The following is a 112,091-nucleotide window of genomic DNA, read 5'->3' as shown; positions in this document are numbered from 1 at the left end:
GGCCGGGGGCGGCCGACGCTCCGTGGCCGGCGTTTGACCGGCGCCCTGGTCGCGGTGACGGTCCTCGTCGCCGGGTTCGGGGTGGCCCAGCACCGGTCGGACGCCGCCGCGGAACGCGAGGCGGCCGCGGCGCTCGCCGACCTCGATCGCGCCGGGCGCGAGCTCCGGGCCGCCCGGTACGCCGGGCGTGACGCCCTCGCCGACGCCGCGCAGCGGGTCGCCGACAACGCCGTCCGCGAGGACCTCGCCGGTCTGCTGGTCGCCGTGCCCGCCACGACGGTGCCGGCGCGCGACTCCGCGGCGGCGCGCACCGCGTCCGCCCGCGCGCTCGCTGCGGCCGCGGTGGAACGGACCGGGCTGCTGGCGGCCGCGACCCGGGCCGTACGGCAGGGGCAGGCGGAGTGGGAGCTCGCGCGGGCGACCGCCGATCACGCCGGTGCGCTGGCCGCACTGGACGCCGCCCTGCACGAGGGTGCGGCGGCGCTCGCCGCCTCGGCGGGCCGGGTGCCCGACGACGCCGCCCGGCAGGCGCTCGCCGCGGCGATCGACGCCGCGACGGCTGACCGGGGCGCACCCGCACCGGTCGGCGTCGAGGCGCTCGGGCGCGCCGCCGCGCAGGCGGGAGCCCACAGCGAGGCGCTCGCGGACGCCCGTGCGGCCCTCGCCGCGGCGGAGGCGACCTGGCAGTCGGAGCAGGACCGCCTCGCGGCGGAGGCCGCCGCCTCGAGGCGCAGGAGCGGGCCCGGGTCCTCCGGAGGCTCCAGGCCCGGCGATGACGGCGCGCCACCGAGCGCGCCCGGCTCACGCACCGCCCCCGCCGCGCCCACGGCCCCGAGCGCACCGGGCATCACCTGGACGCCGGGCGACCCGCTGCCGGAGGGCTGGACCGTCGTCACCGAGACCGAGGGCGGCGGCTGGTGCGGCGACGAGCACGGCGACGTGTGGGACTGCTGAGCGTGGCCGCGGCAAGGGGGGCGCCGGTGACCTGATCCCCGCGCAGACCCCGCAGAAGAGGGGCCCGGTGCGCGAACACCGGACCCCTCGTGCCCGCTCGACAGTTCCTCTGGAGACCTGACATGCAAGCACGGCCATCTTGGCACGCCCGCCGAGCGACCTCCGCTCTGCTGGCCGGGACGCTCGCGACCGGGGCGACCGCCGCCCTGCTCCTCGCTCCCGCGCCCCCGCCCGCCGCCGCCGCGATCCCCGCGGCCGGCATCACGATCACCCCCGCCGGCTACGGCCCGGTGCGCCTCGGACCCATCGAGGGAGCGTCCGGTGCCGAGGAGCACGGGTACTGCCTGCAGGCCCGGCTGCCCGCGTCGGGGCCGTCGGACGTCCCGCTGTCGGTGACCGCCGTGGACGACGCCCCGCTCGCCGCGGCGCTCGCCCGGCACCGGTACGCCCCCGACGACCTCACCCAGGCGGCCCTCGGCTACGCGGCGCACCAGCGCCAGGAGCGCCCCGGAAGCATGGCCGGCGGCGTGGTCGAGTCGGTGAAGCTGCTGATCGCCGCCGCGACACCGCAGGCCGTCAAGGACCGCGCCGCAGCGCTGCTCGACCAGGCCGCCGCCGAGGCCGGACCCTACGCCGCGACGGCCGGCACGGTGACCGGCCAGGGCCGCCGGACCGGCGCGATCCGCGGCATCGTGCTGCGGTCGGCCGCCGGGCAGCCGGTCGTCGGAGCGCCGTTCACGGTGACGCTGTCGGGTCCGGCGGTGCTCGACGCCTCCGGTGGCAGCACGTTCCGCGGCACCACGGGCAGCGCGCCGGTGGACCTGACCTGGACCGCCACCGGCAACGGGGACGTGAGCTACCGCGTGGTGTTCGACGACGCGTGGCGCACGACGGTCACGGTGTTCGACGTGAGCGGCAGCCGTCAGGACCAGCTCACCTACGGCAACCGGCCCGGCCACGACCCCAGCCAGATCGTCGGCGACGGTCCCGTGTTCCCCGTCGTGAAGGACTTCCGGCCGCGGGCCACCACGACGGTGCAGGACGTGCGGGTGCAGGACGGTGACGCGCTGGTCGACCGTCTCGAGTTCAGCGCGGCGCCCGGCGACGTCTGGGTGGACCTGGACGGCGACCCCGTGGACGTCCCGGCGGACGTCACCTGGTACGGGCCGTTCCTCCAGCCGCAGGCCCAGGCGGCGGTGCCGCCCGCGGGTGCGCCCGTGGCCGGCGTCGAGCGCGTCGTCGCCGACGGACCGGGCGGCGTCGTGACCCCGGGCACCGTGCGGGCGACCGGGGACGGCTTCTACACGGCCGTCGTCACGATCCGGAAGGCCGACGCCGGGGCGCTCGCGGAGTACGTCCGCGAGGACTTCACCGCGCCGTGGTTCGAGGAGGTCGAGACGGCGGTGAACCGGTCGGACCTGTCGCACTCGTCGCAGACCCGTGAGTTCAACGTCGTGCCCGGTGGCCGGGCGTTCGACCGCATCACGATGGCCGGGTACCCCGAGGACCACGGCGAGTTCACCGGCCTCGGACGCTGGGGCGCGGACCTCGGCCAGGCGGTCGTCACGGTGCACGGACCCCTCGCGCAGCTGCCGACGAGCGCGGAGGTCCCGCCCGGCACCCCGGTGCTCTGGACCGGCACGGTCGACGCCTCGAACGGCGTCCACGAGGTCGGCTACGAGGACCCGGTCGTGGTGCCGGCGACCGCCACCCACCCCGGCGGCGACTACTACGTGTTCGTGTACTCCTTCGCGGGCGACGACCGCGTGGAGCCGTTCGTGAGCAGGTTCGACGACGTGCGGGAGGCGTTCTACGTGCCGGGCGACCCGGTCGTGGTCGTCCCGCCGACGGTCGTCACCCGGGCGCAGGAGCACGCCGCGCCGGGTGAGTCGATCCACGACCTGGCCCTCGTGACGGGCACCACGGCGGAGGGCGACCACCTCGTGTTCGAGGCGTTCGGACCGCAGGACCCCGCTGCCGCGCCGCTGTGCGACGACACGACGTCGTTCTGGGTCTCCGACCCGGTGCCGGTCGCTCGTCCCGGGTTCTACGACTCGGGGACCACGCCGGCGCCCGACCGGCCGGGCGCCGTGTACTGGGTGGAGACGCTCACCGGCGGCGACGGGGCGGTCAAGCACCGCGGGGAGTGCGGGATCCCGTCCGAGACGACGACGATCACCGACGGGTTCACGGTCCGCACCACCGCGATGGCGGCGCAGGACCACCCGGTCGCGGGCGTCGAGCTGTGGGACGTCCTGACCGTCGGCGGGACGCCGCCCGCGGGCGCGGTCACGGTCGTGGACCTGTTCACGGCGCCTCCGGGGGAGCAGCTCGTGTGCGACGAGCCGGTGTGGACGTCCGCGCCCCTGGCGCTCACGGAGGGCGCGGGCGACTACGCGACGGACCGGTACCTCGCGGGCGACGCGGGCACGTACGGGTTCGTCGAGCGCACCAGCACCGCGGACGGCAAGCCGCTGTCCGCGGGGCGCTGCGGAGAGCCGTCCGAGACCCTGACGGTCGCCGCTCCGGAGCCGGTCGCGCCGGCGCCCCCGGACTCCCCGCTCGCCGTCACGGGCGGCGACGTCGGTCGGTGGGTGGCCGTCGCGGTGGTGCTGCTGGTCGCCGGGGCGGTGGTCGTCGGGCACCGGGCACGGGTGCGGCGGGCGCTCGACGCGACCGGCGACCCGGCCGGGGCCGGCTCGTGGGACCGGATCAGCGGTGCGTGACGTGACCGCCGGACGGGCAGGGGTGGCGCCGCGCGTGGTCGCCACCCCGGCCCGGGGCGCCCCGCCCGGGGCGCCCCGCCCGGGGCGCCCCGCCCGGGGCGCCGTGCCCGGAACGCCGTGTCCCAGCTGCTCCCCGGAGCTCCTGCCCAGGTCGGGCACCCCGTCACGACTACGATCGCCGGCAGGCACCTGGGCGCCTGGCGACGCCGGAGCTCGACCTGGCGCCGACGACTCGGAGGGGATGGACGGATGAGCCGGGGTCGGCTGCGCGTGCTGCTGGGTGCCGCCCCCGGAGTGGGCAAGACGTTCGCGATGCTCGAGGCGGGTCGCGACATGGTCCGCGACGGCAAGGACGTGGTGGTCGCGGTCGTGGAGACCCACGGTCGCGCGGCCACGGCGGCGCTGCTCGACGGGCTGGAGCTCGTCCCCCGCGCGGAGGTCGAGCACCGCGGGGTGCGGCTCTCCGAGATGGACCTCGACGCGGTGCTGGCGCGGCGGCCGAAGGTGGCGCTGGTGGACGAGCTCGCGCACACGAACGCGCCGGGGTCCCGGCACGAGAAGCGCTGGCAGGACGTCGCGGAGCTGCTGGACGCGGGGATCCACGTGGTCAGCACGGTCAACATCCAGCACATCGAGTCCCTCAACGACGTGGTGCGGACCATCACGGGCGTGCCCCAGCGCGAGACGGTGCCGGACGGCGTGCTGCGCGCGGCGGACGACGTGGAGCTGGTCGACCTCGCACCGCAGTCGCTGCGGGACCGGCTGGCGGAGGGGAACGTGTACCCGGCCGAGCGGGTGGACGCGGCCCTGTCGAACTACTTCCGGCTGGGGAACCTCACCGCGCTGCGGGAGCTGGCGCTGCTGTGGCTGGCGGACGAGGTGGACTCGGCGTTGCGGACGTACCGGGCCGAGCACGCGATCGACGCCCCCTGGGAGGCCCGCGAGCGGGTCGTGGTCGCGCTGACCGGCGGCCCGGAGGGGGAGACGCTGCTGCGCCGCGGGGCGCGGATCGCCGCGCGGTCGGCCGGCGGGGAGCTGCTGGGCGTGCACGTCAGCGCCCAGAACGGCCTGCGGGACACCGACCCCGGCGCCCTGGCGGCGCAGGCCGCGCTGGTCGAGCAGCTCGGCGGGACCTACCACCAGGTGGTGGGGGACGACGTGCCGCGCACGCTGGTCGAGTTCGCGCGGACCGTCGACGCCACCCAGCTCGTGATCGGGATCAGCCGCCGCAGCCGGCTCGCGGCCGCCCTCAGCGGACCGGGTATCGGCGCGACCGTCATCCGGCAGGCCGGTCCCATCGACGTGCACATCGTCAACCACGCCGCCGCGGGTGGCCGGTTCGCCCTGCCCGGCGTCGGCGGCGCGCTGACGTCCCGGCGCCGCGTGCTCGGCCTCGTGCTGTGCCTGACGCTGGGCCCGCTGCTCACCTGGCTGCTGGAGGCGACGCGGACCGGGACGTCCCTGGTCGGCGACGTGCTCACGTACCAGCTGCTGGTGGTGGTGGTCGCGCTGGTGGGCGGGTTCTGGCCGTCCCTGCTCACCGCCGTGCTGTCCGGGCTGAGCCTCGACTACTTCTTCATCGAGCCGGTGCGCACCGTGACCGTGGCGGAGCCGCGGCACGTCCTCGCCCTGGCGCTGTACGTCGCGAACGCGGTGCTCGTCAGCGCGGTCGTGGACGTCGCGGCGCGCCGGAGCCGGGTGGCGCAGCGGGCGCGCGCCGAGTCCGAGCTCATGCTGGCGGTCGCGGGTGGCGTGCTGCGCGGGCAGGACGCGCTCGCGAGCCTGATCGACCGCGCACGCGAGGCGTTCGGCCTCGCCGGCGTCCGGCTGCGGGCGGGGGACGAGGTGCTCGCGGAGTCGGGCACGGTGCGCCCGGGGGCGACCGTGGTGACCGTCGACGACGACGCCGTGCTGGACCTCGACGCCGGAGAGCCGCGCCCCGACGCCCGCGCGGCCGACCTCGACGGTGCCGGCAACCGGTTGCTGGGCGTGGTCGTCACCCAGGTCGCGGCGGCCCTCGAGCACCAGCGGCTGTCCCGGACGGCCGACGCCATCGGCCCGCTGCTGGAGACCGACCAGGTGCGCAGCGCCCTGCTGTCCGCGGTCAGCCACGACCTGCGCCGGCCGCTCACCGCCGCGACCACCGCCGTCGGCAGCCTCCGCTCGCGGGACGTCGACTGGTCGTCCGCCGACCGGGAGGAGCTGCTGGCCACCGCGGAGGAGAGCCTCGCGACCCTGACCGGCCTGGTCACCGACCTGCTGGACGTCAGCCGGCTGCAGGCCGGGGTGCTGGGCGTGTCGACCCGGGCGACCGACGTGGACGAGGTGATCCTCCCGGCGCTGGACGAGCTCCGGCTCGGGCCGGACGACGTGCACCTCGAGCTGGACCCGGCGCTGCCGCCCGTGCAGGCCGACCCCGCGCTGCTGCGCCGCGTCCTCGTCAACGTGCTGGCCAACGCGGTGCACGCCAGCCCTCACGGGAGGCCAGCACGCGTGCAGACCAGCGCCTTCGGAGACCGGGTCGAGATCCGGGTGGTGGACCACGGCCGGGGCGTGCCGGCGGAGCGCCGGGCCGATCTGTTCGTGCCGTTCCAGCGGCTCGGCGACACGGACAACGCCACCGGGCTCGGGCTGGGCCTGGCGCTGTCCCGCGGGTTCACCGAGGGCATGGGCGGGACGCTCACCCCCGAGGACACGCCCGGCGGGGGACTGACCATGGTGATCGCGCTGCGCACCAGCGCGGCGGCGGCGCGGACGGAGGCGGCGGGCGCGTGAAGATCCTCATCGCCGACGACGACCCGCAGATCCTGCGGGCGCTGCGGATCACCCTGCGCGCCCGCGGCTACGAGGTGCTCACCGCCACCGACGGCACCGCCGCGCTGAACCAGGCGATCGAGCACAAGCCGGACCTGTACCTGCTCGACCTCGGCATGCCGCGCCTCGACGGGGTCGAGGTGATCCACGGCCTGCGCGGCTGGACCGCCGCGCCGATCCTCGTCCTGTCCGGCCGCACCGGCTCGGCCGACAAGGTCGACGCGCTGGACGCCGGGGCCGACGACTACGTGACCAAGCCGTTCGGCGTGGACGAGCTGCTCGCCCGCATCCGTGCGCTGACCCGCCGGGTGCCGGGCCAGGACGCCGAGCCGCTGGTCCGGATCGGCGACGTCACGGTCGACCTCTCCGCGACCACCGTCACCCGCGACGGCCCTCCCCGCGAGGCGGTGCGGCTCACACCGACGGAGTGGCGGATCCTCGAGATCCTGGTGCGGAACGCCGGCCGGCTCGTCACCCGGCAGACGCTGCTGTCCGACATCTGGGGCTCGGAGCACGTCACCGACACGGGGTACCTGCGGCTGTACCTGTCGCAGCTGCGCAAGAAGCTCGAGCCCGACCCCGCCGCCCCGCGGTACCTGCTGACCGAGCCGGGCATGGGGTACCGCTTCGACCCTGCGGGCGCGGGAGAGGGCCCGGGACCGTCGCCCGAGGCGCGCTGACCGGCACCGACGCGGGCGGGCGTCTCCTGACGTGTCCACGATGTGAACGCGCACATCTGTGACCTGCGCATCTGTCCGCTCTCTGGTGGTACTTGCCGTTCTGTCCGATTTCTGTATAGTTCTCGGTGTTGAGCGACAAACGGCAAACCCGCTGCAAGGCGGGGACGCAAAGCCACGGGGCCCTCTGGGCCAGCCGGGCTACCGAACCGACAAGGAGTCATCATGACGTTCCCCCTCCAGGCCCAGCTCCCGACGCAGGCCACCTCCTCCTCGCTGCTCACCCCGGGTGAGGTCGCGGTCATGTTCCGGGTCGACCCGAAGACGGTCACCCGCTGGGCCCAGGCGGGCAAGCTCTCCGCGGTCCGCACCCTCGGCGGCCACCGCCGGTTCCTCGAGTCCGAGGTCATGGAGCTGCTCGGCGCGGTCCCGACGCAGGCCGGCCGCTACTGAGCCACCCGAGACACCCGGAACGGGCCCCCGAGCACACGCTCGGGGGCCCGTTCCGCGTCCGGGACCCGAGCGCGCAGGCCCGCGGCCCCGCAGTCCCGCCGCGCGGCCGACCGGTTCCGTCCGCGGCCCAGGTGCGGACGGTCGATCTCGCCGCGCCCCCTCGACCTCGCCGACCGGACCGGGTCAGAGCGGGTCGAGCACCGTCGCGAGCACCGCGCGGCGGACGTCCGCCACGGCGCGGTCCGGCTGGAACGCGAGCCACTCCAGGCCGGCCACCAGCGTCGCCCCGAACATCGCCGCGGCGGTGAGCGACGGGTCCCGGTGCGGCCAGGACGCCTCGACCACCTCGGCGAACACGGCGAACGCCTCGTCCCGCACCTGGCGGATCGAGTCCTGCCAGTCCCGCCCGGTGCGGAACACCTCCGCGACCAGCACCTTCGCGAAGTCGGGGTGCCCCTGGATCTGCGCGAGCAGCTCGTGCACGAGCGCCCCGACCGCGTCCCGGCCGGTGCGGCCGGCCGCGGCTCCCCGCAGCGCGGTGGTCAGGGCGCGCTGCCCCTCGGTGAGCACCGTCTCGAACAGCGCGCCCTTGGACCCGAAGTTGTAGTAGACGCTGCCCTTGGCGACGCCCGCCCGCTCGGCGATGTCGTCCACCGACGTGGCCGAGAAGCCACGGTCGGCGATGAGGGCCACGGTCGCCTCGATGATGGCGCGGCGGGTGTCGCGGCGTCCGGTGCCCAGCGGTGCGTCCGGGGCGGTGGCGGGGGAGGCGGCCGTCGACATGGGTCCCAGCCTCTCAGATCGACAGGGCGGGGTGCAGACGCGAGAGCGTCCACGTGCGCTGCCGCGCCGCCCGCCAGGACGTGATGGCGAGCGACCCGACGAGGAACGCCAGCAGCGCCGCGACCGACGACCACAGCCGCCCGTCGGTGCCGCCGGTCGTGAGCTCGCGCAGCCCCGTGATCGCGTAGGTCATGGGCAGCGCGGGGTGCAGGGCCTGGAAGAACGACGGGGTCGTCTCGACCGGGTAGGTGCCGCTGGCGGCCGTGAGCTGCAGCATGAGCAGCGCGATGATCGCGACCTTGCCGGCGGCCGAGCCGAGCACCGCGGTGAGCATCTGCTGCACGGCCAGGAACGCCGCGGCGACCAGCACGGTGAACGCGACCGTGCCGAGCGTCGTCGACATGCCGAGCCCGAGGCCGAAGTGCACGACCGCGAGCAGCACCACGACCTGGCCGACCCCGATGAGCAGCGCCGGCAGGTACCCGGCGAGGGCGATCCGCCAGCCGCGCGCCGGGGTCGCCAGCCCGCGCGGCGGCAGGGGTCGCAGCAGCAGCCAGGTGATCAGCCCGCCGACGAAGAGCGCGAGCGGGATGAAGAACGGGGCGAAGCCCTCCCCGTACCCGTTCGCCTCGGCGACGTCGGTGCTGTCCATCCGGACCGGGGTGCTGAGCGCGTCGGCGCGCTGGGTGCGCGTCGCGTCGTCGTCGGCGGGGATCTGATCGGCGCCGTCCGCGAGGGAGCCGGCCAGCTCGTGGCTGCCGTCGCCGAGCTGGTCAGCGCCGTCAGCCACCTGGTTCGCCCCGGAGGCGAGGGTCGACGTGCCGGACGCGAGGGTGCCGGCCCCGTCGGCCAGGGTCTGCGCTCCGTCGTCGAGGGTCGCCGCGCCGGAGGCGAGCGTGCTCGACGCCGAGGCGAGCGAGGCGGCGCCCGACGCGACCTGCGCGGTGCCGGCGGACAGCGTCTGCGCCCCGGTCGCGAGCTCGCCCGACTTCCCGGCCAGCGTGTCGAGCCCGGACGAGAGGGCGGCGGAGCCGTCGCGGACCCGGTGGGCGCCGTCGACGAGCGTCTGCAGCTGCCGGGCCGCCTCCTCCGCGGCCGCGGGCGTGCTCGGCAGACCGGCCCCGGCGATCGACTGGTCGAGCGCGCCGATCAGGCGGTCGAGCGCCGCAGCCGTCGCCGGATCGGCGGTGGTGGACAGCGCGTCGAGCTGCGTCCGCAGCGCGGGCAGGCCCTGCGCGGCGGCGCTCAGCTTGGAGACGGTGCCGGCCAGCTGGTCGACGCCGGTGCTGACCTGGGCGGCGCCGTCGGCCAGCGTCTGCGCGCTGGTGGCGGCAGACCCCGCACCGGTGGCGAGCTGCCCGGCCCCGGTCGCCAGCGTCGCCGCACCCGCAGCCGCCGACCCGGCGCCGGACGACAGCGTGCCGGCGCCCGCCGCCAGCTGCTCGGCCCCCGAGTCGAGCCGGCCCGCGCCGTCGGCGAGGTCGGCGGAGCCCGAGGCGAGCCGCTGCGCGCCGTCGGCCGCCGAGGCGGCACCGTCGGCCACCTGGTGCGCGCCGGTGGACAGGTCGCCGCTCGCCGCCGCCAGCGTGAGGGCGCCGTCGGACGCCTGGGCGAAGCCGTCGCGGGCCGAGCCGAGGCCCACGAGCACCTGGTCGACGGCCTGCTCGCCGATGGTCTCGGACACCGCGGAGCGGATCTGCGTCATGGCGCTGCGGCCGAGCGTCGAGGCGAGGTAGGAGTTCGCGTCGTTGTAGGTGACGTCGAGCTCCGCGGCGGTGGGGTCGTCGCCGCCGGCGGACGCGATGTCGGCGGAGAAGTCCTCCGGGATCGTCACCGCGAAGTAGTAGGTGCCGTCGCGCACGCCGTCCGCGGCGGTGCCCGCGTCGACCTGGCGCCAGTCCAGCGCGCCGGAGTCGAGCAGCTCGGTGACGACGTCGTCCCCGGCGTGCAGGGCGTCGCCGTCCTCGGTGGTGCTGCCCTCGTCCGCGTTGACCAGCGCGACGGCGAGCCGGTCGAGGTTGCCGGTCGGGTCCCAGTAGGCCCACAGGTACAGCGCGCCGTACAGCAGCGGCACGGCGAGCATCGCGACGACGGCGAGCTTCGGCAGCAGGCCGCGGCGGAACCGGCGCAGCTCGGTGCCGGTGGACAGGAAGGAGAGCATCTCGGGGGTCCTCAGGAAGAGCAGGGGGTCAGTCGGCGGGGACGGCGTGCGGGCCGGTGGCGAGGTTCACGTGCTGCGGCGGCATCCACCACCGCATGCGGGTGACCTCGTCGAGCGACGCGACGGACGCGATCACCGTGGTGCCGGCGGCGGCGAGCGCCTCGAGCCGGGTCCAGACGGTCTGCCGGCGGCGCGAGTCGTGGACCTGGTCCAGGTCGTCGACGACGAGCAGGTCCGGGCGCTGCGCAAGGGCGAGCGTGACGCGGAGCAGCATGACGTCGACCTCGTCGAGGTCCCAGATCACCGTGCTCACGCGCGGCAGGGGCCGCTCGCCGAACACGGGCCCGGCCAGGGCGGCGAACCGGTCCTGGTCGACCCGGCCGGTGCGCCGGTACCATGGCGACAGCCACGCCAGCCGCTCGCGGGTCACGTCGGCGACGGTCACGCCGTCGTCCAGCTCGTCGATCCCCGAGAACCCGGCCACGGCGGCGCGGCGCTGCACGGCGGACCGGCGCCGGGGGAGCGGCTCGTCCAGCACGGTGAGGTCGCTGCCGGCGTCGGGCACCATCCGGCCGGCGAGCGTGAGCAGCAGGCTGGACCGGCCGGCGCCCTGCGGGCCCTGCACGACGGTGAGCGTGCCGGCGGGGAGGTCCAGGTCGACGGGCCCGTACACGGGGCCGCGGGAGCCGGTGAGGGCGAGGCCGCGCGCGCGCACGGCGGTGGGGACGGGTGCGGGCGCCGCGTCCTCGGACGCGCCGGCGCCGGTCTGCTGCTGCGGCTCCGCCCGGAGGGGCGTGGGTTCCGGAGATGACACTGTCGCCTCGATCGATTCGCACTGACTGGTCAGTACAAAGATAGGACGATCACGCACGCCTGTCATGCGGTGGTCACGTTCCGCGGATCACACCCGGGTCGTGAAACAATCGCCACCATGGCGATGAGAGAGATCCGCGTGGTGGGCGACCCGGTGCTCCGCACCCCGTGCGAGCCGGTGACCACGATCGACGCCCGGGTCCGTGGCCTGGTGGAGGACCTGCTCGAGACGGTCGACCACGACGGGCGGGCGGGGCTCGCGGCCAACCAGATCGGCGTCGGCCTGCGCGCGTTCTCCTGGAACATCGACGACGAGCTGGGCTACGTGCTGAACCCGACGATCGTCGAGCTGTCCGAGGACTTCCAGGACGGCGACGAGGGCTGCCTGTCCGTGCCGGACCTGTGGTTCCCGACGCGGCGCGCCTGGTACGCGCGGGTGGTCGGCCACGACCTGGACGGCAAGGAGGTCGTCGTCGAGGGCGTCGAGCTGATGGCCCGCTGCCTGCAGCACGAGGTCGACCACCTGGACGGCCACCTCTACATCGACCGGCTGGACCGGACCGTGCGCAAGAAGGCGATGCGGGCGATCCGCGAGACGCTCTGAGAGCCGGGCAAACCGGACCGATTTCCTGGATGGGGGCCGCAGCGCTGGTGCGCAGCGCCCCCCATCAGGCATGCTGTGCCTTGCACGCCGCGAGACCGTGTGTCAGCTCCCGGTAGGGACGAGGTCGTTGGGGAAGACGAACCTCGAGCCGATCCGGGAGGGATGACATGGCAGGTGCGATCACCCGCGGTGTTCTTTTCGTGCACTCTGCGCCGCGCGCGCTCTGCCCGCACCTCGAGTGGGCGGCGGGCAACGTGCTGGGTTCACGCGTGTCGATGGAGTGGACGGAGCAGCCTGCTGCGCCCGGGATGCTGCGGGGCGAGCACTCGTGGCAGGGCACTCAGGGCACCGGTGCGCGCCTGGCGTCCGCCCTGCGCGGGTGGACCCACCTGCGCTACGAGGTGACCGAGGACGCGAGCCACGGCAGCGACGGGGCCCGGTGGAGCCACACCCCGGAGCTCGGCATCTTCCACGCGCAGACCGACGTGCACGGCAACGTCGTGGTCCCCGAGGACCGGATCCGCGCCGCGCTGGAGCAGGGCGACGCCCGTGCCGTCCGCGAGGAGCTCGGGCTGGCGCTCGGGCAGGCGTGGGACGACGAGCTCGAGCCGTTCCGGTACGCCGGCGCCGGCGCTCCCGTGCGCTGGCTGCACCGGGTCGGCTGACCGCCCGGACGGACGCACGCCGCGCTCCTGGGGCGTTCCCAGGTGTTTTGCAGGAAGCGCTCCTAGCGTCGTTGCTGATCACAAAGCGATCGCATTCAACGAGCCCGGCCTCGCGCCGGGATGCTGAGGAGGGCACGACCATGGCGCACTCGATCCGACGCCGCACGCTCGGCCTGCTGTCCGGCCTCTCCGTCGTCGTGGCGCTCGCCGCGTGCGGGAACGCCGACGCCGCCACCGAGGACGACGCACCGGAGTCCTCGGCCGGCCAGGACTCCGGCACCTCCACCGCCGACGAGACCGCCGGCGCCGGCACCGACGGCACCGCCGGCGCGACCGACGGCACCTACACCGACGGCACCTACACCGCCGAGGGCTCGTACAGCACCCCGGGCGGCGAGGAGTCGATCCAGGTCGAGCTCACCGTGGCCGACGACGTCGTGACCGACGTGACGGTCACGCCGCAGGCCACCGGCGGCAACGCCGAGCGGTTCCAGGGCGAGTTCGCGTCCGGGATCGCCGACGAGGTCGTGGGCGCCGAGCTCGCCGGGCTGTCGGTGGACAAGGTGTCCGGGTCGTCCCTGACCGGCGACGGCTTCAACGCGGCGCTCGACTCCATCCGCGCCGATGCCGAGGCCTGACGCCGGCGCGACCTTCGACGCGATCGGCACCCGCTGGCAGATCGACACCCCCGAGCCGCTCCCCGCGGAGGTCCTCGCCGCGGTGCGGGACCGGGTGGACCGGTTCGACCGCGACTGGTCCCGGTTCCGCGCGGACTCCTGGGTGACGGAGGTGGCCCGGTCCGGCGCGGGGACGTACGACCTGCCCGGGGACGCCGGCCCCCTGCTCGACGCGTACGACGTGGCGGCCGCCTGCACGGACGGCGCCGTCGATCCGCTGGTCGGCCGCGCGCTCGAGGGGCTCGGGTACGACGCGGCGTACACGCTCCGGCCCCGCCGGGACGCCGACGGGGACCTCCTCACCGCGCCGGCGCCCCCGTGGCGGACCGTCGCGCACCGCGAGGGCCGGACGCTGACCCTCGACGAGCCCGCCCTGATCGACGTGGGCGCCGGCGGCAAGGGGTACCTGGTGGACCTGGTGTCCGGGGTGCTCGCGTCCCACGGGGTCACCGAGCACGTGGTCGACGCCGGCGGCGACCTCCGGAGCACCACGCGCGCGCCGCTGGGCGTCGCGCTCGAGGACCCCCGGGATCCGGCCCGGGCCGTCGGCGTGCTGCGCCTGACCGACGGCGCGCTCTGCGGGTCCGCGACCAACCGGCGCGCCTGGGGCGAGGGGCTGCACCACGTGGTCGACGCCCGGACCGGCGTGCCGACCTCGGACGTGCTCGCCACCTGGGCGCTCGGCCCGACCGCGCTGGCGGCCGACCTCGCGGCGACCGCGCTGTTCTTCGCCGAGCCCGACCTCGTCGCGTCGCGCTTCGGCATCCGGTACGTCGTCCTGCGCGGCGACGGGAGCATCCGCTGGTCGCTGGACCTGGACGGGGAGGTGTTCGCGTGATGGCGTGGCTCGACGAGCGGCTGGGCCGCGTGACGATGTACCGGCTGCCGACCCTGGGGCTGTCCGCGCTGGCGGTCGTCGCGCTCGTGCTGTCCGCGACCGGGGCGCTCTTCGTCGAGCCGGGGGCGCTCCTGGTCAGCGCGGCCGTGGCCGTCGCGGCCTCGGTGGCGAGCGCGTGGCTGCTGGCCCTGGCGTTCCGCACGCGGGCGCACACCGAGTCGGCGGTCATCACCGGCCTCATCCTGCTGTTCCTGTTCTGGCCGACGCTCGAGGCGCGGTACCTCGGCACGCTCGCGCTCGCGGCGTTCGTGGCGAACCTGGCGAAGTACGTGCTGGCCTGGCGGGGGCGGCACGTGCTGAACCCGGCCGCCGCCGGGGCCTTCGTCGTCGGGCTCACCGGGTGGGACGCGACCACGTGGTGGGTGGCCGACCGGTGGCTCCTCGTCCCGGTCCTGCTGCTCACCGCGCTGATCGTCGTCCGGACCCGGCGGTACGCGCTGGTCGGGACGTTCGTCGTGGTGGCGCTGGTGCTCGTCTCGGTGCGGCTGGTCGTCGAGGGGGCGGGTCCCGGCGACGCGCTGCGGACCGCGCTGGTGTCGTACCCGATCCTGTTCCTCGGCGGCGTGATGCTGACCGAGCCGCTGACCCTCCCGCCGCGGCGGTGGCAGCAGCTGGTCGAGGCGGTCGTCGTCGCGGCGCTGCTCGCGGTGTCGTACCACGTCGGCCCGCTGTACAGCACGCCCGAGGCGGCGCTGATCGTCGGCAACGTGCTCGCGTTCGCGTGGGGCCAGCGCGGTGCCGTGCGGCTCACGCTCACCCGGCAGACGCGGCTCACGCCCCGCACCGTCGAGCTGGCCTTCCGCGCGGACCGGCCCGTGCGGTTCCTGCCCGGCCAGTACCTGGAGCTGACCGTGCCGCACCCCCGGCCCGACGCCCGCGGCACCCGGCGGGTGTTCAGCGTGTCGTCGGCGCCCGCCGCGGACGAGCTCACCGTCGCCCTGACCGTCCCCGAGCGGGCGAGCACGTTCAAGCGGGCTCTCGCCGCGCTGCCGGTCGGGACGCGGCTGCGGGCCACCGGGCTCGGCGGGGACTTCGTGCTGCCCCGCGACCCGGAGCAGCCGCTGCTGCTGGTCGCCGGCGGGATCGGCGTCACCCCGTTCGCGAGCCACCTGGCGGCGATGGCCGCGGCGGGGGAGCGGCGCGACGTGGTGCTGGTGTACGCGGTCACCGACCACGCCGACCTCGCCTACGCCGACACGATCAGCGCCACCGGCGCGCGGGTGCTGGTGCTGTCGCCCACGTCCGAGCAGGACGGTCTGCCCAGCGGCTGGGTGCACCTGGGGGAGCGGCGCCTGGCGGCGGAGACGCTGACGGAGGCGGTACCGGACCTGACGCAGCGCGCGGCGTACGTCTCGGGCCCGCCGGCGATGGTGGACCACACGCGCGCGCTGCTCCGCCGGGCGGGCGTGCGCCGCGTCCGCACGGACGCGTTCAGCGGCTACTGAGGGGCCAGACGCGGAGAGGCCCCCACGCGTGCGACGAGGTCGTCACACGTGCACGAGGTCGTCAGTCCTGCGGGACGACCTCGTGCGGTGGTGACGACCTCGCGCGTGCGGTGATCGGGGCGCGACGGGCGCGTCAGGCGTTCGTGACCACCAGCGCCACGTTGTGGCCGCCGAAGCCGAACGAGTTGTTGATCACCGCGACGTCGCCGGTCGGCAGGGCGCGCGGGGTGTCGCGCACCAGGTCCAGCACCAGCTCGGGGTCCGGGTTCTCGACGTTGATCGTCGGGGGAGCGGTCCGGTCGCGCACCGCCAGCACCGAGAACACCGTCTCCAGCGCGCCGGCGCCCCCGAGCAGGTGCCCGGTCATCGACTTCGTGGCCGACAGCGCCACGCCGTCCGCGTCCGCGCCGAGGGTCTCGCGGACGCCGCGGGCCTCGATGAGGTCGCCGACGACCGTCGACGTCGCGTGCGCGTTGACGTGCTTGACGTCGCCCGTGGCCACGCCGGCGTCCTTGAGGGCCATCCGCATCGCGGCGATCTGCCCGCGGCCGCTCGGCTCGGGGGAGGTGATGTGGTACCCGTCGGAGGACAGGCCGACGCCCGCGATCTCCGCGTACACGCGGGCGCCGCGGGCGGCGGCGTGCGCCTCGGACTCCAGCACGACGATGCCGGAGCCCTCGCCGATCACGAAGCCGTCGCGGCCCAGGTCGTAGGGGCGCGACGCGCGCTGCGGGTCGTCGGTGCGGGTCGACAGGGTGCGCGACGCCGCGAACGCGGCCATCGGCATCGGGTGGATGGTCGCCTCGGTGCCGCCGGCGATCACGATGTCCGCGCGGCCGCTGCGGATCATGTCGACCGCGTAGCCGATGGCCTCGGCGCCGGACGCGCAGGCCGACACCAGGGCGTGCGCCCCGGCGCGGGCGCCGAACTCCAGCTCGACGTAGGCGGACGGCGAGTTCGGCATGAGCATGGGGACCGTCATCGGCAGGACGCGGCGGGCGCCCTTCTCGCGCAGGGTGTCCCACGCGTCGAGGGTCGTCCAGATGCCGCCGATGCCGGAGGACACCACGACGCCGAGCCGGTCCTTGTCGACCTCCGGGGCGCCGGCGTCGGACCACGCCTCGCGGGACGCGATGATCGCGTACTGGGCGGACGGGTCCATCTTCTTGATCTCGGGCCGGGGGAGGACGTCCTCCGGCCGCACCGCGAGGGTCGCGGCGAAGTCGACGGGGAGCCCGTACGTCTCGGCCCAGTCGTTGTCCAGCGTGCGCGCGCCCGACGTCCCCGCCAGGGCGGCCTGCCAGGTGGTGGGCACGTCCCCGCCGAGGGGGGTCGTGGCGCCGAGTCCGGTGACGACGACTCGTGTGCTCATCGGAGTGCTCCTGCGGGTGTGGGTGCGGCTGCTGCGGTCAGTCCCGGGTGTCCGGGACGCGACCGGGGTCCGCGCCGCGGGAGCCTGACGGCTCCCACGATGCCGGCGCGAGCCGGCGTGCGACGCGGACCCCGGTCGGTACGTCTCAGGCCTGGGCGTTCGAGATGAACGACACCGCGTCGCCGACGGTCGCGAGGTTCTTGACCTCGTCGTCCGGGATGCGGACCTCGAACTTCTCCTCGGCCAGGGTCACGATCGTCATCATCGACAGGGAGTCGATGTCGAGGTCGTCCGTGAACGACTTCTCGGGCAGGACCGAGTCGGTCGGCAGGCCGGTCTCCTCGCTGACGATCTCGGCCAGGCCGGCCAGGATCTCCTGCTCGCTGTGCGCCATCGGTGTCTCCTTGGTTGTGTGCTGCGCCGGGCCGTCGGGCCCGGCGACGTCTGTCGGTCGATGAACGGTACTGCGGGTGACCGCCCGGTCAGGGCAGCACGACGACCTGGGCCGCGTAGACGAGGCCGGCGCCGAAGCCGATCTGCAGCGCCAGCGCGCCGCTCGACACCTGGCCCTCGCGCAGCAGCCGCTCGGTGGCGAGCGGGATGGATGCCGCGGAGGTGTTGCCCGTGTCCGCGATGTCCCGGCCGACCGCCACGGTCTCCGGCAGCTTCAGCTGCTTGATCATCTGGTCGATGATCCGCATGTTCGCCTGGTGCGGGATGAACGCGTCGATCTGGTCCGCGGTGACGCCTGCTGCCGCGAGGGCCTTCTCGGCGACCGGGGCCATCTGCCAGACGGCCCACTTGAAGACGCTGGGGCCCTCCTGGCGCAGGGTCGGCCAGCCGGCGCCGTTGTCCCGGACGTCGATCCAGGAGTGCGTCTGGCGGATCGCCTGGGCCTGGCTGCCGTCGGAGCCCCACACGGTCGGGCCGATGCCGGGCGTGTCGGACGGGCCGATCACGACCGCGCCGGCGCCGTCGCCGAGCAGGAACGAGATGCTGCGGTCCGTCGGGTCGACGAAGTCGCTCATCTTCTCCGCGCCGATGACCAGCACGTTGCGCGCGGAGCCGGCCCGGACCAGCGCGTCGGCCTGGCCGATGCCGTAGCAGTAGCCGGCGCACGCGGCGGAGATGTCGAAGGCCGCCGCGGGGGTCGCGCCGAGCCGGTCCGCGAGGATCGCGGCGCCCGACGGGGTCTGGTGGAAGTACGTCACCGTCGCGAGGATGACCGCGTCGATGTCGGAGCCCTGCAGGCCCGCGTTCGCGATCGCCTCGCGGCCGGCGCGCTCCGCGAGGTCCAGCACGTCGGTGTCGGCGCCGGCCCGCGTGCGGGTGACGATGCCGGTGCGCTGCTGGATCCACTCGTCGGAGGAGTCGATCGGGCCGACGAGGTCGTCGTTCGGCACGACGTTCTCGCCGCGGGCGGCGCCCAGGCCGAGGATCCGCGTGTGCGCGGGACCGGTGGCCTGGGTCAGGGTGGGACGGGTCACTGGGCGTTCTCCCGGGAGTCGTCGGTCGGGTCGCCGGACGGGGACGTCGCGTGGCGGGCGACCAGGTCACGGGCGGCGGGCAGGTCGGCCGGCGAGGTGATCGCGACCGTCTCCACCCCGGGCAGGCTACGCCGGGCGAGGCCCTTGAGCACACCACCGGGCGCGAGCTCCAGCAGCCCGGTGACGCCGAGCTCCGCGAGCGTCGTCTGGCACAGGTCCCACCGCACCGGGGCGGCGATCTGCTGCACCAGCCGGGCCACCACGTCGGCGCCGGTCGTGCCGTCGCCGTAGGCGGAGCCGTCGGCGTTGGTCAGCAGCACCGTGCGGGGCGCGGCGCTCGGCCAGTCGGCCGCCACGGCGCCGAACGCGTCCAGCGCGCTGCGCATGTAGGGCGTGTGGAACGCACCGGCGACCTGCAGCGGCACGACGCGGGCGCGGGCCGGCGGGTTCTCGGCGAACCGGGCCAGCGCCTCCTTCGAGCCGGCGACGACGGTCTGGCCGCCGCCGTTGACGTTCGCGGGCCACAGGCCGGCGGCCTCGATCGCCGCGGCGACCTCGTCCGGGTCCCCGCCGAGCACGGCGGTCATGCCGGTCGGCTCGGCCGCGGCGGCCTCCGCCATGAACGCGGCGCGCCGGGCCACGAGGCCCACGGCGCCGGCGTCGTCGAACACGCCCGCGACTGCCGCGGCGGCGAACTCCCCGACCGAGTGGCCGGCGGTCGCGCCGACGGGGACCGGCGCGCCCGACTCGTCCTCCAGCGCGCGCAGGGCGAGCAGGGACGTCGAGACGATCAGCGGCTGGGCCACCGCGGTGTCCCGGATCGTGTCGGCGTCGGAGGTCGTCCCGTGGGCCGTCAGGTCGATGCCCGCGGCCTCCGAGAAGGCCGCCAGGCGGTCGGCGGTGCCGGGCAGCTCGAGCCAGGGGCTGAGCATGCCGGGGGTCTGGGCGCCCTGTCCGGGGCAGACGAGTGCGAGCACCCGACCACTCTGCCCGCCGGGGGGCGCCGCGCCCGCTCACGACGCACACCAAGCTCCGATGCCCGACTTGTACCCCTCCCACAACGCCGAGGGCGGCTTCTCCGCGGGACCGGCTCGTGAGGTCGTCACACCCGGACGAGGTCGCCGGTCCTGCGGGACGACCTCGTGCGGATGTGACGACCTCGCCGACCGGCGGGCGTAGGGCGGTCCGGGGTCAGGCGGGGTGGTCGAGGCGGCCGACCGCGAGGGCCTGCTGCAGCACGTACGCCTCGCGGGGGTCGAGCGGGTCCCAGCCGGTGACCTCCGCGACGCGGCGCAGGCGGTACCGCACGGTGTTCGGGTGCACGTACAGGGTGCGCGCGGCGGCCTCGAGCGACCGGCCCGCCGCCAGGTACGCGGTCAGGGTCTCCAGCAGGGACCCGGTGCTGGCCAGCAGCGGGAGGTACGCCTGCGCGATCAGCGCGGCGCGGGCGGTCGCGTCCCCGACCAGCACGCGCTCGGGCAGCAGGTCGTCGGCGAGCACGGGCCGCGGCGCCTGCGGCCACGCGGAGATCGCGACCAGCCCGGCGAGCGCGGCCCGGGCGGACCGTGCGGCGTCGGCGAGGTCGGTGCCCGTCGGCCCCAGCACCACCGGACCGGGCCCGAACCGCGGGAGCAGCGACGCCGCCGCCTCCCGCAGGTCACCGGTCCCGCCCAGGAACACGACCAGCCGGTCGCCCTGGATGCCGACGAGCGCGTCGTCGGCCGCCCGGCGGGTCGCCCGGCGCAGGTCCGAGGTGCGGACGTCGTCCAGCGGCGAGGCCGTCGTGCCCACGACGACGAGCGTCCTGCCGCGCCCGCTCCAGCCGAGCGCCGCGACGCGGGACCGCAGGGAGTCGTCCACGTCCCCGCGCAGCAGCGCGTCGACCACCAGGGCCTCGAGCCGGGCGTCCCACGCGCCGCGGACCTCGGCCGCGCGGGCGTAGACCTCGGCGGCCGAGAACGCCACCTCGCGGGAGTAGCGGAGCACGGCCTCGAGCAGGTCCCGCTCGCCGCCGGGCGCCGCGAGCCGGTCGCTGTGCGCCTCCACCACGTCGACGACCACCCGGACCAGCTGCAGCGTGTGCTGCAGGGAGATGGACCGCGTGAGCTCGGGAGGGGCGGTCGCGAAGATCTCCCCGACGCCGTGCGGCGGCTTGGAGGGATCGGCGAACCACGTGACGAACGCGGTGATGCCCGCCTGGGCGACCAGCCCCACCCACGAGCGGTCGTCGGCGGGCAGCGCGCGGTACCAGTCGAGGTCCTCGTCGAGCCGGCGCATCGCCGCGGCGGCCAGCACCCCGCTGCCCTCGCGCACCCGGCGGAGCGTCTCGCCGTTGCTCGCGTCCGGCGCGGTGGCGATCCGGCCGGCCCGCGTCCGGGTGCGGGCGGGGGAGACGCCCTCGGCGGCGCCCGGCGCGGGCACCGGCGCGGCGGGTACGGGGGCGGGTGCGGGCGAGGGCGGTGCGGCCGGCGTCGGGGCTGCCGGGGGTGCCGCGGGCTCGCGGCGAGGCTGAGGCATGCGCCGAGCATAGGGGCCCCGTTGTGGGGAGTCGACAAAGGCGGAGGCCCCCGAGCAGCAGCGCAGGGCCTGTTCGGGGAGTGCGCGCGGGTGTCACCGGATAGTGTCGTTCCATGGCTCTGCTGCACCGACTGCGCCGTCTCCTGGGCCGACCCGTGCCCGCGGCCCGTGTGGGCGCGCGACGCCCCACGGGTGCGTCCCGGCACGGCGACCTCCCGCAGGAGGACGCCCTGAGGTCCCGGCTCGGCGACGACCCCAACGACGAGCAGGCCTTCGCGGCGCTCGCCGAGATCGTCCGCCGGCACGCCGTGACGGGCTCCGACGACGACCCCCTGACCGCGGAGGCCGACGACGCCGAGCGCCAGCGGGCCGCCGACCTGGCCGTCTGGTCGCTGGGCGAGGAGCTCGCGGGCAACCCGCGGGCCTGGTACCCGCTGGTCGAGGTGGCGCGGCTGTCCGTGCGCGACGACCTCGAGGGCACCGTCCGCCGGCTGACCACCGCCGCCGAGCGGGACCCGTCCGGCAAGGCTCTCGTCGCCGGCCTGCGGCTGCTGCGGGAGGCCGGGCTGCCGGTCGACGCGCTGTCGCTGGGCACCGGCCACTGGCACCCCCGTGACCACGACCCGGAGGCCGGGCGCGAGCTGGTGCTCGCCGCCGTCGAGGCCGGCCGGCCGATGGACGCCAAGCAGCATCTGGCCTCGCTCGACCTCTACCCCCACCAGGACGAGATCGCGCAGATGCGCCGGGAGCTGTCCCGCCTGGTCGAGCAGTCGGAGCGCCACGCCGGCGCCTGACCTGGCACGCCGGATCGGCCGCCGAGGTCGTCAGACCGGCACGAGGTCGTCCCGCAGGGCTGACGACCTCGTGCAGGAGTGACGACGTCGCCCGGTTCTGCGGCGCGCGCCGCCCCCGGACACGCCACGGGCCCCGCACCAGCAGGTGCGGGGCCCGTCGCGTGTCAGCGGGTCAGCGGGTCAGGACTCGCCGCCCGCGTTGCCGGAGGTGCCGGCGGTGACGTCGTGCAGCCGATACCGCTCGATGGCCTGCGCCGGGGCCTCCGGCGCGACCTTGCCCTCGCGGGCGAGCTGCTGCAGGACGCGGACCACCGTCGACGGGCCGTCGATCTTGAAGTGCCGGCGGGCGGCGGCGCGGGTGTCGGAGAAGCCGAACCCGTCGGCGCCGAGCGTGGCGTACCGGCCCGGGATCCACTCGCGCACCTGGTCGGCCACGAGGTGGTCGTAGTCGGTGGTGGCGACGAACGGACCCTCGGCGCCCTGGAGCTTGGCGGTCAGGTACGGGACCCGAGCCTCCTCGCCGGGGTTGAGGAACGCGTGCTGGTCGGCGGCCAGCGCCTCGCGGCGCAGCTCGTTCCAGCTCGTCACCGACCACACCGCGGCGCGGACGCCCCAGTCGTCGGCGAGCAGCTGCTGCGCCTCGAGCGCCCACGGCACCGCCACGCCGGAGGCGAGGATCTGGGCGCGCGGCCCGTCGCCCTCGGCCGGCGCGATCAGGTGGATGCCCTTGAGGATGCCCTCGACGTCGACGTCCTCCGGCTCGGCCGGCTGGACCGTCGGCTCGTTGTACACCGTGAGGTAGTACATGACGTTCGGGTCGCGGTCGTCGTCGCCGAACATCCGCTGGATGCCGTCGCGGACGATGTGCCGGATCTCGTAGCCGTACGCCGGGTCGTAGTGCACGACGTGCGGCATGGTGCCCGCGATGAGCGGGGAGTGGCCGTCGGCATGCTGCAGGCCCTCACCGGTCAGGGTGGTGCGGCCGGCGGTCGCGCCGATCAGGAACCCGCGGGTCATCTGGTCGCCGGCCGCCCAGAACTGGTCGCCCGTCCGCTGGAACCCGAACATCGAGTAGTAGAAGTAGAACGGGATCAGCGGCTCGCCGTGCGTGGCGTAGGACGTGCCGACCGCCTGGAACGCGGCGGCCGACCCGGCCTCGTTGATGCCGGTGTGCATGATCTGACCGGACTCGGACTCCTTGTAGGAGAGCATGAGGTCGCGGTCGACGGCGAGGTAGTTCTGGCCGTTCGTGTTGAAGATCTTCGCGCTCGGGAAGATCGAGTCCAGGCCGAACGTGCGGGCCTCGTCGGGGATGATCGGCACCAGGCGGTGGCCGAACTCCTTGTCCTTCACGAGGTCCTTGAACAGCCGCACCAGCGCCATCGTGGTGGCGACCTCCTGGTGGCCCGAGCCCTTCTTCAGCAGCTCGTACACCTTGTCACCGGGGAGGGTGAGCGGCTTGTGCGTGCTGCGGCGCTCCGGCACGTACCCGCCGAGCGCACGGCGACGCTCCTGGAGGTACTGGATCGCGGGGTCGTCCTGGCCGGGGTGGAAGTACGGCGGCAGGTACGGGTTCTCGTCGATCTGCTCGTCCGTGACCGGGATGTGCAGCGAGTCGCGCAGCGTCTTCAGCTCGTCGGCCTTGAGCTTCTTCATCTGGTGCGTGGCGTTGCGGCCGGCGAAGCCGGAGCCCAGCCCGTAGCCCTTGATGGTGTGCGCAAGGATGACGGTCGGCTGCCCGGTGTGCTCCCGCGCCGCCTTGTAGGCCGCGTAGATCTTCCGGTAGTCGTGGCCGCCGCGCTTGAGCGCCCAGATGTCGTCGTCGGACATCTTCTCGACGAGCTGCTTGGTGCGCGGGTCGCGCCCGAAGAAGTTCTCCCGGATGAACGCGCCGTTCTCGGCGCGGTACGTCTGGAAGTCGCCATCGGGCGTGGTGTTCATCAGGTGCACCAGGGCGCGGTCCTTGTCCGCGTTGAGCAGGGCGTCCCACTCGCGGCCCCAGATCACCTTGATGACGTTCCAGCCGGCGCCGCGGAACTGCGCCTCGAGCTCCTGGATGATCTTGCCGTTGCCGCGGACCGGGCCGTCGAGGCGCTGCAGGTTGCAGTTCACCACGAAGGTCAGGTTGTCGAGGCCCTGCTGGGCGGCGTGCTGGAGCATGCCGCGCGACTCGGGCTCGTCCATCTCGCCGTCGCCGAGGAACGCCCAGACGTCCTGCTGGCTGGTGTCCTTGATGCCGCGCAGGCCGAGGTACTTGTTGGTCCACGCCTGGTAGATCGCCGACGCCGGGCCGAGGCCCATCGAGACGGTCGGGAACTCCCAGAAGTCGGGCATGAGCCGCGGGTGCGGGTACGACGGCAGGCCGCCGCCCGGGTGCGAGACCTCCTGGCGGAACCCGTCGAGCTGGTGCTCGTCCAGGCGGCCCTCGAGGTAGGCGCGGGCGTAGACGCCGGGGGAGGCGTGGCCCTGGAAGTAGACCTGGTCGCCGCCGCCCGGGTGGTCCTTGCCGCGGAAGAAGTGGTTGAGGCCCACCTCGTACAGCGTCGCCACCGACGCGTAGGAGGAGATGTGCCCGCCGACGCCGACGCCCGGGCGCTGGGCGCGGGTGACCATGACGGCCGCGTTCCACCGGTTCCAGGACCGGAAGCGCCGCTCCAGGACCTCGTCGCCGGGGAAGTACGGCTCCTCGTGCACGCCGATCGTGTTGACGTACGGCGTGTTCAGGTCGGCCGGGATCGCGACGTTCCGCTCCCGGGCACGCTTGAGCATGTTCAGCAGGACGTACCGCGCACGGGGGCCGCCCTTGTCGTCGATCAGCCCCTCGAGGGACTCGACCCACTCGGAGGTCTCCTCCGGGTCCACGTCCGGTACCTGGCTCAGCAGGCCGTTGATGAGCGGCCCGCGCTCGTCCTTGGAAGCCACCAGTGCTCCTCGCCTCTCCACGCGGGGGCCGATCGGCCCCGGTGCGCATCTCGGCCCGCCGGCGTGCGCGCCACGTTCGGTGCGCCACGCCGCCCAGCGGGTAGTAGGACCATTGTCCGCCGTCCGGACCGCGAAAGTCTCCCAGTCCGGCACCTGGGATGCGTGACGTCCGTGACAATCACGGCCGCGTCGGGTGTCCCGGGTCACGTCGCGGCACGTCACCGGCGGTTTCCGCCCCGGCGCTCGACCGCATCGTGGGCCCGGGCGTCCGCATGTCGGCACGCCTGCGTCGTCGGCCGGACGGGCGCCCCGCGGGTCGTGGGCGCGCGCCGAGCACCCTGGTGAACGCCACGCCGCACTTGCCACGCGCACCCGGTGTGCGGTGGGCTACCGTTCGGTGATCACAGGCCGTCGCGACCTCGGACGGCCGGGACGGAAGGAACAGGTCAGGACGTGGCATCCAGCACGGGCGACGCCCCCCAGGGGGCGGGCCGTCTCGGGTTCACCTCGGGGCAGGTGGTCCAGGAGTTCGGCTACGACGACGACGTCGACGAGGACCTGCGCTCCGGCCTGGCGGAGGTCACCGGCTCCGAGCTGGTCGACGAGGATTACGACGACGTCGTGGACGGCGTGGTCATCTGGTTCCGGGAGGACGACGGCGACCTCGCCGACACCCTCATGGACGCGATGACCGTGCTGGACGACGGCGGGCAGATGTGGGTGTTCACCCCGAAGCCCGGCCGCGACGGGCACGTCGGCCACGACGACATCGAGGAGGCCGCCACCACGGCCGGCCTGCACGCCACCAGCACCTTCTCGATCGCGGGGGACTGGTCGGCGACGCGCCTCGGCAGCCGCGGCCGCGGTCGCTGACCCCTCGGCCATGACGTCCGGCCCGGGCGCTCCGCTCCCGGTCGGGGCGACGGCACCCGTCCTCGGGCTGCCGGACACCCACGGCGCGTCCGTCACCGTCGGCGGACCCGTCGGCGGTGCGACGCTGCTCGTGTTCGTGCCGTTCGCCTTCTCCCGCACCTGCACCGCCGAGCTCGGCGAGCTGCAGGCGGGCCTGCCGGAGCTCGACGCCGCGGGCGTGCGCGCGCTGGCGGTCTCCTGCGACCCGATGTTCGCGCTCCGGGCGTGGGCCGAGCACGACGGGTACACGTTCGCGCTGCTGTCGGACTTCTGGCCGCACGGCGCCGCGGCCCGCGCGTACGGGGTGTTCGACGACGCGCAGGGGTTCGCCCGCCGCGGGTCGTTCCTGCTCGACGACCGCGGGGTGGTGCGCTGGTCGCTGGTGCACCCCGGCGGGCAGGCGCGGCCGTTCGCGGCGTACCGGGAGGCCGTCGCCGCGCTGTGACGCCGGGCGGGCGCGCGGCGCCGGCGGGGGGACGTGCACCGGTAGGCTGGCGCACCGCATCACGGGCCTGTAGCTCAGTTGGTCAGAGCGCCGCGCTTACACCGCGGAGGTCGCCGGTTCGAGACCGGCCGGGCCCACCCACCCACCACCCGGCGGTGCGCACCGCTCGACCGGGAGCAGCCGGGCGTCAGACCTCGGGCCGCTCGGCGCGGAACCGCGCGATCGAGGTCCGCCCCGCGGCGACCGCGTCGGCGATGTCCCGCTCCGGCACGTGCACGAGCCGCAGGCAGCCCCGCACGACGGCGTCCGCGTACGCCGCCCGGGTCCCGTCGTCGCCCCACTGCCGCTGCGAGATGATGCCCTCGACGAGGCCGAAGACCAGCTCGAGGTCGGCGTCGGCGAGCTGCGTCACGTCGACGCCCCGCTGGGTGAGCACGGCCGCGGACAGCTCGCGGTAGTGGCGGCGCAGCGCGAGCTGGCTCTCGCGGGTCTCGGTGAACTCGGTCTCGGCGATGTCGAGCAGCCGGTAGACGACGTGCAGGTTCCACCGGTCGCGCAGCAGGCCGTCCAGGTCGTAGCGCGCGAGCGCGGCGAGCGCGGCGGACGCGTCCACGTCCCCGGCCTGGCCGCTGCGGAGCCAGTCGGCGAACTGGACCGAGGGCGCGACGGTGCCCTTGAGCAGGGAGCGCAGGATCTGGCTCTTGTCGGCGAAGTGGTAGTACAGCGACGCCTGCTTGATGCCGACCGCGTCGGCGATCTGCCGTGTCGTGGTCTCGGTGTACCCCTGCGAGCCGAACAGGGCGGCGGCGGCGGCCAGGATCTCGTCACGGGTGCTGAGCGAGCCGTCCTTGGGTGGGGCGGAGCGGGGGCGTCCGCGTCGTCGCGGGGCGGCGTCGAGCTGCTCAGCCACGGCGGGCCCCCGTCCTGTCGCACGCAGCGTCGAGCGTGTCCTTCACGATGCGCCCATCCTGCACCACGAGCCGGACGTGCCGTGGGTCGGCGAGCGTGTCGATGCTGGTCAGCGGGTCGACGTCGACGGCCACCAGGTCCGCGCGGCGGCCCGGGGCGACGGTGCCGACCTGGTCGTGGAGCCCGAGCAGCCGCGCGGCGCCGGAGGTGCCGGCGACGAGGGCGGCGGCGGGGGACAGGCCGTGCTCGACGAGGAGGGCGAGCTCGGTGAGGTTGGTGCCGTGCGGCGCGATGCCGGCGTCGGTGCCGAGCGCGACCGGGACGCCGGCGGTGATCGCCGTGTGCAGCCGCTCCCGCGCCGTGTCGTGCAGCGCGCGGCGCTTGGCGGCGACCCACGGGGCGAGTCCGTCGGCGAGGGGCCGTGTCAGGGTCGACAGCGTCGGCACCAGGTACGTGCCCCGCTCGCCCATGAGGTCGATCGTGGCATCGTCGACGAGGTAGCCGTGCTCGATGCTGCGCACGCCGGCCCGGACGGCGGCGGCGATGCCGGCGGTTCCCTGGGCGTGGGCCGCGACACCGACGCCGCCGTGCCGGTCCGCCTCCTCCACGACCGCGCGCAGCTCGGTCTCGGACAGGCCGCCGGACTCCGGGTGGCTGCGGGGGCTGCCCATGCCGCCGGTCGCGGCGACCTTCACCCAGTCGGCGCCCTGCCGCAGCACCTCGCGCACCGCGCGGACGAACTCCGCGGGGGAGTCGGCGACCGCGCCGGCACCGGGGCCGGTGTCGAGCGGCACGCCCTCGATGGTGCGCCAGTCCCCGTGCCCGCCGGTGATCGACAGGATCCGGATCGCGACCTGCAACCTCGGGCCGCGGACCAGCCCCTGCTCCAGGGCGTCCCGGAAGCCGGAGTCGGCGCCGGCCAGGTCGCGCGCGGTCGTGATGCCGGCGTCGAGCGTGCGGGCCAGGTGCGGGACCGACCGCAGCGTGAGCAGCGACTCCGGCGCGAGCACCGAGGACAGCGCGTCGCCGCCGGGCTGGGTGCTGACGTGCACGTGGCAGTCCAGGAACCCGGGCAGCAGGGTGAGCCCGTCGCCCTCGACCACCGCGAGCCGCTCGGTCCCGGCAGCGGCGTCGGCCAGCGTGCCGGTCGGGGCGACCGCGGCGATCAGGCCGTCGGCGACCAGCACGTCGACGTGGGGGCGGGGGTCCGCTCCCGTGCCGTCGATCAGGCGCACGTCGCGCAGCAGGAGGTCGGTCACCTCGGGCTCCTCACGGGTCGGGAGCGGTCAGGCTAGCGCATTACCTGTCGCAGATAGATTTTACGTCCGCGCAACACGCGGCAACCCGTCCGCAACGCCGCGTCGCTAGTTTTCGGTCACCGACAGGAAATCAGTCGGCCGCTCCACTCCCGCGGATCCCCGCCGCGGAACCGCACCTCCTCGACGTCGCCGCCCCCTCAGCGAGCGCGACGCACGGCCCCCGACCGAGAGGCACCGAGCATGAGCCCGAGCACCGCCCGCCGCACGACGCGGTCCGCCCGCCGCCCCCGCGTCGCCGCCACCGCGACCACCGCACTCGCCGGGCTCCTCGCCCTGACCGCCTGCGGTCAGAGCGGGACGGTGGCCGGCGACGGGGCGGCTGACGACACGTTCACCGCCGTGATGCTCACCGGCTACACCACGCCGCCGGACCCCGACGTCAACTACGACGGACCGGGGCTGAACGTCATCGAGAACACGTACGAGGGCCTGGTGGCCTACGAGGACGGCACCGAGACGCCGACGATCGTCCCCGAGCTGGCGGAGGAGTGGACCGTCTCCGAGGACGGCCTCACGTACACGTTCACGCTGCGCCCGGACGTCACGTTCCACGACGGCACCGAGCTCACCTCCGCGGCGGTGGCCGCGTCGTTCGAGCGCCGCACGCAGGTCGACGCCGGCCCGGCGTACATGGTCGGCGACGTGGTCTCGGTCGAGACCCCCGACGACCTCACCGCCGTCGTGACGCTGGCGGCGCCGAACGCCGCCTTCCTGGACTACCTGGCCTCGCCGTTCGGCGTGAAGCTCATCAGCCCGACGGTCCTCGAGGAGCAGGCGGGCGACGACTTCGCCCAGACCTACCTGACCACGCACGACGCCGGCACCGGCCCCTACGAGCTGACCGCGGTGGAGACGGGCGAGCGGTACGAGCTCACCGCGTACGACGGCTACTGGGGCGACGCCCCGGAGCTCACGTCCGTCGAGCTCCAGGTCGCCGAGAACGCGTCGTCCGCGCAGCTCCAGCTGGAGCGCGGCGAGATCGACGCGATCCTGGGCAACCTCAACAAGACGTCGTTCGAGTCGTTCGCGGACAGCGAGGAGGTCACGACCAGCACCTTCGCGAACTTCACGACGCAGATGATCTACGTGAACCCGGGTTCGTCCTGGCTCGCGGACGTCGAGGACCGCGAGGCCCTGTTCGCGGGGATCGACAAGGAGTCGATCATCGAGGAGGCCATGGGCAGCCTCGAGGTGCCGACCGACCAGCTCTTCCCGCAGGGCATGGTCGACCCGAGCATCGACGACCAGGGCATCACCTACGACGAGGCCGCGTGGGACGACCTGGGCGCGCCGGACTCCGGCACGGTCCGGATCGCGTACGCCGGCTCCAGCGCCGACGGCAAGGCGGTCGCAGAGGAGCTCGGCTCGCGGCTGAGCACGGCCGGCATCCCCGCCGAGGCCGTCGCGTACTCCGCCGGCACCATCTACGGCATCGCGGACGAGGGCGCCGACGGCCCCGACCTGGCCGTGTTCTCGGTCTTCCCCGACGCCGGCCACCCCGACGCCTGGGCCAGCATCATCTACACGCCCTCCGGCGGCCTCGACCTGTTCGGCGCCGAGGTGCCGGGCCTGCCCGAGCTGCTCGACTCCGCCCGTGCCAGCGAGGACGTGTCCGCCTACGCCGCGGCCGCCGAGGCGATCAACGCGACGCGGTACTGGTACTCGATCGGCTCGCTCAACACCACGCTGCTGACGACGCCGGACGTCACGGGCACCCAGGACGCGCAGAACGTCCTCGAGTACGACGTGCTGCACTTCGCCGCCCTCGGCCGGGGCTGACCCGGCCCCACCCGACCCCGGGGCGGGGTCGCTCCCTGACGACCTCGCCCCGGGCCACCCTCCACCCTCTTCAGCGAAGGAGACCGCCATGGGCGACGCCCCCACGGACCCGGTGCTGCGCGTCGACGCCCTGGACGTGCGCCTGACCCGCGACGGGAAAGAGGTGCACGCCGTCCGGGGTGTCGACCTCACCGTCGGGCGGGGCGAGGTCGTCGGCCTGGTCGGCGGCTCCGGCTCGGGCAAGAGCGTGCTCGGGCTGTCGGTCATGGGCCTGCTGCCCGCGACCGCGCGCCCCGTGGTCTCCGGCGCGATCGACCTGGCCGGGGTGGACATGGTGCACGCCCCGGACCCGGTGCGCCGCGCCGCCCGCCGTGCCCACGTCGGTGCGGTCTTCCAGGACCCGATGACCTCGCTCGACCCGACGATGCCGATCGGCCGCCAGCTGGGTGAGGTCACCCGGGACCGGGCGCACGCGCTGTCGCTGCTGGAGGACGTCGGCATCCCGCGGGCGGCGGACCGGCTCAGGGCGTACCCGCACCAGCTGTCGGGCGGGTTGCGCCAGCGCGTCATGATCGCCCTGGCGGTGGCGCGCCGCCCGTCGCTGATCCTCGCGGACGAGCCGACCACGGCGCTGGACGTCACGGTCCAGGCGCAGATCCTCGACCTGCTGCTGACGCTCCGCGAGGAGATCGGCTGCTCGATCGTGTTCGTCACCCACGACCTCGGGGTCGCCGCGCAGGTCTGCGACCGGATCGCCGTCATGCAGCACGGCCGGATCGTCGAGACGGCAGGCGTGGACGAGGTCTTCAGCAACCCCACGCACTCGTACACGAAGAACCTGCTGCGCTCGCGGATCGACCTGTCGACCCCGCGCGACCGTCCGCTCGCCGCGATGCCGGTGGACCCGGAGGTCGAGCCGGCCGAGCCGGCCGTGCCCGGCGACGGGCTCGCGGTCGGCGCCGACGGCGTGCTCGACCTCGCACCCGGCGCCGCCGCGCCACGCCTCCCCGACGTCTGGCCCCCGGTGGTCCTGCGCGACGGCGTCGCCGTCTCGGTCCGGGACGTGCACCGCGAGTTCCGCAGCGGGCCGCCGTGGCGCCGTCGGGTGCTGCCGGCGCTGCGCGGCGTCGACCTCGAGGTCCGGGCCGGCGAGTCCGTCGCGCTGGTGGGGGAGAGCGGCTGCGGGAAGTCCACGCTGCTGCGCGTCGTCGCCGGGCTGGAGACCACCACGTCCGGCGAGGTGGGCCTCGCCGAGGGCGCGCGGCCCCAGATGGTGTTCCAGGACGCCGGGTCCTCGCTGACGCCGTGGCTGCGGGTCGGCACGATGCTCGACGAGCGGCTGCGTGCGCACGTCACCGGCATGTCCCGGGCGGAGCGGCACGACCGCGTGCTCGACGCGCTGCGGACGGTCGGGCTGCCGCCGGAGACCGCGCGTGCCCGCGGGGACCAGCTGTCGGGCGGCCAGCGGCAGCGGGTCGCCCTGGCACGCGCGGTGATCGTGCCGCCGACCGTCCTGCTCTGCGACGAGCCGACCAGCGCGCTCGACGTGTCGCTCGCCGCGACCGTCCTCAACCTCATCGGGCGGCTGCGCCGCGAGCTCGGGATGTCGGTGCTGTTCGTCACGCACGACCTCGCGGCCGCACGCATCGTCGCGGACCGCGTCGCCGTCATGCGCGAGGGGCGGATCGTCGAGCTCGGCGCGACCGACGACGTCTGCTCCCGCCCGCAGCACGAGTACACCCGGACGCTGCTCAGCGCGATCCCCGGCCCCCAGCACCGCCGTGACCGGGGCGCCGCCGTCTCGTCGATCGGAGCCGTGAAGTGACCACCGCCGATCTCACCGTCACCGCGGGTGGCGGCACCGGCCGGGCCGCGCGCCGCTGGGCGCGGGTGACCGCCGTCCGGCACCGCGCCCTGGGGGTGGACCTGCTCGCCGTCGGCCTCCTGGCCGTCATCGTGCTCGTCGCGCTCGCCGCCCCGGTGCTGGCGCCCCACTCCCCGGTGCTGCGCAGCGGGGAGGCGTTCCTGGCCCCGGGAAGCCCCGGCCACCTGCTCGGGACGGACGCGCTGGGCTACGACGTCCTGTCGCGGCTGCTCTACGGGATGCGCTCCAGCCTGCTCGCCGCGGTGGTCGTCATCGCCTCGGGAGTGCTGGTCGGCGGCCTGGTGGGACTGCTCGCCGGCGCCCTGCCGGGCTGGGTCGACTCGCTGCTGATGCGGACGACCGACCTGTTCCTGGCCCTGCCGGGGCTGGTGATCGCGATGGCGGTGGCCGCTGCGCTGGGTGCGAGCTTCACCAGTGCCCTGATCGGCGTCGCGGTCGTCTGGTGGCCCCTGTACGCGCGCCTCGTGCGCGGCGAGGTCCGCGCCCTGGCCGCCCGGCCGCACCTCGAGGCGGCGCGCCTGGCCGGCACGCCGTGGGGTCAGCGCGTCACCCGGCACCTGCTCCCCGGCGTGCGGTCGACGATCGTCGTCGCCGCGAGCCTCGACGTCGGCGGACTGGTCGTCGCCCTCTCGGGGCTGTCGTTCATCGGCCTGTCGTCGCCCGCGCCGGCGCCCGAGCTCGGGGCGATGGCCGCGCAGGGCATGGCGTACCTGCTGCAGGCCTGGTGGGTGCCGATCTTCCCCGGGCTCACGGTCCTGGTCATCGCCCTGGCGGCCAACCTCGCCGGCGACGGCGTCCGCGACCTGCTCCGGGGGCGTGGATGACCGCCCCGCTGACGCAGCCTGCCCGTGCTCTGCCCTGGACGGAGGTCCCGACGTGGTGATGTTCGTGGTGAAGCGGGTCGCCGCCACCCTCGCGGTCCTGCTCGCGCTGACGATGGCCCTGTTCGGCCTGCAGGAGGTCAGCGGTGTGGACCCCGCCAAGGCGTACGTCGGTGCGAACGCCTCGGCAGACGCCGTCGCCTCCGCCCGTGAGCGCCTCGGCCTGGACGAGCCGCTCGTGCAGCGCTACCTCACGTACCTGGACGGGCTGCTGCACGGCGACCTGCAGAACTCGTTGCGCAGCCGGACGCCGGTCGCCGACAACCTCGCCCAGGTGCTGCCGGCGAGCCTGGAGCTCGCCGCGTGGGTGCTCGGCATCGCGCTGGTGCTGGGCGTCGCGTTCGCCGCGCTCACCACGCTCGCGTGGCGGGGCGCCGGCGTCGTGCGGGTCGTCCTGCTCAGCGGTGCCGCCGCCCCGACCTTCCTGCTCGGGATGGTCGCCCTGCTGGTCTTCTACGGGAACCTCGGCTGGATGCCGTCGGGCGGTCGCACCGGCCTGCGCGACGCGCCCGCCGGGCCGACCGGGTTCCTCGTCCTCGACGGACTGCTGGCCGGCCGGCTCGACGTGGCCGGGGACGCGGTCACGCACCTCGCGCTCCCGGCCCTGTGCGCGGCCGTGTCCCCGGCCGTGGCCATCGGGCGCGTGCTGGTCGACGGGCTCAAGGCCAACATGAGCGCGGACCACGCCCGCACCGCCCGGGCCGCGGGCATGAGCGAGCGGCAGATCCTCGTCCGGCACGCCGTGCGCAACTCCCTGGGCCCGACCCTCTCGATGGTGGGCATCCAGGCCGGGATGCTCCTGGCCGGCCTGGTGGTCGTCGAGAAGATCTTCGACTGGCCGGGCGTCGGCTCCTACCTCGACAAGTCCGTCGCGGCCTCCGACTTCCCCGCCATCGCGGGCGTCGCGCTGCTGCTCGGCGTCGTCTACATCCTGCTCAACACGGTCGTCGACTGCCTCCAGGCCGCCGCCGACCGGCGCATCGCCCTCGCCTGAGCGGCGCCGCCCTCGTCCCGCACCACCGGAAGGAACCACTCGCATGAACGTCACCGGCAACGCCGTGCTCATCGTCGTCGACATCCAGGGCGGCGACGTCGAACGCGCCGAGTCCCGCACCGAGATCCCCTACATGCCCGGCCGCACCGAGCGGGCACCGCGGGTGCGCGCGCTCATCGCGACGTGCCGCGAGCGGGGCATCCCGGTCGTGTGGATCCAGGAGGTGCACAAGCCTTCGCTGATCGACATCGGCCGTGAGCTGGACGGCGCCGAGGGGCCGCACTGCGTGGAGGGCTGGGCCGAGACCGAGCTCGCGCCGGGCCTGGTCCCGCAGCCGGAGGAGTTCCTCATCCGCAAGCGCCGGTACTCCGCGTTCTTCGGCACGGAGCTGGAGATCGTGCTCAAGGCGTACCAGGCCGGGACCGTCATCCTCGTCGGCGGTCTGACCGACGTGTGCATCCACTACACCGCGGTCGACGCCCACCAGCACGACTACCGGGTGCGGGTCGTCACCGACGGGGTCGGCGGCTCGACGCAGGAGGCGCACGACGCCGCGCTGCGCGCCATCCACTACCTGCAGCGCGACGCGCTGGTCACGGCGGACGAGGTGCAGGAGTGGCTGACCACCGCCACCCCGAACCCCGAGGTGCAGCGCGCGCTCGCCACCACCGCCCAGGCCGTCTGAGGAGGACCCGATGTCGAGCATCTCCACCGCCTCGCCGCTGGGAGCCCGCGACCACGCGCGCGCCCAGGGCGGCACGGTCGTCGACACCATGCCGATCGTGCCGGCCGCCGGCGCGCCGGACTGGCCCGCCGACGTCGCGACCGCCGACCGGCTGCACGCCGAGACCGTCGCAGGAGGGAACTACACGACCGTGACGCTCGCCCGCGGCTCCGTGCTCGAGCTGACCGACCTCGAGGGCGACGCGTGCGCGCACCTGGTGCTGGTCAACGCCGCGCAGGCCGACGAGCGGCTGAACGTCGCCGACACGGTCAAGATCCAGTGGCAGGCGTACCTCGGCGCCGGGTCGATGCTGCTGTCCGACCGTGGCCGCGTGCTGGCCACGGTGGTCGAGGACACCTCGGGTCGCCACGACACCTTCGCCGGCACGTCCTCGAAGGCCGCGAACGAGGCCCGGTACGGCGACGGCTCGCCGCAGGGCGGGACCCCCGCGGGGCGGGAGCTGCTGCTGCTCGCCGCGCTGAAGAACGGGCTCGACGCGCGCGACGTGCCGCCGAGCCTGTCGTTCTTCCAGGGGGTGCGCATCGCCGGCGACGGCACCACGGAGTTCACCGGGTCCGTCGGCGCGGGCGCGCGGGTGCGGCTGCGGCTGGAGCTGCCCTGCGTGGTGCTGCTCGCGAACGTTCCGCACCCGGTCGACCCCCGCGCGGAGTACGTGTCGACGCCCCTGCGGCTGCGGGCCTGGCGCGGGGCCCCGGCCGGTCCCGACGCCCCCGAGGCCACCGCCACGCCGGAGGCGGCGCGCGCCTTCGCCAACACCACCGACTACGCCCGCGCGAGGGGACTGTGACCATGACCATCGCTCCCACCAGCCCCACCCCGGCCGCCGAGCCGCTGCCCGCGCGGCTCGCCGGCGCCGCCGTCGTGCTCGACCAGGTCGTCCCGCGCCGGTCGCCGTGGTCCGCGGTGGTCCGCGCGGGCCAGGAGCTGACGATCGTCGACCTGGAGGGCAACCAGGCGGTCGACTGCCTGGTGTACGACGCGCACGACACGTCCGTCCGGTACTCCGCACCGGACACGATCGCGGCGCAGCGCAACGTCTACCTCGTCCAGGGCTCCGTCCTGCGGGCCGGCACCGGGGACGCCCTCATGACGCTCGTGCACGACGAGGTCGGCCGCCACGACACCATCGGCGGCGCGTGCAGCAAGGAGTCGAACTCGCTGCGGTACGGGCACCACACCGTGCACCAGCACGCCTGCGTCGAGAACTTCCTCGCCGAGGGCGCCCGCTGGGGCCTCGGGAAGCGGGACCTGGTCAGCAACATCAACTGGTACATGAACGTCCCGGTGGAGGCCGACGGCTCGCTCGGCATCGTCGACGGCATCTCCTCTCCGGGGCTCTCCCTGACGCTCCGGGCCGAGCGCGACGTGCTGGTGCTGGTGTCGAACTGCCCGCAGGTCAACAACCCGTGCAACGGGTTCGACCCGACGCCCGTGCGGATGGTCGTCACCGAGCCCGCGGCGGCCGCCGGGGGAGCGGCGTGAGCGTGCTCGCCGCAGGACTGGCCGCCGTGGAGCGCGCCTACGCGCGGATCGACGAGGTCGACCGGCCCGAGGTGTGGATCCACCTGCGCCCCCGGGCGGACGTCGAGGCGGACGTCCGGGCGCAGGCGGCACGGGCGGCGGCGGGCGAGGACCTGCCGCTGGCCGGCCGGCTGCTCGCCGTCAAGGACAACATCGACGTCGCCGGCCTGCCCACCACCGCGGCGTGCCCGGGCGTCGCCTGGACAGCGGACGCCGACGCGACCGCCGTCGCCCGCCTCCGCGACGCCGGCGCGGTGGTGCTGGGCAAGACGAACCTCGACCAGTTCGCGACCGGCCTGGTCGGCACGCGCAGCCCGTACGGACCGGTCCGGTCGGCCGACCACCTCGACCGGATCTCGGGCGGCTCGTCGTCCGGGTCCGCCGTCGCGGTCGCGCTCGGGATCGTCGACCTGGCCCTCGGCACCGACACCGCGGGCTCCGGCCGGGTGCCCGCCGCCCTCCAGGGCGTCGTCGGTGTGAAGCCCACCCCCGGCCTGGTGCCGACCACCGGCGTGCTGCCGGCGTGCCGGTCGCTGGACTGCGTGAGCGTCCTCGCCCGCGACCTCACGCTGGCGGCGCGAGCGGTCGCGCTGATGTCCGGGCCGGACGGCCTCGACGCCCTGGCCCGCCCGGTGCCGGACGACGCGCCCCGCGCCGCCCCGGAGCACGCGGTCCTCGCGGTCCCGCGCGCCGCCGACCTCGCCGCGCTGAGCCCGCTGTGGCGCGAGGCGTTCGACGCACACGTCCTGGCGCTGCGCGCTGCCGGGCACGCGATCCGGGAGATCGACCTGACGCCGTTCCTCGCCGCCGCGCGCCTGCTGTACGACGGCGCGTTCGTCGCCGAGCGGTACGCCGCCGTCGGGCACCTCGTCGACGCAGGACCCACGGGGCTCGACCCCGTCGTCGCCGGCATCATCCGGGCGGCCGGTACCCTGCCCGCCCACCGGTACGCCGCCGACCTCGTCCGGCTCGCCGAGCTCCGGGCCGAGGCGGAGCGCGCGCTCGCCGACGTCGACGCCCTGCTGCTGCCCACCACGACCCACCACCCGACGCTCGCCGAGGTCGCAGCCGAGCCGGTCGCGGTCAACGCGCGGCTCGGGACCTTCACCAACTTCTGCAACCTGTTCGGGTACGCGACCGTCGCCGTCCCCGTCGACCCCGGCGTCCCGGGCGAGCGCGTCGGCGTCACCGTGCTGACCCGGCCGTCCGCCGACGCCGTCGCGATCGACGTGGCGGCGCGCGTGCTCACGGTCGCCGGCGTCGGCGCGTGGACAGCGCTCGACGGTCCGCCGCCCACCGGCGCCGCTGCTGCGGCCGCGCTGACGGGCACCGGGCTGCGGACCCGCACGCCGGTGCCCGCGTGACCGCCGGCGTCGCGGACCCCGCCGTCGCGGTCGTCGGCCCGGCGCCGCGCGCCCGGCTCTGGCCGCTCGCCACCGGCACGTTCGCCATCGGGTTCGGGTCGTACGTGATGGCCGGCCTCGTCCCCACCGTGTCGGCCGACCTCGGCATCTCGGTCAGCCAGGTCGGGACGCTGGTGAGCGTCTACGGGTTCACCTACGCGATCTCGACGCCCCTGCTCACCCTCCTCGTGCGGCGCGTCCCTCGCCAGGTGCTGATGGGCACCGCGCTCGCGCTGTTCGCGCTCGCGGCCGTCGGCACGGCGCTCGCCACCACCCCCACGGCCGTCGCCGTCCTGCGCGCCCTGTCGGCGGTCGCCGCCGGCGGGTTCACCCCGACCGCGACGGTGCTCGCCGCGAGGCTCGCCCCACCGGGCGGCAGCGGTCGCGCGGTCGCGACCGTCTTCGGCGGGCTGACCACCGCGACGGTCCTGGGTGCCCCGGCGGGCAACCTGCTCGGCCCGCTGCTCGGGTACCGCGGGGTCTACGCGCTCGTCGCCGGCCTCGCCGTGGTCGCGCTGGTGAGCGTGCTGACGCTCGTTCGCGCGGGCGCGGACGCACGGGCGCGGGGCGCCGACCCGCACGGCGGATCCGGCGCGTCCGGGCCCGGACCGGGGCGCGCCGCCGTCGGCCTCGTCGCGATCGCCCTGGCCGTCTCGTCGCTCGAGACCGCGGGCGCCATGATGGTGCAGACGTACGCGTCGCCCCTGCTCACGGAGACCGCCGGGATCGCGGGCGTGCTGCTCAGCGGGGTGCTCCTCGCCTACGGCGTCGCCGGCGTCGCCGGGAACGTCGCGGGCGGGTGGCTGGCCGACCGCTACGGCCCGGGACGCAGCATCACGATCGCGCTGACGGCGTCCACGCTGGCCCTCGTGCTGCTCGCCCCCGCCGCCGCCAGCCCGGTCACGGTCATCGCCGTGTTCTCCCTCTGGGGCTTCGCGGCGTGGGCGATGAACTCGCCGCTGCAGAACGTGCTCCTGTCCCTCAGCGGGCGGCACGGGCAGCTGGTGGTCGCGCTGAACTCCTCGGTCATCTCCCTCGGCACCGGGCTCGGCGCCCTGCTCGGCGGCTGGGTGATCGGCGGCCCGGGCTACGGCACCCTCGGGATCGTCGCCGCCGGAGTCACCTTCGCCGCCGTGCTGCTGACGCTGGTCCTGGGGCGCCGGGACCCGATCACGCGGACGGCGGCGAGCTGATCAGGGACGCCGCCCGCGGCTGCCCCGGACCCGGCCCCGCTCACGGCGACGCGGTGCCGAAGGCCAGCACCGTGAACAGCCCGACGAGGGCGACCCCCGCGAGCGTGACGACCGAACCGACCACGATCCCCGCGACGGCGAGGCCGCGCCCGCGCGCACCGCTGCGACCGATGCGCCGCAGCGCCGCGACACCCAGGCCGAGGCCGACGGGCGCCGCGAGGCCGGACGTCAACGGCGAGCACAGGCTCACGGCCAGTGACGCGATCGCGAGGCCGTCGACCCCGCGCGAGGTCGCTCGCTCGGTGACCGGCCGCGGCTCCGGGAACGCGAGGTCGCTCGTCACGTCCGGGTCCTCGGGGGAGTGCTCATGGGCAGAACGTATCCGTCGCGGCGAACCTTGTGACCCGGTTCACGAGAAACGGTGTCAGCTCTCCCCGAGCAGCACCCGGGCGACCTCCGGGCGAAGGGCGGCGCGCACCGCCTCGCGAGCCGAGCGCGCGTCAGGGGCGCCGACCGCCGCCTCCGCCATGGCGCGGCACTCCTCGAGGGTGTGGGCGCGCAGCGCGTACCGCACGGCGGGGACCCGGCCCGCGGCCATGGACAGGCTGGTGATGCCGAGCCCGGCGAGCACCAGGGCCATGAGCGGGTCGTTCGCGGACTCCCCGCACACCCCGACCGGCTTGCCGGTCGCGGCACCGGCCCGCGCCGTGGCGCGCACCAGGGTGAGCACCGCCGGCTGCCACGGGTCGAGCAGGTCGGCGAGCTCCCCGCGGAGCCGGTCGGCCGCCATTGTGTACTGGGCGAGGTCGTTGGTGCCGAGAGAAACGAAGTCGACCTCCGCCAGGATCGCCTCGGCACGGAGCGCGGCGGCGGGGACCTCGACCATCACGCCGACCTTCCGGATCCCGGCGGCGCGTGCGGCCGCCGCGAAGTCGCGGGCCTCCGCGGCGGTGGCGATCATCGGGGCCATCACCCAGACGTCGTCGCGTCGCGCGTCCGGCAGCGCCGCGACGGCAGCGCCGAGGGCCTGCAGCTGCCGCTCGACGATCCCCGGGAGCGACCGGACCAGGCGATAGCCGCGGACCCCGAGGGCCGGGTTCTCCTCGACCGTCTGGTGGGCGAACGCCAGCGGCTTGTCGGCACCGGCGTCGAGCGTGCGGACGACGACCTTGCGACCGGCGTAGGCGTCGATGACCTCGGCGTAGGCGGCGGTCTGCTCGTCGAGCGTCGGCTCGGTGCGCGCGTCGAGGAACAGCACCTCCGTGCGGAACAGCCCGACACCTTCGGTGCCGTCGGCGGCCGCCCGCGCGTCGGTGGGGGTGCCGACGTTCGCGAGCAGCGGGACGCGGTGGTCGTCGGCCGTGCTCCCCGGCCCGGTCGACCCGGCGATCACGCGCTCGTTCTCGGCACGCCGGACGACGCGATCGACCGCCGACGAGGGCGGGTCGACCTCGACGGTGCCCGCCGCGGCGTCGACGAGCACCGGTGTCCCGGCGGCCAGCGTGGTCGCGCCCGTGACGCGGACGACGCACGGGAGCCCGAGCTGCCCGGCGACGATCGCGGTGTGGCTGGTCGGCCCGCCACGCTCGGTGACGATCGCGGCGACGCGCGTCAGGTCGAGGGCGGCGGTGTCGGCGGGGGACAGGTCGTCCGCCACCACGACGGCGGGGCCGTCCAGCGGCGCGAGGCCCGGCTCAGGGACACCGAGCAGGCGTGCGACGGCGCGGTGCCGGACGCTGCGCAGGTCCGTCGCCCGCTCGGCCAGGTCACCGCCGGCGGCCGCGAACACGGCGGCAAAGCCCTCCACGGCCCGGTCGACGGCACCCGCCGGGCCGACGCCGGAGTGCACCAGGCGCGCCGCCTCCGCCGCGAGGGCGGGATCGCACGCCATCGTCGCCGCGGCGTCCAGCATCTGCCGCAGGTCCGGGTTCTCCGTGGCCGCCGACCGGGTCCGCAGGTCGGCGCCGACGTCGGCGAGCACCGCACGGACCCGGGCCTCGGCCGCGACCGGGTCGAGCGGCGCCGGCTCGTCCGCCGGCACGTCGGGCGGGGGTGCGACCAGCGCGACCGGAGCGAGCGCGACTCCGCGACCGACCCCGATCCCGCGCAGCACCGCGTCCGCCGTCGTCTCGACCGCGAGGCTCATGCCAGCTCCACCGCGTCGAGATCGGTCGCGAGGAGCTCCGCCAGCTCGTCCAGCAGCGGTCCGGCGTCCGGTGCGTCGCACGTCAGCTCGACCGCCTCGCCGTGCTGCAGGCGCAGGCCCATCACCATGAGGATGCTGCTCGCGTCCACGCCCGGCTGGCCCTCGCGGGCGAGGTGCACGAGGTGGCCGCCGTCGGCCACGCGCCGGGTCAGGAGTGCGGCGGGGCGGGCGTGCAGACCTGAGGTGGTCGCCAGAACTGCTCGTCGCTGAGGCATGGGGAAGTCCCTTCTCGTCACGCCGCCCGGCACGGGTCGGCGCCGCCAGGGCAACAAAAAAGACCTGAGACATCCGACTCCGGCCGGTGCCTCAGGTCTTGCCTGATCCGCTCAGTAACAACCCTGGTGCGCCAGTTGTACGGCGTGAGAACGGGCGGGGTCAAACGCGGCCGGGACGTCGGTCGGAACGCGATGAAAGGCAGCCGATGCCTAGGACTCTGGTCCCGGATGGGCGCGGGAAAGCGGGTGCTAGCGTCCTTCCACGAACCTGAGTTCCCAGGGTTGTTACCCGCCGTCGTCGCGGGGCAAGACCTGAGCCGCAGCCATGCGACTCAGGTCTTTTTTGTGCCCGGACGACGACTCTCGACGAGGAGTGCACATGACGTCCGCGACGACGCGCGACAGGGCCGAGGAGATCATCAGGGCGGTCGGAGGGCCGTCGAACGTCCTCAGCCTCACCCACTGCGCGACCCGCCTGCGCTTCGAGCTCCGTGACGCCTCGGTCGTCGACCAGCGAGCCGTGGAGTCCATCCCCGGCGTGATCGGCGCCGTCCCGCAGTCCGGCGAGCGCTTCCAGGTGGTGATCGGCGGGGCCGTGCAGACGGTGTACACGCAGATCATGCACCTGCCCACGATGGCCGGGGTGGTGGCCGGCCAGCAGTCGGACGCCGACGTGAAGGCGGCCGCCCGGGCGAAGGCGCGGGGCAAGGTGGCCTGGCTCGACGCCGTGTTCGAGTACCTGTCGGACTCGTTCCGGCCGCTGCTCGGCGTGCTGCTCGGCGCGTCCCTGATCATCGCGTTCGCCGCGGTGCTCGACGCGATCGGGGTCGTCGACTTCCGCGCGGACGACAAGCCCGCGACGTGGGTGTTCGTCGACGCGATGTGGCGGGCGGTGTTCTACTTCCTGCCGATCATGGTCGCGTACAACGCGGCGAAGAAGCTGCAGGTCGACCCGTGGCTGGGCGCCACGGTGATGGCGGCCGTGATGACGCCGAACTTCCTGTCGCTGACGGACGCGGCGAGGACCGCGTGCACCACCAACGCGACCCTGGGCACCACGGCGTGCGTCGCGGACGTGTTCGGCCTGCCGATGCAGCTCAACGACTACGGCGGCCAGGTGTTCGTGCCGCTGATCATGGTCGCGGCGCTCGCGCCGGTGTACCGGCTGCTCAAGCGGGTGTTCCCGGAGAACATCCAGATGGTCTTCGTGCCGTTCCTGTCGATGGTCGTGATGATCCCGGTGACGGCGTTCCTGCTCGGCCCGCTGGGGATCTGGCTCGGCTCGGGTCTCGGCGACGGCCTCGCGTGGCTCAACGGCAACGCGCCCATCGTGTTCGCGATCGTCATCCCGCTGATCTACCCGTTCCTGGTCCCGCTCGGCCTGCACTGGCCCCTGAACGCGCTGATGCTGGTGAACCTCAACACCCTCGGCTACGACTTCATCCAGGGCCCCATGGGCGCGTGGAACTTCGCCTGCTTCGGCGCCACCGCCGGCGTGCTCGTCCTCGCCGTGCGGGACAAGGACGTGCAGATGCGCCAGACGGCGACCGGGGCGCTGGCCGCCGGCCTGCTCGGTGGCATCTCCGAGCCGTCGCTCTACGGCATCCACCTCCGCTTCAAGCGCATCTACCCGCGGATGCTCGTCGGCTGCCTCGTCGGTGGCGTCATCATCGGCGTCCTCGGCGGCGTGGACACCAACGCCTTCGCGTTCACCTCGCTGCTGACCATCCCGGTGTTCAGCCCGATCCCCGTGTACCTCATCGCCGTCGCGGCGGCGTTCGCCGTGTCGATGGTCCTGGTGATCGTGTCGGACTACCGCACGCCGGAGCAGCGCGCCGCGGCCCTGGCGGAGCGCGCTCAGGCCGAGGCCGACCTCGCGCGGGAGGCGGCCTCGGGACCCGGTGCCCCCCGGACCCCGGACGCCGTGCCGACCAGCGCGGTCCTCGCGCCCGTCGCCGGGTCGATCGTCCCGCTCGACCAGGTCGACGACGCGGTGTTCGCCTCGAAGGCGCTCGGGGACGGCGTCGGTGTGGTTCCCACCGACGGGGTCGTCGTGGCGCCCGTCTCCGGCGAGCTCGTCACCGTCGCGGACACCGGGCACGCGTTCGGCCTCATGACGGCCGACGGCGTGGAGGTCCTGGTCCACGTCGGCATCGACACCGTCAAGATGGCCGGCACGGGGTTCGACCTCGCCGTCGCCAAGGGGCAGCGCGTCTCGGCGGGCGACCGGCTCGTGACCGTGGACCTCGACGCGGTCCGCGCGGCCGGTTTCGACACGACCACCGTCGTCACGGTGATCAACGCGCGCACCCTGGCGAGCGTCACGCCCCGGCCCGCGGGTACCGTCGTGCCCGGCGCCGTCGTGATCGACGTCGAGCCCTGACCGCCCCGCGTGGGCCGTGCCTGCGGGTGCGGCCCACGCGCGACCGCCCGGACCCCGGCCTCCACCCGGTTCCGAGGCTGAGGAGCGACGTGGACATCCTCCGCGTGTTCAACAACAACCTCGTCCTCGCGCGCGACGAGTCCGGCACCGAGGTGATCCTCACGGGCCGCGGTCTGGGGTTCCAGAGCAGACCGGGGGACCAGGTCGACCGCGACCGGGTCGTCCGGGTCTTCCGGCCCGACCCCGGCCGGGACCCGGACCACCTGGCGGGGCTGCTGGCGAGCATCCCGCCCGAGCACGTCCAGCTCGTCGGTGACGCGCTCGTCGAGGTCGGCCTGGGGGCGCTCGCAGGCCGCCCGGCCGTGATCGTCGCGATGGCCGACCACGTGAGCTTCGCGCTGCGCCGCGCGGAGGTCGGCCAGGCCGTGGAGTACCCCCTGCTCGCCGAGGTCACCAACCTGTACGCGCAGGAGCACGCGCAGGCCACGGCACTGGTCGCCGCCATCAACGCCCGGGTGCCGACCCCGCTGCCCGCGGCCGAGGCGGTGGGGCTGGCCCTGCATCTCGTCAACGCCGGCGTCTCGACCGGCGACCTCGCGTTCAGCTACACGATGACCGGGCTCATCCAGCAGTTCCTCGACGTCGTCGCCAGCGCGCACGACGTCACGCTCGACGCCGGCGGGGTCAGCGTCGGCCGCTTCATCACCCACCTGCGCTACCTGTTCGTCCGGATCGAGCAGCGCCGCCAGCTCGCCGACGCGCGGCACTCCTCCGTCGGCGAGGCGATCCGTCAGACCTACCCCGAGGCGGTCGACACCGCCGAGCGGCTCGCCCAGCTGGTGGAGCTCCGGCTGCGTGCACCGTTGACACCCGACGAGGTGTCGTACCTCGCTCTGCACATCGCGCGCGTGGTGCAGGACGGGCACCGCGCCTGACGTCGCCGGGCGCGTCAGCGCGGTGAGGCGTGCCTCGTCGAGCGTCTCGACGGGCTGCCGGGACCGGGAGCTCAGTCCTCCGCGGTGAGAGCAGCCAGCGCCTGCATCAGGCTGCTTCGTCGATCCTCGTCGAGCGGTGCGAAGAGGTCCTCGAGCACGCCGGCCGCGATCTCGTGGCCACCGTCGAGTGCTGCGCGACCGGTGTCCGTGAGGGTGTGCACCAGCCGGCGCCCGCGCCCAGCCGATCGCACGATGAACCCGCGTTCCACGAGCCGTGCCGCGAGTGTCCCGAACGCCTGGTCGCTCTGGAAGGTCGCGATGGCGAGGTCGTGGCCGGATGCGTCCGGCATCCGCTCGATGGCGCGGAGGGCGTCCCACTGCACGAGGGTGATGCCCAGGTCACGGAGGGCGGCGTCCATGGTGCGGTGGTTGCGGTACTGCGCCCGTTTCAGCGCCTGCCCGAGCGCTTCGAGGTCCGTCGTCATGGTGCTACGGTATCAACACGTTTAGATCAACATATTGAGACAGGTGCACCGTGACCAGCGTCCTTCCCGCAGATCTGCCCGTCATCATCGCCGGCGACCCCACCGCCCGAACGGCCCTCGTGCTCCACGGCGGCGGCGGGCCCCAGACCGTCGCGCCGGTCGTCGGACACCTCGCGGCCACCACGCACGTCCTGGCACCCACGCACCCCGGCTGGGACGGGACGGCCCGGCCGGAGTCCATCGCCTCCGTCGCCGACCTCGCGCACGCCTACCTCGAGCAGCTCGTCGACGACGGGCAGCACGACGTCATCGTGGTCGGTTCGTCGATCGGCGGCTGGATCGCCCTCGAGATGGCTGTGCAGGCTGCATCTGACGAGCGGTACGCCGGCCGCGTCGGCGCGGTCGTGGTGCTCGACAGCGTCGGGGTCGTGGTCGACGGTGAGCCGATCGCCGACTTCTTCGCCCTCGATGCGCGTGGTCTGGCGGAGGTGGCATGGCACGACCCGGAGCGCGGCTTCATGGATCCGGCACGGTTCACGGACGAGCAGCGGTCGATGCAGCAGGCGAACGGGCGCACGATGGCCGCTGTCGCGGGCGCGAGCATGAGCGACCCGACCTTGCTCGACCGTCTCGGGGTGGTGGACGTCCCGACTCTCGCGGTCTGGGGTGCCAGCGACCGGGTCGTCACCCCGGCCTACGGGCGGGCGGTCGCGGCTGCCGTGCCCGGGGCGGAGTTCGTCGAGATCCCGGCGGCGGGGCACCTCCCGCACCTGGAGGCACCCGAAGCGACCTGGGCAGCGATCGACTCCTTCCTGGGCTGACGTCCCGTCCCGCGCTTCTCAGCTGGCGACCCTCTGACCTGCGCCGTCGGGGCGGATGCCATGATCGCGCGATGATCACGATCCACCTCCGCTACCAGATCGACCCCGAGCAGATCGACGTCTTCACCGACTACGCCGAGCGCTGGATCCGGCTGGTGAACCGCCTCGGCGGAGACCACCACGGCTACTTCCTCCCGGCGGAGGGGGACAACGACGAGGCGTTCGCCCTGTTCACGTTCCCGTCGCTAGCGGACTACGAGCGCTACCGGACCGCAGCGGAGACGGACGCGGAGTGCATCGAGGCGTACGAGCTGGCGCGGAGCACCGGGTGCATCCGCCGGTACGAGCGGCGGTTCCAGCGGCCGGTGTTCGCCGAGCCCAGCTGAGCAGCTCCTCGCGGGGCGGGTCGCCCGTCGCGGCGGCTCGGGCCACGCCGGATCGACAAGGACAGGCCGGGTGTGACGGGCCCGCACCGACCCGGTGACGGACGCGGAGCGGCGCGCGGGGACGGACCGAGCGGGCATGATCGCGTCGTGAACCGGACCGACCGCCTGTACGCCCTCGTCGAGGAGCTGCGTGCCGCGTCGCCGCGTCGCCGGAGCGCGCGCTGGCTCGCCGGGCGGTTCGAGGTCTCCGTCCGGACGGTCGAGCGGGACCTGTCCGCGCTGCAGCAGGCGGGCGTGCCGATCTGGGCGGACACCGGCCGCACCGGTGGGTACACGCTCGACCCGGCCGCGACGCTCGGTCCGATGTCGTTCACGCCCGACGAGGCCCTGGCCGTGGTCGTCGGCCTCGGCGCGCTGGGACGGGGACCGTTCCGGCAGCCGGCCGGGTCGGCGCTCCGCAAGCTCCTGGCGGTGATGCCGGCCGGCGACGCCGGGCGTGCGACCGCTGTGGCCGGGCGCGTGCGCCTGCTCGAACCGGAGGACGGCACCCCGGTCCCCGCGGCGTTCGGGGTCGCGCTCCGAGGCGACCGGGTCGTCCGTCTGGTGTACCGGGACCGGGACGGCGCCGAGACGCTGCGCGAGGTGGAACCGCTCGGGTCGATCGGCAAGGGTGGCGACTGGTATCTCGTCGCCTGGTGCCGGCTCCGTGACGGCGTCCGGGCGTTCCGTGGCGACCGGATGGTGTCGGTCGAGCTGACCGACGAGCACCCGCAGCCGCGTGAGCTCCGGTGGGAGGACCTCGACATCCCCTCCGGGACGCTCCGGCCCGTCGTCGACGACGCCTCCTGATCAGGTCCCGCGCAAACACCGACAGGACGGTGTCGCGGCGCGGGTCGAGGCTGGTGGGGTCGATCCCGCACCAGCACCCGGAGGCACCTGTGTCGTTCGCATCCATCCGCATCATCACCGACGACGTCGACCGGCTCGCCGCGTTCTACGAGCGCGTCACGGGGCAGGTCGCCACGCGCCCGGCACCTGTCTTCGCGCAGCTCACCGGCCCCGGGCGACTCTCGCGATCGCCGCCCCGGCGACGGTCGCGATGCTCGGCGGCGCGGTCTCCCCGGCGGCGAACCGCTCCGTCGTCGTCGAGTTCGAGGTCGCCGACGTCGACGCGGAGTTCGCGCGGCTCGAGCCGGAGCTCCACGACGTCGTCCTGCCGCCGTCGACCATGCCGTGGGGGAACCGGTCCGCGCTGTTCCTCGACCCGGACGGGAACGTGGTGAACCTGTTCAGCAGGTCCGCGTCGTAGTCCGCTCGCCGCGGGTCGGGGCAGGCGCCGGCCCCACCTGGCGTCACCTCCCGCGGCCTGGGACGCTGCCGGGGTGGCCACCCCCGACGGGGCGCGCAGGCAGGTCGAGCTCACCCCGCGGTGGAGCTGCTGAGCCGCTCCGCCGCGGGACCGGTGTGCGGGAGGGAGCGTCGCGTGAGGAGGACCGGTCCCGCCGCCGCGCTGGTGGCCGTCGTCGTCGCGACCGTGCTGGCCGCGTGCACCGGCCCCGGGCCGACGCCGTCCCCGGGTGTCGCGACCAGGTCGTCCGGCCCCGCGCCCCGGACCGTCGCCTCCGGCCTCGACGTCCCGTGGTCGGTGGTCTTCGTCGGCGGCACGCCCCTGGTCGCCGAGCGGGACAGCGCGCGCATCCTCGAGCTGACCGCGGACGGCTCCACCCGCGAGGTCGGGGTCGTCGAGGGTGTGCGCCCCGGGGGCGAGGCGGGTCTGCTGGGCATGGCCGTCGACGGGCGCGACCGCCTCTACGTGTACTCCACCGCCGAGGACGGCAACCGCGTCCAGCGCTACGACGTGTCAGGGGGTGCGGGCGCCCTTGCGCTGGGGGAGCCGACCACGGTGATCGGGGGCATGCCCGCCGCGCGTCACCACGACGGCGGGCGCCTGGCGTTCGGGCCCGACGGCATGCTGTACGTCACCGTCGGCGACGCGGGCAGGCGCGAGCAGGCGCAGGACCTCGAGTCGCTGGCCGGCAAGATCCTGCGGCTGACACCCGACGGGGACGTCCCCGCCGACAACCCGTTCCGGGCGTCGCCGGTCTGGAGCTACGGGCACCGCAACCCGCAGGGGCTGGCGTGGGACGACCGCGGCACCATGTACGCCACCGAGTTCGGCCAGGACACCTGGGACGAGCTGAACGTCATCACCCCCGGCGGCAACTACGGGTGGCCGGTCGTGGAGGGCGTCGCCGGCCGGGACGGCTTCACCGACCCGGTGCAGCAGTGGACCCCGGACGAGGCGAGCCCGTCGGGGATGACCCACCTCGACGGCACGCTGTACATCGCGAACCTCCGGGGGAGCCGGCTGCGGGCGGTGCCCGTCGCCGATCTCGGCGCGTCGACGGATCGGTACCCGGGGGAGTACGGGCGGCTCCGGGACGTGACCGTCGCACCCGACGGGCGGCTGTGGTTCGTCACGAGCAACACCGACGGGCGCGGGACGCCCGGGCCGCAGGACGACCGCGTGCTGTCAGTCGACGTCACGCCCTGACGAGCCCCGGTGGGCGGCGGCCACCCCCGCGGCCCACCCCGGCGCACGGCACCCCGCCGGCGGCCCGCACGGCGCGGGGTCGATCCCGGCGCGTGCGAGCAGCCACGCGACCACCGAGTTCGAGGTCCACATGTCGCCCACCGCCTCGGCGTCACGGCCCCAGGTGTGCCGGGGGAGAGCGGGCGCCGCGTCGAGCAGCCGCAGGGCCGTCGGGGCGTCGTCGGCGACGACCGAGCGCTCGACGGCCCACGCCGCGTCCGGGATGGTGCCGCCCGCCCAGCAGCGCACCTCGTAGCGGAAGAACCGCGACCGTCCCAGCACCGGCGCACCGACCGGGCCGGTGGTGACGACGCCGCGCGGCCCGGCCGGCTGCCCCCACACGGGGGTGACCTCGACGGTCACCGCGGGCCCCCCGGGCCGCACCTCCAGGGCCGCGTGCACGAGCCCGCACCGTGGTCGCCGTCCGCGGCGCGCGGCGAGGCCCTCGTAGAGCCGGCCGCTGAGGCGCACGAGCGGCGACCCGCCCGCGCCGAGCGGGATCCAGAGCAGGTCGACGCCGGTCATGCGTCCATCCCCTCACGCCGCGGAGCGCTCCGACCCGGACCGACGTCCCGAGGAGATCCTGCGCGCAACCTGTGCATGTGCGTGTTCACCCCGCACGCGAACCTACGGCACCGTAGGGTGGGGTCATCTGCACGGCGAGCGTCCGCTCACACCCCCGGCTGGGAAGTCGACGTCGACGCCCCGGAGCGTGCCAGTGACCAGTACCACCTCGACCGTCGCCCCCGCCGCGCGCCCGCGCCGGCAGGAGGCCGCGACCGGCTCCTACCACGCGCTGTCGGCCAGCATCCGTGAGGCCGGCCTCCTGGAGCGCACGCCCACGTTCTACATCGGGCTGCTCGTCGCCCTCGGGGTCGCGCTCGGTGGGCTGGTCGCCGGGTTCGTCCTGCTGGGCGACTCGTGGTTCCAGCTGCTGATCGCGGGAGCGCTCGGGGTGGTGCTGACCCAGTTCGCGTTCGTCGCGCACGAGGCGTCGCACCGGCAGGTGTTCCGGTCCGGCCCGGCGAACGACCGGCTCGGCCGCGTGCTCGCGAACGGCGTGGTGGGCATCAGCCACTCGTGGTGGATGACGAAGCACAGCCGGCACCACGCCAACCCGAACAAGGTCGGCAAGGACCCGGACATCGAGATGGACACCATCTCGTTCCTGCCGGAGTCCGCCGCGACCCGCACGGGGTTCCTCGCGGCGCTGACGCGCGTGCAGGGCTGGGCGTTCTTCCCGCTGCTGACGCTCGAGGGTCTCAACCTGCACGCCACGTCGATCCGGTCGCTGCTGGAGCGGGAGCCCGGCAGCCGGCGGATCAGCCGCGCGAACGTGATCGAGCTCGTGGTACTGGCCGTGCGGCTGTCGGTGTACGTCGCCGTGGTGGTGTGGTTCCTGCCGCTGGGGCTCGCGGCGGCGTTCCTCGGGGTGCAGCTCGCGGTGTTCGGCGTGTACATGGGCGCGTCGTTCGCCCCGAACCACAAGGGCATGGCGATCATCCCGGCCGACAGCCGGCTGGACTTCCTGTCCAAGCAGGTCCTGACGTCGCGCAACATCTCCGGCGGGACGTGGATGAGCATGCTCATGGGCGGGCTCAACTACCAGATCGAGCACCACCTGTTCCCGTCGATGCCGCGCCCGCACCTGCTGCGCGCCCGCCGGCTGGTCCGCGCGCACTGCGCGGAGAACGGCGTCCCCTACACGGAGACGACCCTCCTGCACTCGTACCGGATCGTCGTGCGGTACCTGAACGAGGTCGGCCTCGCGGCTCGCGACCCGTTCGACTGCCCGATGGTCCGTCAGTACCGCAACGTCTGACCGGCTGGGTCCGGGGCAGCGCCCCGGACCCAGTGCCGCCGGACACGCACGCAGCATCCGGACACGCAGCATCCGGACACGCAAGAGCCCCCCGCGACCAGGTCGCGGGGGGCTCTTGTCGGTACGGCGCTCAGATCAGAGCGGCGTGATCTCCGACGCCTGCGGACCCTTGGGGCCCTGCGTCACCTCGAACTGGACCTTCTGGCCCTCGTCGAGGGAGCGGTAGCCGCTGGTCGTGATCGCCGAGTAGTGGGCGAAGACGTCCGGGCCGTCGCCGTCGGGCGCGATGAAGCCGAAGCCCTTCTCGGCGTTGAACCACTTCACAGTTCCGGTGGCCATGTGTACTCCTTCAGGTTGGTGCGACCCCAGACGACCCAGGACCGGTATTCACGGTGGGTCGTGGTCCGCCGCTCCTGAGAGCGCCGCGCGGGCGAACCCGCGGGAGAGACCACAGCGAAACACTGCGACTACGAGGAACAGCGTAGCAAGTGCAGCGCGAGGATGGGAGCCCGAGTTCACGTGACGCACCACGCGCCGCCACGCGCGCGCCCGCACGCGCGTGGAACAGGCGGCCGTCGTACTGTGTCGGCGTCCGCACGTCGAGCGTCCGCTCGCCCGTCCTCGGCTGGCCCGGCCGACACCCGACACCCGGAGCGCCTGTGAGCACCACACCCCTGACCACCCGGACACGTCGCGGCCAGGAGGCCGCGACCGGCAGCTACCAGACGCTGTCGGCCCAGATCAGGGAGGCGGGGCTGCTGGAGCGCACCCGCGGCTTCTACGTGACGCTGCTCGCGGTGCTCGGCGTGCTGCTCGTCGGGCTCGGGGTCGCGTTCGTGCTGCTGGGCGACTCGTGGTCCCAGCTGCTGGTCGCCGCGGGGCTCGGCGTGCTGCTGACCCAGTTCGCGTTCGTCGCGCACGAGGCCTCGCACCGGCAGGTGTTCCGCTCCGGTCCCGCGAACGACCGGCTCGGTCGCGTCCTGGCGAACGGCGTCGTCGGCGTCAGCCACACCTGGTGGGTGTCGAAGCACAACAAGCACCACGCCAACCCGAACAAGGTCGGCAAGGACCCGGACATCGACATGGAGGCCCTGGCGTTCCACCCGGACGCCGCCGCGACCCGCACCGGCTGGCGCGCCGCGTTCGCCCGGGTGCAGGGCTGGGCGTTCTTCCCGCTGCTGCTGCTCGAGGGCCTGAACCTGCACGTGACCTCGATCAGGTCGTCGATCGCCCGCACCGACGACCGCAACCCGCGCGAGCGCGTCACCGAGCTCGTGGTGCTGGCGCTGCGGCTCACCGCGAACGTCGCCGTGGTCGTGTGGTTCCTGCCCCTGGGGCTCGCGGCGGCGTTCCTCGGGGTGCAGCTCGCCGTGTTCGGCGTCTACATGGGCGCGTCGTTCGCCCCCAACCACAAGGGCATGCCCATCATCCCGGCCGACAGCAAGCTCGACTTCCTGTCCAAGCAGGTGCTGACCTCGCGGAACATCTCCGGCGGGACGCCCATGAGCATGCTGCTCGGCGGGCTCAGCTACCAGATCGAGCACCACCTGTTCCCGAGCATGCCGCGCCCGCACCTCGCGCGGGCCCGGGAGATCGTCCGGGAGCACTGCGCGACGCACGGGGTCCCGTACACGGAGACGACGCTGCTGGAGTCGTACCGGATCGTCGTGCGGTACCTCAACGAGGTCGGCCTCGCGGCACGGGACCCGTTCGACTGCCCGATGGTGAGCCGCTACCGCAGCTGAGGCGGCGCTCCGGGCGACCCGCTCAAGCGGTCGGCTCCGGCGCGACCGGCTCGACGAGCTCCGGGCCGTCGTTGGCGACGTTGCCGACGGCGCGGCCCACCTCGCGCGGGGTGAGGTGCGGCTCCGGGACGTTCACCAGCATCGCGCCGACCTCGTCCGCCGCCGTGATCGCCGGGTCGAGCCACTCGTCCCACAGCGGGCGGGGGAGCAGCACCGGGCAGCGGTCGTGGATGTGGCCGAGCGCGTCGGTCGCCGGGCGGGTGATGATCGTGACGGTCCACAGCCAGCGCGCGGGGTCGTCGTCGGCGCGGCTGTGGTCCCGCCAGAGCTCGTACAGCCCCGCGGCGGCCAGCGGCTCCGAGCCGTGCAGGAAGTACGGCGTCTTCGGGCCCCGCTCGTTGGCCTGCCACTCGTAGTACCCGTCCATCGGCACGAGGGCCCGCCGCTTGGCGGCCGCCTTCCGGAACGCCGGCTTGTCGAGCACCGTCTCGGAGCGGGCGTTGATCATCCGCGAGCCGATCGAGACGTCCTTGGCCCACGACGGGACCAGGCCCCACCGGGCGGTGCGGAGCTGGCGCTGCGGGCCGTCGTCCTCGACGCGCTCCAGCACCACCGGCACGTCCTGCGTCGGGGCGACGTTCCACGACGGTCCCCGGTGCTCGCCGAGGATCCGGTCGACGGCGAGGTCCCGCTCGATCTGGTCGGCGGCGCGGGTCTGGGCGTATCGGCCACACATGCGCCCCAGTCTGCGGGTCGGCCGCGGCCGTGACCAGGGCAGCGGCCGGCCGGGTCGCGCCCCCTGACCTGCGTCGTAGGCTGCCCCCGTGCGAGCGACCCTCATCCACGGCCCCCACGACGTCCGCCTCGAGGAGGTCCCGGACCCCACGATCCAGCGCCCGACCGACGCCGTCGTCCGGGTCGTCGCGTCGTGCGTCTGCGGCTCCGACCTGTGGCCCTACCGCGGCGTGCGGCCGACGCAGGAGCCCCGCCGCATCGGGCACGAGTTCGTCGGCGTCGTCGAGGAGGTCGGCTCCGACGTGCGCACCGTGCGACCGGGCCAGTTCGTCGTCGCGCCGTTCACCGTGCAGGACAACACGTGCCGGCACTGCCGCAACGGCGTGCACACCTCGTGCGAGCGGGGCAGCGGCTGGGGCGGGGACGACGCCGAGGGCGTCTTCACCGACGCGGGTCAGGGCGAGTACGTCCGCGTCCCGCTGGCCGACGGCACGCTCGTCGCCATGCCGGACACCCCGGACGAGGACCTGCTGCCGGGCGTCCTCACCCTGACCGACGTCATGGGGACCGGGCACCACGCGGCGCTGTCCGCCGGGGTGCGGCCCGGGTCGACGGTCGCGGTCGTCGGGGACGGCGCGGTCGGGCTGTGCGCCGTGATCGCCGCGCACCGGCTCGGCGCCGAGCGCGTCGTCGCCATGTCCCGGCACGCGTCCCGCCAGGCCCTCGCCCGCGAGTTCGGCGCGACCGACGTCGTCGCCGAGCGGGGCGACGAGGGCGCCGCCGCCGTGCGGGACCTGCTCGGCGGCATCGGCCCGGACCACGTGCTCGAGTGCGTCGGGACGAAGGAGTCGATGCAGCAGGCCCTCGACACGGCACGCCCCGGCGGCCGGGTCGGGTTCGTCGGCGTCCCCGCCGGCGGGCCGGAGCTGCCGGTGCGGCAGATGTTCGGCACCAACGTCGGCGTCGTGGGCGGCGTCGCGCCGGTACGGGCGTACATCGAGGAGCTCGCGCCCGAGGTGTGGTCCGGGGCGATCCGGCCGGGCCGGGTGTTCGACCTGGTGCTGCCGCTGAGCGAGGTCGCCGAGGCCTACGCCGCGATGGACGAGCGCCGGGCGATCAAGTCGATGCTCCTGCCGTGAGGCGGCGCGTCGGCGCGCGCGGGTAGGTTCGTCCGCGTGAGCCACCCGACGTCCGACCCGGTCGCGACCCTCGCCGACGTGGTGCGGCTGCTCGACCGCCGCTACCCGCCCCGCACCGCCGAGTCCTGGGACCGGGTCGGCCTGGTCACCGGCGACCCGGCGCAGCCCGTGCGGCGCGTCCTGCTCGCCGTCGACCCGGTGACCGCCGTCGCCGAGGAGGCCGTCGCCTGGGGCGCGGACCTCGTCGTGGTGCACCACCCGCTGCTGCTGCGCGGCGTGCACTCCGTGGCCGCGACCGACGCGAAGGGCGCGCTCCTGCACCGGCTCGTCCGGGCCGGGGTCGCCCTGTACACCGCGCACACCAACGCCGACGCGGCCGAGGGCGGCGTGGCCGAGGAGCTGGCCCGCCTGGTCGGCCTGCAGGACCTGCGCCCCCTGGTGCCCGCTCCGGCCGAGGCCCTCGACAAGCACGTGGTGTTCGTCCCGGCCGGCGACGCGGAGCGGCTCGTCGACGCGCTCGCCGCGGCCGGCGCCGGGGCGGTCGGCGAGTACAGCCGGTGCGCCTGGACCAGCACGGGCGAGGGCACGTTCACGCCGTCGGAGGCGGCGGATCCCGCGATCGGGCGTGCGGGCGAGGCCGCGCACGTGGTGGAGGCCCGCGTCGAGATGGTCGCGCCCCGGCGGCTGCGCGCCGCCGTCGTCGCCGCGATGCGGTCGGCGCACCCGTACGAGGAGCCCGCGTTCGACGTCCTCGAGCTCGCGCGCTGGGACGGCCCCACGGGGACCGGGCGCGTCGGGCACCTGGCGGGGCCCGCGACGCTCCACGCGTTCGCCGAGCGGGTCGCCGCCGCCCTGCCGCCGACCGTGCAGGGCATCCGGTACGCCGGGCCGCCGGACGCGACCGTCCGGACCGTCGCGGTCGTCGGTGGCGCCGGCGACTCCCTGTTCGACGCCGTCCGGTCCTCCGGCGCGGACGTCTACCTCACCGCCGACCTGCGGCACCACCCCGCCTCCGAGCTGCGCGAGCGCGCCGAGTTCGAGGCCCGCGGAGCCGCCGCCAGCCCGCCCTACCTGGTCGACGCGGCGCACTTCGCGTCCGAGTGGCCGTGGCTGGCCGGGGCGGAGCGGGACCTGCGCGCCGACCTCGCCGCGCACGGCACTACGGTGGAGACCCGCGTCAGCACCCTGCGCACCGATCCGTGGACCGGCCGCATCGCGGCGCCCTCCGACCCCGAAGGACACCACCCGTGACCAAGGCGACCCCGCAGGACCAGAAGCGGCTGCTCGACCTGCAGGCCCTCGACACCAAGCTGGACCAGCTCGCGCACAAGCGGACCTCGCTGCCGCAGCACGCGCGGATCGCCGAGCTCGACGGCCGGATCGCCGACCTGGACACCGCGATCGCCGCGTCCCGGACCGCCGTCGGGGACATCCGGCGCGAGGTCACCAAGGCCGAGGCGGACGTCCAGCAGGTCCGCGACCGCGCCGCCCGTGACCAGACGCGGCTCGACTCCGGCACCGGGTCCGCGAAGGACCTGCAGGCGCTCCAGAGCGAGCTCGCCTCGCTGGCGCGCCGCCAGGCCGACCTCGAGGACGTCGAGCTCGAGGCCATGGAGCGGCTGGAGGCGCACGAGGGGGCGCTCGGCGAGCTGACGACCGCGCACGCCGCGCTGCTGAACGACCGCGCCGCGATCATCGCCGAGCGGGACGCCGAGCTCGCGGTCATCGAGAAGCAGGCCGAGCAGGTGCGGGCCGAGCGCGAGGCGATGGCCGCGCCGCTCGAGGACCGGCTGATCCAGCTCTACGACCGGCTGCGCGGCCGGCTCGGCGGGGTCGCGATCGCGGCGCTCCGGCACGGGCGCTCCGAGGGCAGCGGCCTGCCCGTCCCGGCCACCGAGCTGGCGAAGATCAAGGCCACCCCCGAGGATGAGATCGTCTACTGCGAGGACTCCGGGCGGATTCTGGTCCGGGGAGAGGACGCCTACTGATGGTCGCCGACGGTCCGGGCCCGGACAGCACGTCAGCTCCGCTGGAGCCCGAGGCCGGGACGCCAGCACCCCCCGCGCGCAGGCCGCGGCCGTCCGGGGCGGGCGTCCGGTTCGACGACCAGCAGCCCGTGACCGTGATCCTCGTCCGCCACGGCGAGACCGAGATGACCGTCTCGCGCGGCTACTCCGGCTCCTCCGAGCCCGGCCCGTCGCTCAACCAGCGGGGTCGCGAGCAGGCCGCCGCCGCCGGGGAGCTCGTCCGCCGGGTCGGGCACGACCTGTGGGGCGACATCGACTACCCCACCGAGCTGATCGCGTCCCCGATGGTCCGCACGCGGGAGACCGCGGCGATCATCGGCGAGCGCCTCGGCCTGACGCCCCGCGTCGAGGAGGCGTTCAAGGAGGCCGACTTCGGTGCCTGGCAGGGCCTGACCGCCGAGGAGATCGAGCAGCGCTGGCCCGGCGAGCTCGAGCCCTGGCACACGCGCGCCGACGTCCGGCCCGAGGGCGGCGGCGAGTCGATCGCCGACGTGGGGGAGCGGATCGGTGCCGCCCTCGACGGGCTGCTCGCCGCGGGCACCGGCCGCACCGTCGTGGTCGTCTCGCACGCCGTGTCGATCCGCGCGGCGCTCGGCCGCACGATGGGCGCCCAGCCCGGCTCGTGGAGCCAGCTGCGCGTCGCACCGGCGTCGGTGAGCATCATCCGGCTGTTCGAGGACAAGCGCGACGAGGTCGCCGTCGCCGGGGCGCCGAGCGAGGGCTGGACCGGGCGGGGCTGAGTCGCCTCAGTCGGCGGCGAACACCGCGTCCAGGTCCAGGCCCCGCTCGCCCACCAGCAGCGGCAGGTACGCGCGCCACATGTCCTGCAGGCGTTCCGGCAGGCGGTCGAGGGTGTCCAGGTCCCGGACGAGCTGCTGGTTGCCCGACCACGTGCACACGATCTGGTACGCCACCGGCTCGACGTCGAGCCCGGGTGCGAGCTCACCCGCCTCGGCCGCGGCGCCGAGCAGCTCGGCCGTCACGGCGACCCAGCCGGCATGCGGCGTCGGCAGCACCTCGGCCCGGAGCGCCCGCTCACGCACCAGGCGGACGGCGGCGCGGACGTGGACGTCGTCGACGTAGGCCTCCGCCGCGCGTCCGGTCAGCCACACGAGCGCGTGCAGGCGCGGCCCCGGCCGGGTCCGGGCCGCGTCGACGAGCGACGTCCAGCGCACCTGCGACTCGCGCAGGACAGCGCGCCCGAGGTCGTCCTTGGCGGGGAAGTGGAAGAAGATCGCGCCGACCGTGAGGTCGAGCGCCCGGGCGACGTCCCGGATGGACGTGCCGAGGTAGCCGCGGTCGTCGATCATCGCGGCCGCGGTCTGCACGATCGCGGCGCGGGTGCGCGCGCGTTGCGCCTCACGCTGCGTCATGGGTCGCCCGTCTGAATTGTCCTGGTAGCGACGCCGAGCATAGGGCGGACGTGCCTCGTTCCCGCGACGACACCCTTGTGGCGCTCACCGGACGGGCGTATGGTCGGTGGACGGTCGCACATCCGTTCGACCGCGTGTCCAAGCAGGGGAGAGAACCATGACGACGACGACGAAGAGCAGGACGCTCCGGGCGGTCGTGGCCGGGGCGCTGGCGGTCGGGCTCGGCGTGCTCGCGGCCGGTCCGGCAGCAGCGGCCGGCTCGTACACGCTGTACGCGGGCACCGACTACGCCAAGGCCACCACCAGCACGTGGAGCGGCACGCAGGGGCGGTCGTACGCGAAGCACGGCGCCCTGTCGGCCCAGTCGGCGTGGACGACCACGAGCTCGTCGGCCAAGGCGGACGCCGGTAACAGCAGCACCTCGATCGCCCGGGCCGAGTTCCGGTAGACCGCACGCGTCGCCGGGGTGCCGCAGCGCACCCCGGCGACGGCCGTTCCCGCCTCCGCCCCGCCCGCACCCCCCCGGAGCCCGCATGCGTACCCGTCCTCGCCCGTTCCGCGCTGCTCGTCATCTTGCCGTCGCGTCGCTGCTCGTCCTCGTGGCGGCCTGCTCGCCTGCCGCGGAACCGGATCCGCCCGCGGACACCGGTGGCGAGCGCCTCGCGACCAGCCTGACGGCGCTGTTCGAGCAGGAGCTGGAGGACGCCGAGCTGTCGGAGTTCGAGCGGGACGTCTTCGAGCGCGCCGTGGCCACCGGGGAGATCAGCGACGCGGACTACGAGGAGGCGTTCGCCCGGTTCGACCGGTGCGTGCGCGACCTCGGGTACGAGCAGGTCGCGGAGAAGGCCAGCAACGGGATCTACCGGATCACGCCGCCCGACCTCGCCGACGAGGCGGCGGTCGAGGAGTACCTGGAGCGCACGGGCGACTGCGCCGAGCACACGACGATGCGGATCGAGGCCCTGTACGCGCAGCAGCAGGTCAACCCGGACCTGCTCGCCGACCCGGCCGCCGTCGCCGCCGGCTGCCTCGTAGATCTCGGTGCGGTCCCGGCCGACTACGACGCCGAGGCGTTCGAGCGCGACTTCGACGGTGACCTCGACGCGGCGTCGTTCGACGCGCAGGACCCGGAGGTGCAGGCCTGCCTGCACGGAGCCGGCTATGCGGTCGCGGCCGGCTGACGAGCAGCCCGGCGACGGGGACGCGGGCCGGGTACGAGGGGACCGCACGCGCCGGTACGTCCGCCACGCTCCCGCCCTCGCGCTCGTCGGGCTGCTCCTCGCGACCGCGGGCGTCGGTGCCGGGTACGCGCTCTCTCCCCAGGAACCGCCCGCGCACCTGCGTGAGCCCGCGAGCGTCCGCCGAGTTCCCGTCACCGTCCAGTCGTTCGCGGACGAGCGGTCCGTACCCGTGTCGCTCGAGGTGACCGAGGAGCAGGACCTCCGAACCTCTGCTGCGGGCACCGTCACGGCGTCGGGGGGCGGCGCGGGGACGCCGCTGATGTCCGGCACGGTCGCCCTGCGCGTCGACGACCAGCCTGTGATCGCCCTGCGCACGACGGTGCCCCTGTACCGCGACCTCCGCGTCGGGGACCAGGGGAACGACGTGGCGGCGGTGCAGGAGGAGCTCGCTCGCCTCGGCTTCGACGTCCGCGCCCCGGCCGCACGCGAGTCGACCGCCGGGCCGTCGACCGCGCGGTTCGGCGCGACCACAGCGGCGGCCGTCCGGGAGCTGCAGCGGCGGTCCGGCATCGCGCGGCCCTCCGGGGAGCTGCTGCAGGCCGGTGTGCTCTGGATCCCTGAGGACGGCATCACCCCCGCGACCTGGGACGCCGTGCCCGGGGCCGCGGTGCCGGAGGGCGGCGTCGTCGGCAGCGTCGCCGGTCGGCTGCGTGCGGTCCGCGTGACCCAGTCGCCCGCGGACCTGGCCCCGGGCCCGCGCACGCTCGAGCTCTTCGGGCACCGCGCGCCTCTGGACGCCGAGGGAGCCGTGACCGAGCCGGGCTTCCTCTCCGCGGTCGCGGCGACCGAGGAGTATGCCGCCACCAGGGCGTCGGACAGCCCCACCTCCGCCACCGCGGAGCTCGCGCTCAGCGAGCCCGTCAGCGCGCTGCGCGTGCCGGCGAGCGCCGTGCTGGGGCTGGACGGTACCGCCGCGTGCGTGCGGTCGGACGGTCAGGTGCTGCCCGTGACCCTCGTCGGCTCGGCGCTCGGTGCCAGTCTCGTCGTCCCGGCGGACGGCACGCCGGCTCCCGAGAGCGTGGACGTCGGTCCGGACGCCCTCGGCGCCGGGTGCGCATGAGCCCCGGCGCGCGTGAGGTCGCGGTCGTCGGAACCGGGCTCGGCCACCGGTTCCGAGGCACCGACTGGTTGTTCCGCGGGCTGGAGCTCGCGCTCCGCCCGGGCGAGCTGACCGGGGTGGTGGGGCCGTCCGGCTGCGGGAAGTCGACCCTGCTGGGCATCCTCGCGGGGTGGGAGCGGCCCACCGAGGGCGTCCTCACCCTGCGGGGGGTCGCTCGTACCGGGTGGGTGTTCCAGAACCCGCACGGTGTCGCACGGCGCACCGCGCTCGACCACGTGGTGCTTCCCCTGCTCGCGCGCGGTGCCACCCGGCGAGCGGCAGGACACCGGGCGCGCGAGGTCATGGACGCGTTCCGCCTCGCGGACCTCGCCGACCGGCCGTTCGCAGCGCTGTCGGGCGGTGAGGCGCAGCGGCTCATGCTCGCGCGGGCGGTGTGCGCCGCGCCCGACCTGCTGCTCGTGGACGAGCCGACCGCGCAGCTCGACGTCCGTACCGCGGCCACCGTGAACGAGACGCTCGCCGGTGTCGCCGCGAGCGGTGCCGTCGTGGTCATCGCGACGCACGACCCTGGCACGCGCGACGCCTGCGACCACGTCATCGACATGCGCGCGCAGTCGGACTCCGAGGAGTCCGGCCGGTGAGACTGCGCTCGATCCTCGGTGAGGCCGCTCGGGACGTCGGCTCCGGCACCGCCCGGGCGGCCACGCTCGCGTTGCTGCTCGCCCTCGGGTGCGGGCTGCTCGCGGGGATCGACGCCCTGGCGGTCGTCCAGCTCGAGGCGCGGGCAGAGACCTACCGCGGTTCTGCTGCGGACACGCTGGCGCTGAGCGCCCCCGGGCGGATCGACGCCCGCGCCTGTGACGGGCTCGAGGGGGTCGGCGGCATCGAGGCGGCGGGGGCGTTGCGCGCCGCGGACCCGGTCCGCGCACGGGCACTGCCGGGGCGCGACCTCGCGGCGTTCACGGTCTCGCCGGCGCTCGCCGGGCTGGTCGGTGCGCACGGCGCGGAGACGGGCGGGGTCTGGGTGTCGGAGGAGCTGGCGCGGATGCTCGACATCCGTCCGGGAGAGGAGCTGCTGTCGGTCGACGGCCCCGTGCGCGTCGCCGCGACCTTCCCCTGGCCGGACGACGGCCGGGACGTCCGGCTCCGGCTGGCCGTGCTGATGCCCGACGCGGGCGCGGCTCCGTACGACGAGTGCTGGGCCCGTGCGTGGCCGCCGACCGCCGCGGACCAGGACTGGCTGCGCACCGCGGCCAGCGTCGACCCCGCGGCCGCCGAACCCGCGACGGTGGCGCAGGTGAACAAGGTCCACGGCGCGACGTTCGAGGGTGCCGCTCTGTTCGCCGAGCGTCCCACCCGGCGGGCGGTGGACGCCTGCGCCCTGGTCGGGCTGCTGATGGGCGTGGCCGCCGTGCGGCGTCGGCGCCTCGAGCACGCCGCTGCGCTGCACGTGGGGCAGTCCCGCTCGGCCCTGATCGCCGTCGCGCTCGTCGAGGCAGCGGTCTGGGCGGTGACCGGGGCCGGTGTCTGCCTGGTCGCGCTGCTCGTGGTGGTCGGCCGCGCGGGGGTGCAGGACCTCGACGCGGTGCTGACGCTCGCCGCGCGCGGCCCGACGCTCGGCGCAGCCGGGGCACTCGTCGGGACAGCCCTCGGGGCGCTCGCCGTGCGTGAGCGCCACCTGTTCCGCTACTTCAAGAACCGCTGACAGGGCCGCGTCAGGCAACGACCAGAGACAGGGTCGCGCCGCGGCCCGTCGGTGCGTCGAGCTCGACGGCGAGCAGCTCCGTCCCGACGAGCTCGGCCGCGACGCGTGCCAGCTCCTGCGCTGTGCGCGGCTCCTTGCCGCGGCGTGACAGCAGGTGCCGGGTGAGCACGCCGCGGGTGTGCTTGGCGTGGTGCGACACGACCGACCGGGCGCCGTCGAGCTCCCGCAGCACCCGGACCTGCACCCACGTCCCGTGCGCGGCGCGGGGCGGTCGCCACGCGGCCAGGTAGGTCGCGGACCGGCAGTCCACGATCAGGTCGCCGGCGAGCGCGCGGGGATCCAGCTCCGCGGCGAGGGCGTCGCGCCACGCCGTCGCGAGCGGGCCGAGGCCGGGCAGGTCGACGCCCATCGACAGGCGGTACGCCGGGATGCGGTCCTCCGGCGCGACCAGACCCCACAGCCCGGACACGACGCGCACCGACTCCGCGGCCCTCCGCCGACCGGCCGGGGTCAGCCGGTCGAGCCCGGCCGCGGCGTACAGCACGCCCGAGTACACGCGGCGGGCCTCGGCTGCCGGGGCGGCGCGGAGGTCGACGTTGCGGGCGACCTCCTCGGCGATGCCCGCCCCGACCCCCAGCACCTCCACCGCGTCCGGCCGGGCGCTCGCCGCGACCAGCGCGTCGAGCACCTTCTCGCGCATCGGCGTCAGGTCCGGCGCGGACAGCGCGGCGAGGTCCAGGGCCGCGCCGCGTGACGGCGCGGTCTTGCCCTCGGAGGGCGGCAGCAGGATGAGCACGGCGTGCATCGTAGGCGTCGCGGCGGTGCGGCCCCGAACCCCGGGGGCCCGCACACGGTGCTCCGTCCGGCTGACCAGCGGCCCGACCGGCGCGCCGCGGGCGACCCGGGACCGGGAGCCGGTGCACCATCGGGGCGTGACGGCGAGGTGGACGGACGAGGCGACACGCCTGTGGGTGCGGTGGACCGGGCGGCGCGTGGACCTGCGCCGCGAGGAGTGGTTGCAGGGACCCGTCGGAGAGACCGGCCCGATCGCGGGGACGTGGCTCGACGCGGAGGCGCGACGACTCGGCGCCGAGCGGGTCCGGGACGCCGACGCCCAGGACCGGGGGCTGCTGGGGTCGATGGCCGAGCTCGACGCCCCCGGGTTCACGGCGGCGTCCCTGACCGGTCCCGTCCGGCGGTTCTACGAGCAGACGAGCCGGTGGCGGCTCGACGCGTGGATCGGGTGGTCACCGTGGGCCTGGCCGTTCGGGTGGGCCGTCACCGCGGTCTTCGCCCGGCGGCTGGAGCAGCTCGCCCTCCCGCTGCGGTCGCTCGACCTCGCGCGGGGCATGACGAGCACGGTCACGCCGTTCGTGCGGGAGGGCCGGCAGGTCGGTGCGGTGTGGCTGCGGCGGCTCCGGGCCACAGGACACGTGGTGTTCAGCGGCGTGTACGGCGTCGTGCGGCTGCCCGGGTCCGGGTCGCCGGTCGTCCGGGTGGCGTTCCCGCTGCCCGGCGGCCGGCTCGTCGTGCTGCTGCGCCCCACCGCGACGGCAGACGGCGGGCTCGTGCTCACCTCCGGCCCGGGCGGCTGGGGTGACCCGGGCGCCTACCTCGTCGTCGAGCGCGCGCGGGGCACGTGGGCGCGCCGGGTCCCCGTCCACGAGGAGTTCCACGTCCGCGTCGACGAGGAGGACGTCCTGCGCACCGACCACCGCCTTGACCTGGGGCGGTTGCCCGTGCTGCGGCTGCACTACCGCCTGACGGAGTCCGGCGGCCCGGTCGAGACGGGCGCGGGCGGGCGGTAGGCTCACGGGTGCGGATGAGCTGGCCAGGCGGCCGCGTCGAGCCCTCGGGCTCGCCGAGGAACGTCCGGGCTCCGTAGGGCAGGGTGGTGGGTAACACCCACCCGGGGTGACCCGCGGGACAGTGCCACAGAAAGCAGACCGCCCTCACCGGCCTCCGGGCCGGCGAGGGTAAGGGTGAAACGGTGGTGTAAGAGACCACCAGCGTGCCGGGCGACCGGTGCGGCTCGGTAAACCCCACCCGGAGCAAGGCCAGACAGGGAGCGTTCGAGGGCTGCCCGCCCGAGCTCCCGGGTAGGCCGCTGGAGGCGTGCGGCAACGTACGTCGTAGATGGATGGCCGCCACCCGCGCGGGGGCAACCGCGCGCGGGGACAGAACCCGGCGTACCGGCCAGCTCATCCGCACCTGAGCCGGAACGGACGCCGCACCCCCGGTGTACCGGGCGTTCGCTGCGACCCTGCGCGTCATCATGGACGCCTGGGCGGCGTCGGCGCCGCCGTCCAGCACTGCTGCCGCCGCCGGGTGGTGACCATGGATCTCGTGAGCATCTGCGAGGGGCACTCGCTCGCGGCTGCTCCCGCGGCGTCGTTCCTGCGGGCGGTCGACGCGGGCTGCCCGGTCGCGATCGCCTCCTCGTTCCGGGACCGCGTCGAGCAGCAGCGCCTGCGCGCGCTCTACCTCGCGGGCAAGTTCGACGCGTACGTCGCGCCCGTCGAGAAGTCCGAGCACGTCGTCGGCAACGCGCTCGACCTGAAGGACCCCGCCATCGAGTGGATGCGCGCGCACCCCGAGTACGGCTGGACGTACACCGACCCGACGGAGCGGTGGCACGCCGCCTACCGCCTCGTCCTGGACCACAGCGCCGCCGCGCCCCGGCCGCCCGCCCCGATCGAGGAGGATGACATGATCGCCATCGCGCGGCTGAAGGACCAGTACCGGGACGGTCGGGTCTGGGTGGGCAACGGCATCCAGCGGACCCACGTCACCAACCCCGCGGCGCTCGCCGACCTGCAGTCGCAGATCCGCAACGGGTTCTTCCGCGCCAAGACGGCCGAGGTCCAGGTGGTCGACAGCCTCGAGTGGCTCGGCAAAGTCGTCTGAGCCGCGACCCCCGGTGGGATGCTCGCGTGAGCCGGCGAACCCGTGCGCACCAGGGGAGGTCGCGTGATGTCCGACACCGTCGCGTCAGGAGGGGCGGCCGTCGCCGCTGCGTCGAACGGCCGGCCGCGGCACGTGCTGCTCGTCTCGGAGGCGGGGACGTCGGTGGTGGCGGCCGCAGCCGGCCCGCGCGGTCGTGAGGCACCCGGTGACCGGCCGGGAGCGGCGTCACCGGCGCGGCGTGCGGACGCGCCGTCGATCCCGCCGCGTGTCCGCACGGTGGCGTACTTCACGCTGCTGATCACGTCGTGGACGGTGCTCCTGGTCAGCGGGCTCGCGCCGATCTGGCTGGAGACGACGGACCTGCAGCGGATCCTCGCGACCTGCGGAGTCGTGTCGTCGCTGCTCGGGGCGATCGCCGGCGGCCTGGGTGTCGCCTACCGCCCGACGGCCGACCCGGACAGGCGCCGCTAGCCGCGCCGACGCCCCTGCGGTCAGTCGTCGCGGGTGCGGCGGCGCACGTCCGACGCCGGCACCCACACCGCGCCGGTCATCACCCGCAGGTCCATGATCCGCACCCGGACGAGGGTCGCCGTCCACTCCACGGCGACGGTGTCCACCCGCTCCGTGCCGGAGGCCCAGCGCAGGGTCACGGTGACGGGGACCGGGTGGTCGACGTCGTGGTGCACGCCCGGCGGGACGGCGTGCGCATTCAGCAGCGGGACGGCGGCGCGCAACCGGGACATGCCACCCGGGACGGTCTGCGCGAGGTTCACGGCGGCAGTGTGCGACGCCGGCTCGCGACACGCTCAGCGGGACCGGGGGTGAAGTCGGCCACGGCGGAGGACGGTACAGCGATGCGTGTACTGTCGCCGTCATGGAGACGGTCACGCTCACGCACACCGCGGCGCTCGCGCGGCTCGGGCACGCGCTGTCCGACGGCACCCGCTCTCGCATCCTGCTGGCCCTGCGCGAGGCCCCCGCGTGCCCGTCCGACCTCGCCGACGCGTTGGGCGTCTCGCGGCAGGTGATGTCGAACCAGCTCGCCTGCCTGCGCGGGTGCGGGCTCGTCGACGCGGTGCCCGAGGGGCGCCGCACCTGGTACCGGCTCGCCGACCCGCACCTGGGCCCGGCGCTGGGGGACCTGCTGACGCTCGTGCTGGCGGTCGACCCCGCCTGCTGCGGCCCGGACTGCGCCTGCTGATGGGCACCCGTCCGGAGGCCGCGCGCCGCACGGTGCTGCAGCGGCGCATCCGCCTGGTCGTGGCCGCGACCATCGCCTACAACGTCGTCGAGGCGGTCGTGGCGCTCGTCGCCGGGCGGATCAGCTCGTCGGGCGCGCTGATCGCGTTCGGGCTCGACTCGGTGGTGGAGGTGCTGTCCGCGGCGGCCGTCGCGTGGCAGTTCGCCGGCCGCGACCCGGAGGCCCGGGAGCGGGCAGCCGTGCGGGTGATCGCGGTGTCGTTCCTGGGGCTGGCGACGTTCGTGACGGTCGACGCGGTGCGGACGCTGGCAGACCGGACGGTGCCCGAGGCGTCGACGGTCGGCATCGTGCTGGCCGCCGTGAGCCTGGTGGTCATGCCCGTGCTGTCCTGGGTCGAGCGGCGCACCGGCCGGGAGCTGGGCTCCGCGTCGGCCGTCGCGGACTCGCGGCAGACGCTGCTGTGCGCGTGGCTCTCCGGCGTGCTCCTCCTCGGGCTCGTGCTGAACGGGGCCCTCGGCTGGTGGTGGGCCGACCCGGTCGCCGCGCTCGCCATCGCCGGGTTCGCGGTGCGCGAGGGACTGGAGGCGTGGCGCGGCGACACGTGCGCGGCCCCGCTGTCCGAGCTGGTGGGTGACGCGGAGCCGCACGACCGGTGACCGCAGGCCGCTCCCGCCCGGCCGCTCTCGCCCGCGCCCGCCCGGTGCGCCAGGATGGCCGCATGTCGACCGAACGCGCCCGGGCATGACGACGACCGCGCGAACGGTGCGCGTGGTCCCGATGTCCGCCGGGCACGCGAGCGACGTCCTGGCGGTGTACGCCGCGGGCATCGCCACGGGGCACGCGACGTTCGAGAGCGAGGCGCCCACCTGGGAGCGGTTCGACACCGGACACCTGCGCGCGCACCGGCTCGTCGCGCTGGACGACGACGGCACGCTGCTCGGCTGGGCCGCGGTGTCGCCCGTCTCGGCGCGCGCGGTGTACGCGGGGGTCGTCGAGGCGTCGCTGTACGTGTCCTCCGGCGCTCGCGGTCGCGGCGTCGGCCGGGTCCTCATGGACGCGCTGCTGGCCTCCGCGGTCCGCGGCGGCATCTGGACCGTCCAGTCGGTGGTGTTCCCCGAGAACGGTCCGAGCCTCGCCCTGCACGCCGCCGCGGGGTTCCGGGTCGTCGGGACCCGGGAACGGCTCGCCCGCATGACGCACGGGCCGCTCGCCGGCCGCTGGCGCGACGTGGTGCTGCTCGAGAAGCGGCTGGAGCCCGACGCGCCCGCCTGAGGCGCGCCCTGCTGCCTGATCGGCCCACTAGCCTGATCGGCCTATCCGCGAGGGACGAACGTCCTGAGTGACGCCGCGGAGCACCGACGACGCTGGTCGGGGCCGGAGCAGACGGCCCGGGGGACGCACAGGGGGCAGGTGGATGACGCGCCGACGGCTTCCTCGGATCGCCGCGCTGAGCGGCGCGGAGGCGGCACGCGCCCGCTTCGTGGTGGTGCACTCGCCCGTCGCCGCCGGGCCCGGGGCCGTCACCTGGACGCTCACGCTGCTCGGGGTCCACGGCGCGCCGCTGGCGGAGAGCCGCACGACGGCCCCGGACTTCCCGCTCCCGCTCGCGGACATCGCGCAGGTGCACCTGGACGTCGTCGGCCTGGCGCAGTCGGGGGAGTGGAAGGCGGTCCCGACCGCCCACGGCGAGCCGCAGTTCCAGGCCCCGGTGCGGGCCCTCCCACCGCCGGACTAGCGCTCCCCGTCGGCGTCGTCCGGCAGGTCCTCCAGCGACCCCCGCTGGCGCGGGAGCTGCCGGCGGGCGACCTCCGGCGGGTCGGCGTGCTCCAGCCCGGCGTGCTCCAGCCCGGCGCGCTCCGGCCGGGCGGGGGGCACCGCCTGGTCCTCCGTCGGGTCCTCGCACATCGATGAGCTCCTTCGCACCTCGGGTCCCGCCACGCTACGACGGTCCGGTGCGTTCGCGCAGGTCCGCGTGCACCCGATCGGGGGACCCGGGCGCTGCGCGGTCCCGGCCGGGACAGCACGACGCCCTGCCCCGGAGTGCCCGGGGCAGGGCGTGCGCGGTGGTCGGACGTCAGTGCTTGAACGCGTCCTTGATCTTCTCGCCGGCGTCCTTGAGGTCGGCCTTCGACTGGTCGCCGCGGCCCTCGGCCTCGAGGCGCTCGTCGTCCGTCGCGCGGCCGGCGCCCTCCTTGGCCTTGCCGGACAGCTTCTCGGTCGCGTTCTCGATCTTGTCGTCGAGTCCCATGCGTCCTCCTTCTCGAACGGGTCGCTCCCGACGCTATGCCCGCGGGTGCGGCGCCGCATCCGCAGCGCAGGTCACGCGGTCGCGCCGTCCTGCTCCGCCGCCAGGAAGGCCGCCAGCTGCGACGGCGTGCTGCGCAGCAGGCAGAACTCGTTGCCCTCGGGGTCGGCCAGGACGTGCCACGTGACCTCCGGGCCCTGGCCGACGTCGACCGGCACCGCGCCGAGCTCGCGCAGCCTCGACAGCTCGGTCGCCTGGTCCGACCCGTCCGGCGGCCGCAGGTCGAGGTGCAGGCGGTTCTTGACCTGCTTGCGCTCCGGCACCTCGACGAACAGCAACGACAGGCCCGACCCGTCCGGCGGTTCGACGGCCAGCTCGTCGTCGTCCTCGACCACCGGCCAGCCCAGGACCTGCGACCACCACTGCGCGAGCGCGCGGGGGTCCTGGGCGTCGACGCACAGCTGGCTCATCACGAGTCCCATGCCCCGACGCTAGGGCCGGCGGACCCCCACCGCCAGCGAGATCAGGCCGGCTTGACCCCCGCGACGGGCTCGCCCTGCCGGGCCGCCAGCGCGGCGGCGCCGACGATGCCCGCGGCGTTGCGCAGCTGCGCGGGGACGATCGGGGCGCGCAGGTGCAGCAGCGGCAGGAACTTCTCGTGGTGCTTGCTGACGCCACCGCCCACGACGATGAGGTCCGGCCAGAACAGGTCCTCGATGACGCCGAAGTATCGCTGCAGCCGGGCGGACCACTGCTCGAAGTCCAGGTCCTCGCGCTCGCGGGCCGAGTCCGCGGCGCGCGTCTCGGCGTCGTGCCCGTCGATCTCCAGGTGCCCGAGCTCGAGGTTCGGGACGAGGACGCCGTCGACGACGATCGCCGTCCCGATGCCGGTGCCGAGCGTGCAGATGAACGTGACCCCGGACGTCGACCGCGCCGCGCCGTACAGCGTCTCCGCGTACCCGGCCGCGTCGGCGTCGTTCACCGCGAGGACGCGGCGCCCGACGGCGTCACCGATGACGTGCTCGATGTTGGTGCCGATCCACGACACGTCGACGTTCGCGGCGGACCGCGCGACGCCGTGCTGCACGACGGCGGGGAACGTGACTCCGATCGGGGTGTCGTCCGGCAGGTCGAACGACCGGACCAGCTCGGCCACGGTCGCCGCCACCGCCGCGGGGGTCGCGGGCTGCGGGGTCGGGATGCGGACGCGGTCGGCGGCGAACTCGCCGGTGGCCAGGTCGACCGGCGCGCCCTTGATGCCGGATCCGCCGATGTCGATGCCGAACGCGCGGGGGGCGTCGGTGGAGGTGTGGTGGCTCATGGCAGGGTCAGGATCTCCGCTCCGGTGTCGGTGACGAGCAAGGTGTGCTCGAACTGGGCGCTGCGGCGCAGGTCGGCGGTGACAACCGTCCACCCGTCGTCCCAGGTCGTCCAGTCGGCGGTGCCGAGGTTGAGCATCGGCTCGATGGTGAACACCATGCCGGGCTCGATCACCCGGTCGTACTGGGGGGCGGCGTCGTAGTGCGGGACGACCAGGCCGGAGTGGAACGCCTCACCGACGCCGTGCCCGGTGTAGTCCCGCACGACGCCGTAGCCGAACCGCGCGGCGTACTTCTCGATGACCCGGCCGATGACGTTGATCTCCCGGCCCGGGGCGACGACCTTGATCGCCCGGTGCAGCGCCTCACGCGTCCGCTCGACGAGCAGCCGGGACTCCTCGTCGACGTCGCCGACGAGGAACGTCGCGTTGTTGTCGCCGTGCACCCCGCCGATGAACGCCGTGATGTCGACGTTCACGATGTCGCCGTCCTCCAGGACGGTCGAGTCGGGGATGCCGTGGCAGACCACCTCGTTGACGGAGGTGCAGACGGACTTGGGGAAGCCCCGGTAGCCCAGCGTCGAGGGGTAGGCGCGGTGGTCGAGCAGGAACTCGTGCCCGGCACGAGCGCCGGCCTCGGCGCGTGGACGGACGTCATACCTGGCAGTCTACGAACCAGGAGCCCCGCGCGATGACCCGCGGGGCGGAGCACCGCACCGGGAGGGCGTCGTGGCCGAGGAGTTCTTCTACAACACCCGGACCGGCCAGGTCGAGCAGGGCAAGCAGTCGTCGTGGACGCACCTGATGGGGCCCTACCCGACGCGGGAGGCGGCGCAGCACGCTCTGGATCGGGCCCGCGCCCGCAGCGAGGCGTGGGACGAGGAGGACCGCCAGGACCGCTGAGGGGTCAGCCGGCCGCCGGCTCCCCGCGCAGCCGGCGCGCGACCTCCGCCACGGCCTCGGCGTCCCCGACGATCTCGAAGTGCATCTCGTCCGCCCGGCCGCCGAAGTCCCCGCCCCACGCGACCACCGGCGCCACCTCGGCCAGGATCGCCCGTACGGCCGCGACCTGGTCGTCGGTGAACGTGCCGGTGGCGCCCAGCGGGTGCTCGGTGGCGTTCAGGTCGATCGAGGTGCCGGACGCGTGGTTGGACAGCTCGGCGCCGCCGGCGACCTCCGCGCTGCCGTCGGCACCCTCGCCGTCGGTGCCGTCGGTGCCGTCAGCGCCGTCAGCGCCGTCGCTGCCGCCCTCGCCGCGGACCGAGCGGTAGGCCCACCCCCACGAGCTGTCGACGTCGACGGGCTCCACCTCTGCGTCGAAGCGTGCGGCGACGTGGTCGAGCACCGTGCGCACGTCACCGGCGAGGAGCCGCCCCGTCACCCACGGGGAGACCTCGAGCCGCGGGTCCGTGCCCTCCGTGATGGCGGGCCAGCAGTTCTGCGTGGTCGTCGCGTCCGGGACGCAGGTGACGGCGGGGGGCGGCAAGACCGGGTCGGCCGCGGGCGCCGGCCCGCCGAGCAGGCGGACGACCAGGACCACGAGGGCGACGACCACGCCGAGCAGCACGGCCGCAGCCGTCCCGAGGACGACGAGACCCCGCCGCGTCAGGCGCAGGGGTGTGGTCCTCGCGGGAGGGCGGCGGGCCGGGCGCGGGGCCCCGGGGTCAGCCGGTCCGGCGCGCCGGGCGGACGCGGACGCCGGGCCGTCGCCGGGGTGCGCCGCCCGCGGCTGGTCGGCGGCGGGGAGTCGGCGCATGGGGTCGAGGGTAGGGGAGCAGGGGCGCCGGACGGCGCGATCCGGGTGCGTGGCGCGCGCGGGTCTGCTGGGGCGGGTCGGTCGGCAGGGGGTCAGCGGCGAGTCGGTCGGTGGGTCAGCGGCGGGCGAGGTGGGCGACCACGGGCCGGTGGTCGCTGCCGCCGACCGCCTGCAGCACGGCGAACCCCGTGACCCGCCACGCGCGGCCGTCGACGAGCACGTGGTCGATCGGCGCTCCGAGCACCGTCGGCACCTGCGCGGGCCAGGTGCCCAGGCCCGCGGCCCCCGCCTGCTCTGCGGCGTCCACGCACGGACCGAGCTCGCGCAGGCCGGGGTGGTCCAGCGTGGCGTTGAGGTCGCCGGCGACCACGACCCCCGGGGTGGCCCGGCAGACGGCGGCGATCGCAGCGGTGTGCGCGCGCCACTCGGGCATCGACGCCCGCGCCGAGGGAGCGCGCAGGTGCGTCGCCACCAGCGTCGGCGGCGGGGAGCCCGCGGTCGAGTCCTCGATGTCTACCGGGTCCGCGGTGACCCCGGTGTCTCGCGGCAGGGAGACCCCACTCCTCGGAACCGTGTCCCCCGTGTACGCGGCGGTCGCGCCGTCGGGAAGGGGGGTGCCGCCGGCAGGGGACACGGTGTACGCGGTGGTCGCGTCGTCGGGAAGGGGGGTGCCGCCGGCAGGGGACACGGTGTACGTGGTGGACACGCCCGTACCCGTGCCTGCGGTGCTGGCGATCCCTCTGGTGCCTGCGGTGCTGGCCGTGGCGGGGACGGCGGCGAACGTGCCCAGGTCCGTGGCCGGGAGGCCCTCGGTGACCTGGTCGAACGGCCCGAGGTCGGCACGGACCAGCAGCGCGGTGCCCTCGACGCGGGTGCCGGCGGCGTCGGAGGCGAGCGCCGTTGTGGGACGGCCGTCCCGCGTCAGGGCCCGGGCGGCGGCGCGCGCGGTGTCGCCGCTCGTCTCCGGCAGGACGGCCACGTCGGCGTCCTGGGCGGCGACCAGCTCGGCGATCTCGGCAGCGGTCACCGCGTCGAAGGTGTTGAACGACAGGACGACGAGGCCGGCCTCCGCCCGCTCGCCCGGGCCGGAGCCGTCGACCCCCCGCGCGGCCAGGACCGTCACGTGGCCGGCGGCGCCCAGCCCGAGCACCGCGGCGCACGTGAGCACGACCGTCGCACCCCGGCGACGCCGTGCCCGTGTCGGGCCGTCGGTCCGGCGGCCGGCCCGCAGCAGCACCCCGCCGACGGCCGCGAGCACGACCGCCCCGACCGCCAGCGCCACCGCCTGCACGCCCCGCAGGGCCACGAGCTGTGCGACCGGCTCGACCCCCGCGAGCCCGACCACGTCGGGTCGGACCAGGACCAGCAGCACCCCGGCTCCCAGGGCGAGCAGCACCGCGGCGAGCACCCGCACGCCGGCCACCCCGGCTGCCCGACGCCGGCCGGTCAGCTGAGGAACGAGTGGTCGGCGTCCGGGAACTGCCCGCCGCGGACCTCGGCCGCGTAGGACCGCGCGGCCTCGCCGAGCAGCGCGCCGACGGCCGCGAACTGCTTCGCGAACCGCGGGGACCAGTCGCTCATCCCCGCCATGTCGGTCCACACGAGCACCTGGCCGTCGCAGTCCGCGCCGGCGCCGATGCCGATGGTCGGGATGTGCAGGATCTCGGTGACCCGGGCGGCGACGGGCGCCGGCACCATCTCGAGGACGACCGCGACCGCGCCCGCCTCCTGCACGGCGACGGCGTCGGCCGCCAGGCGCTCGGCGGCCTCGTCGCCGCGGCCCTGGACGCGGTGCCCGCCGAGGGCGTTCTCCGACTGGGGCGTGAACCCGAGGTGGGCGACGACGGGGATGCCCGCGTCGGTCAGGGCCCGGATCTGCGGGGCGACGCGGACGCCGCCCTCGAACTTCACGGCGTGGGCGCCGGCCTCCTTGAGGTACCGCACCGCGGTGGCCAGCGCCTGCCCGGGGCCCGACTCGTACGAGCCGAACGGCAGGTCCGCGACGACGAGCGCCCGCCGGGTGGCCCGGACCACGGCGCGGGTCGGCGGGATCATCTCGTCCACCGTCACCGGGATGGGCGAGGTGTGGCCGAGCATGGTGTTGCCGATGGAGTCGCCGACGAGCAGCAGGTCGATGCCGGCCTCGTCGAAGATGCGGGCCGTCACGAAGTCGTACGCGGTCAGCATCGTCAGCTTCTCGCCGCGCTGCTTGGCCTCGGCGAGGTGGTGCACGCGGACCCGCCGGACGGGGGCGGGGGTCTGCTCGGACATCAGTGCTGCTCCACGGGGTCGGTGGTCGTGCCGGTCGCGCGCTCGGTGGCCTCCGCCGAGGCGGTGGTGTCGACCGGCTCGCGCCAGCGCGTGGTGATCGGCAGCCTACGGTCCCGCCCGAACGCCAGGGCCGTGACCTTCGGGCCGAGGGGGTACTGCCGGCGCTTCCACTCGGCACGGTCCACGAGCGAGAGCACCTTGTCGACGATCTCCGGGTCGAACCCGCGGGCCAACAGCTCGGCGCGGCCCTCCGCGTGCTCGACGTAGGCGTCGAGCACCTGGTCCAGCAGGTCGTACGGCGGCAGCGAGTCCTGGTCGACCTGACCGGGCCGGAGCTCGGCCGACGGCGGCTTGGTGATCGAGTTCTCCGGGATCGGGGGGACCTCGCCGGCGTCCACCGCGTGGTTGTTCCGCCAGCGCGCGAGCGCCCACACGCGGGACTTGTCGACGTCCTTGAGCGGTGCGTACCCGCCGACCGCGTCGCCGTAGATCGTCGAGTACCCGACGGCCAGCTCGGTCTTGTTGCCGGTCGCCAGGACCAGGTGGCCCTCGGCGTTGGACAGGGCCATGAGGATGACGCCGCGGACCCGCGCCTGCAGGTTCTCCGCGGCCACGCCCTCGAGCGCCATCTCGCCCTCGAACGCGTCGACCATCGGCTTGATGGCCTGCACCCGGTAGTCGGCGCCCACGCGCCGGGCGAGGTCCGCCGCGTCGTCCTTGCTGTGGTCGGAGGACCAGCGCGACGGCATCGAGACGCCCACGACCTTGTCCCCGCCGATGGCGTCCGCCGCGACGGCCGCGACGAGCGCGGAGTCGATGCCGCCGGACATGCCGAGCACGACGGACCGGAAGCCGTTCTTGCGGACGTACCCCGCCAGGCCGGTGACCAGCGCCCGGTAGATCTCCTCGTCCCGGTCCAGCGGCGGGCTGAGCCGCCCGCGCTCCAGGGCGGCGCCGCGCACGGGGACGTCCCACACCAGCAGGTGCTCGACGAACTGCGGCGCGGACGCCAGCACGGTCCCGTCCGGCCCGATGACGAACGAGCCGCCGTCGAACACCAGGTCGTCCTGGCCGCCGACCATGTTGACGTAGGCGACGGGGGCGGCGACCTCGGCGGACCGGCGGGCGGCCAGCTCCGTGCGGATGTGCCCCTTGCCCTCCTCGAAGGGGGAGCCGTTGATGACGAGCAGCAGGTCGAGGTCGTCGTCGGACAGCTCCGCGACCGGGCCGTCCTGCCAGATGTCCTCGCAGATGAGGATGCCGACGCGGCGTCCGGCGACGTCGACGACCGTGGGCTCCCCGCCGGGCGCGAAGATGCGGAACTCGTCGAACACGCCGTAGTTCGGCAGGTGGTGCTTGTCGTACCGCTGCTGCACGAGCCCGCCGCGGAGCACGACGGCCTGGTTGGTCGGCCGGGCGGGCGCACCGTCGTGCTCGCGGGTGGTCCGCTCGCCGACGGTGCCGACCACGACGGTCAGCCCCCCGAGGCCCGCCTCGTCCAGCGCCGCGGCCAGGTCGGCCAGCCCGCGCTCGGCGCCCCGGCGGAACGACGCCCGCAGCGCGAGGTCCTCGATCGGGTAGCCGGTGACGGTCATCTCGGGGAACGCCACGAGGTCGGCGCCGGCGTCGGCGGCCCGGCGGGCCCAGTCGAGGACCGCCGCCGTGTTGCCGGCGATGTCGCCGACGCAGGTGTCGATCTGGGCGAGGGCGACGCGCAGCGGGCCGGCCTGGTCGGCGGGCGCGGCAGGGGAGTCGTGCTGGTCGGACATGCCCGCGAGCCTATTCGTGCCGGAAGAGCCCGGCGAGCGGCGCGTGCCGTGCCACCGCGCGCCCGGCGATCAGGCAGGATGTACCGCATGGACAGGCAGCAGGAGTTCGTCCTCCGCACGGTGGAGGAGCGCGACATCCGTTTCATCCGGCTCTGGTTCACCGACGTGCTCGGGACCCTCAAGTCGGTGGCCGTCGCGCCTGCCGAGCTGGAGTCCGCGTTCGCGGAGGGGATCGGGTTCGACGGGTCGTCGATCGAGGGCCTCACCCGGGTGTACGAGGCGGACATGATCGCCAAGCCCGACCCGACGACGTTCCAGGTGCTGCCGTGGCGCGGGGAGCGGCACGGCACGGCCCGGATGTTCTGCGACATCCTCACGCCCGAGGGCGAGCCGTCGCTGGCGGACTCGCGCAACGTGCTCAAGCGCGCGCTGGCCCGCGCGAGCGACGCGGGGTTCACCTTCTACACGCACCCCGAGGTCGAGTTCTACCTGTTCGAGGCCCCGGCCGACCCGTCGCAGCCGCTGGTGCCCGTCGACCAGGGCGGCTACTTCGACCACGTGCCGCGCGGCACGGCGCACGACTTCCGGCGCGCGGCCATCACGATGCTGGAGTCGATGGGCATCTCGGTGGAGTTCTCGCACCACGAGGCCGGCCCGGGCCAGAACGAGATCGACCTGCGGTACGCCGACGCGCTGACCACGGCCGACAACATCATGACCTTCCGCACGGTGGTGAAGGAGGTCGCGCTCGAGCAGGGCGTGTTCGCCTCGTTCATGCCGAAGCCGCTGGCCGACCAGCCCGGCTCGGGCATGCATACCCACCTGTCGCTGTTCGAGGGCGACCGCAACGCGTTCCACGAGCCGGGCGGCCACCTGGACCTGTCGAAGACGGCGCGCTCGTTCATCGCGGGCCTGCTGCGGCACGCCGCCGAGATCACCGCGGTGACGAACCAGTTCACCAACTCCTACAAGCGGCTGTGGGGCGGCTCCGAGGCGCCGAGCTACATCTGCTGGGGCCACAACAACCGGTCCGCCCTCGTGCGGGTGCCGATGTACAAGCCCGGGAAGTCGAACTCGTCGCGCATCGAGTACCGGGGCGTCGACTCGGCCACCAACCCGTACCTGGCGTTCGCGGTGCTGCTGGCCGCGGGCCTCAAGGGCGTCGAGGAGGGCTACGAGCTGCCCGAGGGCGCCGACGACGACGTGTGGGAGCTGACCGACGCCGAGCGCCGCGCGCTGGGCATCGAGCCGCTGCCGGCCACGCTGGAGAACGCCATCGCCGTGATGGAGCGCTCGGAGCTCGTCGCGGAGACCCTCGGCGAGCACGTCTTCGACTTCGTGCTGAAGAACAAGCGCAAGGAGTGGGAGGAGTACCGGGCGCAGGTGACGCCGTACGAGCTGCGCCGGTTCCTCCCGATGCTCTGAGGCGCCGCGCCATGAGCACGTCGGTCGGTCGGGGCGGGACGCTCGCGGGTCGGCTGACCCGCGCCGGGTTCGCGGACGTCGCGCGCGCGGAGCGGATGCTGGCCGACGGGGCGCTCGTCGCGCTGGTCGGGGACCGGGACGGCGCGGGCACGGAGGCGCTGCTGCCGGCGCTCGCCGATTCCGCCGATCCCGACCAGGCGCTGCTGTCGCTGGCGAAGATCGCCGGCTCGGTGGACCGGGACCCGGCGCGCGCGCGGCGGCTGGCGGCGACGCTCGCCGAGGACGGGCCCGCGCGGCACCGGCTGCTCGCGGTGCTGGGCGCCTCCGTGGCGCTCGGCGACGACCTGTGCGCGCACCCCGAGCACCTCGACACCGTCCTGGACGACGCCCCGGGCACGGGGGTGCCGGTCGAGGCCGTGCGCGCCGAGCTGCTGACCGCGGTCGGCGCCGACCCCACGTCCCCCGCACCGGTCGCGACGGTGACCGGCACGGACGGGATCGACGCGATGCGCCGCGCGTACCGCCGTCGGCTGCTGCGGATCGCGGCGACCGACCTGACGTCCGGCGAGCCGCTGACCCGCCTGCCGGGGGTCGCGGCCGCGCTCGCCGACCTGGCGTCGGCGGCCCTGGAGTCGGGCCTCGCCCTGGCCCGCGCCGACCTGGACGACCACGGGGCGTCGGTGCGCCTGGCGGTCATCGGCATGGGCAAGACCGGCGGGCGGGAGCTCAACTACGTCAGCGACGTCGACGTCGTCTACGTCGCCGAACCGGCCGAGGGGGTCGACGAGGCCGAGGCGCTCGCCGCGGGCACCCGGCTGGCGACGGCGCTCGCCCGCGCGTGCGGCGGGCCGTCCGGGGAGCCCGCGCTCTGGCCGGTGGACGCCGCGCTGCGCCCGGAGGGCAAGGACGGCCCGCTCGTCCGGACGCTCGACTCCCACCGGTCGTACTACGAGCGGTGGGCCAAGACCTGGGAGTTCCAGGCGCTGCTCAAGGCCCGCCCGCTCGCCGGCGACCGCGAGCTCGGCCGCGCGTACGTCGAGCTGACGAACCCGATGGTGTGGCAGGCGGTGCGCCGCGACAACTTCGTCGAGGACTCGCAGGCGATGCGCCGCCGGGTCGAGAAGAACGTCCCGCCGGCCGAGGCCGACCGGCAGATCAAGCTCGGCGTCGGGGGGCTGCGGGACGTGGAGTTCACCGTCCAGCTGCTGCAGCTCGTGCACGGCCGGTCGGACCCGGAGATCCGCAGCGGCAACACGCTCACGGCCCTCGCGGCCCTGTCGGCGGGCGGGTACGTCGGGCGGGAGCACGCCGCGCAGCTCGCCGTCTGCTACCGGTTCCTGCGGGCGCTGGAGCACCGCATCCAGCTGTACCGGCTGCGGCGCACGCACCTCATGCCGACCGCGGAGGCGGACCTGCGGCGGCTCGCCCGGTCGGTCGGGATGCGGTCCGAGGGCGCCGAGGGGCTGCTGGAGCGCTGGCGGCAGGTGCGGCGCGACGTGCGGCACCTGCACGAGGAGCTGTTCTACCGGCCGCTGCTGCCGGCCACCGCGCAGCTCTCGGCCGCCGAGGTGAGCCTCGCGCCGGAGGAGGCACGCAACCGGCTGGCCGCCATCGGCTACCGCGACCCCGCGGGCGCCGTGCGGCACATCGCCGCGCTGACCGAGGGCGTGTCCCGGCGGGCGGCGATCCAGCGGCAGCTCCTGCCGGTCATGCTCGGCTGGTTCGCCGACGGGCCGGACCCGGACGGCGGGCTGCTCGCGTTCCGGCGGCTGTCCGAGACGCTGGGCGGCACGCACTGGTACCTCAAGATGCTGCGGGACTCCGGCACGGCGGCGGAGCGGCTCGCCCGCGCGCTGTCGACCTCGCGGTACGTGGCCGACCAGCTCGCCCGGTCACCGGAGTCCGTCGTCTGGCTGGACGACGACGCGGAGCTCGAGCCGCGCAGCCAGCAGCGGCTCGCCGCCGAGGCGGACGCGATCCTCACCCGGGCGACCGAGCCGGTCCCGGCGGTCACCGCGCTGCGGGCGATGCGCCGCCGGGAGCTGGCCCGCACCGCCGTCGCCGACGTGCTGGGCGTGGTCACCGGCACCCGGGCGTCGCGCAGCCTGACGGCGACGGCCGACGTGCTGCTCGCGGGCGCGCTGCGGGTCGCGGTGTGGGAGGAGCGGGTCGCGCGGCGGCTGGACGCGGACCCGACGGCGGTGCTCGTCGTCGCGATGGGCCGCCTGGGCGGGCGGGAGATGGGCTACACCTCCGACGCCGACGTGCTGTTCGTGCACGACCCGCTGCCCGGCGTCCCGCACGTGCTCGCGCAGGACTTCGCCACCGGGGTCGCCACCCGGCTCCGGTCGCTGCTCGGCTCGGTGGGGCCCGAGCCGGCGCTCGAGGTCGACGCCGACCTGCGGCCCGAGGGGCGCAGCGGCCCGCTGGTGCGGTCGTTCGACGCGTACGCCGAGTACTACGCCCGCTGGTCGCTCGTGTGGGAGAGCCAGGCGCTGCTGCGGGCCCGGCCGGTGGCGGGCGACGAGGCGCTCGGGGAGCGGTTCGTGGAGCTGGTCGACCCGCTGCGGTACCCCGCGGGCGGCCTGGACGCCGCCGGCGTGCGGGAGGTCCGGCGGATCAAGGCGCGCGTGGAGTCCGAGCGGCTGCCGCGCGGCGTCGACCCGACCCGCCACCTCAAGCTCGGGCGCGGGGGGATCGCCGACGTCGAGTGGACGGCCCAGCTGCTGCAGCTGCAGCACGCGCACGCCGTCCCCGCGCTGCGCACCACCTCGACGCTCGACGCCCTGGCCGCGGCACGGGAGGCGGGGCTGCTCGCCGGGGACGACGCGGACGTCCTGGTCGAGGCGTGGGACCTGGCGTCGCGGCTGCGTGATGCGCTGGTGCTCTGGACCGGCCGGACCGGGGGAGCCGACGTGCTCCCGCACGACCGCCGGCTCGTCGCAGGGCTGGCCGCGGTCGTGGGTTACCCGTCCGGCTCCGGTCAGGACCTGGAGGACGCCTGGCTGCGCGCGTCCCGCCGCGCCCGCGCGGTCGTCGAGGACGTCTTCTACCGCTGACGCCCGGGCCGGCCCGCGCGCGGCGGTCCGGCCCGGGCGACGGTGGGTGAGGGCGAGGGAGTCAGTCCGGGGGCTCGACCGGGTCCGGGTCCTGGGTGAGGGCGCCGGGCTCGAGGTTCTCCTGGAGGTCCTGCGCCACGTCGTCGCCGCGGTCCACGCCGCCCAGGCGCAGCTCGGGCTCCGCGTCGGGGACGTCCGGGTCGTCGCCGGGGGAGTCGGGGATCCAGTCGCTGGTCGAGTCGGTCATGCGGCCTCCCATCGGGTTCCGGCGCCCGGGTGCGGCGCCGCTCCCGTCGACGCTAGGCGGGCTCGGCGGGCGGCGCGACCGGGGGACGCAGCTCGCCCTGCCCGTGATCCGCCGGGTGGCCGGAGTCCCCGTTCTTGCGGCGCCCGGTCTCCTCCTCCTGCAGCAGCGTGGAGTCGACCAGCTCGTGCCGCCGCAGGTACGTCGACATGACGGCCTGGATCGTCGCGGCGACCGGCAGCGACAGGAACGCCCCCAACGCGCCGAACACCGCACCGAACGCGAGCACGGACAGGAACGCCACGGCGGGGTTCAGCGCGAGCGACCGCTGCGAGACCTTCGGCGTGAGGAACAGGTTCTCGACCTGCTGGTACGCGATGATGAACGCGAGGACGGCCAGCGCGCGCAGCGGGGACACCGACAGCGCGACCAGCACGGGCAGCGCGCCGCCGATGTAGGTGCCGACGGTCGGGATGAACTGGGAGACCAGCCCGGTGAACGTGGCGAGCGGCAGGGCGTACGGGATGCCGAGCAGCTGCAGGAACAGCCACGTGGTCGCGGTGGAGATCGCGGCGAGCACGATGCGGGAGGTGATGAACCCCGCGACCTTGTCCTGCGAGACCTCCCACAGCCGCAGCACCTCGCGCTGCCGGTGCGGGGCGAGGTAGCGGCACACGGCGGCGCGGAACTTCGGGCCCGCGCTGGCCATGTAGTAGACCACCAGGAGGACGGCGGTGGCGGTGAACAGCCCGCCCGCGATGGACGTGCCGACGCCGACGATGCCGGGGGCGATGTCCCCGACGTAGTCCCCGGCGTTGCTCAGCAGCTCGTCGGTGCGGGGCAGCTCGATGTCGAACCGGTCGCCGAGGAACGCCCGCAGGTCGGCGTAGTACCCGGGGATCGACTGCACGAGCTCCACGAGCTGGTTGACGAACAGCCCGCCCAGCAGGGCGAGGATGCCGATGCCGATGACGAGCGAGCCGAGCATGGTGAGGCCGGTGGCGAGGGTGCGGCGCATCCCGCGGCGGCCGAGCCACAGGATCATCGGCTCCATCGCGAGGGCGACGAACCACGAGATCACGATGATCGTCAGCACGTTGCCGAGCATCGACGCGGCGCGCCAGACCAGGACGCCGGCGAACACGGCGACCACCCCCATGACCAGCGCACGGGGCAGCCAGCGCGGCGGGATGCGGGAGTCGCGGGCGCCGGGTGCCCAGCGGCCGCCGGGTGCGGGTGCGGGCGCCGGCACGGCGGGCTCGTCGGGGGCGACGGGGACGGGCATCGTGCGGCTCCGGAGCGGGTCGGCGGTCGTGCGAGGTCGCTGGTGAGGTTACCGGCGCCGGCGCGCTCTGGGTCGCTCACCGCGCCGCTCACCGCGCCGCCCACCGCACGGCTCTCGCGCCGACCCCGCTCCCGCGGCGGGCGGGGGACCTGCGTCCCGGCGGGCGCCTCCGCGGCGGGGGTTACGCTGTGTGAGCGTTAACATACAACGATGAAGAAGCGTCCCGGGCGTGCCCGGGTCTCGACGAGGAGAGAACAGTGACGGACAGCGTCGACGTCAACCCGATCGTGCTGCAGCGGGCCGACCCGTGCGTGCTGCGCCACGACGGGCAGTACTACTTCACGGGCTCGCACCCCCTGTACGACCGGGTGGTCCTGCGGCGTGCGGAGCGGCTCGAGGACCTGCAGGCGGCGCCCGAGGTGACCATCTGGGAGCGGCACGCCGAGGGCCCCATGTCGCACCTGATCTGGGCCCCGGAGATCCACCGCGTCGACGGGAAGTGGTACGTCTACTTCGCCGCCGCGCCGAACGACCACGGCACCGTCGACGTGCCCGGGACGGCCGAGACGTTCAACCACCGCGTCTTCGTGCTGGAGAACGACGCCGACGACCCGTTCGAGGGGGAGTGGGTCGAGCGCGGGCAGGTCGACACCGGCTGGGAGTCGTTCGCGCTGGACGCCACCAGCGTCGTCGTCGACGGCGAGCAGTACCTCGTGTGGGCGCAGCAGGCGTTCGATGTCCGCGGGCACTCGAACCTGTACATCGCCCGCATGGCGAACCCCTGGACCCTCGCGACCCCGGCGGTGCTGCTGTCCCGCCCGGAGTTCGACTGGGAGGTCAAGGGTTTCTGGGTCAACGAGGGCCCCTCGGTGCTGGTGCGCGACGGGCGGGTGTACCTGACCTACTCGGGCGCGGCGACCGGCATCGACTACGCGATGGGCGTGCTCACCGCCGACCTCGGCAGCGACCTGCTCGACCCGGCGTCGTGGACCAAGAGCCCCGACCCCGTGTTCGTGTCCGACCCGTCCGCGGGCCAGTACGGGCCGGGCCACAACTCGTTCACCGAGCTGCCCGACGGCACCCCGGTGCTCGTCTACCACGCGCGGACCTACACCGAGATCACCGGCGACCCGCTGTGGGACCCCAACCGGCACGCCCGTGCGCAGGTCCTGCCGTTCGACGCCGACGGCCGCCCCGTCTGGGGCACCCCCGTGCCCGACACCCGCCCCACCCCGACCTCGACCGAGGTCCTCAGCCCGTCCGGAGACGCACGATGAGCAGCACGACCGCACCCGTCCAGCAGCGCCGCGCGCTGGAGCAGCTCAAGCGGGGGGTGTTCTGGAACTACGGCGGCCTGTACTTCTTCTACTTCGCCATCTGGCAGCTCGCGTTCACGTTCCTGCCGCTGTGGCTGAAGAACGAGGCGGGCATGGGTACCACCGCCATCGGCCTCGTCAGCACCGTCTCCGCGATCACGGCGCTGGTGCTGCAGCCCGTCTACGGCTACCTGCAGGACCGCCTCGGGTTCAAGAAGTACCTGTTCTTCTTCGTGGTGCTCTGCGCGGCGTTCATGGGGCCGTTCTTCACCTTCGTGTTCCTGCCGCTGAGCGGCGTCAACGAGTTCCTCGCCGCCGTGGTGGGCGGCATCTTCCTCAGCCTGTGCCTGAACTCCGGCGTGGGCGTCGTGGAGGCCTTCAACGAGCGCGCCAGCCGCGCCAACCGGTTCGAGTACGGCCACGCCCGCCTGTTCGGCTCGCTGGCCGGCGGCACCGCCGCGCTCGTGGGCGGGTTCCTGTGGGCCGCGAACCCGAGCAGCATCTGGTGGGCCGGCTCGGTCTCCGCCATCGTGCTCGGCACGCTGCTGTTCGTCGCGCGGGTGCCCCACGAGGGCGAGCGCGCCGGCGCGGAGGCCGACGGCGGCGCGGACGCGCAGGGCGGCACCAAGGTGTCACGGGCCACCGTCGTGGCGCTGCTGCGGGACCGGAACTTCCTCGGCTTCGTCGTCCTGATGTTCGGGACCGCCGCCCTCTACGACGTGTTCGACCAGCAGTTCCCGAACTACTTCGCGACCTTCGTGACGAGCGGCGACGCCGAGGTGCTGTTCTCCCGCGTGGTCGCGGTGCAGATCTTCGCCGAGGCCGCGTTCATGGTGGCGGCGCCGTTCATCGTCAACAAGATCGGCGCCCGCAAGGGCCTCATGGTCTTCGCGGCGGTCCTGCTGGTGCGCGTCCTGGGTTCCGCGTTCTTCACGCACGAGTGGCTGCTCATCGCCTGGCGCCTGCTCGCCGCGATCGAGATGCCGTTCCTGCTGGTGTCGGTCATGAAGTACATCACCCGGATGTTCGACGTCCGGATCTCCGCGACCGCGTACATGCTCGGCTTCAACTTCGCCAAGCAGATCGGCGTCGCGATCTTCGCCTCGGTGTTCGGGTTCGCGTACGAGGGCATCGGCTTCTCCAGCGCCTACGTCGTGATGGCCGTGGTGATCGTCGTCGTCACGGTGGTCGCCCGGATGCTCATGGCCGACGACCGGACCCGGCTCGCGCCCGGGGAGCCGGCGGCGGGTCCGGGCGAGACGGGCCCGGACGAGGCCCGTCGGCCCGAGCCCGCCGGGGTGTGACGCAACCGGGCACCCGGCGCGGCCGAACGCGCCGGGTGCCCGGTCCGCGCTCGCCTATGCTTCGCTGACAGGTCGCGTCGGAATGGGAGGGGACCGTTGCCGGACGACCCCTCGGAGGGCCCCGCGATGTCGCTGACCCCGGACGACCAGCGTGCTGCGGCGGTGCAGCGCCTGCTGTCGTCGGTCGGCAACCCGGCCCTCGAGCGGCTCGCGCAGCTCGCGTCCCGGCTGCTGGCCGCCCCCGCCTCGCAGGTGTCGCTGCTCAGCGACGTCCAGACCGTCGGCGCGGCCGCCGGGTCGGTGACCGGGTCCACCGGCACCCGGAGCCCCCTGTCCGACTCGGTGTGCACCGTGACCGCCGAGCTCGGCTCGCCGCTGGTGGTGGCGGACGCCACCGCCGACGACCGGCTGCGCGACCTCGGCGCCGTCAGCGACGGGCGGGTCCGCGCGTACCTGGGCGTGCCGCTGGTCGGCAAGGACGGGCACGTCGTCGGGGCGCTGTGCGTGTTCGACGAGCAGGTCCGCGCGTGGTCGACGGACGACGTCCTCGTCCTGACCGACCTCGCCGCGTCGGCGGTCGCCGAGCTCGAGCTGTCCGCGCTGTCGGTGGAGTACGAGGCCGACCGCGTGCGGTGGCAGCTCGCGATCACCGCCGGCGGCGTCGGCAGCTTCGACTGGGACCTGCAGACCGGGCTGCTGGAGTGGGACGACCAGCTGCACGCCCTGTTCGGGGTGGCGCCGGGGGAGTTCGCGCGCAGCATCGAGGCGTTCGACGCGCTGGTGCACCCCGACGACCGCGGCCGCGTCCACGAGGCCCTCGAGGACGCGATCGCCGCGTGCTCCGAGTACACCGCCGAGTACCGCGTGGTGCACCCCGACGGGGCGACCCGCTGGGTGAAGGCCCGGGGCATGGCGCTGCCCGGCCCGGACGGCACGGCGGTGCGCGTCCTGGGCGCGGCCTACGACACGACGGCCGAGCGCGAGGCGGACGCCCGGATCTCCCGCGTGCTCGAGACGATGACCACGGCGTTCTTCCTGCTCGACGACGCGTGGCGGTTCACCTACGTCAATGCGGAGGCCGAGCGCGTCCTGGGCAGCACGCGCGCCGAGATGCTCGGCGGGGTCATCTGGGAGCTGTTCCCGCTGTCGTTGGGCTCCCTGTTCGAGGAGCACTACCGCGGCGCCGCGGAGTCCGGGGAGCCGCGCGCGTTCGAGGCGTACTACCCGCCGCCGCTCGACGGCTGGTACGAGGTGCGGGCCTTCCCCGGCGCCGACGGCCTGTCCGTGTACTTCCACGACATCTCCGCGCGACGGCGGGCCGAGGAGCAGCGCGAGGCGGCCCGCGAGGCGGCGGAGGTGGCTTCCGAGCGCCTGGCGCTGCTCGCCACCGTCAGCGAGGACCTGAGCGCGACGCTCGACACCGAGTACGCGGTCGGGCGGCTGGCCCGGCACCTCGTGCGCGGGTTCGGGTCGTGGAGCGTGGTGACGCTGTGGGACGACCAGCGGCACCTGCGGGACATCGCGGGGTGGCACGCCGAGCCGCGGCTGCGTCCGACGGTCGCGCGCTACGCGCAGCTGCGGCTCGGGGCGCTCGCGCCGACGTCGTTCCTGCACCGCGCGCTGCGCACCGGCGAGCTCGTCGTCATCCCCGACGCGACCGAGAAGATCTCCGCCGTGCTGACGGGCGAGGCCCGCGATCTGCTGCGCGGCCTCGCGCCGCGGACCGGGTACGCGGTGCCGATGCGCGCCCGCGGGCGCACCGTCGGGGCGATCACCCTGTTCCTGGACGACGGGCACGCCGACCTCGGGCCGGAGGACCTGGCGCTGCTGATGCAGGTCGCCGACCGGGCGGGCGTCGCGCTCGACAACGCGCGGCTGTACGAGAGCCAGCGGCGCATGGCCGAGACCCTGCAACGGGCGCTGCTGTCCGCGCCGGCCGAGCCCGACGACCTCGACGTGGTGGTCCGGTACGTCCCGGCCGCCGAGGCCGCGCAGGTCGGCGGCGACTGGTACGACGCCTTCCTGCAGCCCGACGGCTCGACGCTGCTGGTCATCGGCGACGTCATGGGCCACGACCGGCACGCGGCCGCCGCGATGAGCCAGGTGCGCACGCTGCTGCGCGGGATCGCCGTCACGACCTCCGGGACGCCCGCGGAGGTGCTGGCGGGCCTCGACACGACGCTGGAGACGCTGCGCGTCGACGCCATGGCGACCGCGCTGGTCATGCGCCTGGAGCAGTCGGACGAGCAGCGGGCCGCCGGCGTGACCACGCTCCGCTGGACGAACGCCGGTCACCTGCCGCCGCTGCTGGTCGAGCCGGACGGGACGGTGCGCGAGCTGCGCGGCGGGACGCCGGAGCTGGTGCTGGGCGTCACGTCGGGCAGCCCGCGGTCGGACGCCGAGGTGGTGGTGCCGCGCGGCTCGACGGTGCTGCTGTACACGGACGGCCTGGTCGAGCGTCGCGGGGAGCACCTGCAGGAGAGCATCGACCGGCTCGCCGGGATGGTGGCGGAGGCGGTGCCCGCCGCGCAGGCCCGTGCGACGGCGCCCGCGACGCTCGACGCCCGGCACCTGGCCGACGCCGTCCTCGCCCGGGCGACCGCCGGCGAGGCGCCGGAGGACGACATCGCGCTGCTGGCGGTGCACCTGAGCGCGCAGACGGGCTGACGCGCGCCCGGCGCGGATGACGCGCGCCGGAAACACATCGGTCGTACGATCCCGACAATTGCCGCAAATCGGTCGGGCTCCTGGCCGAGACGCCGCGCCTGTGCAGTGCCGCGCACCAGGAGGACCGTCATGCCGCAGCCGCGCGCCCGCGCGCCCCGTGTCTCCGTCGGCGTGCCCGTGTATAACGGCGCGCTCTACCTGGTGGAGGCCCTGACCGCCCTGCGCGACCAGGACCTCGAGGACATCGAGGTGATCATCTCCGACAACGCGTCCACCGACGCGACGCCGAAGATCGCGCAGTCGTTCGCCGACGCCGACCCGCGGTTCCGCTACTACCGCTCGGACGTCAACCGCGGCGTGCCGCGCAACTTCAACCGCACCCTGCAGCTCGCGCGCGCCCCGCTGTTCATGTGGAACGCGGCCGACGACGTCGTCGGCCCCGGCCACCTCACCGCCTGCGCGGCCGCCCTCGACGCCCACCCGCAGGCCGACATCGCCTTCCCGCGCGTCACGCTGATCGACGCGGCCGGCGAGGTCGTCGGCCACATGGACGACGAGGACCTCACGTTCGAGGGTCTGGCGCCGGCCGAGCGGGTGGACCTGCTGCTGCGCCGGTCGGTGTACCAGGCGATCGCGTGGGGCGGGGTCCAGCGCACCGTGCCGCTGCGGGCCATGGGCGGGCACCCCCGGTACTTCGGCGGGGACATCGCGCTCGGCATCCGGTCGGCCCTGCGCAGCGAGTGGGTCGTCGTCCCGGAGCGGCACTTCTTCTGCCGGCGGCACGACAACCAGAACAGCAAGGCCGTCGGCGCGGACCCGATCGTGCAGGTGCGCAGCTACGACCCCGCGTTCCGGCGGCGGGTCGCGTTCCCGCAGTGGTACCTCGCGTACCGGATGCTCGCGGAGACGGCCGTCGCGGCGGTGCCCCCTGCCGAGCGGGCGCGCGCCGCCGCGGCCGTGCTGCGCCGGTGGACCGTGCCGGAGTGGCGGCTGCTCGCCTACGACCTGAAGCGCAACGTCATCCACCTGCGCCACGGGACGTACCAGGGGGCGTACTCGTCGTCCTCGGGCTACTGGGTCTGAGGGGAGCGAGCGGCCCGAGGGCCGCGAGCGACCCGTCAGCCGGGGATGCTCCGGGGGTCGTGCCCGTAGCTGTTCTTCTCGGCGATCGTCCCGTCGAGGTTGTGCACGTGGTGCTCGACCCCGCGGGAGATCGCCTCCTCACGCCCGGCCGCCACCGCCGCGTCCTTGTGGTCGTCGGTCCCGCCGACCTGCTGCCCGCCGACCTCGTTGCGCCACGCGCCGTCGCGGTGCACCGTGTGCACGCCGTTCCCGTCGCTCACCTGCATCTCCTCTCTCTCGAGTGGTCAGCAGTCTCGCGGGGGCGGAGCGGGTCGGCACGTCGAACGCCGGCGCGTGCGCGGGTCAGACGGGATCGGCGGCGTGCCGGCGCGGGGTGCCGTCCGAGGCGGCCCGGTCGTCGTGCGGGCCGTCCTGCGCGGTGTCGGCCGCGTGGGCGCCGCGGGGCGGGGTGGCCGGCGTGCCGTCCGTGCCGTCCGCCGCTGCGCGGGCCAGGCGCCTCCGCTCGCCGCGGCGCTCCGTCAGCGTGTAGAGCACCGGCACCAGCACCAGCGTCAGCACCGTGGAGGACAGCAGCCCGCCGATCACGACGATGGCCAGCGGCCGCGAGATGAACACCCCGCCGCCCGTCAGGCCGAACGCCATCGGTGCCAGCGCGAAGATCGTCGCCAGCGCGGTCATGACGATCGGCCGGAGCCGCTTGCGGGCGCCTTCCACGACGGCCTCGTCGAGCGGCCGGCCCTGGCGCCGGTACTGGTTCACCAGGTCGATCAGCACGATCGCGTTGGTGACGACGATGCCGATCAGCATGAGGACGCCGATCAGCGCGGGGACGCCGAGGGCGGTGGACGTCACCAGCAGGCCGAGCAGCGCGCCCGTCGCCGCGAACGGCACGGACACCAGCAGGACGACCGGCTGCCGCAGCGACCGGAACGTCGCCACCATGACCACGTAGACGATGGCGATGGCGATGAGCAGCGCGAGCCCGAGGTCCGCGAACGCGTCCTGCTGGTCGGACGACACGCCGCCGATCGTGACCGACGCGCCCGAGGGGACGTCCACGCCGTCGACCGCGGCCTGCAGGTCGGCCGTGAGCGTGCCGAGGTCCTGCCCGGCCGGGGTGGCCGAGACGGTCGCGGCGCGCTGCCCGTCGATGCGGGTCACCGACGTGGGCACGTCGACGACGTCGACCGACGCGACCGACGTGAGCGGCACGAGGCCCGTGGCGGTCGGCAGCACGACGGCGCTCAGCTCGTCGACGGTGGTCGGCGCGGCGCCGGTGCGGACCACCACGTCGACCGGGCCGTCGCCGAGGTCGAGCTGCCCGACGGGCTGCGGGCTGAGCAGCTGCGCCAGGGTCCCGGCGACCTGCGTCTCGGAGAGCCCCGCCGCGGCGACGGCCTCGCGGTCCACCGCGACCCGCACGGTGGGCTGGGCCGCGGCCAGGTTGTTCGTGACGTCGGTGGTGCCCTCGGTGTCCCGGACAGCCTGCTCGACCTCGGTGGTGAGGGCCGCGAGCGTCTCGCTGTCGGACGCCTGCACGATCACGTCGACCGTGGAGCTGCCGTACGCCGCGTCGCCGCCGGACACGGCGAGGGTGCTGTCACCGGTGGCGGCGACGTCGTCCCGGACCGCGTCCTGGACGGCGGCCGCGTCGGCGTCGGCGTCGAGCGTGAGGGCGAAGGTCGCGGTCGGGGTGCCCCCGCCGCCGAAGAACGCGGCCATGCCGTCGCCCGAGCCGACCGTCGTCTGCACGGTGGTCACGCCGGAGACGTCGGCGAGCTGCTGCTCGACCTCGCGTGCACCCGCGTCCTGGGCGTCGAGCGACGTGCCCGCGGGGAACGTCTGGGTGACCGTGACGGTGTCCTGCCCCGTCGAGTCGAGGAAGTTGGTCTCGAGCCGCGGGGTGAGCGCCAGGGTGCCGCCGAGCACGCCGACGGCGAGCAGGATCGTCCAGACCGGGTGCGCCAGCGCCGTCCGCAGGGTGGCCAGGTAGCCGCGCTGCATGCGCCCACCACGCTCGGCCTCCTCCGCCTGCTCGCGGGACGCGCCGCCCTCGGCGGTCGTCCTCGGCGCACGGATGAACCACGTCGCGAGCACGGGGACGATCGTCAGGGCCACCACCAGCGACGCGGTCATCGCGATGGCCACGGTGAACGCGAACGGCCGGAACAGCTCGCCGACCATGCCGCCCACGAGCCCGATCGGCAGGAACACCGCGACGGTCGTGACCGTGGAGGCCGTGATGGCCCCGGCGACCTCCCGGACGGCGGTGAGGACCGCCTGGGACTTCCGCTCGCCGTACGACAGGTGCCGCTTGATGTTCTCGATGACGACGATCGAGTCGTCGACGACCCGGCCGATCGCGACGGTCATCGCGCCGAGCGTGAGGATGTTGAGCGAGTACCCGCTGACCTGCAGCCCGATGAACGTCACCAGCAGCGACAGCGGGATCGACACGGCCGACACCAGCGTCGCCGAGACGGACGCCAGGAACACCAGGATCACGACGACCGCGAACAGCAGCCCGAGCCCGCCCTCGGTCGCGAGCCCCTCGATGGACTCCTCGATGAACGGCGCCTGGTCGAAGACCACGGCGACCTGCCCGCCGCCGAGCGTGCCGGACAGGTCGTCCAGCGCCTCGGTGACGCCGTGCGAGACGTCGACGGTGTTGCCGTCCGGGGTCTTGGTGATCGCGATGCCGAGGGCCGGCTCGCCGTCCAGCCGCGAGAACGACGTCGGGTCCTGCGGCGCCTGCGTGACCTCCGCGACGTCGCCGAGCATGACCGTGCCGCCCGAGGCGGTGACGAGCGGCAGCGCGCGCAGGTCGTCCACGGAGGTGAGCGGGGCGCCGACCTGCACGGACAGCGTCGTGTCGCCGTCCTCGACGGTGCCGGCGGGCAGCGCCACCCCGTAGTCCTGCAGCAGCCCGGTCACTTCGGCGGGGGAGACGCCGGCGGCCGTGGCGGCGGCGAGGTCCAGGTCGACCGTCACCAGGTCGTCCTGCGTGCCGGTGAGCGTGACGTCGCGGACGCCCTCGATCTCCTGCAGGCGCGGGAGCACCTCGTCGTTCAGGGTGGCGACGAACGCGGGGTCGACCGCGGCGCCGTCCGACGCGTCGCCGGTGACCGCGAGCTGCACCACGGGGAGGTCGTCCAGCGACCCGGTGATCACGGTCGGCTCCACGTCGGCGGGCAGCGTCGACGCCGCCCGGTCGAGCGCCCGCTGGACCGCCTGCGCGGCCTCGTCGGTGTCCGTGCCGTACTCGAGCATGATCGTGGTGCTCGACAGCCCGGACGACGCGGTGGACTCGACGGACTCGACGCCCGACACCCCCGACAGCGCGTCCTCGACCGGCTGCGTCACCTGCTGCTCCACCAGGTCCGGCGACGACCCCGGGGACGCGGCGACCACCGCGACCGTCGGGATCTGGAGCGACGGGATGAGCTCCTGCTTCAGCGAGCCGAGGCTCAGCACCCCGAACACGGCGATCGCCGCGGTCACGAGGGCGATCACGGCACGGTTCGCGAGCGAGAGCCGGGTCAGACGGAACATGCGGAGCTCCACGGTGGTGCGGGCACAGGTCGACCGCGCACCCGGCCGTCGTGGCCGGTGACGCGGTCGACTGCTGAACGGCCCGTGCGGCCGCGGAGTTCCAGGTGGCGCTCAGCCGACGCCGTGCTCCTGCAGCCACAGCTCCAGCACGCCGACCTGCCACAACGGGTTCACGCCCGTGCGGGTGCGGAACCCGTCGGGGTCGGCGAGCAGCCGGTCGACCGCCTCCGCGCGCAGCAGGCCGCGGTCGCGCGCGACGCGGGACGTCAGGGCGTCCCGGACCAGGTCGAGCACCGGCCCGTCGAGGTGCGTCACGGCCGGCACGGGGAAGTAGCCCTTGGGCCGGTCGATGACGTCCGCCGGCACCAGCCGCCGCGCCACCGCGCGGAGCACGCCCTTGCCGCCGCCCCCCGCCTTGAGCTCGGGCGGGCAGGCGGCGGCGAGCTCCACCAGCTCGTGGTCGAGGAACGGCTCCCGCGCCTCCAGCCCCCACGCCATGGACATGCTGTCGACCCGCATGAGGGGGTCGTCCACGAGCATGACCTCGGTGTCCAGCCGCAGCGCCGCGTCCAGGGCCGTCGGGGCGCCCGGGCGGGCCATGTGGGCCGCGACGACCGCGCGGGACGGGTCGGCCTCGGGCAGCCAGCCGGGCTCGAGCAGGGCCTTGAGGTCGGAGGCGTCGCGGTCCAGGTAGTGCTCGACGTACGTCTCGGCGGCGTCCGCCCGGTCGACGTCGAGCAGCGGCGCGTGCCAGCGGTAGCCGCCGAACACCTCGTCCGCGCCCTGGCCGGACTGCACCACGCGCACGTGCGAGGCGACGGCGCGGGACAGCAGGTCGAACGCGACCGCGTCGTGGCTGACCATGGGCTCGGACATCGCGGCGACGGTGTGGGGCAGCGCGTCGACGACGTCCTGCGCGGTCGCCCGGATGCGGTGGTGGTCGGTGCCGAACCGGTCGGCGATCACGTCGGAGTACGCGAACTCGTCGCCCGCGGTGCCCCCGACGTCCTCGAAGCCGACGGAGAAGGTCTGCAGCCCCGTCTGGCCCTGCGCGGACAGCAGCGCCACGACCAGGGAGGAGTCGAGCCCGCCGGACAGCAGCACGCCGACGCCGACGTCGGCGACCATCCGGCGGCGCACCGCGCGGGACAGCGCCTCCTGCACGGCGTCGGTCCAGTCGTCGGGCGTCCACGCCGCGTGCTCCGGCCGGCGCTCGTAGGCGGGCGACCAGTACACGCGGTCGCGGCTGCGGCCGTCGGGCTCCACGACGCGGACGGTGGCCGGCGGCAGCTTCTCGACGCCCGCGAGGATCGTCGTCGGGGGTCCGACGGCGCGCCAGCTGAGGAAGTGGTGCAGGCCCACGGGGTCCAGCGCGGTGTCCACGCCGCCGGCCCGGACCAGCGCGGGCAGCGTCGAGGCGAACCGCAGCCGCCCGGGCGTGCGCGACAGGTAGAGGGGCTTCACCCCGAGCCGGTCGCGGGCGAGCACCACGCGGCCGGACGCGCGCTCCACGACGACGACCGCGAACATGCCGAGCAGGTGCTCCGCGAACTCCTCGCCCCAGCGGTGGTACGCCGCGAGCACGACCTCGGTGTCGGACGTCGACCGGAACCGGTAGCCCGCGCCGGTCAGCTCGTCGCGCAGCTCGCGGTAGTTGTAGATCATCCCGTTGTAGACCGCGGCGAGGCCCAGGGCGTCGTCGACGAACGGCTGCGCGCCCGAGTCGCTCCGGTCGACGATCGCCAGCCGCCGGTGCCCGAGCGCCACCCGACCGTCGGCCCACGCGCCCGTGCCGTCCGGTCCGCGGGGCGCCAGGGCCTCGCGCATCCGGTCCACGGCCGCGTGGTCGGCGCGTGCTCCGTCGAAGGTGATCTCGCCGCAGATCCCGCACATGCGGACGAGCCTGACACGACGTCGACCGCCCCGCAGGTTCAGCCGGGGGGCTCCAGGGCGGCGTCCCGGAGCTCCGCGAGGAGGGCCGCATCGACCGCGCCGGGGAGCGTGAGGTGGCCGAGGTTGCGCCGCACGGCCCACACCGCCAGGCGCAGCTCCAGGTCGGGCCCGGTCACCGGCCGGGGGACGCCGCGGGCGTCGCGGACGGCCTGCACCAGCACCGGGTCCGGCGCCGCCTCCCCGTCGAGCAGGCGCAGCACCTGGGCGACCTCCGCGGCCGTCTCGCCGGTCAGCGGCAGCGCGCTCGCCGGGTCGGGCTCCGCGACGAGGAGGTCGTGCCGGCGGACCAGCCGCGCCAGCTCCTGGACGGGGTCGGGGTGGTCGTCGACGCGCAGGTCGACCCGCGCGGGCGTGCGCAGGTGCACCGTGCCGGGGCCGGACGCCACCACCAGGGCGGCGCTCTGCCGGCCCCGCCGGTCCCCGCCGGCGGCGTCCCCGGCGGCCAGCGCGGCGAGCAGCCGGTGGGCGAGGTCGCCCGTGGCGCCCTCGAAGGCGTCGAGCACAGCCGGAAGCACCTGCGGCCCGGCCAGGAGGTTGCCCACCGCGGCGCAGTCGTCCCGTACGACCTGCCCCGCCCAGGGGACGCAGTCCGGCCCGGTCCAGGCGGCCGGCGGGCCGTCGAGGGACACCACGGCCAGCTGGCGGCGGTCGCGGTCGAGGTCGTCGCCGACGAGGGCCTCGACGACGCGCCGGGGCGCCTCGCCCGCTCTCAGGGCGCGCAGCCCGCGCTCGCGGTACATCACGTTGGTGCTCGCCTGGGTCGCGAGCGCGCCCACACCGGCGGCCACGCCGGGCACGGTCGAGCCGACGGCCAGGTACCGGGAGGCCGAGGCGACGCCCACGGTGCGGCCGTCGCGGTCCCGGGCCACGAGCGAGTAGGTCACGCGCATCTCCCGTCGCGAGGGTCCCGCGGCGGTGCCGCCGCAGGTCAGCAGCTCCGAGCGTGCCACGCCCCGGCGCAGGGCGCGACGACCCCGGGTGCGGGCCCTGCTGCTGCGCGCGCGACCGTGCCATGATCGTGTGACGCTGTCCGCCGACGGTGCAGTGTCGGCGCCGCTGGAGGAGGCCGCGCCGACGCGGTCCCCGCTCGCGAGGAGCACCCATGGACCTGCTGCCCGTCACGTCGCCCACCGTCCGACTGGCCGACCCGTGCCTCGACGGCGTCCCGGGCGTGCTGCCCGTGCCGACGACCCCGGACGCCGGCGCGGCGTCGTCGTCGGCCGCCACGGCCCCGCCGCCCGCGCTGCGCACCGTCGGCGTGGAGGAGGAGCTCCTGCTCGTCGACCCCCGGACCGGACGCGCCGCCCCGGTCGCCGGCGCGGTGCTCGCCGCGGCGGGGGAGTCGGACGGCGGCATCCCGGTGCTCACCTCCGAGCTGCAGCAGGAGCAGGTGGAGACGGCCACCCCGCCGCGCACGGCGATGGCCGACATCGAGGAGGACCTGATCGACCTGCGGGCCCGCGCCGCCTCCGCCGCGGCGCAGGCCGGCGCGCTCGTGGCCGCCCTGGCCACCTCGCCGCTGCCGGTGCACCCGTCGCTGACGCCCACGGAGCGGTACGTCGCGATCCAGGACCGGTTCGGCGTCACCTGCGCGCAGCAGCTGACCTGCGGCTGCCACGTGCACGTCGCGGTGGAGTCGCCCGACGAGGGCGTGGCCGTGCTCGACCGCATCCGGCCGTGGCTGCCCGTGCTGTCGGCGCTCGCGGTCAACTCGCCGTTCTTCGACGGGCAGGACACCGGGTACGCCGGGTACCGGACGCAGGCGTGGGGCCGCTGGCCCACCACCGGGCCGGCCGACCTGTACGGGTCCGTCGACGGCTACCGCGCGCGGCTGCGGAGGTTCCTCGACACCGGGGTGCTCCTCGACGAGGGCATGTTCTACGGCGACGCGCGGCTCTCGCACCGGTACCCGACCATCGAGGTGCGGGTCGCCGACGTCTGCCTCGACCCGGCCGACACGGTGCTCGTCGCCGCGCTCACCCGGGCGCTGGTCGACACCGCCGCGCGCGAGTGGCGCGCCGGGATCCCGGCCGCCGACGTCGACACCTCCGTGCTGCGGCTCGCGGCGTGGCGGGCCAGCCGCTCCGGCGTGGAGGGCGAGCTCCTGCACCCCCGCGACGGCCGCCCGGTACCCGCGGCGGTGGCCGTCGAGACGCTGCTCGAGCACGTGGCGACCGCGCTGGCGTGGTCCGGCGACGAGGCGCCCGTCGAGCGCCGGCTCGAGCGCGTCCTCGCGCGCGGCACCGGCGCGACGTGGCAGCGCGCCGAGGCCGCCCGCACGGGGGACCTCGCCGAGATGGTGCGCCGCGCCGCGGAGTGACCGCCGCCGTGCCGCACCCGGCCGGTGGCGGCGTCCCGGGCGCGGGGCGAGCCTGGAGGCATGACGAAACCGCTCTCGCCCACCCTGCACTCCGCGCTGGACTACGGCATCGGCGCGACGCTCCTGACCGCCCCGCACCTGCTCGGCCTCAGCCGGGGCGCGAAGGCGTTCTTCGGCGGCTTCGGCGCCGTCGCCACGGTCGTCAACGCCCTGACGGACAGCCCGCTCGGGGTGCGCCGCGTGATCCCGTGGCGCACGCACCGCGTCATCGACCTCGCCTCCGACCCGCTGTACCTGGCGCTGCCGCTCGTCACGGGCATCGCGAAGGACCCGCGGGCCCGCGCGCTGTGGCTCGCGACCTCCGCGGCGCTCGCGGCGGCCGTGGTGCTGACCGACTGGGACGCCGCGGAGCAGTGACGCCCCCGGATGCGCGCCGCCGCCGCGGTTCGCATCATGGGTGAGCGGCTCGAGCGCACGGACCGCGACGACGACGTCGCCCGAGGAGCCCACCATGACCTTCCTCCGCCGTACCGCCGTGCTGCTCGCCTCCGCCGTGGGTGCCCTCGCGCTCGCGGCCGGCCCGGCCGCTGCCGCACCGTCCGAGCAGGACCAGGCGTGGCTCGTCGCCGCGCACCAGAGCAACCTCGCGGAGATCGCCGCCGGCCAGGCCGCCGTGCAGCAGGCGACGACCGAGGACGTCCGCATGCACGGCCAGATGCTGATCGACGACCACACCCGGCTGGACGCCGCCCTGACGCCCGTCGCGCAGCAGCTGGGCGTGACGCTCCCGACCACCCCGAGCCCCGAGCAGCAGCAGGCGCTCGCCGCCGTCACCGCGCAGTCCGGCGAGGCGTTCGACCGCGCGTGGGTGCAGTCGCAGATCGCCGGCCACCGGGCGACGCTCGCCGCCGGCCAGCAGGAGCTCGCGCAGGGCACCGAGCAGGCGGTCAAGGACCTCGCCGCCGCGTCGGCGCCGGTCGTGCAGGGCCACCTCGACGGGCTGCTCGCCACGGCGCAGGAGCTCGGCGTGCCGACGTCGGTCCCGGCGGGTACCGGCGGGCAGGCGGCCTCGTCCTCGCAGGCGGCCGGAGCGGCGCTCGTGGGTGCCGGCGTGCTGCTGGTCGCCGTCGCCGGGGCCGTGGTGCTGCGGCGGCGCGTGCGCGCGTGACCGCACGGGAGCGCGTGCGGCGGCTGGTCCCGGCGGTGCTCGGCGCCGCGGGGCTGGTCGCCGCGACCGCCGGGGTGGTGCTGCTGCAGCAGCCGCCGGTGCTGGACGTGGCTGACGTGGGCGGCACGGTGGCGGCCCCGCCGCCCGACGGGAGCGTCGCCGCCGCGCCGGCCCCCGCCACGCCTGGCCCCGCCGCACCTGCCGCCGCCACGCCTGCCGCGGCGCCCGCCGGCGTGCCGTCGCCGCCCGCGCCACCGTCGGCGCCACCACCGGCGACGGCCGTGGCCGCCCCGGTCCACCTGGCGGTCCCTGACGCCGACGTCACCGCCGACGTCGTCCCCGTCGGGGTCGAGGCGTCCGGCGCCCTGGAGGTGCCGGCCGACCCCCGGGTGGCCGGGTGGTGGTCCAGCGGCGCGGTCCCCGGCGCGACGCAGGGGTCCACCGTGCTCGCCGCGCACGTCGACGCCGCCGGCACCGGGGCCGGGCCGATGTCCCGCGTCCTCCGCGTCCCGCCGGGCACGGTCGTCGAGGTGACCACCGCCGACGGGTCCACCCTGCGGTACGCCGTGGCCGAGCGGCGGTCGTACGACAAGTCCGCGGGGCTGCCGGCCGACCTGTTCCGCGTCGACGGGCCGCCCCGGCTGGTGCTCGTCACCTGCGGCGGCGCGTTCGACGCCGCGACCGGGCGCTACGCCGAGAACGTCGTGGTGGTCGCGGTCCCCGCCTGACCGTCTCGTCCGGCCCCGCCCGCGCGGCTCAGGCGTGCAGGTCGAACTGCGGGACGTACTCAGGGTCGACGACCGCCGACCGCGCCAGCCCGAACGCCGCGATGTCGTGCGGCGTGGACCCGGCCGTCAGCAGGTCTGCCAGCACCGAGCCGACCAGGCTCGCGAACTTGCCCGCGTGGCCGGCGCCGTTGAACACCGCGACGTGCGGGTGGCCGGGCACCGTGTCGAGGACGAACTCGCGGTCCGGCGGCATGTCGTACACGCACGTCCGCGCGACGAGCGGCGGCCCGGCCGCGTCCGGCAGGTGCGCCTCGAGGAACCGCAGGGAGCGCGCGGTCTCGTCCGCGACGGGCTCGTGGCGGCGGCCGTCGCTCGTGATGAGCTCGCCGCGCATGTCGCGGGCCACCTTCACGGCGGCCTCGCCGTACACGGGGAAGCCGTACATGACGTCAGCGCCGTGCCACACCCAGATCGGGAACCGGTCCGGCGCGAACGCCCCGAGCCGGCGGGAGGCGACGTAGTCGACCTGCTCCTGCGACAGGGTGAGCCGGTACGTCAGCCCGAGGTCCGGCATGAGGTCGCCCAGCCAGGACGCCGCGGCGACGACGAGCCCGCCGGCCTCGAACGTCCCGGCGGTCGTGCGGACGGCGACCGAGCCGTCCCGGACGTCGACCCCGGTGACGCGGGTGTGCGGCAGGAAGTCCACGCCGGCGGCCATCGCGAGCGCCGTGTGCGCGGACACCGAGCGGCGGATGTCGATGATGCCGCCGTCCTCCTGGTAGAGGGCCGCGGTGCCGTCCGGGACGACCCACTGGGGGTACCGGGCGCGCAGCTCGGCGGTCGTGAGGTCCTCGTACCCGATGCCGGCCGCGTCCATCGCCGTGCGGAACGGGTCGAGGCGCGCGGACCCGCCGTCCGCCGGCGGCGCGAGGTCCAGCCCGCCGGTGCGGGTGTACACCCGGAGCCCGGAGTCGCGCTCGACCTGGGCCCAGGCCTCGAACATGGCGTCGGTCAGCCGCGCGTACTCGGCGCGGTGGTACGACCGGCGGATGATCCGGGAGTGGTCGCCGGACGACCCGAGCGCGTTCACCAGGTCGAACTGCTCCAGCACGAGCACCCGGGCGGCCCCGCGCCGCGCCAGCCAGTGCGCCGCGGCGGACCCGACGGCGCCGGCGCCGATCACGATGTGCGAGTAGGTGCGGGTCACGGGTCCTCCGGGGCGGAGCGTCGGTGGGGCGAGACGCGCCCACCCTGCCACGCGCGGGACCGGCGGCCGCGGGGGCGTCCGCGGACCGGCCGGAGGAAACCGGGCCGCGTCGTGCGGCGGGCCGCCGGGGCAAACCGCGCGCGGCGGCACATACTGGCGCGGTGCCCCCCGCCACCACCCCGCCGACGCCCCGCCCGCGGGGACGCGCGTGGATCGACCCCGCGCAGCCGGACGTGCTCCGGCTCGCCGGCGACGCCGACGTGGTGACGGTCGCGGAGCTCGCGGGGCAGCTCGGCGTCGCGGAGGAGTCCCTCGGCGGCGCCCTGGCGACCGCCGGCGTGCGGGAGGTCGACATGAGCGAGGCGACGTTCATGGACTCGTCGGTGCTCGCCCTCGTCGTCGCCCTCGCGCCGCGGCTGCGCCCCGACCGGCTGCGCGTGCGGGGTGCGCACGGCTCGCCGCTGTCCGTGTTCCGCCTGACCGGGGTCGACAGCGTGCTCGACCTGCGGGACACGGGCGAGGACTGAGCGCCCTCCGGCGTCCGGGCCGGGCGGCGTCTATCGTGCGGTGGTGACCACTCGCGGCGGCGGCCTGACGCGACGATTCGTCGCCGCGCCGTCGTCGGTCGGGCCCGCCCGGGCCTGGGTGCTCGCCCGCGCACGGGCCGCCGGCGTGACCGGTGAGCTGCTGGAGCACCTGGAGCTGATGACCAGCGAGGTCGTCACGAACGCGGTGCGGCACGCCGGGAGCACGCCCCACGTGACGGTCGGCGTGACCGCGCGCGGCGGCCGCCTGGTCGTCGAGGTCGCCGACGGCGACGTGCGCCCGCCGCAGGTCCGCGCGGACCGTGCCGGGCTGCCCGGGGGGCACGGCATGCGCATCGTCGAGTCGCTGAGCCACGCCTGGGGCTGGCGGCCCGACCGGGCGGGCGGCAAGGTCGTGTGGTTCTCGATCAGCCCGTGACCGCCCGATGTGTACGCTCGTCCGCATGACCGACGACGCTCCCGCGACCACCTCAGCGACCACCCCCGCGACCACCCCCGCCGACTACTTCGCCGGCGACCCCCGCACCAGCTACGAGCGCATGCTCGCCGGGGACCTCTACATCTCCGACGACCCGGCGATCGCCGAGGCGCAGAAGCGGGCGGTGCGGCTGGCCGCGCGGTTCCGCGCCGCCTACGACGAGGACCCGGAGGCCGGCCAGCAGGCCGCGCGCGAGCTGTTCGGCAGCATGGACCCGACGGCGTTCGTGCGGGCGCCGGTGCACGTCGACTACGGCGACCGCATCACGATCGGCCCCCGCACGTTCGTCAACATGGGGCTGACGGCGCTCGACGTCGCCCCCATCAGCATCGGCGCGGACTGCCAGATCGGCCCGCACGTCCAGCTGCTCACGCCCACCCACCCCGTGGAGCCGCAGCCCCGGCGCGACAAGCTCGAGGCCGCGAAGCCGATCGTGATCGAGGACAACGTGTGGCTCGGTGGCGGCGTCGTCGTGTGCCCGGGCGTGACCATCGGCGAGAACAGCGTGGTGGGGGCCGGCGCGGTCGTCACCCGGGACGTCCCGCCGAACAGCGTCGCGGTGGGCAACCCCGCCCGCGTCGTCCGCAGCGTCTGACCGGTGCGCGCGCGCCGCACCGACCCCGGCCGCCGGGACCGGCTGGTGGACGTCACGCTCGACCTGGTCGCCGAGGTCGGCGTCGCCGGGATCTCGCACCGCAGGATCGCCGAGCGGGCCGACGTCCCGCTGGGGTCGATGACGTACCACTTCGCCGGCATGGACGAGCTGCTGCAGGAGGCCTTCACCCGGTTCGCGGAGCGGGTCGCCGCGACGTTCGAGGCGCGGCTCGGCGCTGCCCGGGACGCCGACGGGGCCGTCGAGGCCGTGGTGGACCTGGTGCACGCGCTCTCGGACCCGGCGCAGCAGCGGGACCTCGTCCTCACCGTCGAGCTGTACGTGCTCGCCGCGCGGGACCCGCGGTACCGGGCCCTGACGACGGCCTGGATGGAGCGCAGCCGGCGCGAGCTGGAGCGGCACCTCCCGGCGCGGACCGCCCGGCAGGTCGACGCGCTGATCGAGGGCCTCGTCCTGCACCGCGCCCTCGACCGGGAGCCGTCGGACCGGGAGCTGACCCGGGAGGCGGTGCGCGCGCTCGTCGCGGCCGGCTCGGCGGCGTCTTGACGTGCGGGGTGACCGGCGCCGGGACATGGACAGGCACGACGAAGGGCGGCGGAATCGCTCCCGCCGCCCTTCGGTGCCGCCACCGGCAGACGCCTCACGGCGCGAGTCCGCTCGGAGCGGATGGAGGTTGAGCCCGGGGGTCATGAACCGGCGCGGCACCCTCCTCAATGCACGGCGCCGCCCGGTTGTTCCCGCTCGGACCCGCTACGGCTCCCGGTGCGGCCCGCGCGCCCGGACGGCCTCCGCGATCTCCTGGGCGTAGCCGTCCATCGTGACCAGGACCGCGCCGTCCCACGGGTCGACGTCGGGGGAGTACAGGTTCAGCGCGAGCGTCACGGTGTCGTCCACCATCGCCGGCAGGGCGGCCGACGACAGGAAGCCGTTGCGCGTCGCCGCCTCCCGCCACGCGGGCCAGCGCTCCTCGGAGCGCGTGTCGGGCACGAGCTCGCCCCGCAGCTGCTCGATCGCCAGCACGCACGGGCCCTCACCCGTGGCGACCTCCACCCGGTCGCACGTCCCGGCGGCGGGCGCGGAGCTCGCCGCGTACCGCAGGACCGAGGTCTCCCGCACGATGATGCTGCACTCGGTGGGGGCATCCACGCGTGCGGCGGCCGCGCGGGCGTAGTCGTCGAGGAAGGCGTACGCCTCGTCCCGCTCCGGCATGTCCGACACGTGACCGACCTCCCGCGCAGCGCCCCGTGGACGGCCCGAGTCTCGCAGCGGCGCGCCCGGGTCGCCACCGGGCCCGAGCGGCGCGCTCACTCGTACACGCGCAGCTCGGCGACGCTCCACCACGGCGCGGCGTCCTGCGTCAGGCGGACGCGGAGGTGCCGGACGGGCGCTCCGTCCAGCGAGGCGGCCGCGACCGCACCCGCGCCGCTGCGGACCGCTGCCTCGGACCACGTGGAGCCCTCGGCGCTGACCTCGACCTCGTAGCCGCGGGGCCAGTCGCCGCCCCCTGCGTCCAGCACCACGGTGCGCACCGCGACCGCGCGCCCGAGGTCCACGTCCAGCCGGTCGCCCGGCCGCTGCGGCCGGCCCGAGCTCCAGCGCGTCGCCGGGTCGCCGTCGGTCGCGCGCGCCGCGACGTCCTGGGTGCAGCACGGGTCGAGCGGCGCCGCGGGCTCCGCCGTCGTCACGGCACCGGGCAGGTCGACCTCGGCGAGGAGGGCGCCCGCGGGTGCGGTCGGCGTCGCACCGGGGTCGTCGTCCAGCACCACCGTGGTGAGCGACCGCCCGGGGAGCGTCACGGGGAACCGGTCGCCGGCGTCCGCGACCACGACGTCCCGGTCGCGGTCGCCGTCGTGCTGCAGCAGGACGACGACCGCGCCGTCGGGCGTCCGGAAGGCGACCTGGGCGACGGAGCCGTCGCCCTCCGTGGCCGGGCCGAGGGTGTCCGGACCGGCACCCGCCGGACCGGCGCGCACCGAGCCGGCGGGCAGGAACCGCGACGCGTGCGCGAGGACGTCGAGCTCGGCGTTCCGCGTGACCGCGTCGCCGTCGAGCATGACCACCCCGGTGCACGTCCCGCAGCCGCCGACGTGCGGGCCGCCGCCCGGGTCCAGCGCCAGGTTCCAGGTGAGCACGGTGGACGCGCCGTACCCGAGCCCCTCGACGAGCAGGTGCCGGCCCTGCCAGCCGAGCGTGTCCGCGAACACCTGCTCGGGCGGGGTGCCGGGGGCGTGGGACCCGGAGCACTCCGTGATCCAGATGTCGGTGCCCGGGAGCTCGTCGAGGACCGCGGCCTGCGCGGACGCGTCCCCGGAGTAGCAGTGGAACGCGACCCCGCCGACCCACGGTGCGGCGTCGCTGCGCAGCACCTCCAGGGCGTAGTCGGCCTCGGGGTCGCGGCCGTCCGGCGTCGACGCGGCGTCGGCGGGGTGCAGCGCCCAGTTGTGGTCGAAGGCGAGGATCTCGGGGTCCAGCCCCGCGGCGTCGAGCGCCGGCCCGAGCTCCCGCATCAGCCGCACCTGGTCCTCGACCGGCATGTCCGTCCCCGGGTACCCGTCGGGGTGGCGGGCCTGCGGCTCGTTCTGGACGGTCAGGGCGTCGACCGGGACCCCGGCCGCCGCGTACTGCTCCAGCGCCCGGACCAGGTAGGCGGCGTAGGTGCGGTACGCCTCGTCGTCGTCGAGCAGCCGGCCGCCGGCCAGGGCGCCGGAGTCCTTGAGCCACGCGGGCGGGCTCCACGGCGACGCGACGACCACGAGGTCCGGCGCGAGCCCGCGGATCTCGCGGAGCAGCGACCGCACCGGCTCGTCCGGCGCGGTGCTGAACCGCTCGAGGTCCGGGTCCGTCGCACCCGCCGGCAGGTCGTCGTAGGTGCGCGCGGCCTCCACCACGAAGTCGGAGCCCCCGAGCGGGACGCGCAGCACGGAGAGCCGCACCGGCCCGGCCGGGTCGAACAGCTCGGTGAGCAGCGCGCGACGGGCGTCGTCGCCCATCGCCAGGAGCAGGGCGGCGGAGGACTCCGTCAGGGCGGCGCCGAAGCCGCGGACCTCCTGCCCCGTGGTGTCCCCGGCGGCCGGGACCTGCACGACGTCCGCGGCCGCGCCGGGGTCGTCGGTCGCGGCGGGTGCCGGTGCCGGTGCGACCGTGGCGGTCCGCTCGAGGCGGAGCCGGCCGTCGGCCGTCGTCGTCCAGACCTCCGCGCGGCGCTGCGGGTCCCGGTCGGGGGCCCGGCGGTCGCCGTCCGGAGCGGCCCGCAGCCACAGCGCGACCCCCACCGCCGCGAGCAGCAGCACCACGCCCGCGAGCAGCAGCCGCGGGCGCCGGCGCACGGCCGCGCGCCCGGCGGGGGGTGGTGGACCCGCCATGTCCCCTCCTCGTGATGGTCCTCGCCACGCTCCACCGGTTCCGGTGGCCCGGCAATCCCGGCGGGCTTGACGGCCGCGCCCGCCCGGGGGACGGTGGCCGCATCCCGGCGACGAGAGGCGCACCATGCACGGACGGACGCTCGGTCAGGGGCTGCGGGTCTCCGCCGTCGGCCTCGGCGCGATGGGCATGTCGCAGAGCTACGGCCCCAACCCCGGCTCCCGCGAGGACATGATCGGGGTGCTGCGCGCCGCGGTGGACCGCGGGGTGACGTTCGTCGACACCGCGGAGGTCTACGGGCCCTACGTCAACGAGGAGCTGGTGGGGGAGGCGCTGGAGCCCGTCCGGGACCAGGTCGTCGTCGCCACCAAGTTCGGCTGGGACATCCAGGACGGGCGGACGGTCGGGCTCGACAGCCGCCCGGAGCAGATCCGGCGGGTCGCGGAGGCCTCGCTGCGACGGCTGCGCACCGACGTCATCGACCTCTTCTACCAGCACCGCGTGGACCCGGACTTGCCGGTCGAGGACGTCGCCGGCACCGTCGGCGAGCTCGTCGCCGAGGGCAAGGTGCGGCACCTCGGGCTGTCGGAGGCGTCGGCCGGGACCATCCGGCGGGCGCACGCGGTGCACCCCGTCACGGCCGTGCAGAGCGAGTACTCCCTGTGGACGCGGGACCCGGAGGCGGAGGTGCTCCCCACGCTCGCGGAGCTGGGGATCGGGTTCGTGCCGTTCAGCCCGCTCGGCAAGGGGTTCCTGACGGGCACGGTCGGCACCACCACGGAGCTCGCCCCCGGTGACATCCGCGCGACGATCCCACGGTTCGCCGCCGAGAACCGGGCTGCCAACCAGGCGCTCGTCGACCACGTGGCCCACCTCGCGCGGGCGAAGGGCGTGACGCCCGCCCAGGTGGCGCTCGCGTGGCTGCTCGCCCAGCAGCCGTGGATCGTCCCGATCCCCGGCACCCGCCGGATCGAGCGCGTCGAGGAGAACGCCGGTGCGACGGCCGTCCCGCTGTCGGCCGACGAGGTCGCCGACCTCGACGCGGTCGCCGCGCGCCTGGGCGTGCACGGCGAGCGGTACGGCGAGCAGCACCTCGGCTACCTGGACCGGTAGCCGCCCGGCTGCAGGTCCGGCTGAGGGGCACCGCCAGGGCCTCCCACCCGGCTGGCGCCCGGAGCGTCGTTCTGGGCACCATCGGGGGCATGCCCACCACCGTGAACGCCTACGCCGCGACCGCCGCCGACCAGCCGCTGGAGCGCACCACGATCGAGCGCCGCGACGTCGGCCCGCTCGACGTGCGGATCGACATCAAGTTCGCCGGCATCTGCCACTCCGACATCCACACCGCCCGCGGCGAGTGGGGCCCGGTGCCCTACCCGCTGGTCGTCGGGCACGAGATCGCGGGCGTCGTCGCCGAGGTCGGCTCCGAGGTCACGAAGTTCGCGGTCGGCGACCGCGTCGGCGTCGGCTGCATGGTCAACTCCTGCGGCGAGTGCGTCCAGTGCGAGCAGGGCCAGGAGCAGTACTGCCTGCGCGGCAACACCGGCACCTACGCGAGCACCGACCGCGACGGCAGCGTCACCCAGGGCGGCTACGCGCAGCAGGTCGTCGTGACCGAGGGCTTCGTCGTCCGCATCCCCGACTCCCTCGACCTCGACGTGGCCGCGCCGCTGCTGTGCGCGGGCATCACCACGTACTCCCCGCTGCGCCACTGGAACGCCGGCCCCGGCATGAAGGTCGCCGTCGTGGGCATGGGCGGGCTGGGCCACATGGGCGTCAAGATCGCGCACGCCATGGGCGCGGACGTCACCGTGCTGTCGCAGTCGCTGAAGAAGCAGGAGGACGGCCTGCGCCTCGGTGCCCGCCGCTACTTCGCCACCAGCGACCCCGACACGTTCGAGCAGCTCGCGGGGGAGTTCGACCTGATCGTCAACACCGTCAGCGCCGAGATCGACCCGAACGCGTACCTGTCGCTGCTCGCGGTCGACGGCACGATGGTCATGGTCGGCGCCCCGCCGCAGCCCCTGCCCGTGCAGGCGTTCTCCCTGATCCCGGCGCGCCGGTCCTTCGCCGGCTCGACCATCGGGTCCATCGCCGAGACCCAGGAGATGCTCGACTTCTGCGCCGAGCACGGCTTCGGCGCCGAGATCGAGGTCATCGCCGCGGACCAGGTCAACGAGGCCTGGGAGCGGGTCCTGGCGTCCGACGTGCGCTACCGCTTCGTGATCGACACCGCGACGCTCGCCTGAGCCCCGTCACCGCCGCGCGGGCGTCCCGCGCGGCGGTGACGTGCTCCTACACTCCGACCATGCCGCCGAGCGTGACGCCCCTGCGCACCCGCATGACCGGCCGGGACCCGCGCGAGGGCGGCCGGGCCGCCACGCCGCTCGAGCTGCTGTTCGACCTCACCTTCGTCATCGCGTTCGGCCGGACCGCCGAGGAGCTCGCCCACCTGCTCGCGGACGGGCACGTGGGTCCCGCGGTCGCCGGGTTCTGCTTCGCGACGTTCGCGGTGTCGTGGGCGTGGATCAACTTCACCTGGTTCGCGTCCGCCTACGACACCGACGACTGGCTGTTCCGGCTCACCACGATGGTGCAGATGGTCGGCGTCCTGATCCTCGCGCTCGGGCTGACGCCGATGTTCGAGTCGCTGGCCGAGGGCGACCACATCGACAACCGGGTGATGGTGCTCGGCTACGTCGTCATGCGCGTGCCGATGGTGCTGCAGTGGAGCCGCGCCGCCCTGGCCGACCCCGCGCGGCGGCAGAGCGTCGCGGTGTTCATCGCCACGCTGCTCGCCGCGCAGGTCGGCTGGATCGCGCTGGCCCTCACGGACCTGCCCACCGGGACGACGTTCGCCCTGATGGTGCCGCTCGTGCTGCTCGAGCTCGTGGGGCCGGTCGTCGCCGAGCGCGTGCACGGCGGCACGCCGTGGCACCCGCACCACATCGCCGAGCGCTACGGGCTGCTCGTGATCATCGCGCTGGGCGAGGGGCTGATGGGCACGACGTTCGCCCTGTCCGCCGTGATCGAGGAGCAGGGCTGGACCGCCGAGACGGCCCTGCTCGGCCTCGCGGGGACGTCGCTGACGTTCGGGCTGTGGTGGGCGTACTTCGTGATGCCGAGCGGTGACCTGCTGGCCGCGCGGCGGCGGCGCTCGTTCTCGTGGGGGTACGGGCACATCGTGCTGTTCGGGGCGATCGTCGCCGTCGGCGGCGGGCTGCACGCCGCCGCGTTCTTCCTCCAGGAGCACAGCGAGCTCTCGCTCACCGGGACCGTCCTGACCGTCGCGGTCCCCGTCGCCGTGTACCTGCTGGGCGTCTACGCGCTGTACGCCGCGCTCACCCGCAGCCTCGACCCGTTCCACCTCGTGCTCGTCGCGGTGTCGGGGGCGGTCGTGGTGGCCGGGGTGCTGCTGGCGGTGGCCGGCGCGCCCCTGGTCTGGTCCCTCGTGGTCGTCTCGCTCACGCCGTGGGTGACCGTGGTCGGGTACGAGCTGGCCGGGCACCGGCACGAGGAGCGGGTGCTCGCCTCCCTCTGAGGTCGCGCGGCGATCTCACCTCCGGCGGATGAGGAAGCCGCTGCCCGACGTCGTGAGACTGGCGGCACACCCAGCGGAGGAGGGCGTCATGCCGGACGGGAAGCCGAACATCCTGGTGATCTGGGGTGACGACATCGGGATCACGAACCTCAGCTGCTACAGCGACGGCCTGATGGGGTACCGCACGCCGAACATCGACCGCCTGGCCGACGAGGGGATGCGGTTCACCGACTCCTACGGCGAGCAGAGCTGCACCGCGGGGCGCGCCTCGTTCATCACCGGGCAGAGCGTCTACCGGACGGGCATGAGCAAGGTCGGCGTGCCGGGCGCCGACGTCGGGCTGTCCGCCGAGGACCCGACGATCGCGGAGCTGCTGAAGCCGCTCGGGTACGCGACCGGGCAGTTCGGCAAGAACCACCTGGGCGACCTCAACGGGTACCTGCCGACGGTGCACGGGTTCGACGAGTTCTACGGGAACCTCTACCACCTGAACGCCGAGGAGGACCCGGAGCAGCCGGACTTCCCGAAGAAGGAGGACTTCCCGAAGCTGCACGCCATCTACGAGCCCCGCGGGGTGCTGCACGCGTGGGCGACGGACGAGCACGACGCGACCGAGGACCCGAAGTACGGCGTCGTCGGGAAGCAGCGGATCGAGGACACCGGTCCGCTCACCCGCAAGCGGATGGAGACCATCGACGACGACACGACCGCCGCGGCGATCGACTTCATGCGGCGGCAGGTCGAGGCCGACACCCCGTTCTTCGTGTGGATGAACACCACGCACATGCACCTGCGGACGCACACCAAGCCGGAGAGTGTGGGGCAGGCGGGCCGGTGGCAGTCGACGTACCACGACACGATGATCGACCACGACGGGCACGTCGGGCTGCTGCTCGACGCGGTGGACGAGCTCGGCATCGCCGAGGACACGATCGTCATCTACAGCACCGACAACGGCCCGCACGCCAACACCTGGCCGGACGGCGCCACCACCCCGTTCCGCAGCGAGAAGAACACGAACTGGGAGGGCGCGTTCCGCGTCCCGGAGCTGATCCGGTGGCCCGGTCACATCCCGGCCGGCGTCGTGTCGAACGAGATCGTGCAGCACCACGACTGGCTGCCGACGTTCCTGTCGGCGGCGGGCGAGCCGGACATCGTCGAGAAGCTCAAGCAGGGGCACGTCGCGGGCGCCAAGACGTTCCGGGCGCACATCGACGGGTGGGACCTGCTGCCCTACCTGACGGGCGAGGTCGAGGAGAGCCCGCGCCGGGGGCTGATCTACTTCTCCGACGACTGCGACGTGCTCGGCATCCGGTTCGACAACTGGAAGATCGTGTTCATGGAGCAGCGGTCCCCGGGGACGATGGCGCTCTGGGGCGAGCCGTTCACGCCGTTGCGGGTCCCGAAGCTGTTCAACCTGCGCACGGACCCGTTCGAGCGGGCGGACGTCACGTCGAACACCTACTGGGACTGGTTCCTCGACCACGACTTCTTCGCGCTCTACGGCACCGCGATCACCACGGCGTTCCTGCAGACGTTCCTGGAGTTCCCGCCGCGGCAGGCGGCGGCCTCGTTCACGATCGACCAGGCCGTGGCCAAGCTGCACGCCGCCCTCGCCAAGGACTGAGGCGACGGGCGTGGGGGAGCTGGGGTCCTGGACGGACGGGCCGGCGCGGTCCGCCGTCGTCGGCTTCGTCGAGCGGGTCACCCGGGAGGGCGGCCCGGACTACGTGCCGCCGCCCGCCCGGGTCGCCGTGGTCGACAACGACGGCACGCTGTGGTGCGAGAAGCCGATGCCGATCCAGCTGGACTTCACCGTCCGGCGGCTCGCGCAGATGGCGGAGGCCGACCCGGCGCTGCGCGAGCGGCAGCCGTGGCAGGCGGCGTACACGCAGGACCTGCGCTGGCTGGGCGCGGCGATGGTCAAGCACTACCACGGCGACGACGCCGACCTGGGGCTGCTGATGACGGCCGTCACGCAGGCGTTCGAGGACGTCACGGTCGACGAGTACGACGAGCGGGTGCGGGCGTTCTTCGCCGCCGCGGAGCACCCGACGCTCGGCGTGCCGTACCAGGGGTGCGTGTTCGGCCCGATGGTCGAGCTGCTCGGCTACCTGGAGGCGCACGGTTTCGCCGTCTACATCGCCTCCGGCGGGGACCGCGACTTCATGCGCCCCGTCGCGGGCGACCTGTACGGCGTGCCGCCGGAGCGGGTCATCGGCAGCGCGCTCGGCCTGACCTACCGGCCGGGCGACGAGCGGGACGAGCTGCTCTACAAGAGCGCGATGGACTTCTTCGACGACGGGCCCGAGAAGCCGGTGCGCATCTGGAGCCGCATCGGGCGGCGGCCGATCCTGTCGGTCGGCAACTCCAACGGCGACCTGCCGATGCTCACGTTCTCCGGGACGGGCACGGGTCCGGCGCTGCGGATGGTCGTCCTGCACGACGACGACGAGCGCGAGTTCGCCTACGTCGCGGGCGCCGAGGACCTGCTCGGCGTGGCGGCGGAGCGGGGCTGGGTGGTGGTCAGCATGAAGGACGACTGGACGACCGTCTTCCCGGAGGGCGTGCGGTGACCGGCGAGCTGGTGCTGGACGCCCCGCCGTCCGACCTGCGGGCCGTGCCCGCCCAGACGTTCCTCATGGGCTCCGACGCGCACTACCCGGAGGAGGCGCCCGCGCACCGGGTGCGGCTCGACGCGTTCGCGATCGAGACGCACCAGGTGACCAACGCGCGGTTCGCGGCGTTCGTCCGGGAGACCGGCTACGTCACGGTCGCCGAGCGGCCGCTCGACCCCGCCGACTACCCCGGGGCCCCGCCGGAGAACCTGCAGCCGGGCTCCCTGGTGTTCACCGGCACGCCCGGCCCCGTCGACCTCCGGCACCTCAGCCAGTGGTGGACCTGGACCCCCGGCGCGTCGTGGCGCCGCCCCGAGGGCCCCGGCTCGTCCGTCGCCCGCCGGCAGGCGCACCCGGTCGTGCACGTCGCGTACGAGGACGCCGAGGCCTACGCGACGTGGGCGGGCCGGTCGCTGCCCACCGAGGCCGAGTGGGAGGCGGCAGCGCGCGGGGGCCTGCCGGGGGAGCCGTTCACCTGGGGTGGCGCTCCCGAGCAGCCCGGCCAGCGGTTCGCCAACTACTGGCACGGCGCCTTCCCCTGGCGCGCCGACCCCGGCTACGGCACGACCGCCCCGGTCGGCAGCTTCCCCGCCAACGGCTACGGCCTGCACGACATGGCCGGCAACGTCTGGGAGTGGACGACCGACTGGTACGCCCGCCGCCACCCCGACGACGCGCCCGACGAGTGCTGCATCCCGCACAACCCGCGCGGCGCCGACGAGCAGGACAGCCACGACCCCCGCCAGCCGCAGTTCCCCGTGCCGCGCAAGGTGATCAAGGGCGGGTCGTTCCTCTGCGCCGACAGCTACTGCCGCCGGTACCGGCCCGCCGCGCGGCGGCCGCAGATGGTCGACACGGGCACCAGCCACATCGGGTTCCGCTGCGTCCTGCGGGCCTAGCGGCGCGTCACGCCTCCGCCAGCGCCTGCTCGGCCCGCTCCGGGCTGCCCTCGGCCAGCCCGCGGTCGACGGCGCGGCGCGTCGCCAGCCACAGCCCGGCGCCCGCGAGCAGCACGGCGACCTCCGTGACGGTCAGGGCCCAGATGATCCCGGGCAGCCCGAACCACCGGTTGCCGAGCAGCACCACCGGCACGAACAGCACCCCCTGGGTGACCGACATGACGTTCGCCGCGACCGCCTGGCCCGTGGCCTGGAACAGGGAGGTGAGCAGGCCCGTGAAGCCGTTCGCGACCATCGCCACGAGCTGCGCCGTGAGGACCGTGACACCGATCCCCACGACCGCCCGGTCCGTGAGGAACGCGGCGAGCACCTGCTCGCGCAGCACCAGGACGGTCACCGAGAACAGGAGGGCGACGCCCCCGACCGCGACGGCGGCGGTGCGCACCGCCGAGGCGAGGCGGCGGGCGTCTCCCTTGCCGTAGGCGTACGCGAGCAGCGGCAGCACCCCGAGGGTCACGCCCATGACCAGGAACTCCGGGACCTGCGCGATCCGGACCGCGACGCCCATCGCCGCGAGGGGGCCGTCGCCGTACCCGCCGGCGAGGTTGTTCAGCACCAGCGACGTGACGATGAGGAACGCCGACTGCAGCAGCGTGCTGACCCCGACGCCGAGGACCGGCCGCAGCACCGCGGGTGCGAGCGTGAACCACCGCGGCGCGAGGCTGACGTGCTCGCTGCGGCGCGCGAGCCAGGTCGCGAAGTAGGCGACGGTGACCACGTTCGCGAGGCCGATGGCCAGCGCCGCGCCGGCCACCCCGCGGTGCAGCACGAGGATGAACAGCACGTCGAGGAGGACGTTGGCGACCGTGGAGGCGATCAGCCCCGTCATCACCTGGCGCGCGGCACCCTCCGCCCGCACGAGCTGCTCGAGGCACACCGCGGCGGCGAGCACGGGGACGAACGCGAGCAGGATCCCGACGAACGCGCTCGTCGCCTGCGTCGTGCCGGCGTCGGCGCCCAGGACCCGGACCAGCGGGCGCAGCACCAGCAGACCGGCGCCGCCCAGCACGGCGCCCACGACGACGGTGCCCCACAGCGCGAACGACGAGACGTTCCTGATCGTCGCGGCCCGGGCGGGGTCGTGCTCCGCCGCGCCGAGCAGCCGGGAGATCAGCGCGCCGCCGCCGACGCCGAACACGTTGCCGACCGCCATGACGAGGCCGAGGACCGGCGCGCCGATCGTGACCGCCGCCAGCAGGGACGTGTCGTGCAGCGCGCCGATGAATCCGGCGTTGATGACGTTGTAGACGGCGCCGACGATCATCGCGGCGGCCATCGGCACGCACAGGTGCACGAGGGCGCGCACCACCGGGGCGGAGGACAGGTACCAGCGGTCGGTGCCGACCGTGTCGGCGGTGGGGTTCGTGGTGCTCATGACTGCTCCTTCGCGGGCAGGCTCGAGCGCGCGCCGGCGGATGCCGGCACGGCGGAGGGGGGGGGGGGGGGCTCTTTTACACATCTCCGAGCCCACGAGACGCTACGCTATCTCGTATTCCGTCTTCTGCTTGAAAAAAAAAAAAAACCCGTAGTACATTCGATCTTATGGTCGTTACAACTGTGGTCACTACGTGTTAGTGGTA

Annotated in this window: 107 protein-coding genes, 1 tRNA gene, 1 other RNA gene, 1 pseudogene and 1 riboswitch (1 of these 111 running past the window's edge); of the genes and pseudogenes, 70 read left to right on the top strand and 40 right to left on the bottom strand. The window is 74.9% G+C overall.

Going from position 1 to position 112,091, the window contains the following annotated elements:
- The 5 genes from KJP73_RS11790 to KJP73_RS11770 form a co-directional block, all read left to right on the top strand.
- On the top strand, positions 1 to 954 hold the 3' portion of the coding sequence (locus tag KJP73_RS11790) for a hypothetical protein (RefSeq protein ID WP_213283051.1). It extends 93 nt beyond the left edge of the window; only the last 954 of its 1,047 coding nucleotides appear in the window; the start codon falls outside the window, past its left edge; its stop codon occupies positions 952 to 954.
- A 122-nt stretch (positions 955 to 1,076) separates the two neighbouring features.
- Complete coding sequence (locus KJP73_RS11785; protein ID WP_213283050.1) at positions 1,077 to 3,680, top strand: hypothetical protein; 2,604 nt, start codon at positions 1,077 to 1,079, stop codon at positions 3,678 to 3,680.
- 249 nt (positions 3,681 to 3,929) lie between these two features.
- Positions 3,930 to 6,455, top strand: coding sequence for a DUF4118 domain-containing protein (locus KJP73_RS11780; RefSeq protein ID WP_213283049.1), 2,526 nt, complete (start codon positions 3,930 to 3,932; stop codon positions 6,453 to 6,455).
- Positions 6,452 to 7,174, top strand: coding sequence for a response regulator (locus KJP73_RS11775; protein ID WP_213283048.1), 723 nt, complete (start codon positions 6,452 to 6,454; stop codon positions 7,172 to 7,174). The genes KJP73_RS11780 and KJP73_RS11775 overlap by 4 nt, the downstream gene beginning before the upstream one ends.
- Before the next feature lie 131 nt (positions 7,175 to 7,305).
- Positions 7,306 to 7,380, top strand: a riboswitch (cyclic di-GMP riboswitch).
- A gap of 16 nt (positions 7,381 to 7,396) precedes the next feature.
- The gene (locus KJP73_RS11770) at positions 7,397 to 7,624 is read left to right on the top strand and encodes a BldC family transcriptional regulator (RefSeq protein ID WP_213283047.1); all 228 of its coding nucleotides are present in this window, start codon (positions 7,397 to 7,399) and stop codon (positions 7,622 to 7,624) included.
- A gap of 183 nt (positions 7,625 to 7,807) precedes the next feature.
- On the opposite strand, the gene KJP73_RS11765 is transcribed toward KJP73_RS11770, so the two are convergent.
- From KJP73_RS11765 to KJP73_RS11755, 3 genes are read right to left on the bottom strand one after another with little or no spacing between them, the layout of a single operon-like run.
- Positions 7,808 to 8,407, bottom strand: a complete 600-nt coding sequence (locus KJP73_RS11765) for a TetR/AcrR family transcriptional regulator (protein ID WP_213283046.1) — start codon at positions 8,405 to 8,407, stop codon at positions 7,808 to 7,810.
- A 13-nt stretch (positions 8,408 to 8,420) separates the two neighbouring features.
- Entirely contained in the window at positions 8,421 to 10,568 is a 2,148-nt protein-coding gene (locus tag KJP73_RS11760) for a YhgE/Pip domain-containing protein (RefSeq protein ID WP_213283045.1), read from the bottom strand.
- A gap of 28 nt (positions 10,569 to 10,596) precedes the next feature.
- A complete protein-coding gene (locus tag KJP73_RS11755) occupies positions 10,597 to 11,382 on the bottom strand; it encodes an ATP-binding cassette domain-containing protein (protein ID WP_249669328.1) in 786 nt (261 codons plus the stop codon).
- A 117-nt stretch (positions 11,383 to 11,499) separates the two neighbouring features.
- Between KJP73_RS11755 and def the strand changes: the two genes are divergently transcribed.
- From def to KJP73_RS11730, 5 genes are all read left to right on the top strand, one after another.
- Entirely contained in the window at positions 11,500 to 11,985 is a 486-nt protein-coding gene (gene def / locus KJP73_RS11750) for a peptide deformylase (RefSeq protein ID WP_213283043.1), read from the top strand.
- A 167-nt stretch (positions 11,986 to 12,152) separates the two neighbouring features.
- Positions 12,153 to 12,650, top strand: coding sequence for a DUF3145 domain-containing protein (locus KJP73_RS11745; protein WP_213283042.1), 498 nt, complete (start codon positions 12,153 to 12,155; stop codon positions 12,648 to 12,650).
- A 140-nt stretch (positions 12,651 to 12,790) separates the two neighbouring features.
- Positions 12,791 to 13,288, top strand: a complete 498-nt coding sequence (locus KJP73_RS11740) for a hypothetical protein (protein ID WP_213283041.1) — start codon at positions 12,791 to 12,793, stop codon at positions 13,286 to 13,288.
- Positions 13,275 to 14,165 (top strand): FAD:protein FMN transferase, encoded by an 891-nt coding sequence (locus KJP73_RS11735; protein ID WP_213283040.1) that lies wholly within the window; start codon positions 13,275 to 13,277, stop codon positions 14,163 to 14,165. The genes KJP73_RS11740 and KJP73_RS11735 overlap by 14 nt, the downstream gene beginning before the upstream one ends.
- Positions 14,165 to 15,670, top strand: coding sequence for an FAD-dependent oxidoreductase (locus KJP73_RS11730; RefSeq protein ID WP_213283039.1), 1,506 nt, complete (start codon positions 14,165 to 14,167; stop codon positions 15,668 to 15,670). Before KJP73_RS11735 ends, KJP73_RS11730 begins: the two co-directional genes overlap by 1 nt.
- Positions 15,671 to 15,803: 133 nt before the next feature.
- Here KJP73_RS11730 and KJP73_RS11725 read toward each other — a convergent pair whose 3' ends face one another.
- From KJP73_RS11725 to KJP73_RS11705, 5 genes are all read right to left on the bottom strand, one after another.
- The gene (locus KJP73_RS11725) at positions 15,804 to 17,042 is read right to left on the bottom strand and encodes a beta-ketoacyl-[acyl-carrier-protein] synthase family protein (protein ID WP_213283038.1); all 1,239 of its coding nucleotides are present in this window, start codon (positions 17,040 to 17,042) and stop codon (positions 15,804 to 15,806) included.
- A 145-nt stretch (positions 17,043 to 17,187) separates the two neighbouring features.
- Positions 17,188 to 17,436, bottom strand: coding sequence for an acyl carrier protein (locus KJP73_RS11720; RefSeq protein WP_146838928.1), 249 nt, complete (start codon positions 17,434 to 17,436; stop codon positions 17,188 to 17,190).
- A gap of 88 nt (positions 17,437 to 17,524) precedes the next feature.
- Positions 17,525 to 18,529, bottom strand: coding sequence for a beta-ketoacyl-ACP synthase III (locus KJP73_RS11715; RefSeq protein ID WP_213283037.1), 1,005 nt, complete (start codon positions 18,527 to 18,529; stop codon positions 17,525 to 17,527).
- Positions 18,526 to 19,506 (bottom strand): ACP S-malonyltransferase, encoded by a 981-nt coding sequence (locus KJP73_RS11710; RefSeq protein WP_213283036.1) that lies wholly within the window; start codon positions 19,504 to 19,506, stop codon positions 18,526 to 18,528. The genes KJP73_RS11715 and KJP73_RS11710 overlap by 4 nt, the downstream gene beginning before the upstream one ends.
- Positions 19,507 to 19,720: 214 nt before the next feature.
- Positions 19,721 to 21,046 (bottom strand): PucR family transcriptional regulator, encoded by a 1,326-nt coding sequence (locus tag KJP73_RS11705; RefSeq protein WP_249669327.1) that lies wholly within the window; start codon positions 21,044 to 21,046, stop codon positions 19,721 to 19,723.
- Between the two features lie 113 nt (positions 21,047 to 21,159).
- Between KJP73_RS11705 and KJP73_RS11700 the strand changes: the two genes are divergently transcribed.
- Complete coding sequence (locus KJP73_RS11700) at positions 21,160 to 21,840, top strand: hypothetical protein (RefSeq protein WP_213283035.1); 681 nt, start codon at positions 21,160 to 21,162, stop codon at positions 21,838 to 21,840.
- A gap of 180 nt (positions 21,841 to 22,020) precedes the next feature.
- On the opposite strand, the gene aceE is transcribed toward KJP73_RS11700, so the two are convergent.
- Positions 22,021 to 24,762: a pyruvate dehydrogenase (acetyl-transferring), homodimeric type gene (gene aceE, locus KJP73_RS11695; RefSeq protein WP_213283034.1), complete on the bottom strand. Its 2,742-nt coding sequence runs from the start codon at positions 24,760 to 24,762 to the stop codon at positions 22,021 to 22,023.
- 453 nt (positions 24,763 to 25,215) lie between these two features.
- Here aceE and KJP73_RS11690 point away from each other — a divergent pair, with 453 nt between their 5' ends.
- The 3 genes from KJP73_RS11690 (at position 25,216) to KJP73_RS11680 (ending at position 26,256) form a co-directional block, all read left to right on the top strand.
- Entirely contained in the window at positions 25,216 to 25,635 is a 420-nt protein-coding gene (locus tag KJP73_RS11690) for a DUF3052 domain-containing protein (RefSeq protein ID WP_213283033.1), read from the top strand.
- A gap of 10 nt (positions 25,636 to 25,645) precedes the next feature.
- Positions 25,646 to 26,119 carry a redoxin domain-containing protein gene (locus KJP73_RS11685; protein ID WP_213283032.1) on the top strand — a complete coding sequence of 158 codons (474 nt, stop codon included), beginning with the start codon at positions 25,646 to 25,648 and terminating at the stop codon, positions 26,117 to 26,119.
- A gap of 63 nt (positions 26,120 to 26,182) precedes the next feature.
- Positions 26,183 to 26,256, top strand: a tRNA-Val gene (locus KJP73_RS11680).
- A gap of 50 nt (positions 26,257 to 26,306) precedes the next feature.
- On the opposite strand, the gene KJP73_RS11675 is transcribed toward KJP73_RS11680, so the two are convergent.
- Both KJP73_RS11675 and KJP73_RS11670 read right to left on the bottom strand, forming a co-directional pair.
- Complete coding sequence (locus KJP73_RS11675; RefSeq protein ID WP_213283031.1) at positions 26,307 to 27,029, bottom strand: TetR/AcrR family transcriptional regulator; 723 nt, start codon at positions 27,027 to 27,029, stop codon at positions 26,307 to 26,309.
- Entirely contained in the window at positions 27,022 to 28,287 is a 1,266-nt protein-coding gene (locus tag KJP73_RS11670) for a metal-dependent hydrolase family protein (protein WP_213283030.1), read from the bottom strand. Before KJP73_RS11670 ends, KJP73_RS11675 begins: the two co-directional genes overlap by 8 nt.
- Positions 28,288 to 28,527: 240 nt before the next feature.
- Here KJP73_RS11670 and KJP73_RS11665 point away from each other — a divergent pair, with 240 nt between their 5' ends.
- From KJP73_RS11665 to KJP73_RS11625, 9 genes are all read left to right on the top strand, one after another.
- Positions 28,528 to 30,126, top strand: coding sequence for an ABC transporter substrate-binding protein (locus KJP73_RS11665; RefSeq protein WP_213283029.1), 1,599 nt, complete (start codon positions 28,528 to 28,530; stop codon positions 30,124 to 30,126).
- Between the two features lie 88 nt (positions 30,127 to 30,214).
- On the top strand, positions 30,215 to 31,951 hold the full coding sequence (locus tag KJP73_RS11660) for an ATP-binding cassette domain-containing protein (RefSeq protein WP_213283028.1): 1,737 nt from the start codon (positions 30,215 to 30,217) through the stop codon (positions 31,949 to 31,951).
- Positions 31,948 to 32,835: an ABC transporter permease gene (locus tag KJP73_RS11655; RefSeq protein ID WP_213283027.1), complete on the top strand. Its 888-nt coding sequence runs from the start codon at positions 31,948 to 31,950 to the stop codon at positions 32,833 to 32,835. The genes KJP73_RS11660 and KJP73_RS11655 overlap by 4 nt, the downstream gene beginning before the upstream one ends.
- A 58-nt stretch (positions 32,836 to 32,893) precedes the next feature.
- A complete protein-coding gene (locus tag KJP73_RS11650) occupies positions 32,894 to 33,886 on the top strand; it encodes an ABC transporter permease (RefSeq protein ID WP_213283069.1) in 993 nt (330 codons plus the stop codon).
- Between the two features lie 43 nt (positions 33,887 to 33,929).
- Entirely contained in the window at positions 33,930 to 34,571 is a 642-nt protein-coding gene (locus tag KJP73_RS11645) for a cysteine hydrolase family protein (protein ID WP_213283026.1), read from the top strand.
- Between the two features lie 10 nt (positions 34,572 to 34,581).
- On the top strand, positions 34,582 to 35,418 hold the full coding sequence (locus tag KJP73_RS11640) for an urea amidolyase associated protein UAAP1 (protein ID WP_213283025.1): 837 nt from the start codon (positions 34,582 to 34,584) through the stop codon (positions 35,416 to 35,418).
- A 2-nt stretch (positions 35,419 to 35,420) separates the two neighbouring features.
- Positions 35,421 to 36,113 (top strand): urea amidolyase associated protein UAAP2, encoded by a 693-nt coding sequence (locus KJP73_RS11635; protein ID WP_213283024.1) that lies wholly within the window; start codon positions 35,421 to 35,423, stop codon positions 36,111 to 36,113.
- On the top strand, positions 36,110 to 37,516 hold the full coding sequence (locus KJP73_RS11630) for an allophanate hydrolase (RefSeq protein WP_249669326.1): 1,407 nt from the start codon (positions 36,110 to 36,112) through the stop codon (positions 37,514 to 37,516). The genes KJP73_RS11635 and KJP73_RS11630 overlap by 4 nt, the downstream gene beginning before the upstream one ends.
- Positions 37,513 to 38,748: an MFS transporter gene (locus KJP73_RS11625; RefSeq protein WP_213283023.1), complete on the top strand. Its 1,236-nt coding sequence runs from the start codon at positions 37,513 to 37,515 to the stop codon at positions 38,746 to 38,748. The genes KJP73_RS11630 and KJP73_RS11625 overlap by 4 nt, the downstream gene beginning before the upstream one ends.
- 40 nt (positions 38,749 to 38,788) lie before the next feature.
- Here KJP73_RS11625 and KJP73_RS11620 read toward each other — a convergent pair whose 3' ends face one another.
- The 3 genes from KJP73_RS11620 to KJP73_RS11610 all read right to left on the bottom strand — a co-directional run bounded on the left by KJP73_RS11620 (position 38,789) and on the right by KJP73_RS11610 (position 41,169).
- The gene (locus tag KJP73_RS11620; protein WP_213283022.1) at positions 38,789 to 39,091 is read right to left on the bottom strand and encodes a DUF4190 domain-containing protein; all 303 of its coding nucleotides are present in this window, start codon (positions 39,089 to 39,091) and stop codon (positions 38,789 to 38,791) included.
- 81 nt (positions 39,092 to 39,172) lie between these two features.
- Complete coding sequence (locus tag KJP73_RS11615) at positions 39,173 to 40,894, bottom strand: phosphoenolpyruvate--protein phosphotransferase (RefSeq protein ID WP_213283021.1); 1,722 nt, start codon at positions 40,892 to 40,894, stop codon at positions 39,173 to 39,175.
- A complete protein-coding gene (locus KJP73_RS11610) occupies positions 40,891 to 41,169 on the bottom strand; it encodes an HPr family phosphocarrier protein (protein WP_213283020.1) in 279 nt (92 codons plus the stop codon). Before KJP73_RS11610 ends, KJP73_RS11615 begins: the two co-directional genes overlap by 4 nt.
- Positions 41,170 to 41,548: 379 nt before the next feature.
- Here KJP73_RS11610 and KJP73_RS11605 point away from each other — a divergent pair, with 379 nt between their 5' ends.
- Positions 41,549 to 43,552 (top strand): glucose PTS transporter subunit IIA, encoded by a 2,004-nt coding sequence (locus KJP73_RS11605; protein WP_213283019.1) that lies wholly within the window; start codon positions 41,549 to 41,551, stop codon positions 43,550 to 43,552.
- An 89-nt stretch (positions 43,553 to 43,641) separates the two neighbouring features.
- On the top strand, positions 43,642 to 44,487 hold the full coding sequence (locus tag KJP73_RS11600) for a PRD domain-containing protein (protein ID WP_213283018.1): 846 nt from the start codon (positions 43,642 to 43,644) through the stop codon (positions 44,485 to 44,487).
- Positions 44,488 to 44,558: 71 nt separating this feature from the next.
- Here the strand turns inward: KJP73_RS11600 and KJP73_RS11595 are convergent, their stop codons facing one another.
- Positions 44,559 to 44,972: a MarR family winged helix-turn-helix transcriptional regulator gene (locus KJP73_RS11595; RefSeq protein ID WP_213283017.1), complete on the bottom strand. Its 414-nt coding sequence runs from the start codon at positions 44,970 to 44,972 to the stop codon at positions 44,559 to 44,561.
- A gap of 50 nt (positions 44,973 to 45,022) precedes the next feature.
- On the opposite strand from KJP73_RS11595, the gene KJP73_RS11590 reads away from it, so the two are divergent.
- From KJP73_RS11590 to KJP73_RS11570, 5 genes are all read left to right on the top strand, one after another.
- Positions 45,023 to 45,793, top strand: a complete 771-nt coding sequence (locus tag KJP73_RS11590) for an alpha/beta fold hydrolase (protein WP_213283016.1) — start codon at positions 45,023 to 45,025, stop codon at positions 45,791 to 45,793.
- Positions 45,794 to 45,864: 71 nt separating this feature from the next.
- Positions 45,865 to 46,179, top strand: a complete 315-nt coding sequence (locus KJP73_RS11585; protein WP_213283015.1) for an NIPSNAP family protein — start codon at positions 45,865 to 45,867, stop codon at positions 46,177 to 46,179.
- Positions 46,180 to 46,326: 147 nt separating this feature from the next.
- On the top strand, positions 46,327 to 47,028 hold the full coding sequence (locus tag KJP73_RS11580; protein ID WP_213283014.1) for a helix-turn-helix transcriptional regulator: 702 nt from the start codon (positions 46,327 to 46,329) through the stop codon (positions 47,026 to 47,028).
- Positions 47,029 to 47,278: 250 nt separating this feature from the next.
- On the top strand, positions 47,279 to 47,488 hold the full coding sequence (locus KJP73_RS19635) for a VOC family protein (protein WP_349628305.1): 210 nt from the start codon (positions 47,279 to 47,281) through the stop codon (positions 47,486 to 47,488).
- A gap of 174 nt (positions 47,489 to 47,662) precedes the next feature.
- Entirely contained in the window at positions 47,663 to 48,733 is a 1,071-nt protein-coding gene (locus KJP73_RS11570; RefSeq protein WP_213283013.1) for a PQQ-dependent sugar dehydrogenase, read from the top strand.
- Here the strand turns inward: KJP73_RS11570 and KJP73_RS11565 are convergent.
- Positions 48,713 to 49,297, bottom strand: a complete 585-nt coding sequence (locus KJP73_RS11565) for a hypothetical protein (RefSeq protein WP_213283012.1) — start codon at positions 49,295 to 49,297, stop codon at positions 48,713 to 48,715. The genes KJP73_RS11570 and KJP73_RS11565 overlap by 21 nt on opposite strands.
- Positions 49,298 to 49,490: 193 nt before the next feature.
- Between KJP73_RS11565 and KJP73_RS11560 the strand changes: the two genes are divergently transcribed.
- Positions 49,491 to 50,594 (top strand): fatty acid desaturase family protein, encoded by a 1,104-nt coding sequence (locus tag KJP73_RS11560; protein WP_249669324.1) that lies wholly within the window; start codon positions 49,491 to 49,493, stop codon positions 50,592 to 50,594.
- 135 nt (positions 50,595 to 50,729) lie between these two features.
- Here the strand turns inward: KJP73_RS11560 and KJP73_RS11555 are convergent, their stop codons facing one another.
- On the bottom strand, positions 50,730 to 50,933 hold the full coding sequence (locus KJP73_RS11555) for a cold-shock protein (protein ID WP_213283010.1): 204 nt from the start codon (positions 50,931 to 50,933) through the stop codon (positions 50,730 to 50,732).
- Positions 50,934 to 51,253: 320 nt separating this feature from the next.
- On the opposite strand from KJP73_RS11555, the gene KJP73_RS11550 reads away from it, so the two are divergent.
- Entirely contained in the window at positions 51,254 to 52,339 is a 1,086-nt protein-coding gene (locus KJP73_RS11550) for a fatty acid desaturase family protein (protein WP_213283009.1), read from the top strand.
- Positions 52,340 to 52,361: 22 nt separating this feature from the next.
- On the opposite strand, the gene KJP73_RS11545 is transcribed toward KJP73_RS11550, so the two are convergent.
- A complete protein-coding gene (locus tag KJP73_RS11545) occupies positions 52,362 to 53,075 on the bottom strand; it encodes an SOS response-associated peptidase (RefSeq protein ID WP_213283008.1) in 714 nt (237 codons plus the stop codon).
- Positions 53,076 to 53,163: 88 nt separating this feature from the next.
- On the opposite strand from KJP73_RS11545, the gene KJP73_RS11540 reads away from it, so the two are divergent.
- The 4 genes from KJP73_RS11540 to KJP73_RS11525 are packed head-to-tail and all read left to right on the top strand — an operon-like array spanning position 53,164 to position 56,980.
- Complete coding sequence (locus KJP73_RS11540; protein ID WP_213283007.1) at positions 53,164 to 54,213, top strand: zinc-dependent alcohol dehydrogenase family protein; 1,050 nt, start codon at positions 53,164 to 53,166, stop codon at positions 54,211 to 54,213.
- 36 nt (positions 54,214 to 54,249) lie between these two features.
- The gene (locus tag KJP73_RS11535) at positions 54,250 to 55,464 is read left to right on the top strand and encodes a Nif3-like dinuclear metal center hexameric protein (RefSeq protein ID WP_213283006.1); all 1,215 of its coding nucleotides are present in this window, start codon (positions 54,250 to 54,252) and stop codon (positions 55,462 to 55,464) included.
- Entirely contained in the window at positions 55,461 to 56,201 is a 741-nt protein-coding gene (locus tag KJP73_RS11530) for a zinc ribbon domain-containing protein (protein ID WP_213283005.1), read from the top strand. The genes KJP73_RS11535 and KJP73_RS11530 overlap by 4 nt, the downstream gene beginning before the upstream one ends.
- Positions 56,201 to 56,980: a histidine phosphatase family protein gene (locus tag KJP73_RS11525; protein ID WP_213283004.1), complete on the top strand. Its 780-nt coding sequence runs from the start codon at positions 56,201 to 56,203 to the stop codon at positions 56,978 to 56,980. Before KJP73_RS11530 ends, KJP73_RS11525 begins: the two co-directional genes overlap by 1 nt.
- 6 nt (positions 56,981 to 56,986) lie before the next feature.
- Here the strand turns inward: KJP73_RS11525 and KJP73_RS11520 are convergent, their stop codons facing one another.
- On the bottom strand, positions 56,987 to 57,613 hold the full coding sequence (locus KJP73_RS11520) for a ScbR family autoregulator-binding transcription factor (RefSeq protein WP_213283003.1): 627 nt from the start codon (positions 57,611 to 57,613) through the stop codon (positions 56,987 to 56,989).
- Between the two features lie 157 nt (positions 57,614 to 57,770).
- Between KJP73_RS11520 and KJP73_RS11515 the strand changes: the two genes are divergently transcribed.
- The 5 genes from KJP73_RS11515 (at position 57,771) to KJP73_RS11495 (ending at position 61,619) form a co-directional block, all read left to right on the top strand.
- Complete coding sequence (locus KJP73_RS11515; protein WP_213283002.1) at positions 57,771 to 58,061, top strand: hypothetical protein; 291 nt, start codon at positions 57,771 to 57,773, stop codon at positions 58,059 to 58,061.
- An 85-nt stretch (positions 58,062 to 58,146) separates the two neighbouring features.
- A complete protein-coding gene (locus tag KJP73_RS11510) occupies positions 58,147 to 58,794 on the top strand; it encodes a hypothetical protein (RefSeq protein WP_213283001.1) in 648 nt (215 codons plus the stop codon).
- Positions 58,775 to 59,914 carry a peptidoglycan-binding domain-containing protein gene (locus KJP73_RS11505; RefSeq protein ID WP_213283000.1) on the top strand — a complete coding sequence of 380 codons (1,140 nt, stop codon included), beginning with the start codon at positions 58,775 to 58,777 and terminating at the stop codon, positions 59,912 to 59,914. Before KJP73_RS11510 ends, KJP73_RS11505 begins: the two co-directional genes overlap by 20 nt.
- On the top strand, positions 59,911 to 60,555 hold the full coding sequence (locus KJP73_RS11500) for an ABC transporter ATP-binding protein (RefSeq protein ID WP_213282999.1): 645 nt from the start codon (positions 59,911 to 59,913) through the stop codon (positions 60,553 to 60,555). The genes KJP73_RS11505 and KJP73_RS11500 overlap by 4 nt, the downstream gene beginning before the upstream one ends.
- On the top strand, positions 60,552 to 61,619 hold the full coding sequence (locus KJP73_RS11495) for a hypothetical protein (protein WP_213282998.1): 1,068 nt from the start codon (positions 60,552 to 60,554) through the stop codon (positions 61,617 to 61,619). The genes KJP73_RS11500 and KJP73_RS11495 overlap by 4 nt, the downstream gene beginning before the upstream one ends.
- A 10-nt stretch (positions 61,620 to 61,629) precedes the next feature.
- Here KJP73_RS11495 and KJP73_RS11490 read toward each other — a convergent pair whose 3' ends face one another.
- Positions 61,630 to 62,415, bottom strand: a complete 786-nt coding sequence (locus KJP73_RS11490; RefSeq protein ID WP_213282997.1) for a YaaA family protein — start codon at positions 62,413 to 62,415, stop codon at positions 61,630 to 61,632.
- Positions 62,416 to 62,551: 136 nt separating this feature from the next.
- Between KJP73_RS11490 and KJP73_RS11485 the strand changes: the two genes are divergently transcribed.
- From KJP73_RS11485 to KJP73_RS11470, 4 genes are all read left to right on the top strand, one after another.
- Entirely contained in the window at positions 62,552 to 63,427 is an 876-nt protein-coding gene (locus KJP73_RS11485; protein ID WP_249669323.1) for a hypothetical protein, read from the top strand.
- Between the two features lie 15 nt (positions 63,428 to 63,442).
- Positions 63,443 to 63,827, top strand: an RNA gene (rnpB, locus tag KJP73_RS11480) — RNase P RNA component class A.
- A gap of 129 nt (positions 63,828 to 63,956) precedes the next feature.
- A complete protein-coding gene (locus tag KJP73_RS11475) occupies positions 63,957 to 64,526 on the top strand; it encodes a hypothetical protein (protein ID WP_213282996.1) in 570 nt (189 codons plus the stop codon).
- 66 nt (positions 64,527 to 64,592) lie between these two features.
- A complete protein-coding gene (locus KJP73_RS11470; protein ID WP_213282995.1) occupies positions 64,593 to 64,997 on the top strand; it encodes a hypothetical protein in 405 nt (134 codons plus the stop codon).
- A gap of 20 nt (positions 64,998 to 65,017) precedes the next feature.
- Here KJP73_RS11470 and KJP73_RS11465 read toward each other — a convergent pair whose 3' ends face one another.
- Positions 65,018 to 65,299, bottom strand: a complete 282-nt coding sequence (locus KJP73_RS11465; protein ID WP_213282994.1) for a hypothetical protein — start codon at positions 65,297 to 65,299, stop codon at positions 65,018 to 65,020.
- Positions 65,300 to 65,400: 101 nt separating this feature from the next.
- Between KJP73_RS11465 and KJP73_RS11460 the strand changes: the two genes are divergently transcribed.
- The 4 genes from KJP73_RS11460 to KJP73_RS11445 all read left to right on the top strand — a co-directional run bounded on the left by KJP73_RS11460 (position 65,401) and on the right by KJP73_RS11445 (position 67,462).
- Positions 65,401 to 65,727: an ArsR/SmtB family transcription factor gene (locus tag KJP73_RS11460; RefSeq protein WP_213282993.1), complete on the top strand. Its 327-nt coding sequence runs from the start codon at positions 65,401 to 65,403 to the stop codon at positions 65,725 to 65,727.
- Entirely contained in the window at positions 65,727 to 66,383 is a 657-nt protein-coding gene (locus tag KJP73_RS11455; RefSeq protein ID WP_213282992.1) for a cation transporter, read from the top strand. Before KJP73_RS11460 ends, KJP73_RS11455 begins: the two co-directional genes overlap by 1 nt.
- An 85-nt stretch (positions 66,384 to 66,468) precedes the next feature.
- Entirely contained in the window at positions 66,469 to 66,999 is a 531-nt protein-coding gene (locus KJP73_RS11450; RefSeq protein ID WP_213282991.1) for a GNAT family N-acetyltransferase, read from the top strand.
- Positions 67,000 to 67,141: 142 nt separating this feature from the next.
- The gene (locus KJP73_RS11445; protein ID WP_213282990.1) at positions 67,142 to 67,462 is read left to right on the top strand and encodes a hypothetical protein; all 321 of its coding nucleotides are present in this window, start codon (positions 67,142 to 67,144) and stop codon (positions 67,460 to 67,462) included.
- Here KJP73_RS11445 and KJP73_RS11440 read toward each other — a convergent pair.
- From KJP73_RS11440 to map, 5 genes and pseudogenes are all read right to left on the bottom strand, one after another.
- Complete coding sequence (locus KJP73_RS11440) at positions 67,459 to 67,632, bottom strand: hypothetical protein (RefSeq protein ID WP_213282989.1); 174 nt, start codon at positions 67,630 to 67,632, stop codon at positions 67,459 to 67,461. The two genes, KJP73_RS11445 and KJP73_RS11440, sit on opposite strands and share 4 nt — an antisense overlap.
- Before the next feature lie 169 nt (positions 67,633 to 67,801).
- The gene (locus KJP73_RS11435; protein ID WP_213282988.1) at positions 67,802 to 67,975 is read right to left on the bottom strand and encodes a CsbD family protein; all 174 of its coding nucleotides are present in this window, start codon (positions 67,973 to 67,975) and stop codon (positions 67,802 to 67,804) included.
- 71 nt (positions 67,976 to 68,046) lie between these two features.
- The gene (locus KJP73_RS11430) at positions 68,047 to 68,454 is read right to left on the bottom strand and encodes a VOC family protein (RefSeq protein ID WP_213282987.1); all 408 of its coding nucleotides are present in this window, start codon (positions 68,452 to 68,454) and stop codon (positions 68,047 to 68,049) included.
- A gap of 41 nt (positions 68,455 to 68,495) precedes the next feature.
- Positions 68,496 to 69,293 (bottom strand): polyphosphate--glucose phosphotransferase, encoded by a 798-nt coding sequence (gene ppgK / locus KJP73_RS11425; protein ID WP_213282986.1) that lies wholly within the window; start codon positions 69,291 to 69,293, stop codon positions 68,496 to 68,498.
- A pseudogene (gene map / locus KJP73_RS11420) lies at positions 69,290 to 69,916 on the bottom strand (type I methionyl aminopeptidase); the annotation flags it as partial. The pseudogene map and the gene ppgK, both read right to left, overlap by 4 nt.
- A gap of 103 nt (positions 69,917 to 70,019) precedes the next feature.
- Here map and KJP73_RS11415 point away from each other — a divergent pair.
- Positions 70,020 to 70,193 carry an SPOR domain-containing protein gene (locus KJP73_RS11415; protein WP_213282985.1) on the top strand — a complete coding sequence of 58 codons (174 nt, stop codon included), beginning with the start codon at positions 70,020 to 70,022 and terminating at the stop codon, positions 70,191 to 70,193.
- Between the two features lie 4 nt (positions 70,194 to 70,197).
- On the opposite strand, the gene KJP73_RS11410 is transcribed toward KJP73_RS11415, so the two are convergent.
- The 4 genes from KJP73_RS11410 to KJP73_RS11395 all read right to left on the bottom strand — a co-directional run bounded on the left by KJP73_RS11410 (position 70,198) and on the right by KJP73_RS11395 (position 75,086).
- Positions 70,198 to 71,046: a M15 family metallopeptidase gene (locus tag KJP73_RS11410; protein WP_249669322.1), complete on the bottom strand. Its 849-nt coding sequence runs from the start codon at positions 71,044 to 71,046 to the stop codon at positions 70,198 to 70,200.
- Positions 71,047 to 71,161: 115 nt separating this feature from the next.
- The gene (locus KJP73_RS11405) at positions 71,162 to 72,460 is read right to left on the bottom strand and encodes an endonuclease/exonuclease/phosphatase family protein (RefSeq protein WP_213282984.1); all 1,299 of its coding nucleotides are present in this window, start codon (positions 72,458 to 72,460) and stop codon (positions 71,162 to 71,164) included.
- A gap of 32 nt (positions 72,461 to 72,492) precedes the next feature.
- Complete coding sequence (gene panB, locus KJP73_RS11400) at positions 72,493 to 73,317, bottom strand: 3-methyl-2-oxobutanoate hydroxymethyltransferase (protein WP_213282983.1); 825 nt, start codon at positions 73,315 to 73,317, stop codon at positions 72,493 to 72,495.
- On the bottom strand, positions 73,317 to 75,086 hold the full coding sequence (locus KJP73_RS11395; RefSeq protein ID WP_213282982.1) for an NAD+ synthase: 1,770 nt from the start codon (positions 75,084 to 75,086) through the stop codon (positions 73,317 to 73,319). The genes panB and KJP73_RS11395 overlap by 1 nt, the downstream gene beginning before the upstream one ends.
- Before the next feature lie 87 nt (positions 75,087 to 75,173).
- Here KJP73_RS11395 and glnA point away from each other — a divergent pair, with 87 nt between their 5' ends.
- Both glnA and KJP73_RS11385 read left to right on the top strand, forming a co-directional pair.
- Positions 75,174 to 76,511: a type I glutamate--ammonia ligase gene (gene glnA / locus KJP73_RS11390; protein WP_213282981.1), complete on the top strand. Its 1,338-nt coding sequence runs from the start codon at positions 75,174 to 75,176 to the stop codon at positions 76,509 to 76,511.
- A gap of 11 nt (positions 76,512 to 76,522) precedes the next feature.
- The gene (locus tag KJP73_RS11385) at positions 76,523 to 79,570 is read left to right on the top strand and encodes a bifunctional [glutamine synthetase] adenylyltransferase/[glutamine synthetase]-adenylyl-L-tyrosine phosphorylase (RefSeq protein ID WP_213282980.1); all 3,048 of its coding nucleotides are present in this window, start codon (positions 76,523 to 76,525) and stop codon (positions 79,568 to 79,570) included.
- 61 nt (positions 79,571 to 79,631) lie between these two features.
- On the opposite strand, the gene KJP73_RS11380 is transcribed toward KJP73_RS11385, so the two are convergent.
- Entirely contained in the window at positions 79,632 to 79,817 is a 186-nt protein-coding gene (locus KJP73_RS11380) for a hypothetical protein (RefSeq protein WP_213282979.1), read from the bottom strand.
- Between the two features lie 52 nt (positions 79,818 to 79,869).
- Positions 79,870 to 81,099 (bottom strand): AI-2E family transporter, encoded by a 1,230-nt coding sequence (locus tag KJP73_RS11375; protein WP_213282978.1) that lies wholly within the window; start codon positions 81,097 to 81,099, stop codon positions 79,870 to 79,872.
- 257 nt (positions 81,100 to 81,356) lie between these two features.
- On the opposite strand from KJP73_RS11375, the gene KJP73_RS11370 reads away from it, so the two are divergent.
- From KJP73_RS11370 to KJP73_RS11355, 4 genes are all read left to right on the top strand, one after another.
- A complete protein-coding gene (locus KJP73_RS11370) occupies positions 81,357 to 82,376 on the top strand; it encodes a glycoside hydrolase family 43 protein (RefSeq protein ID WP_213282977.1) in 1,020 nt (339 codons plus the stop codon).
- On the top strand, positions 82,373 to 83,719 hold the full coding sequence (locus KJP73_RS11365) for an oligosaccharide MFS transporter (protein ID WP_213282976.1): 1,347 nt from the start codon (positions 82,373 to 82,375) through the stop codon (positions 83,717 to 83,719). Before KJP73_RS11370 ends, KJP73_RS11365 begins: the two co-directional genes overlap by 4 nt.
- Positions 83,720 to 83,845: 126 nt before the next feature.
- The gene (locus KJP73_RS11360; protein WP_213282975.1) at positions 83,846 to 86,386 is read left to right on the top strand and encodes a SpoIIE family protein phosphatase; all 2,541 of its coding nucleotides are present in this window, start codon (positions 83,846 to 83,848) and stop codon (positions 86,384 to 86,386) included.
- A gap of 129 nt (positions 86,387 to 86,515) precedes the next feature.
- Positions 86,516 to 87,469 (top strand): glycosyltransferase family 2 protein, encoded by a 954-nt coding sequence (locus KJP73_RS11355; RefSeq protein ID WP_213282974.1) that lies wholly within the window; start codon positions 86,516 to 86,518, stop codon positions 87,467 to 87,469.
- Positions 87,470 to 87,504: 35 nt separating this feature from the next.
- Here KJP73_RS11355 and KJP73_RS11350 read toward each other — a convergent pair whose 3' ends face one another.
- From KJP73_RS11350 to KJP73_RS11335, 4 genes are all read right to left on the bottom strand, one after another.
- Positions 87,505 to 87,729 carry a DUF2188 domain-containing protein gene (locus KJP73_RS11350; protein WP_249669321.1) on the bottom strand — a complete coding sequence of 75 codons (225 nt, stop codon included), beginning with the start codon at positions 87,727 to 87,729 and terminating at the stop codon, positions 87,505 to 87,507.
- Positions 87,730 to 87,811: 82 nt separating this feature from the next.
- On the bottom strand, positions 87,812 to 91,021 hold the full coding sequence (locus KJP73_RS11345) for an efflux RND transporter permease subunit (RefSeq protein WP_213282972.1): 3,210 nt from the start codon (positions 91,019 to 91,021) through the stop codon (positions 87,812 to 87,814).
- A 111-nt stretch (positions 91,022 to 91,132) separates the two neighbouring features.
- Positions 91,133 to 92,914 carry an N-acetylglutaminylglutamine amidotransferase gene (locus KJP73_RS11340; protein ID WP_213282971.1) on the bottom strand — a complete coding sequence of 594 codons (1,782 nt, stop codon included), beginning with the start codon at positions 92,912 to 92,914 and terminating at the stop codon, positions 91,133 to 91,135.
- A gap of 38 nt (positions 92,915 to 92,952) precedes the next feature.
- Positions 92,953 to 93,858: a DUF1028 domain-containing protein gene (locus KJP73_RS11335; RefSeq protein ID WP_213282970.1), complete on the bottom strand. Its 906-nt coding sequence runs from the start codon at positions 93,856 to 93,858 to the stop codon at positions 92,953 to 92,955.
- Between the two features lie 218 nt (positions 93,859 to 94,076).
- Here KJP73_RS11335 and KJP73_RS11330 point away from each other — a divergent pair, with 218 nt between their 5' ends.
- The 4 genes from KJP73_RS11330 to KJP73_RS19275 all read left to right on the top strand — a co-directional run bounded on the left by KJP73_RS11330 (position 94,077) and on the right by KJP73_RS19275 (position 97,190).
- Entirely contained in the window at positions 94,077 to 95,294 is a 1,218-nt protein-coding gene (locus tag KJP73_RS11330; RefSeq protein WP_213282969.1) for a glutamate--cysteine ligase, read from the top strand.
- Between the two features lie 60 nt (positions 95,295 to 95,354).
- Complete coding sequence (locus KJP73_RS11325; protein ID WP_213282968.1) at positions 95,355 to 95,711, top strand: hypothetical protein; 357 nt, start codon at positions 95,355 to 95,357, stop codon at positions 95,709 to 95,711.
- 94 nt (positions 95,712 to 95,805) lie between these two features.
- Positions 95,806 to 96,462 (top strand): DUF4142 domain-containing protein, encoded by a 657-nt coding sequence (locus KJP73_RS11320; protein ID WP_213282967.1) that lies wholly within the window; start codon positions 95,806 to 95,808, stop codon positions 96,460 to 96,462.
- On the top strand, positions 96,459 to 97,190 hold the full coding sequence (locus tag KJP73_RS19275; protein WP_249669320.1) for a class F sortase: 732 nt from the start codon (positions 96,459 to 96,461) through the stop codon (positions 97,188 to 97,190). The genes KJP73_RS11320 and KJP73_RS19275 overlap by 4 nt, the downstream gene beginning before the upstream one ends.
- Positions 97,191 to 97,218: 28 nt before the next feature.
- Here KJP73_RS19275 and solA read toward each other — a convergent pair whose 3' ends face one another.
- Positions 97,219 to 98,397 (bottom strand): N-methyl-L-tryptophan oxidase, encoded by a 1,179-nt coding sequence (gene solA / locus KJP73_RS11310; protein WP_213282966.1) that lies wholly within the window; start codon positions 98,395 to 98,397, stop codon positions 97,219 to 97,221.
- A gap of 161 nt (positions 98,398 to 98,558) precedes the next feature.
- Here solA and KJP73_RS11305 point away from each other — a divergent pair, with 161 nt between their 5' ends.
- The 4 genes from KJP73_RS11305 to KJP73_RS11290 are packed head-to-tail and all read left to right on the top strand — an operon-like array spanning position 98,559 to position 100,579.
- Positions 98,559 to 98,924: an STAS domain-containing protein gene (locus KJP73_RS11305; RefSeq protein WP_213282965.1), complete on the top strand. Its 366-nt coding sequence runs from the start codon at positions 98,559 to 98,561 to the stop codon at positions 98,922 to 98,924.
- 43 nt (positions 98,925 to 98,967) lie between these two features.
- Entirely contained in the window at positions 98,968 to 99,360 is a 393-nt protein-coding gene (locus KJP73_RS11300) for an ATP-binding protein (protein ID WP_213282964.1), read from the top strand.
- Positions 99,361 to 99,385: 25 nt separating this feature from the next.
- Positions 99,386 to 100,015, top strand: coding sequence for a sugar O-acetyltransferase (locus KJP73_RS11295; RefSeq protein ID WP_249669319.1), 630 nt, complete (start codon positions 99,386 to 99,388; stop codon positions 100,013 to 100,015).
- Positions 100,016 to 100,018: 3 nt separating this feature from the next.
- Complete coding sequence (locus KJP73_RS11290) at positions 100,019 to 100,579, top strand: TetR/AcrR family transcriptional regulator (protein ID WP_213282963.1); 561 nt, start codon at positions 100,019 to 100,021, stop codon at positions 100,577 to 100,579.
- Between the two features lie 204 nt (positions 100,580 to 100,783).
- Here KJP73_RS11290 and KJP73_RS11285 read toward each other — a convergent pair whose 3' ends face one another.
- Complete coding sequence (locus tag KJP73_RS11285) at positions 100,784 to 101,251, bottom strand: GAF domain-containing protein (RefSeq protein WP_213282962.1); 468 nt, start codon at positions 101,249 to 101,251, stop codon at positions 100,784 to 100,786.
- Positions 101,252 to 101,337: 86 nt separating this feature from the next.
- A complete protein-coding gene (locus KJP73_RS11280; protein WP_213282961.1) occupies positions 101,338 to 103,395 on the bottom strand; it encodes a discoidin domain-containing protein in 2,058 nt (685 codons plus the stop codon).
- Between the two features lie 124 nt (positions 103,396 to 103,519).
- Between KJP73_RS11280 and KJP73_RS11275 the strand changes: the two genes are divergently transcribed.
- The 6 genes from KJP73_RS11275 (at position 103,520) to KJP73_RS11250 (ending at position 110,451) form a co-directional block, all read left to right on the top strand.
- A complete protein-coding gene (locus KJP73_RS11275) occupies positions 103,520 to 104,506 on the top strand; it encodes an aldo/keto reductase (protein WP_213282960.1) in 987 nt (328 codons plus the stop codon).
- Positions 104,507 to 104,595: 89 nt separating this feature from the next.
- Positions 104,596 to 105,642: an NAD(P)-dependent alcohol dehydrogenase gene (locus tag KJP73_RS11270; RefSeq protein WP_213282959.1), complete on the top strand. Its 1,047-nt coding sequence runs from the start codon at positions 104,596 to 104,598 to the stop codon at positions 105,640 to 105,642.
- A 59-nt stretch (positions 105,643 to 105,701) separates the two neighbouring features.
- Complete coding sequence (locus KJP73_RS11265) at positions 105,702 to 106,934, top strand: low temperature requirement protein A (protein ID WP_213282958.1); 1,233 nt, start codon at positions 105,702 to 105,704, stop codon at positions 106,932 to 106,934.
- 88 nt (positions 106,935 to 107,022) lie between these two features.
- A complete protein-coding gene (locus KJP73_RS11260) occupies positions 107,023 to 108,561 on the top strand; it encodes an arylsulfatase (protein ID WP_213282957.1) in 1,539 nt (512 codons plus the stop codon).
- Between the two features lie 10 nt (positions 108,562 to 108,571).
- Complete coding sequence (locus KJP73_RS11255; protein WP_213282956.1) at positions 108,572 to 109,510, top strand: HAD family hydrolase; 939 nt, start codon at positions 108,572 to 108,574, stop codon at positions 109,508 to 109,510.
- On the top strand, positions 109,507 to 110,451 hold the full coding sequence (locus KJP73_RS11250) for a formylglycine-generating enzyme family protein (protein ID WP_433995170.1): 945 nt from the start codon (positions 109,507 to 109,509) through the stop codon (positions 110,449 to 110,451). Before KJP73_RS11255 ends, KJP73_RS11250 begins: the two co-directional genes overlap by 4 nt.
- 7 nt (positions 110,452 to 110,458) lie before the next feature.
- On the opposite strand, the gene KJP73_RS11245 is transcribed toward KJP73_RS11250, so the two are convergent.
- Entirely contained in the window at positions 110,459 to 111,886 is a 1,428-nt protein-coding gene (locus tag KJP73_RS11245; RefSeq protein WP_213282955.1) for an MATE family efflux transporter, read from the bottom strand.
- Positions 111,887 to 112,091: the final 205 nt, after the last annotated feature.

Source organism: Cellulomonas hominis (assembly GCF_901521055.1).
In the GTDB taxonomy this organism is placed as follows: Bacteria; Actinomycetota; Actinomycetes; order Actinomycetales; family Cellulomonadaceae; genus Cellulomonas; species Cellulomonas endometrii.
Note: the sequence above shows the minus strand (reverse complement) of the source record. Positions and strands in the feature narration are given on the sequence as shown.

What these genes read in the sequence shown, in the direction of transcription:
- KJP73_RS11785 (WP_213283050.1), top strand. Translation starts at nt 1,077, where the DNA reads ATGCAAGCACGGCCATCTTGGCACGCCCGCCGAGCGACCTCCGCTCTG.
- KJP73_RS11780 (WP_213283049.1), top strand. Translation starts at nt 3,930, where the DNA reads ATGAGCCGGGGTCGGCTGCGCGTGCTGCTGGGTGCCGCCCCCGGAGTG.
- KJP73_RS11770 (WP_213283047.1), top strand. Translation starts at nt 7,397, where the DNA reads ATGACGTTCCCCCTCCAGGCCCAGCTCCCGACGCAGGCCACCTCCTCC.
- KJP73_RS11765 (WP_213283046.1), bottom strand. Translation starts at nt 8,407, where the DNA reads ATGTCGACGGCCGCCTCCCCCGCCACCGCCCCGGACGCACCGCTGGGC.
- KJP73_RS11760 (WP_213283045.1), bottom strand. Translation starts at nt 10,568, where the DNA reads ATGCTCTCCTTCCTGTCCACCGGCACCGAGCTGCGCCGGTTCCGCCGC.
- def (WP_213283043.1), top strand. Translation starts at nt 11,500, where the DNA reads ATGGCGATGAGAGAGATCCGCGTGGTGGGCGACCCGGTGCTCCGCACC.
- KJP73_RS11745 (WP_213283042.1), top strand. Translation starts at nt 12,153, where the DNA reads ATGGCAGGTGCGATCACCCGCGGTGTTCTTTTCGTGCACTCTGCGCCG.
- KJP73_RS11740 (WP_213283041.1), top strand. Translation starts at nt 12,791, where the DNA reads ATGGCGCACTCGATCCGACGCCGCACGCTCGGCCTGCTGTCCGGCCTC.
- KJP73_RS11735 (WP_213283040.1), top strand. Translation starts at nt 13,275, where the DNA reads ATGCCGAGGCCTGACGCCGGCGCGACCTTCGACGCGATCGGCACCCGC.
- KJP73_RS11730 (WP_213283039.1), top strand. Translation starts at nt 14,165, where the DNA reads ATGGCGTGGCTCGACGAGCGGCTGGGCCGCGTGACGATGTACCGGCTG.
- KJP73_RS11725 (WP_213283038.1), bottom strand. Translation starts at nt 17,042, where the DNA reads ATGAGCACACGAGTCGTCGTCACCGGACTCGGCGCCACGACCCCCCTC.
- KJP73_RS11720 (WP_146838928.1), bottom strand. Translation starts at nt 17,436, where the DNA reads ATGGCGCACAGCGAGCAGGAGATCCTGGCCGGCCTGGCCGAGATCGTC.
- KJP73_RS11705 (WP_249669327.1), bottom strand. Translation starts at nt 21,046, where the DNA reads ATGCCTCAGCCTCGCCGCGAGCCCGCGGCACCCCCGGCAGCCCCGACG.
- KJP73_RS11700 (WP_213283035.1), top strand. Translation starts at nt 21,160, where the DNA reads ATGGCTCTGCTGCACCGACTGCGCCGTCTCCTGGGCCGACCCGTGCCC.
- KJP73_RS11685 (WP_213283032.1), top strand. Translation starts at nt 25,646, where the DNA reads ATGACGTCCGGCCCGGGCGCTCCGCTCCCGGTCGGGGCGACGGCACCC.
- KJP73_RS11665 (WP_213283029.1), top strand. Translation starts at nt 28,528, where the DNA reads ATGAGCCCGAGCACCGCCCGCCGCACGACGCGGTCCGCCCGCCGCCCC.
- KJP73_RS11660 (WP_213283028.1), top strand. Translation starts at nt 30,215, where the DNA reads ATGGGCGACGCCCCCACGGACCCGGTGCTGCGCGTCGACGCCCTGGAC.
- KJP73_RS11650 (WP_213283069.1), top strand. Translation starts at nt 32,894, where the DNA reads ATGTTCGTGGTGAAGCGGGTCGCCGCCACCCTCGCGGTCCTGCTCGCG.
- KJP73_RS11645 (WP_213283026.1), top strand. Translation starts at nt 33,930, where the DNA reads ATGAACGTCACCGGCAACGCCGTGCTCATCGTCGTCGACATCCAGGGC.
- KJP73_RS11640 (WP_213283025.1), top strand. Translation starts at nt 34,582, where the DNA reads ATGTCGAGCATCTCCACCGCCTCGCCGCTGGGAGCCCGCGACCACGCG.
- KJP73_RS11635 (WP_213283024.1), top strand. Translation starts at nt 35,421, where the DNA reads ATGACCATCGCTCCCACCAGCCCCACCCCGGCCGCCGAGCCGCTGCCC.
- KJP73_RS11615 (WP_213283021.1), bottom strand. Translation starts at nt 40,894, where the DNA reads ATGAGCCTCGCGGTCGAGACGACGGCGGACGCGGTGCTGCGCGGGATC.
- KJP73_RS11610 (WP_213283020.1), bottom strand. Translation starts at nt 41,169, where the DNA reads ATGCCTCAGCGACGAGCAGTTCTGGCGACCACCTCAGGTCTGCACGCC.
- KJP73_RS11605 (WP_213283019.1), top strand. Translation starts at nt 41,549, where the DNA reads ATGACGTCCGCGACGACGCGCGACAGGGCCGAGGAGATCATCAGGGCG.
- KJP73_RS11595 (WP_213283017.1), bottom strand. Translation starts at nt 44,972, where the DNA reads ATGACGACGGACCTCGAAGCGCTCGGGCAGGCGCTGAAACGGGCGCAG.
- KJP73_RS11585 (WP_213283015.1), top strand. Translation starts at nt 45,865, where the DNA reads ATGATCACGATCCACCTCCGCTACCAGATCGACCCCGAGCAGATCGAC.
- KJP73_RS19635 (WP_349628305.1), top strand. Translation starts at nt 47,279, where the DNA reads ATGCTCGGCGGCGCGGTCTCCCCGGCGGCGAACCGCTCCGTCGTCGTC.
- KJP73_RS11565 (WP_213283012.1), bottom strand. Translation starts at nt 49,297, where the DNA reads ATGACCGGCGTCGACCTGCTCTGGATCCCGCTCGGCGCGGGCGGGTCG.
- KJP73_RS11555 (WP_213283010.1), bottom strand. Translation starts at nt 50,933, where the DNA reads ATGGCCACCGGAACTGTGAAGTGGTTCAACGCCGAGAAGGGCTTCGGC.
- KJP73_RS11545 (WP_213283008.1), bottom strand. Translation starts at nt 53,075, where the DNA reads ATGTGTGGCCGATACGCCCAGACCCGCGCCGCCGACCAGATCGAGCGG.
- KJP73_RS11525 (WP_213283004.1), top strand. Translation starts at nt 56,201, where the DNA reads ATGGTCGCCGACGGTCCGGGCCCGGACAGCACGTCAGCTCCGCTGGAG.
- KJP73_RS11520 (WP_213283003.1), bottom strand. Translation starts at nt 57,613, where the DNA reads ATGACGCAGCGTGAGGCGCAACGCGCGCGCACCCGCGCCGCGATCGTG.
- KJP73_RS11515 (WP_213283002.1), top strand. Translation starts at nt 57,771, where the DNA reads ATGACGACGACGACGAAGAGCAGGACGCTCCGGGCGGTCGTGGCCGGG.
- KJP73_RS11510 (WP_213283001.1), top strand. Translation starts at nt 58,147, where the DNA reads ATGCGTACCCGTCCTCGCCCGTTCCGCGCTGCTCGTCATCTTGCCGTC.
- KJP73_RS11505 (WP_213283000.1), top strand. Translation starts at nt 58,775, where the DNA reads ATGCGGTCGCGGCCGGCTGACGAGCAGCCCGGCGACGGGGACGCGGGC.
- KJP73_RS11500 (WP_213282999.1), top strand. Translation starts at nt 59,911, where the DNA reads ATGAGCCCCGGCGCGCGTGAGGTCGCGGTCGTCGGAACCGGGCTCGGC.
- KJP73_RS11475 (WP_213282996.1), top strand. Translation starts at nt 63,957, where the DNA reads ATGGATCTCGTGAGCATCTGCGAGGGGCACTCGCTCGCGGCTGCTCCC.
- KJP73_RS11470 (WP_213282995.1), top strand. Translation starts at nt 64,593, where the DNA reads ATGTCCGACACCGTCGCGTCAGGAGGGGCGGCCGTCGCCGCTGCGTCG.
- KJP73_RS11460 (WP_213282993.1), top strand. Translation starts at nt 65,401, where the DNA reads ATGGAGACGGTCACGCTCACGCACACCGCGGCGCTCGCGCGGCTCGGG.
- KJP73_RS11455 (WP_213282992.1), top strand. Translation starts at nt 65,727, where the DNA reads ATGGGCACCCGTCCGGAGGCCGCGCGCCGCACGGTGCTGCAGCGGCGC.
- KJP73_RS11450 (WP_213282991.1), top strand. Translation starts at nt 66,469, where the DNA reads ATGACGACGACCGCGCGAACGGTGCGCGTGGTCCCGATGTCCGCCGGG.
- KJP73_RS11445 (WP_213282990.1), top strand. Translation starts at nt 67,142, where the DNA reads ATGACGCGCCGACGGCTTCCTCGGATCGCCGCGCTGAGCGGCGCGGAG.
- KJP73_RS11440 (WP_213282989.1), bottom strand. Translation starts at nt 67,632, where the DNA reads ATGTGCGAGGACCCGACGGAGGACCAGGCGGTGCCCCCCGCCCGGCCG.
- KJP73_RS11435 (WP_213282988.1), bottom strand. Translation starts at nt 67,975, where the DNA reads ATGGGACTCGACGACAAGATCGAGAACGCGACCGAGAAGCTGTCCGGC.
- KJP73_RS11430 (WP_213282987.1), bottom strand. Translation starts at nt 68,454, where the DNA reads ATGGGACTCGTGATGAGCCAGCTGTGCGTCGACGCCCAGGACCCCCGC.
- ppgK (WP_213282986.1), bottom strand. Translation starts at nt 69,293, where the DNA reads ATGAGCCACCACACCTCCACCGACGCCCCCCGCGCGTTCGGCATCGAC.
- KJP73_RS11410 (WP_249669322.1), bottom strand. Translation starts at nt 71,046, where the DNA reads ATGCGCCGACTCCCCGCCGCCGACCAGCCGCGGGCGGCGCACCCCGGC.
- panB (WP_213282983.1), bottom strand. Translation starts at nt 73,317, where the DNA reads ATGTCCGAGCAGACCCCCGCCCCCGTCCGGCGGGTCCGCGTGCACCAC.
- KJP73_RS11395 (WP_213282982.1), bottom strand. Translation starts at nt 75,086, where the DNA reads ATGTCCGACCAGCACGACTCCCCTGCCGCGCCCGCCGACCAGGCCGGC.
- glnA (WP_213282981.1), top strand. Translation starts at nt 75,174, where the DNA reads ATGGACAGGCAGCAGGAGTTCGTCCTCCGCACGGTGGAGGAGCGCGAC.
- KJP73_RS11385 (WP_213282980.1), top strand. Translation starts at nt 76,523, where the DNA reads ATGAGCACGTCGGTCGGTCGGGGCGGGACGCTCGCGGGTCGGCTGACC.
- KJP73_RS11380 (WP_213282979.1), bottom strand. Translation starts at nt 79,817, where the DNA reads ATGACCGACTCGACCAGCGACTGGATCCCCGACTCCCCCGGCGACGAC.
- KJP73_RS11375 (WP_213282978.1), bottom strand. Translation starts at nt 81,099, where the DNA reads ATGCCCGTCCCCGTCGCCCCCGACGAGCCCGCCGTGCCGGCGCCCGCA.
- KJP73_RS11365 (WP_213282976.1), top strand. Translation starts at nt 82,373, where the DNA reads ATGAGCAGCACGACCGCACCCGTCCAGCAGCGCCGCGCGCTGGAGCAG.
- KJP73_RS11360 (WP_213282975.1), top strand. Translation starts at nt 83,846, where the DNA reads ATGTCGCTGACCCCGGACGACCAGCGTGCTGCGGCGGTGCAGCGCCTG.
- KJP73_RS11355 (WP_213282974.1), top strand. Translation starts at nt 86,516, where the DNA reads ATGCCGCAGCCGCGCGCCCGCGCGCCCCGTGTCTCCGTCGGCGTGCCC.
- KJP73_RS11345 (WP_213282972.1), bottom strand. Translation starts at nt 91,021, where the DNA reads ATGTTCCGTCTGACCCGGCTCTCGCTCGCGAACCGTGCCGTGATCGCC.
- KJP73_RS11340 (WP_213282971.1), bottom strand. Translation starts at nt 92,914, where the DNA reads ATGTGCGGGATCTGCGGCGAGATCACCTTCGACGGAGCACGCGCCGAC.
- KJP73_RS11330 (WP_213282969.1), top strand. Translation starts at nt 94,077, where the DNA reads ATGGACCTGCTGCCCGTCACGTCGCCCACCGTCCGACTGGCCGACCCG.
- KJP73_RS11325 (WP_213282968.1), top strand. Translation starts at nt 95,355, where the DNA reads ATGACGAAACCGCTCTCGCCCACCCTGCACTCCGCGCTGGACTACGGC.
- KJP73_RS11320 (WP_213282967.1), top strand. Translation starts at nt 95,806, where the DNA reads ATGACCTTCCTCCGCCGTACCGCCGTGCTGCTCGCCTCCGCCGTGGGT.
- KJP73_RS11295 (WP_249669319.1), top strand. Translation starts at nt 99,386, where the DNA reads ATGACCGACGACGCTCCCGCGACCACCTCAGCGACCACCCCCGCGACC.
- KJP73_RS11280 (WP_213282961.1), bottom strand. Translation starts at nt 103,395, where the DNA reads ATGGCGGGTCCACCACCCCCCGCCGGGCGCGCGGCCGTGCGCCGGCGC.
- KJP73_RS11275 (WP_213282960.1), top strand. Translation starts at nt 103,520, where the DNA reads ATGCACGGACGGACGCTCGGTCAGGGGCTGCGGGTCTCCGCCGTCGGC.
- KJP73_RS11270 (WP_213282959.1), top strand. Translation starts at nt 104,596, where the DNA reads ATGCCCACCACCGTGAACGCCTACGCCGCGACCGCCGCCGACCAGCCG.
- KJP73_RS11265 (WP_213282958.1), top strand. Translation starts at nt 105,702, where the DNA reads ATGCCGCCGAGCGTGACGCCCCTGCGCACCCGCATGACCGGCCGGGAC.
- KJP73_RS11260 (WP_213282957.1), top strand. Translation starts at nt 107,023, where the DNA reads ATGCCGGACGGGAAGCCGAACATCCTGGTGATCTGGGGTGACGACATC.
- KJP73_RS11245 (WP_213282955.1), bottom strand. Translation starts at nt 111,886, where the DNA reads ATGAGCACCACGAACCCCACCGCCGACACGGTCGGCACCGACCGCTGG.